The following is a 115343-nucleotide window of genomic DNA, read 5'->3' on the forward strand; positions in this document are numbered from 1 at the left end:
CCGGATCGATATAGCCGATAGCGGCAATAAAGGCGGGGCCCAGCAGTGCGAGTTTGACTTTTCTGACTCCGCGAGCGGCGCGCCCGGCGGTACGACTCTCAAACATATCCGGTACCCTGTCTGAACATTTGCCTGCCCCACAAGCTTAGGGGTTAGCATGTGCAAGTGAAATTCGTTTATTGTTATCGATGTAATAGATGCTGCTATAAAGTATAGCCATTGCTATACATTACAGTAAAGGAAGTGATTGCTAAAAATGTGAGCAAGAGTGTCACTCTACGCTTTGTGTGAAATATAGACAATAAGTATAGGGTTATCTGGCGTGAATGATTTGTAAACAGGACGTGATCTCTGGAACTTTTCTGGAAAATATAGCGATAGCGAATACTTATATTGTGGTTCAGATCTCGTTTTTAAGTAACGCGTTACATAGAATACGCAACAAAATACAATCCTCCTCAAATTTGGAGCAACTATGTCCCATATTTTGCAATTTCTTTTAGCACTGGTGGTGGTCGGGATACTTTCCTTGCTGGTCAGTCACGATCGTAAAAGCATTCGCATTCGCTACATTGTACAGCTACTGGTGATTGAAATTGTGCTCGCCTGGTTCTTCCTGAACTCAGAAGCGGGACTGGGTTTCGTCAAAGGCTTCGCGGGCTTCTTCGACCATCTGCTGAAGTATGCTGCCCAGGGAACCAACTTTGTGTTCGGCAACATGAGCGATAAAGGCCTGGCCTTCTTCTTCCTTAATGTGCTGTGCCCAATCGTCTTTATCTCTGCTCTGATCGGTATTCTGCAGCATTTCCGTATCCTGCCGTGGGTTATCCGCGGTATCGGTACTGTGCTGTCGAAGATCAATGGCATGGGAAAACTGGAATCTTTCAACGCCGTAAGTTCTCTGATACTGGGACAGTCAGAAAACTTCATCGCCTATAAAGATATCCTGGGCAAGATGTCACAACGCCGCATGTACACCATGGCCGCGACGGCGATGTCCACCGTTTCGATGTCTATCGTCGGTGCCTACATGACCATGCTGCAGCCGAAATATGTTGTCGCGGCGCTGGTGCTCAATATGTTCAGCACCTTTATTGTGCTGTCGCTGATCAACCCTTACCGCGTTGAGAATGAAGAAGACCTTCAGTTGCAGGATCTGCATAAAGGTCAGAGCTTCTTTGAGATGCTGGGCGAATATATCCTGGCCGGTTTCCGCGTCGCGATTATCGTTGCCGCCATGCTGATTGGTTTTATCGCGCTGATTTCAGGTCTGAATGCGCTGTTTGATCTGATTTTCGGCATCACCTTCCAGGGCGTTCTCGGTTTTGTCTTCTATCCGTTTGCCTGGATGATGGGTGTACCGTCTGGCGAAGCGTTGCAGGTCGGCAGCATTATGGCGACCAAGCTGGTATCGAATGAGTTTGTTGCCATGATGGATCTGCAGAAAATCGCGGGTCAGTTGTCGCCAAACTCAGAAGGTATTCTCTCCGTCTTCCTCGTGTCGTTCGCCAACTTCTCTTCTATCGGCATCGTAGCCGGTGCGATTAAAGGTCTGAACGAAGAACAGGGTAACGTGGTTTCCCGCTTTGGCCTGAAGCTGCTGTACGGCTCTACGCTGGTCAGCGTGCTCTCCGCCGCTATCGCCGGTCTGGTTCTGGCGTTCTAAGCACAGGTTTACGTACGAAAGGGCGAGCTGGTCTCGCCCTTTTCTTTCCGGTTTGTTCCTGCCCTGCTTCCCTTCTCCCGCTTTGCCTCTTCCCTCACACACCTGCATGACGTCTGCCTTGCGGCAGTGCGCGACACGCCCTGTAAACAGCGTCATATACGCCACAGGAGCCGGGTTACAAACGCATGTGCGTGTAGCCGCGTGAAGGGCAAAACGTAATTATGCAGGGACAAAGGAACAGGTAAAACAGAAAGGATTTTGACAACGATGCTGTCAGAAAATGGTGGAGATAAGCGGGATCGAACCGCTGACCTCTTGCATGCCATGCAAGCGCTCTCCCAGCTGAGCTATACCCCCACATCTGGAATCGTTTTTCAGTACCAAACTTTTGGGAAGAAGTTTGGTGGAGCTAAGCGGGATCGAACCGCTGACCTCCTGCATGCCATGCAGGCGCTCTCCCAGCTGAGCTATAGCCCCGAACCGAAAAACTGTCGCGTTAAGCGACGGACGGCATAATATGAAACCGCCTCCGGGGTGTCAACGGCAAAATGACATTCTCTGTTTGATCGCTGAAAAAGGCGGCAACCTGCGAAGTTTCAGCAGCATGCTGCAGCTGAAAATCGTGTCTGTTGCGGCAGGACCGTTTTTTAACTGTTATTCAGTCTGCCGTCAGGTTAATTCCCGGTTAAATATGTTATAGGAATTTTCTTGTCTTCGTCTTTTTCGCGTGCAAAACTTAGCCCGCTAATTTAGTGGTGACCGGGACCCTCTCCCGTACACCACGCGTCCACCAGGCGTTATCGTCACATTAATCCTAAAAAAACTATTGAGATACTATGTCGCTGCATACACCTAAAGAAATCGCACAACTGGCGATCCAGTCAGGCGTGGCAAAAAGCCGTGCGCCTGTCAGCATCCTTCTGATTCTTGGCTTTATGGCGGGCGCATTTATTGCGACCGGCTTCCTGCTGGATCTTCACGTAATCAACACCCTGCCCGCTGAATGGGGCTCATTTGGTGGCCTGCTAGGTGCCGCTGTCTTCCCGGTGGGTATTATCATGACCGTGCTGGCAGGGGGTGAGCTGCTGACCGGGAATATGATGACCCTCCCTGTCGCCTGGTTCGCTCGCCGCATCAGCTTTATGAGCGTGGCGCGGAACTGGTTCTGGGTGACGCTGGCGAACTTCCTCGGCAGCGTAGCCGTGGCCTGGTTCTTTGGCCATATGCTGGGCATGACCGAAGGCGATTACCTGAAAAAGACCGTTGCTATCGCCTCTGCAAAAGTCCATGCCGATTTTCTGCACGCCTTTATTTCAGGCATTGGCTGTAACTGGCTGGTTTGTCTGGCGGTGTGGCTGGCCTTTGCCAGTAAAGATGTTGTCGGCAAGATCTTTGGCATGTGGTTCCCGGTTATGGCGTTTGTTGCCATTGGCTTCCAGCACGTCGTCGCCAACATGTTCATTATTCCGGCCGCCATTTTTGCCGGTCAGATGAGCTGGGCAGAGTATCTCCCTAACTTTGTTGCCGTGTTTATGGGCAATGCCGTGGGTGGTGCCGTCTTCGTCGGTCTGGCCTACTTCCTTGCCTTCCGCCCTGCCGCAGAACCTGCCAGCAACCCGCAGTAATCCTGTTTTGCCTTTTGTCAAAAGACAAAAGGCAATTTCAGCCTCAGTTACTTTCCCCCGTAACGTTTTGCTGTAATATGTACCGCTAATGTATTTAACAGGGATAGCATCGTGAAAAAGGAATGGCTTACTCCCGAAGAGCTGGCTGCAGAAACGGGTTACAGTCGGCAAACGGTGAATAAATGGATCAAGCGAGAGAACTGGACAACAACGCCAAAGCCCGGTGTACAAGGCGGTAAGGCGCGTCTGATCCATATTGATGAACGCGTAAAAAGTTTTATTCAGTCAACACGCAATCTCAATGAGCCCGCAGCAACCTATGGAGCAGTGGCTAATTCGTTACCTGCGTTATTGATAAGTTCTGTCCAGCAAATGAGTCAGAATGAACAGGATCAGTTCACCGCGTTAATCTTACGGGAAGGGATTAAGGGCGTAATGCAGCGGCTTGGAATTGGCGAAGAGTAAAGTAACCGGAAGCGTGACGCTTCCGGCTGTGTTGATTAAGCCTGCGCTTCACGCTCACTGATAAAGGCCAGTGCCTGCTCAATACGTGCCACACTGCGGCTGCGGCCAATTGCTTCAACGGTAACATCCAGACCCGGTGACTGACCGGCACCGGTCACAGCCACACGCAGCGGCATACCTACTTTACCCATCCCGACGTCCAGTTCATCTGCGGTGCTCTGAATCGCCTGATGGACATTTTCAGCAGTCCACTCACTGATGGCAGCCAGCTTGTCGCGCACCACTTCCAGCGGCTGACGCGCCACCGGACGAAGATGTTTCTTCGCGGCATCAGCATCAAACTCAGCAAAATCTTCATAGAAGTAGCGGCAGGATGCAGCCATCTCTTTCAGCGTTTTACAGCGCTCGCCCAGCAGACCAACCAGCTTCGCCAGTTCCGGCCCGGTGCGGGTATCAATTTTCTGCTCTTCAATATGCCATTGCAGATGAGTCGCCACATATTCTGGCGGCAGCGTATTGATGTAATGATGGTTCAGCCACTGCAGTTTCTCGGTGTTAAAGGCACTGGCAGACTTGCTGACGGCATCCAGGGTAAACAGCTCAGCCATTTCGGGCACGCTGAAAATTTCCTGATCGCCATGTGACCAGCCCAGACGAACCAGATAGTTGAGCAGCGCTTCTGGCAGGTAGCCATCATCACGATACTGCATCACCCCTACCGCGCCATGACGCTTGGACAGCTTTTTGCCATCATCGCCCAGAATCATTGAAACGTGGGCATAGACCGGAACCTGTGCGCCAATCGCTTTAAGGATGTTGATCTGACGTGGTGTGTTGTTGATGTGGTCTTCACCGCGAATAACGTGGGTGATGCCCATATCCCAGTCATCCACAACGACACAGAAGTTGTAGGTTGGGGAACCATCGGTGCGGCGGATGATCAGATCATCCAGCTCCTGATTACTGAACTCAATCGGGCCACGGATCTGGTCGTCAAAGATAACCGAACCGTCCTGTGGATTGCGGAAACGTACCACGCACGGCTCATCATCAGCATGATGTTCATGGCTGTCGCGGCAGCGGCCGTCATAACGCGGCTTTTCGTTGTTCGCCATCTGCTCTTCACGCAGGGCTTCCAGACGCTCTTTAGAGCAGTAGCATTTGTAGGCGGTGCCCGCTTCCAGCATTTCATCAATGACCGCGTTGTAGCGATCAAAACGTTTAGTCTGGTAGTAAGGGCCTTCATTCCAGTCGAGGCTCAGCCAGTTCATGCCATCCATAATGGCCTCGATAGCCTCCGGCGTGGAGCGCTCCAGATCGGTATCTTCAATGCGCAGTACGAACTCGCCCTGGTTGTGACGGGCAAAGAGCCAGGAATAAAGTGCGGTACGAGCGCCACCGACATGCAGATAGCCGGTCGGGCTGGGCGCGAAGCGTGTTTTGATTTTCATTGAGTAGTGCCTTAGATGCGCGGGTTTTGTGTCTGGATGACAAAAAACAGGTTAGACGCGAAAAAACAGTGGGCACATTCTAGCATCTGACGGTGAATCCTCAATGCATGCCCGCCAGTTGCCTTCCGGGAAAAGGCGCTTTTCTGCCAGTAAAACCAGCATATTGGCTAAAAGCGCGACAGGATGTTTAAAAATAAACCGAACGCACATTTATGTTTTAAAAAGCGTTGACTCAAAATCAACTATCCCTATAATGCGACTCCACACAGCGGGGGTGATTAGCTCAGTTGGTAGAGCATCTCCCTTACAAGGAGGGGGTCGGCGGTTCGAACCCGTCATCACCCACCACTCTTAACCGGGTGCCCGCAGTGAACAGGTATGAAGATATGGGTGATTAGCTCAGTTGGTAGAGCATCTCCCTTACAAGGAGGGGGTCGGCGGTTCGAACCCGTCATCACCCACCATATCTTGCCTGTTAGCAGTATCGAAGTACGAAGTGGGTGATTAGCTCAGTTGGTAGAGCATCTCCCTTACAAGGAGGGGGTCGGCGGTTCGAACCCGTCATCACCCACCACTTCGGGTCGTTAGCTCAGTTGGTAGAGCAGTTGACTTTTAATCAATTGGTCGCAGGTTCGAATCCTGCACGACCCACCAATTCAGAATAAAGCGCCTTTAAGGCGCTTTTTTCGTTTCTGCTGTATGAGATTAAGCGTGAGCAAGGCCGCAGCCGCCCTTTGCTGATGTACTGGATCCTTCCCGCCTTTTCGCCACCTTAGCGTTTTGCCCTCTCAAGTCGTTTAATCCCGTGCCGATAACGTATCTGACAACTTACAGGGAGAAAAATGATGTCTTCAATTTCCAGCATTTTAAGCAGTGCGGTGAGTAGCGGTGACAGCGGCGGCGGCAGCGTGGCCTCGCAGGTCGCGGCGCTGAATAAACAGATTCAGAATGTCTTAACACAGGTCAAAGAGCTGGCCGACAACAAAGAACTGACTGACGAACAGAAGGCTGAAATGCAGCAGATGTATCAGTCACAAATCACTATGCTGCAGGCGCAGATTGCGCAGCTGGAACAGAAGCAGGCTGAGCAGGATCAGCCCAAAAGTGACAGCACGCCAGTCAGTGAGATCAAAGCAGACGGCATTAACCGCCCTACCGATACCAACAAAGTTGACGTTTACATCTAAAACGCGGGTTTTACCTCGCGTTGTTTCGCCAGCAGCGTCGCCTGCTGGCGAACCTCCTGCCAGATGGCTTCGGCAGCCGGAGTCAGAGAGCGGTTTTTACGTTTAATCAGCGTCAGGCTGCGATTGATTTCCGGGTAAAGACGCCGCACCGTGAGTGCGCGATCCGCCGGTAACGGTAACGCCAGCGCGGGCAGAATACTGATACCAATCCCCACCTGTACCATCGGAAACAGCGTGGCGGGATGACCAATTTCCTGCACCACGTCAGCCCTGATGTTCTGCTGCTGCATTGCCGCATCAATAAGCACCCGACTGCCGGATGCGTAATCCTGTAACACCAGGGTACGGCCATCCAGCATCGACCATTCAGCCCTTTCCACCTGTGCCAGCGGATCGTCATCACGGCATAACAGCAGGAAAGGTTCATCCAGAATGGCGATGCTGTCGAAATCGCTATCGGTAAGCGGCCCAATCACAATGCCAAAGTCCACTTCGGCATTACGCACACTTTGCAGCACCCACTGCTGGGCACGATCGTGCAGGATCACTTTGATATCGGGGAAATGATGCTGACTTGCGGCCAGACATTGCGGCATCAGATGCGCGGAAATGGTCTGGCTGGCAGCAACTCTGACGGTGCCACTGCGCTGCTCGCCAAAACTGCGGATATCCAGCAGTGTGGTATGAATCTCCTCCAGCAGACGCTCCATGCGTGATGCCAGCTGTTTTCCCGCCTCGGTCAGCATCACCTCACGGGTCGTTCTGTCCAGCAACCGCACGCCGGTTTCTGCTTCCAGTTCTTTAATGCTGTGACTGACCGCCGACTGACTCAGACCAATCGCCTGCCCCGCCTGACTGAAACTCCCGTAGTGAGCCACGGCAATAAAGGTACGAAGCTGACGCAGGGTATAATTCATCGATTATGCTCATAGATTCATTCAATAAATCAATTTTATTTCTAAACCTGTTTCACGCACAATCGCGCTATTGAAAAATTTACCGGATTTTAACAATGGGCTTTTTAAAACTCGATCCGATGATGGTCAAACTGATCATCACCGTGCTGCTGGCCTCTTTTCTGCCTGCGAAAGGGATCTACGTTGATATCTTCAGTTACCTTGCCACGGCTGCGATAGCACTGCTGTTCTTTATGCACGGTGCCAAGCTTTCGCGTGAAAAGATCATCGCAGGCAGCAGTCACTGGCAGCTGCATCTGTGGATTATGTTCAGCACCTTTGTTCTGTTTCCGGCGCTGGGACTGCTGCTGGTCTGGTGGCACCCGGTCGATGTCAGCCCGGAAATTTATACCGGCTTTATTTACCTCTGCATCCTGCCAGCTACCGTCCAGTCGGCCATCGCGTTTACCTCAATGGCGGGCGGTAACGTGGCCGCAGCGGTGTGCAGCGCCTCAGCATCCAGCCTGCTGGGTGTTTTCATTTCGCCGTTGCTGGTTAACCTGGTGATGGATATTCATAGCAGCGCGCCGAGCGATGGTCTGGAGCAGATCGGTAAGATTATGCTGCAACTGATGGTGCCCTTCATTCTGGGTCACCTTTCACGTCGCTGGATCGGGGGATGGGTTGAGAAACACCGCAGCCTGATTGGCAAAACTGACCAGACATCGATTCTGCTGGTGGTCTATTCTGCCTTCAGTGAAGCGGTAGTTAACGGCATCTGGCACCGCGTTGGATTGAAGACGCTGCTGTGGATTGTGGCAGGCTCCATCATCCTGCTGGCCGCCGTGCTGATCATCAATCTGCTGGCCTCACGTCTGTTCCGCTTTAAACGCGCCGATGAAATTGTGGTGCTGTTTTGTGGCTCGAAGAAGAGTCTGGCGAATGGCGTGCCGATGGCAAATATTCTTTTCCCGGCCAGTACGGTGGGAATTATTGTGCTGCCACTGATGATTTTCCATCAGGTGCAGCTGATGATCTGCTCGTTTATTGCCGGACGCTACAAGAGGACCAATGAGAAGCAGCAGGCTCTGGAAGTTAAAGCTTCAGTGATGGAGTCACAGAAGTAAACGCGTTGCCCGCCTGCGCGGGCAGCGTTATTTACGGGTCTGGAGCGGCTTAATTAAACTCTCCAGACCCTCTGTTTTTATTGTCAGGGTCAGTTGCATCAGGTCACCCAGCTGGCCGGACGGGAAGTCACCACTGCGGGCAAACCAGAGCAGATACGGCTCGGGCAGATCGATCAGCATCCGCCCCTTATATTTGCCAAACGGCATAGCCGTATTGGCTATCGCCACCAGCTGATGCTCATCCATCTCAGGCACCCAGCAGACGGATCATTTCCGCTTCATCAATCACGTCTATGCCAAGCTCCTGCGCTTTTGCCAGCTTTGAACCCGCCGCTTCGCCCGCAATCAGCAGATCGGTTTTCTTCGATACGCTGCCGCTGACTTTTGCGCCCAGAGCGATCAGCTGCGCTTTGGCATCGTCACGGTTCATCTGAGACAGCGAGCCGGTCAGCACCACCGTTTTACCGGCGAACGGACTGTCGATCTCTTCGGCTTTCACCACCACCACCTGCGGCCAGTGAATGCCGATGTCGTCAGTCAGCTGACGGATGACCTCACGATTGCTCTCCTCTTCCATAAAGTTGCGGACGTGTTCGGCTACCACTTTGCCCACGTCCGGCACGGCAATCAGGGCTTCATGATCGGCATCCATCACCTTTTGCAGCTCACCAAAATGGTTGGCCAGATTGGCTGCGGTCGCCTCACCCACTTCGCGAATACCCAGCGCATAGATGAAACGTGCCAGCGTGGTCGACTTTGCTTTCTCCAGCGCGTCGACAACATTCTGCGCCGATTTCGGCCCCATGCGATCCAGTCCGGTCAGCTTGCCCGCCGTAAGACGGAAGAGATCGGCGGGTGTGCTCACATACTCTTTTTCCACCAGCTGGTCGATAATTTTATCGCCCATCCCGTCAACATCCAGTGCCCGACGCGAGACAAAATGCTTAAGGGCTTCTTTGCGCTGCGCACCGCAGATCAGCCCGCCGGTGCAGCGCGTGACCGACTCCCCTTCGACCCGTTCAACCTCAGACCCACAGACCGGACAATGGGCAGGAAAGACCACTTCACGCGTCTCTTCAGGGCGCTCAGCGATCACCACGTTGACAACCTGCGGGATCACATCTCCGGCGCGACGAATCACGACCCGATCCCCGATGCGTAATCCCAGCCGCGCGACCTCATCCGCATTATGCAGCGTGGCATTGCTGACGATAACACCCGCCACCTGCACTGGCTCAAGGCGAGCCACCGGCGTGATGGCCCCTGTACGACCAACCTGAAATTCGACGTCCCGCACCCAGGTCAGTTGCTCCTGTGCCGGGAATTTAAAGGCAATCGCCCAGCGCGGTGCGCGCGCCACAAAGCCCAGCTGTTCCTGCAGTGCCTGTGAATCGACTTTGATTACGACGCCATCAATATCAAAACCAAGATGCGGACGCAGCTGCTCAACATCACGATAGAAGGCCAGCGCTTCTTCGGCGTTATGCACCAGCTTGATGCGGTCGCTGACCGGCAGGCCCCAGGCTTTGAACTGTTGCAGACGCCCCATATGACTGTGCGGCATCTCACCGCCTTCCAGCAGGCCAAAACCGTAGCAGAAGAAGGTCAGCGGACGTCTGGCGGTAATGCGCGGATCCAGCTGGCGCAGAGAGCCTGCTGCTGCGTTGCGCGGATTAGCGAAAACTTTGCCGTCCGTGCGTCGCGCTTCCTCATTCAGCTTTTCGAAACCACGCTGCGTCATAAATATTTCGCCGCGCACTTCCAGACGGGCCGGAATGTTGTCGCCTTTAAGCCGCAGCGGAATAGCGCGGATGGTGCGGACGTTGGCGGTAATGTTCTCGCCGGTAGTACCATCGCCCCGCGTCGCGGCCCGGACCAGCAGGCCGTTTTCATACATCAGGCTGACTGCCGCGCCATCAAGCTTGAGCTCACAGCAATAGGTAATGTCATCGCTGCTTTTCAGCCGATCCTGCACCCGCTTGTTGAAGGCCATAAACGTGGCTTCATCGAAGGCGTTATCCAGCGACAGCATCGGGACTTCGTGACGAACCTGCTCGAATACTGTCAGCGGCGCAGCCCCTACGCGTTGCGTTGGCGAGTCCGGCGTAATGAGATCGGGGTGTTCTTCTTCCAGCTGACGCAGTTCCCGCATCAGACGATCGTATTCGGCATCCGGCACTTCCGGCGCATCCATGACGTGATAGAGATATTCATGATGGCGCAACGTGGTGCGCAGTTCGGTGATGTGATCCTGGACGGATTTCATATAGCCCCATCAGATAAAAAACCCCCGACAGGCGGGGGTTTGTTTTAACAATTCAGATAGCGGTTAGCGCAGGTTTCAGACGCCAGCCACATCGCGGATACGCGCTTTGTAAGTTTCCAGCTTCTGAGGCGTCATCATACGGCGCTCGTCATCCAGCACTACGCCACCCACGTCATCAGCAATGCGCTGTGCCGACTGCAGCATCAGTTTGAAGTTCTGATTCGCATCACCATAAGACGGCACCATCATAAAGATAGAGATGCCTGGCGTGCTGAAATCGGTCATCAGATCAGGGTTGAACGAGCCCGGCTTAACCATGTTAGCCAGACTGAACAGAACAGGACCACTGCCGGCCGGACTGAGATGACGATGGAAAATGTTCATTTCACCAAACTGGAAGCCCGCCTGCAGAATACCCTGCAGTAATGCCTCGCCGTTCAGTTCGCCGCCTGAATGTGCCGCAACATGCAGCACCAGGACCGCTTCTTTCGGTTTTTCCGCAGGTGCTTTCGCGGCAGGCTGTGCTGGCGCAGGTGCCACTTCAGGCTGCGGCTGCGGCTCAGGTTCTGCCTGGTACTGCGGTACAGGCTGTACCGATTCCAGCGGATCGAGATCCAGCAGCGGGTCAGCCTGGACTGGCGGCGCGACAAAAGTCGGCGCAGGCTGCTGACGAGCCGGTTCAGGGCGCGACTGCGGAGCAGGCTTCGGTGCCGTATTGAAAAGCGGATCGCTTTCGGGTTCAGGTTGCGGTGCGGGTCGTGGCGCAGGCTGACGCACAGGCTCAGCAGGCGCTTGCTTACGCGGCGCTTCTGGCTGTGGCGCGCGAATCTCATCGAAACGCGGTTCCTGATGTGTGCTGCGCTCAGAACGAACACGAACCTCGCCGACGCCGTCATCTTCGTCGTCAATCAGGTCCTGCTCATCATGTTCATCACGTTGTTTCAGACGTTTGTGCGGGCGATCGCGGAACACTGACGAACGCTCTTTACGGCTGGTCCACAGCCCGTGAAGAAGGAGCGCTATAATGGCGATCGCGCCAACAACGATTAATATCAGACGCAAATCCTGCATCATTGTATTCTCTGTTGTTCCAATACCTTGCCACCGCGGCAAACTTTATCCTCTAACTGTATTTGCCCTGCTACACAAGTGCAAGTCTGTGCACTATTTTCTGACAAATAAGATAGACAACCCACGCTTTTTCGCTGTTTTTTTACCCAAACGGCACCTGGCCTGGAGAAAAAGCCAGGTTATAGTGGGCGCGCCCTAATACTTTCAGGAGAAATGGCTTTATGGCCCTTGAGAATTCCGTCTCAGATTTTAACGGCATGCACTACTTTAGCCAGGGCTGGAAACTGGTCCGTCTGCCTGGCATTCGCCGCTTTGTCGTCATGCCGTTGCTGATTAACATTCTGATGCTCGGTGGCGCATTTATCTGGCTGTTCTATCGTCTGGGCGACTGGATCCCCCGCCTGATGGCGCATATTCCCGACTGGCTGCAGTGGCTGAGCTATCTGTTATGGCCGCTGTCGGTGATTGCGATTGTGCTGGTATTCAGCTACTTCTTCTCGACGCTGGCAAACCTGATTGCCGCCCCATTCTGTGGCCTGCTGGCCGAACAGCTCGAAGGCCGCCTGACAGGCAAGCCCCTGCCCGACAGCGGCTGGGCTGGAATGATTAAAGATGTGCCGCGCATCATGAAGCGTGAGCTGCAAAAACTGGGCTATTACCTGCCCCGCGCTCTTGGCCTGCTGCTGCTCTACTTCATCCCAGGCTTTGGTCAGACGGTTGCGCCAGTACTGTGGTTCCTCTTCAGCGCCTGGATGTTATCTATCCAGTATTGCGACTACCCGTTCGACAACCATAAGGTGCCGTTTCAGCAGATGCGTAACGCCCTGCGTCGGCACAAAACGGCCAATATGCAGTTTGGCGCACTCACCAGCCTTTTCACCATGATTCCGATTCTGAACCTGGTGATTATGCCGGTTGCCGTCTGCGGTGCTACCGCCATGTGGGTCGATCGCTACCGTCAGCAACTGGCACGCAGTGAGGTGCGCTAAACTCATCAGCGCGCCTTATGCTCTTTTTCGCAGGGCTTATTGCCGGGTGACATATAGATATACGATTTCTTTCCTTCCGCACCCAGGCAGAACAGGTATGCTCATAGGGTTCCCAATAATTCATACAGTTAAGGGCAGGCTATGAGTAAGATCTATGAAGACAACTCTTTGACAATTGGTCATACGCCGCTGGTTCGACTGAACCGCATCGGTAACGGCCGCATTCTTGCGAAAGTTGAATCCCGTAACCCGAGCTTCAGCATTAAATGCCGTATCGGTGCCAATATGATTTGGGACGCAGAGAAACGCGGTATTCTGAAACCCGGCATTGAGCTGGTTGAACCCACCAGCGGCAACACCGGTATTGCTCTGGCATACGTGGCCGCTGCACGCGGTTATAAACTCACGCTGACCATGCCGGAAACCATGTCGGTGGAACGCCGTAAGTTGCTGAAAGCCCTGGGCGCAAACCTGGTTCTGACTGAAGGTGCCAAAGGCATGAAAGGTGCCATCGGCAAAGCGGAAGAGATTGTTGCCAGCGATCCGGACAAATACGTGCTGCTGCAGCAGTTCAGCAACCCGGCTAACCCGGAAATCCATGAAAAGACCACCGGCCCGGAAATCTGGGAAGACACCGATGGCGAAGTGGATGTGTTTATTGCGGGTGTCGGCACCGGCGGTACGCTGACCGGCGTGAGCCGCTACATCAAAAACACCAAAGGTAAAAAAGATCTGATTACCGTCGCGGTTGAGCCGACGGATTCCCCGGTCATTGCGCAGGCGCTGGCGGGTGAAGAGATCAAACCCGGCCCACATAAGATTCAGGGTATTGGCGCAGGCTTTATTCCGGGCAACCTGGAGCTGAACCTGGTTGACCGCGTGGTGGCAATCACCAATGAAGAAGCGATCAGTACAGCGCGTAAACTGATGGAAGAGGAAGGTATCCTGGCGGGTATCTCATCCGGTGCCGCCGTTGCCGCGGCGCTGAAGTTGCAGGAAGACGAAGCATTCGCAAATAAGAACATTGTGGTGATTCTTCCCTCTTCCGGCGAACGCTATCTTAGCACCGCCCTGTTTGCCGATCTCTTCACCGAAAAAGAGCTTCAGTAGTCCGGGTCGACAGTCTGAAAATGTTGAAAAAAGCACCCGTTTGGGTGCTTTTTTGTGGCGCAGATCTCACTTTTGTCACCCGGCAGATTGATTTCAGTGATGCCGCTCTGGTATTTAGACTGCCAATTATTTCGATGCCTGAAATTAATCCGCATTTGAAGTGGATCAAGCTGAATCGATTTACGGATTCAGTGAAACGGCGAATCACGGCATAATTAACCGGTGACGTGTAGAATCGGTTTTGAGACGCAACGGATTGTAGATTTGACGCATGCGCGTCTTTGGTCAGCATGAAGCTATACCCGCGCACCTACACAGGCTAAAGTGAAGGCTCCAGGCTAGACTTTAGATCCATAACACTCATCCTGATAACGTTGGGGAAATAGAATGTTCCAGCAAGAAGTTACCATTACTGCACCAAACGGTCTGCATACTCGCCCAGCTGCGCAATTCGTTAAAGAAGCCAAAGCTTTCCAGTCAGAAATCACTGTGACGTCTAACGGCAAATCAGCAAGCGCGAAAAGCCTGTTCAAGCTGCAGACACTGGGTTTAACCCAGGGAACGGTTGTGACCCTTTCCGCGGAAGGTGAAGACGAGCAGAAAGCAGTTGAGCATCTGGTCAAACTGATGGCTGAACTGGAGTAATCTCCGCTCAGCTCTCCAGCCAATCGACTCCTCTGCGCCATTGAGTGCAAACATCTTGATCGCGGACAACCTGTCCGCGTTATTGCTTTCGTAGAGTACGTGTCCCGCGACAATGGCACCGCAAAGAGTCCCATCAGCCATCGTGATTAAAAGGTAGCGTTATGATTTCAGGCATTTTAGCATCACCAGGTATCGCTTTCGGCAAAGCACTGCTGCTGAAAGAAGACGAGATCGTCATCAACCGCAAGAAAATTTCTGATGACCAGGTTGAGCAGGAAGTTCAGCGCTTCCTCGATGGCCGTAGCAAAGCGGCTTCACAACTGGAAGCGATTCGCGTCAAAGCGGGTGAAACCCTCGGTGAAGAGAAAGCAGCCATCTTCGAAGGCCACATTATGTTGCTGGAAGATGAAGAGCTGGAGCAGGAAATCATCGACCTGATCAAAAAAGATCACGCTTCTGCCGATGCTGCTGCTTACTCAGTCATTGATGGCCAGGCGAAAGCACTGGAAGAGTTAGATGACGAATACCTGAAAGAGCGTGCGGCTGACGTGCGCGACATCGGTAAGCGCCTGCTGCAAAACATCCTCGGTCTGCACATCGTTGACCTGAGCGCGATTCCTGACGAATCCATTCTGGTGGCAAAAGATTTAACGCCGTCAGAAACCGCGCAGCTGAACCTGAAAAAGGTGCTGGGCTTTATCACCGATCTGGGTGGCCGTACCTCTCATACCTCAATCATGGCGCGCTCGCTGGAAATCCCAGCCATTGTCGGAACCGGCAAAGTGACCGTAACGGTTAAAAACGGCGATTTCCTGATCCTGGATGGCGTTAACAATGCGATTCACGTCAACCCTTCAGAAGCGATTCAGGAAGAACTTAAAGCCGTACAGAACCAGTATCTGTCCGAAAAACATGAATTAGCCAAGCTGAAAGATCTGCCAGCCGTCACGCTGGATGGGCATCAGGTTGAAGTCTGTGCCAACATCGGTACTGTGCGCGATATCGCCGGTGCTGAGCGTAACGGCGCGGAAGGTGTGGGTCTCTACCGCACCGAATTCCTGTTCATGGATCGTGACTCACTGCCCAGTGAAGAAGAGCAGTTCCAGGCCTATAAAGCTGTCGCTGAAGCGATGGGTTCACAGGCAGTTATCGTGCGTACCATGGACATCGGCGGTGACAAAGACCTGCCTTACATGAATCTGCCGAAAGAAGAGAACCCGTTCCTGGGCTGGCGTGCAATCCGTATCGCGATGGACCGGAAAGAGATTCTGCATGCGCAGCTGCGTGCCATTCTGCGCGCCTCCTCCTTCGGTAAACTTCGCATCATGTTCCCGATGATCATTTCGGTTGAAGAAGTACGCAGCCTGAAAGCGGAGCTTGAACTGCTGAAAGCGCAGTTGCGTGAAGAAGGTAAAGCCTTTGATGAAGGCATTGAAGTTGGCATCATGGTTGAGACCCCGGCTTCCGCAGTCATTGCTCATCATCTGGCGAAAGAAGTCGACTTCTTCAGTATTGGGACAAACGATCTGACGCAGTATACTCTGGCGGTCGATCGTGGTAATGATTTGATCTCACACCTGTACAACCCAATGACGCCGTCTGTGCTTAACTTAATCAAGCAAGTCATTGATGCATCTCACGCTGAAGGTAAATGGACCGGCATGTGTGGTGAGCTGGCAGGTGATGAACGTGCTACACTACTGTTACTGGGAATGGGGCTGGACGAGTTCAGCATGAGTGCCATTTCTATCCCTGGCATCAAGAAAATCATTCGTAATACTAATTTTGATGATGCGAAGGCATTGGCAGAGCAGGCACTGGCTCAACCGACAGCGGAAGACTTAATGAACCTGGTTAACAAGTTCATTAAGGAAAAAACGCTCTGCTAATCTGCATGATGCTGGCCCCAAATTACTGCTTAGGAGAAGATCATGGGTTTGTTTTCTAAACTTTTTGGCGAAAAAACGGATAGCGCTGGGACAATCGACATCGTAGCGCCTCTGTCAGGCGAAATCGTGAACATTGAAGACGTACCAGATGTGGTGTTTGCAGAAAAAATCGTGGGCGACGGTATTGCGATCAAACCCAGCGGCAACAAAATGGTTGCGCCTGTTGATGGCACTATCGGCAAGATTTTTGAAACCAATCACGCTTTTTCGATCGAATCAGACAACGGCATCGAGCTGTTCGTCCACTTCGGTATCGATACGGTTGAACTGAAAGGTGAAGGCTTCAAACGCATCGCTGAAGAAGGCCAGAAGGTCAAAAAAGGCGACGTGGTTATCGAGTTCGATCTGCCGTTGCTGGAAGAGAAAGCGAAATCAACCCTGACGCCGGTTGTCATCTCCAACATGGATGAAATCAAGGAATTGATTAAGCTGTCTGGCCAGGTCACCGTCGGTGAAACCCCGGTGATTCGCATCAGAAAGTAAGCATACGTTTATAACATAACGGCACCCACGGGTGCCGTTATCGTTTCTGCGGTATACGCCTTCAGATCTGCCAGTGTGGCAGACGCAGCGTCAGCTCAAGTCCACCTTCTGGCCGGTTCCGCGCCTCCACTTCACCATGATGCGCCAGTATCACTTTACGCACGATAGCCAGCCCCAGGCCATACCCTTTGCCCATCAGCGGCGAATTTACCCGCACAAAGGGGTCAAAAATGCTGGAGAGTTTCTCCTCATCGACACCTGGCCCCTGATCGCGCACCTGAATCGCCAGCCACTGCTGTTCTGCGCGTAAATCGACCTCAATCTGCTGGCCGGGCAGAGAAAAGCGCAGCGCGTTGCGTAATACGTTCTCGATGCCGCGCCGTATCAGCTCTGCGTTGCCCCGCACGGTGTAATCGGCCCGCTCATCAACCTGCAACGCCACCTGCACGCCGGGGATCTGGGCTTCATACCGCACATCGGTGATAACCGCCTCCAGCAACCCGGTCAGGTCAAAATATTGCTCATCCGGGATGCTTTCGTGTTCAGCACGGGACAGCGTCAGCAGCTCACCTATCATTTTGTCCAGCCGATGCGCCTCTTCATCAATGCGGTCAAGCGAACTGCTCACACTTTCTGGCGTCTGTCTGGCCAGTCCGGTCGCCAGCTGCAGTCGTGCCAGCGGTGAACGAAGCTCATGTGAGATATCGTGCAGCAGCTCCTCGCGGGCGCGCACCAGGGTATCTAGCCGCTCGACCATGGCATCAAACGCTTCTGCGACATTCGAGATCTCGTCGTGGCGCTTACGCATGCTCGGGAACAGCCGCACGCTGAGATCCCCTTCTGCCACCCGTGCAAATCCTTCCCGCAGCTGACGCAGGGGCCGCGTCAGATTCCAGGCGAGCAGCAGACTGAACAGCAATCCCACCGACCCGGCGAAGACAAACATCGGTTCAGGAATATTCAGAAATTTTCGCGGCATCATGTTATGTGTGCTTGCCTTGCGCATGCCTTCCAGGTCGTAGCGCAGCTGATATTCCCTGCCATCCGCGCCGCGAACCCAGCGCACGACCTTTTCAGGCAGACGGCCGCTGAGATCCAGATTGCCGCTGTCCTGCAAGTGTGGCGGTTTAGCCTGCTGTGTGACGTGAAAAAACTGACGGTCACGCGTGTCCCAGTCCGACAGCATCGCATTCAGCGCATCTGGCCCGCCCCGCTCCAGTACCGATGCGGCAAAGGTCATCTGCAGGTCCACCACGCGACGGATAGCCATAATTTCAGGCGGATCATGCCGCTTACCGGAGAGCGAAAAACCGAGCCAGATAAGCTGGCTCATGATCACAACAACAATCCAGAAGCCGATAAAGATCTTCCAGAACATGCGCCCACGGTAACTCTGCTTCATCGAATGCGGTAACCGATGCTGCGAACGGTTTCGATATTGATGCTGTCAGCGGTCAGCGCACTGAGCTTCTGACGGATGTTGCTGATATGCACATCGACGCTGCGGTCATAAGCTTCACGGGGACGACCCAGCCCCTTTTCAGACAGCTCATCTTTTGACACAACCCGGTCCGGTGCGCGCAGCAGCAGATCCAGCAGGTTAAATTCCGATGCCGTGAGATCGAAGCTTTTACCCTGCCATTCACTCATGCGCGTAGCAGGATTCAGCGTCAGATCTCTCCAGCGCAGCGGCTCTCTGGCATCCGGCTGCGGCACCTGCTCTTCGAAACGACGTAATACCGCACGCAGGCGGGCCACAAGCTCGCGGGGATAGCAGGGTTTCGGCATATAATCATCCGCCCCCATCTCCAGGCCGATCACACGATCAATATTATCTCCTTTAGCGGTCAGCATAATCACCGGTATCCGGCTGTTCTGGCGCACCTGACGCAGTACATCAATGCCACTCATATCGGGCAGCATGATGTCCAGAATCATAGCCGTGAACTCGCCTGACAGCGCCCCCTGAATCCCGGCGCTGCCGGTCAGAACCAGCTGGGCATCAAACCCTTCGGCAATCAGGTACTGGCTCAGCATCGTGCCTAATTCAACATCATCATCAACAAGCAAAATTTTCATGGTTATCTCTCGACAGAATTGGCGCTATTTTGTCCTGTGCCGGGCATTCGCGCAGCCTGATTTACGCGATCCTTACAGATTCAGTCTATCCGGCAGAAGAATGCTGGCTAAAAAAAAGACCTGTGGGCAGTCAGCGTGCGCACAGGTCTGGATTCGAATCAGCAAAGATTACTGATGATAGAGTCCGGTCGAGAGATAACGATCGCCGCGATCGCAGGCGATCGCCACCACCACGCTGCCCGGATTAGCCTGCGCAATGCGCAGCGCACCCGCCACCGCCCCGCCCGAACTGACGCCACAGAAAATCCCTTCGCTGCGAGCCAGCGCCCGCATGGTCTCTTCTGCTTCTTTTTGCGTCATGTCCATTACATCATCCACCAGATCGGGGCGGTAGATCCCCGGCAGATAGGCCAGCGGCCAGCGACGAATGCCCGGAATACTGCTGCCTTCACTGGGCTGCAGGCCGATCACCTGCACACCCGTGTTGTGCTCTTTCAGGTAACGCCCCACGCCAGTAATGGTGCCGGTAGTGCCCATGCTGGAGACAAAATGCGTCATGCGCTGGTTCGACTGCTGCCACAGCTCCGGCCCGGTGGTCTGATAGTGGCCCAGCGGATTATCGGGATTATTGAACTGATCCAGTACCCGGCCTTCACCACGCGCCGCCATCGCCTGCGCCAGATCGCGTGCGCCTTCCATGCCCTGTTCACGCGGCACCAGAATCAGCTCCGCGCCGTAGGCACGCATCGCGTCCTGCCGCTCCTGACTCATGTTGTCAGGCATCAGCAGGCGAAGGCGATAGCCTTTCATCGCCGCGATCATCGCCAGCGCAATTCCGGTGTTACCGCTGGTGGCTTCAATCAGCTGATCGCCCGGTGAAATATCGCCGCGCAGCTCTGCCTGATTGATCATCGACCAGGCCGCGCGATCTTTTACCGAACCGGCCGGATTGTTGCCTTCCAGCTTGAGCCAGACCTCACTGCCGTTAGCGGGCGTCAGGCGCTGCAACTTAATCAGCGGGGTATTGCCGATGGTATGTTCAAGAGTCGTCACGGTGCGGTTCCTGGCCTCTTACAAACTGAAGGCGAAAAAAAGGCGGGAGTGACACTCCCGCCCGGTGTTGATGAGAAAATATCAGGCGCTCTGTGCAAAGGCAACTGCGCGTAATGGCGTATCACCCTTATAGAGGCGCGCCTGCTGCAGGCCAACAAACAGACGCTCGCCGCGAACCGGGGCAGTCTGCTCACCTTCAAACACCAGCGAGAACGGCTCGCTCTGCCAGCCCGCAGGCTGAACCACCAGCTGCCAGAAGTGACCGCGTGGGCTGACTTCCAGCACCTGTACCGGCAGCGGTGTTTCTAAACTGCTGCGGCGCGACACGTCGACTTCCCACGGACGCAGGAACAGCTCAACCGCTCCCTGATGTGCAGAGGTATACCCCAGCGGCCAGTGATGCGCGCCGACATGGAACTGCGATCCCTGAATTTCACCGTCAAAGCGATTCACTTCACCCAGGAATTCCAGCACAAAGCGGGTCGCCGGGTCGCGCCACACATCATCTGGCGTGCCGACCTGTTCAATGTTGCCCTGACTCATTACCACCACGCGATCCGCAACTTCCATCGCCTCTTCCTGATCGTGGGTCACGAACACGCTGGTGAATTTAATCTCTTCATGCAGCTGACGCAGCCAGCGGCGCAGCTCTTTACGCACCTGCGCATCCAGTGCCCCAAAGGGCTCATCCAGCAGCAGAATCTGCGGTTCAACCGCTAACGCACGCGCCAGCGCCACACGCTGTTTCTGACCGCCCGACAGCTGTGCAGGAAAGCGATTCGCCAGATGGGCCAGTTGCACCATCTCCAGCAGACGGGTAACGCGCTGTTTGATTTCCGCCGCTGAAGGACGTTCACGACGCGGCAGCACGGTCAGGCCAAAGGCGATGTTGTCGAATACCGTCATATGACGGAACAGCGCATAGTGCTGAAAGACAAAGCCCACCTGCCGATCGCGTGCATGGAGGCGGCTGACATCGTTGCCATGAAAACGGATCTGCCCGCTGTTCTGATGCTCCAGCCCGGCGATAATGCGCAGCAGCGTGGTTTTGCCCGAGCCTGACGGACCAAGCAGCGCCACCATTTCACCCGAAGCAATATCCAGAGAGATATCGTTCAGCACCGAGGTGCGACCAAAGGACTTGTTGATCTTGTTAATCTCAATGCTCATGATTTCCCTCCTGTTGCAGGCGTTTGTGCTGTTGCTCTAAACGCCACTGCACAATGCTTTTCAGAAACAGCGTTACAATTGCCATCAGGGTTAACAGGGCGGCGGCGGTAAACGCGCCAACCGTGTTGTAGTCCTGATGCAGTAATTCAACCTGAAGCGGCAAAGTATAGGTTTCGCCGCGAATCGATCCCGAGACCACCGAGACCGCACCAAATTCACCAATCGCACGGGCGTTGGTCAGGACGATGCCATACAGCAGCGCCCAGCGAATGTTCGGCAGCGTCACACGACGGAACATCTGCCAGCCGGATGCGCCTAACAGCACCGCCGCTTCATCTTCATGACTGCCCTGACTGAGCATCACCGGGACCAGTTCGCGTACCACAAACGGACAGGTCACAAATACTGTCGCCAGCACCATGCCAGGCCAGGAAAACATGATCTGAATGTTATGCGCATCCAGCCAGCCGCCTGCGGGACCATTCACGCCCCAGAACAGCAGATACATCAGACCGGCTACCACCGGTGACACGGCAAAAGGAATATCAAACAGGGTCAGCAGCAGCTGACGGCCCGGAAAGGTAAAGCGCGTGACCAGCCAGGCGAGCAGCGTACCAAACACCAGGTTAACCGGAACGGTGATCAGCGCCACCATGACCGTCAGCCAGATGGCGTGCAGCATGTCCGGGTCCGCCAGATTGCTGAGGGCAACGATCAGCCCCTGATTCAGCGCTTCCCAGAAGATGGACGCCATCGGCACTACCAGCAGCAGAATCGAGATCAGCGTACCGATACCAATCAGCAGCCATTTGCCCCAGTTCACAGGCTGACGCGCCGCGTGATTAAGCTGTGAAACTTCAGCCATTAGTGACCTCCCAGACGACGGCCAAAGCGGCTCTGTAATGTGTTAATGGCGAACAACAAAATCAGCGAGGCCGCCAGAATCACCGAGGCGATAGCGCTGGCTGCGGGATAGTCGAACTCCTGCAGCCGGACAAAAATCATCAGCGAGGTGACTTCAGTTTTCCAGGCGATGTTACCGGCAATAAAGATCACCGCACCAAATTCACCCAGGCTGCGGGTAAAGGAGAGCGCCGTTCCTGCCAGCAGCGCAGGGGCCACTTCCGGCAGCACAACACGGCGGAAGCTCTGCCACGGGGTCGCACCCAGTGTTTCGGCCGCCTCTTCATACTCCGGGCCTAACTCTTCCAGCACCGGCTGCACAGTACGCACCACAAACGGAATGCTGGTGAAGGCCATGGCAATGGCGATACCAATCCAGGTGTAAGAAATCCTGATATCAAAATGGGCGAACCACTGTCCGTACCAGCCGTTAACCGAAAAGAGCCCGGCCAGAGTCAGACCGGCTACGGCGGTAGGCAGTGCAAACGGCAGATCCATCAGGCCATCCAGCAGTGCCCGGCCCGGAAAACGATAACGGGTCAGGATCCATGCCATCAGCATGCCAAACACCGCATTGAACAGTGACGCGACACCGGCAGAGAGCAGTGTCACTTTATAGGCGGCAACCAGCTGAGGGTTGGTCACCACATCCCAGTACTGTTGCAGCGTCATCTGAGACAGCTGCATGATTACCGCGCTGATCGGCAGCAGCAGAATCAGACAGGTAAAGAGCAGGCTGGTGCCAAGGCTGAGACCAAAGCCGGGCAGGACACGTTTATGGCTGGCTGCAAACATTATCCGCGCCCCGCCGCTAACAATTTATCGAGCTCACCGCCGCTGGTGAAATGCGTCTGCATCACCTTATCCCAGCCGCCAAAGGCGTCTTCGACCCGGAACAGGCTGGTCTGCGGGAAGCGATCTTTCTGCTCTGCCATCAGCTGTGGGTTGTTCACACGATAATAGTAGTGAGTGATAATATTCTGTGCTTCCGGGGTGTAGAGATAGTTCAGGTAAGCACTGGCCGCATCAGCGGTTTTGTTGGCGGCGACATTCTTATCCACCCACGCCACCGGAAACTCCGCCAGAATGTTGGTTTTTGGCACCACCACCTCATATTCATCTTTGCCGTACTGGTTGCGGATGTTATTCACTTCCGACTCAAAACTAATCAGTACGTCGCCCAGTCCGCGCTCAGCAAAGGTGGTGGTCGCGCCGCGACCGCCGGTGTCGAACACTTCAACGTTTTTCAGAAACTGTGTCATAAAGGCACGGGTTTTCGCCTGATCGCCCCCGTCGGCTTTATCCGCTGCGCCCCAGGCGGCCAGGTAGGTATAACGGCCGTTACCCGAGGTTTTCGGGTTCGGGAAAATCAGCTTCACATCATTGCGGGTCAAATCTGCCCAGTCGTGGATCTGCTTAGGATTTCCTTTGCGCACCAGAAACGCCATGGTGGAGTAAAAAGGCGAGCTGTTATTCGGCAGGCGGCTTTTCCAGTCTGCGGCAATCAGGTTGCCTTTATCGTGCAACACCTGCACATCCGTCACCTGGTTGTACGTCACCACATCCGCACGCAGTCCCTGCAGGATAGCCAGCGCCTGCTTCGATGAACCAGCGTGCGACATCTTAATCGTCAGGGGATCAGCAGGGTGACTGGCATCCCACTGTTTAACAAACGGAGCATTCAGGGCAACAAACAGCTCCCGCGACACATCGTAAGAACTATTAAGAAGTTCAGTGGCATGGGCTGCGCCGGCCAGGCTCAGCGACAAGGCGATACCGCTCACGATTTTTTTCATCGCTTGTAATGTCATTTGGCACCCTGAAAAAGTTTGATGCGGATCTTCCCCGCTGAGGCATCAGTTTATTTATAACTCAGTGAAAACCAGTAACGGTTTTATATATCGTTTGATGATTTCAAAGTCGAAAAAAGCATAAGACAGCGGCAGAGTTTATGCAGAAATCAGCAAATGCCGATGGGGAGGAGGAACACCGTGCAGCGTGCGCTGACAGGGGTTTTCAGGGGTATCAGCGGCCGCCAGACGGGCGGCACACTGCCATAACGATTAACGCTGCCAGACGATCTTCCTGATTTTCCAGGTTTTCAGGGTATCGTCAGAGGGCATCAGTCCCTCCGGCCCATGCCAGTCGCCGTGATAGATATAGGTCAGATGCTGACTGCCTGGCGCACGGCACACGACGTCACGCGCATCGGTGCCACTGGCAGGTGTGCAGTTATCAAAGGCTTTGCTGAACGTGTTACTGAAGGCGTCACCCACTTTCGTGCCGTCGGTACTGGCAATCGCGCTGTCCATCACCTCAATGCGTTCAACCTGCGACTGCCCGTAAACCACCAGCTTAACCTTGCCATCCTCCAGCGCCTGCCAGAAAGAGACAATCTGACCATTCTGGCTGCGCATGCCCTGCCGCAGGGTATAGTTACCGTTCAGTCCGGCATCGATGGCATCCTTTTTCATGGCTGTCGAGGCGGTTAATCCCCCCACACCCTGCTCAGTCGCGGTCAGCGAGGAACCAAACCAGTTCCACGGCAGCGCCGAAGACCAGTGATACGTCAGTGGATTCCACCAGCTTGCCTGCTGGCTGCTGTCAGCGCCGGAACCCGAACTGGCACAGCCGCTCAGAGCAACGGCGGCGATCAGTAGCGTGGAACGAACAGCTTTCATGAGAACTCCTGTAAATGCGATGCCGGAAAGGCGGAACTGATTGGAGTCGCAAAGCGACAAAAAGTTTAGTTGAGATGATGTTCAGGCAGAAAGCAGTCGCGACAGCGACGGCTTGATTGCAGCCAGATCAGCGCCAGCAGGTCGAACAGCGTCAGCAGCAACGGCAGCGGCGAACTGAGCAAATCGCCCTGCACAAACTGCCCTCCCTGCCAGAGCAGGTTTACCAGCAGCGACAGCGACAGCACGCTGCGCCAGTGCTGCCAGAGTCGCGGCAGGCGCGTGCGGTAGCCGGTCAGCAGCAGGCCCGCCAGCGCCGGTAATCCCAGCGCCAGACCGATCCAGAACGCCTGACGATCCGGGTAGAATAGCGCCAGCAGGTCATTACCCTGCTGCCGGGACGCCCCGGCCATCACCAGCAGCAGCCACGTCCGCGCCTGTAATAACAGGATCAGCCAAAAAAGAAACGGCAGCCGCAGCTGCCCCCTGGCGTCATACTCGTCCGGCAGATAGCCCGGTGACGGCTTAGTATTCACGATCTTCGATCAGACGTTTACCAAACAGCAGCGCGTCAACCGGCTCATAATCGAGCTTCTCATAGAAGGCCACCACCTGATCATTCTCTTCGCGGATCATCAGATGCAGTTTCGGACAGCCCCGTGCAATCAGTTTCTTCTCCAGGCGGTTCATCAGCGCATTCGCAAAACCGCGCCCCTGGTAGTCAGGATGCACCGCCAGATAGTAAGCCGCGCCGCGATGCCCGTCATACCCCCCCATCAGCGTGCCAACGACCACACCGCCCACTTCAGCGACCAGAAAGAGATCGGGGTCGTGATTCATTTTGCGTTCGATATCCAGCTCCGGATCGTTCCATGGCCGTAACAAATCGCAACGTTCCCATAAGGTGATCACTTCTTCAAAATCTTCCTGGCGGAAGGCGCGGATTTCCATCTTAATTACCTGCAGATAAGCACAATTTGCTGATTATCACGCATTCTCTGCTGCACGCAACCCTCCATAGCGGGCGGAAAATAAAAAAGCGCGAATTTTCTGTTCGCGACCTGCAATACAAAGTAATGCCCTGAAATGGTTCTGTGATCGCAGGCAGCAAAGCCTTAGGCTATAACACCGGCAAGTTTCCTGTTACCGGACCCGTACATGCACCTGCTTAAACGTTTGATTCATCGTCGCCAGTTACTGCTTTCCGGGCTGGCTCTGGCCATTTTATCGCCACGCGCCATTCAGGCTAAAGAACCCGCGCTTACCGGGGCAAATCGTCATGCACACCCTGCCCCGCCCGCAAAAAATGGCAAACGTATTGTGATGATCGATCCCGGTCACGGTGGCATCGACTCCGGTGCCGTGGGCGAAGAGGGTTCAGAAGAGAAGCATATCGTGCTGGAGATTGCCGGTAACGTGCAGCGCCAGCTTCAGAGCCATCCGCGTATTGAAGTGCGCCTGACCCGCGATAGCGACCACTTTATTCCGCTGTATCAGCGAGTAGAAATTGCTCACCAGCACGGTGCCGATCTCTTTATGTCGATTCATGCCGACGGCTTTACCAGCCCCGATGCCAGCGGCGCTTCGGTATTCGCGCTCTCTAACCGCGGTGCCAGCAGCTCAATGGCGCGCTATCTCTCCCAGCGGGAGAACGATGCGGACAAACTGGGCGGCGTAAAGGCGCAGCAGCAGGATCACTATCTGCAGCAGATTCTGTTCGACCTGGTGCAGACCGACACCATTAAAAACAGCCTGACGCTGGGTAAGCATGTGCTGGACCAGATCCGCCCGGTGCATCACCTTCACAGCCAGCACACCGAGCAGGCTGCGTTCGCGGTCCTCAAGTCACCGTCGATCCCGTCGGTGCTGGTCGAAACCTCCTTTATTACTAATCCGCACGAAGAGCAGCTGCTTGGCACCACCGCGTTTCGCCAGAAAATCGCCACCGCCATTGCAGGCGGCATCGTCAATTATTTTGATGAGTTCGACCGCCGCAACGCCTGATAGGGATAGCCGGTTTGCGCCCTGTGACGCGCCGCACTCATGCAAGCGGCGCGCTTTTGCGTATAATCGCGTCAGACTTTGACAAACGATAAGCGAAAAAATGGCTGATATTTCCCGCGTAAAAGCGTTCCTGCTCAGCTTGCAGGATGAGATTTGTAACCAGCTGGCGGCTGAAGATGGCGGCGCACAGTTTGCTGAAGATAGCTGGCAGCGCCCTGGCGGCGGCGGCGGTCAGAGCCGCGTTCTGCGTAACGGCGCGGTATTTGAGCAGGCGGGCGTCAATTTTTCGCATGTGCATGGCGATCAGATGCCCGCATCGGCTACCGCTCACCGGCCAGAACTGGCGGGCCGCAGTTTTGAAGCGATGGGCGTGTCGCTGGTGATCCACCCGAACAACCCCTATGTCCCTACCAGCCACGCCAACGTGCGCTTCTTTATTGCAGAGAAACCGGGAGCCGATCCGGTCTGGTGGTTTGGCGGCGGCTTTGACCTGACGCCGTTCTACGGCTTCGAAGAAGATGCACTGCACTGGCATCAGACCGCCGCCGATCTCTGTCAGCCTTTTGGCGACGATGTCTATCCGCGCTATAAAAAATGGTGTGATGACTATTTCTATCTGAAGCATCGTGATGAGCAGCGCGGCATTGGCGGTCTCTTTTTTGACGATCTCAACACGCCCGACTTTGAGCAGAGCTTCAGCTTTATGCAGGCAGTAGGCCGCGGCTTTATAGATGCTTATCGGCCCATAGTGGCTCGTCGTAAAGATCATCCGTGGGGCGATCGTGAACGTCAGTTCCAGCTCTACCGCCGGGGTCGCTATGTGGAGTTTAATCTGGTGTGGGATCGCGGCACGCTGTTTGGCCTGCAGACCGGGGGACGCACGGAATCGATCCTCATGTCGATGCCTCCGCTGGTGCGCTGGGAGTATGATTATCAACCCGATGCCGGTTCCCCGGAAGCTGCCCTCTATCGCGATTTCCTGCCGGTAAAGAACTGGCTGAACCTGCCAGATTGATCGCGTCTGCCGCTGCAGCGCGGGCCGCAACCCGCGCTGCGCTTACCGCTATCCTGATCTCCCCCTCCTGTTTCACAAGGCACAGATTGCTACAGTGTGACCTGCGTCATTCGTCCTGACTGCTATGCTTAAGGATGGAATATGGCGCATCCCACGGTAAAAACCGCATGACGGCTCCTTCGCACCGCCTCGCAGCGCAACAATCAGAGAAACCGCATTTTCATCAGAAAATCTCTGTTGCAATGTTATGGGTTCGCGTTACCGGTAGCAGAACATGCCACAGACCGGCTGCGAGGTCTGAGGTGCACCCTGTTCGCTTTTATTTTTCTTTTCAAGGAGTTTAGAGATGAACCAGCTAGAAGCCCTAAAACAGTTCACCACCGTGGTGGCGGACAGTGGTGATATCGAATCGATTCGTAATTACCACCCGGAAGACGCCACCACTAACCCTTCACTCATTCTGAAAGCATCCGGTCTTGAAGGGTATAAACACCTGATGGATGACGCGATTGAGTACGCCAGAAAACAGGGCGGCAGCAAAGAAACGCAGATTATCAACGCCAGCGACAAAGTGGCGATCAACCTTGGTATGGAAATCCTGAAAAGCATACCGGGCCGTGTTTCGACCGAAGTGGATGCGCGCCTCTCCTTCGATCGTGGCATGTGTGTCACCAAAGCAGAAAAACTGATTCGGATGTATGAAGAGCACGGCATCGATCGCTCACGTGTGCTGATCAAGCTGGCCTCGACCTGGGAAGGCATTCGTGCAGCGGAAGAGCTGGAGAAGAACGGCATCCACTGTAACCTGACGCTGCTTTTCTCTTTTGCTCAGGCGCGTGCCTGTGCCGAAGCGGGCGTGTTCCTCATCTCCCCGTTCGTTGGCCGCATCTACGACTGGTACAACTCACGCAAGCCACTGGAACCCTATGTGGCGGATGAAGATCCAGGCGTGAAGTCCGTGCGTCGTATTTACGATTACTACAAAAAGCACCGTTACAGCACCATCATCATGGGTGCCAGCTTCCGTAAAGTGGAGCAGATTGTGGCGCTGGCGGGCTGCGATCGCCTGACCCTGTCACCTAATCTGCTGGAAGAGCTGCAGAACAGCGATGCGCCGCTGGAGCGTAAACTGGAGCCATCAACTGAAGGTTTCCATCAGCCGTCGCCGCTCTCCGAGGCAGAATTCCGCTGGGAACATAACCAGGATCCGATGGCGGTCGAAAAACTTGCTGACGGCATCCGCCAGTTCGCGGTTGACCAGCAGAAGCTGGAAGATGTGCTCGCCGCACGCCTGTAGCGTTCATTTTAGTCGGGCGGGACTTTCCCGCCCTGATGCATAATAAAGGGAGAACTTTATGTCCTCACGCAGAGAGTTGGCAAACGCGATTCGTGCACTGAGCATGGATGCGGTTCAGAAGGCAAATTCAGGCCACCCCGGTGCGCCGATGGGTATGGCCGATATCGCCGAAGTGTTGTGGCGCGACTTCCTCCAGCACAATCCAACCAATCCCGCCTGGCTTGACCGCGACCGCTTTATCCTCTCCAACGGCCACGGCTCCATGCTGCTTTACAGCCTGCTGCACCTCAGTGGCTATGATCTGCCGATTGAAGAGCTGAAAAATTTCCGTCAGCTGCACTCCAAAACGCCGGGTCACCCGGAAATTGGTTACACGCCTGGCGTTGAAACCACGACCGGCCCGCTGGGTCAGGGTCTGGCTAACGCCGTGGGCTTAGCCATTGCTGAGCGCACGCTGGCCGCGCAGTTTAACCGTCCGGATCATGAGATTGTCGATCACCACACCTATGTGTTTATGGGTGATGGCTGTCTGATGGAGGGGATCTCGCACGAAGTCTGTTCCCTGGCGGGCACGCTGGGACTCGGTAAACTGATTGGCTTCTATGACCACAACGGCATCTCCATTGATGGCGAAACTGAAGGCTGGTTTACTGACGACACCCACAAGCGCTTTGAGTCCTACAACTGGCATGTCATCGGCGACATTGACGGCCATGACGCTGAGGCCATCAGTAAGGCGATCAAAGAAGCGCAGAGCGTTACCGATAAGCCTTCCCTGATCATCTGCCGCACCATTATCGGTTTCGGATCACCGAATAAAGCCGGTAAAGAGGAGTCGCACGGCGCGGCGCTGGGTGAGGCCGAAGTTGCCCTGACCCGTAAACAGCTCGGCTGGACCTCTCCGGCGTTTGAAATCCCGGCTGAGATCTACCAGCAGTGGGATGCCAAAGCCGCAGGGGCTGAACGCGAAAAAGCCTGGAATGCAAAGTTTGCCGCTTACAAAGAGGCCCATCCAGAGCTGGCGCAGGAGTATGAGCGCCGGATGAATGGCGAAATGCCTGCCACATGGGAAACCGAAGCGACCCGTTTCATCCAGGAATTGCAGGCTAACCCGCAGAAAATCGCCAGCCGCAAAGCCTCACAGAATTCGCTGGAAGCCTACGGCAAAATGCTGCCGGAGTTCCTTGGCGGCTCCGCTGACCTGGCACCGAGTAACCTCACCATCTGGTCAGGTTCTAAATCGATTAAAGAAGATCCGGCGGGTAACTACATTCACTACGGCGTGCGTGAATTTGGTATGACCGCAATTGGTAACGGTATCGCGCATCACGGCGGTTTCGTTCCTTACACCGCCACCTTCCTGATGTTTGTCGAATATGCGCGTAACGCCGCACGTATGGCGGCGCTGATGAAGGCACGTCAGATTCTGGTCTACACCCATGACTCCATCGGTCTGGGCGAAGATGGCCCGACGCACCAGCCGGTTGAGCAAATCGCCAGCCTGCGTCTGACGCCCAACATGAGCGTCTGGCGTCCGTGCGATCAGGTGGAAACTGCGGTGGCGTGGAAAGCCGCTGTCGAGCGCCATCATGGGCCGACTGCACTGATCCTCTCCCGTCAGAATCTGCTGCAGCCGGAGCGTACCCCGGAGCAGATTGAAAACATCAAACGCGGCGGCTATGTGCTGAAAGATTGCGACGGCACACCAGAAGTGATTCTGATCGCGACCGGTTCAGAGATTGAGATCACCCTGGGTGCCGCAGAGAAGCTCACGTCAGGCGGTCACAAGGTGCGTGTGGTGTCACTGCCTTCTACGGATCTGTTTGATGCGCAGGATGCTGCTTACCGCGAATCCGTACTGCCGAGCGGCGTGAAAGCGCGTGTGGCGGTCGAAGCGGGTATAGCTGACTACTGGTTTAAGTATGTCGGTCTGGACGGTGCGATTGTGGGTATGACCACCTTTGGTGAATCCGCGCCAGCCAGTGACCTCTTTGCAGAGTTTGGCTTCACGGTCGAGAATATCGTCAGCCACGCTGAAGCATTACTTAAGCCGGTTTAATGCCTGTGCCCTTCCCGTTGAGTCGGGAAGGGCCATTTAATCCCCTTGCCTGACACAGAAAAATATCTCTGTTCCCCTCTTCCCGCCCCGCGCAAACGCATTACTATAGAGCCGTCATACTTAATGCTGCCTGTTCACTAACCGGTTGTCTGTTCCTGCTGTTGTTCTGCCGGAATAACACGGTTCTGACCTGATGCATCCCGATGAGTGCAGGCAGATTTCCTCCGATTTCTATAGCGAAGCCATTTCCGTTGAACATGCGCACACCTTATTTACTGGCCCTGATGGTTTCACTGCTTCCTTTAAAAAGCATGGCGCAGGTTGCGCCCGATCCGTTGCTGGCCTCTCAGATTGTTGATCGCTATGCGGAACATATCTTTTATGGCAGCGGGGCAACCGGTATGGCGCTGGTGGCGATTGATGGCAATCAGCGGGTGTTCGCCAGCTTCGGTGAAACCCGCCCCGGCAATAATGTGCGCCCGCAGAAAGATTCACTGATTCGCATCGCCTCGCTGAGTAAGCTGATGACCAGTGAAGTGATGGTGAAACTGGCCGAGCGTGGACAGATTCGGCTCGACGATCCGCTGAGTAAATATGCGCCTCCGGGTACGCGTGTGCCTGCTTACAATGGTCAGCCGATTCGCCTGATTAATCTCTCAACTCACACCAGCGGACTGCCGCGTGAACAGCCCGGCGGCAAAGCGCAGCGTCCGGTGTTTGTCTGGCCAACACGCGGTGAACGCTGGGCGTGGCTGTCTCGGGCTAACCTCAAAGCGGCACCGGGCAGCAGCGCCGCCTACTCCAACCTGGGCTACGATCTGCTGGGCGACGCGCTGTCACGCGCCACCGGCACCCCCTATCCGGCGCTGTTTCAGCAGCTGATTACCCGTCCGCTCGGCATGAAAGACACCACGTTTACGCCGTCCCCTGAGCAGTGCGGACGCCTGATGGTTGCGGAAAAAGGGGCCAGTCCGTGTAACAACACCCTGGCGGCGATTGGCAGCGGCGGTGTTTATTCAACGCCGGATGACATGGGCCGCTGGATGCAGCAGTTCCTCAACTCTTCGGTTAACCATCGCACGCCGCAGATTGATCGGCTGCAGACGCTGATCTATCGCCGCGATCAGCTCAGCAAAGTAGAAGGCATGGATGTGCCGGGTAAAGCGGATGCACTGGGCATGGGCTGGGTCTTTATGGGCCCGAAAAATGGTCGCCCCGGCATTATTCAGAAAACCGGTGGCGGTGGCGGATTCATCACCTATATGGCGATGGTGCCACAGCATAACGTTGGGGTGTTTGTCGTGGTAACGCGCTCGCCGCTGACCCGCTTTACGCCAATGAGCGACGGCGTGAACAATATGCTGGCCGAACTGGTGGGGAATCAGAACGGATCGCCGATGATGGTGCAGGTCATTCGCTAACGCTGCTGTACGCCACCGTCAGACTGGCTGACCCACAGGGTTGGCCAGTCATCACTGCTGTGCCAGGCGTCACAGGTCGACTCTTCCGCATATTCCGCTAACACAAAACGTGTGCCATCAAACTGCCAGCGGGTCGCCCTGCCGCAGTCGCCTAATCCACGGCCCTTACCAAACGTGTAAAGCTGACCACTGGCGGCATCATACTCCGCATTGATCAGCTCAAGCTGTCGATCGCTGGCACCGGGTGGGGTAAACGGCAGAGTCAGGGTGATGCCACGCGCCACATAAGGCGGACTACGCGTAACTTCGAAGGCCAGATCGATCACGTTGTACGCCCCCATTTCACAACTCACCAGCAGCAGCGCACGCTGGTCAGTGAGTGGCGCAACGCTGACTTCGCGGCGCAGCGGATCAAGAGAGCAGGAGTCGGTATTGACCCGCCAGGTGCCGTAGTCAATTAAACCGCTGGTTTCATCACGCGTCAGTGCCGCAGGCGAAACTACGGCAGGCGGCAACGGCGGCAGCGCAGGCGGTGGCGGAACATCCCAGCTGGCCTTATCGCCACGTTTAATCCACGCGCTCATACTGTTGACCCGCCCCTGTACGTCATCCATCAGCAGCAGCGCAGCCTTCATGCCGCGCAGGGAGATCAGCGCATTGGGGTCGTAGGTAAGCTGCAGGTTTTTGGCTTCCATCACCAGATCGAAAAATTCATCAATGGCGATTGCATTGCTGGTAGCGAGATGATGCGGCTCTACCGTCCAGTGTTTGAGGTCGGGTTTCAGGCGGCGCTGATCGAGCAGCAGGTTATCCTGCAGCGGGCCGCCAGGCAGCGCACCACTGTAGGCACTGCCGTAGTCGATGCGCAGCAAGGGGCGATCGTTGACGCCCGCGTGACGCGAAATCGTCATCACCAGCCCTTTGTCGCCCGGAATATTGCGCGCCACGCAAAAGGCTTCATTGTTGCAGGTGATTTGCCAGTCGTTGAATGACTTTTGCAACGGTTCCGCCTGAACAGAGGCAACCCACAGAGACGGCAACAGCCAAAGCGATTTCATCCAATACGACATTAAGAAGATCGATCCCCGAATACCCAGAGTGGAGAGAATAGCGCATCAACGGGCCTGACAGGGTTCGCATTCTGTGAACCTGTGCAAAAAGCGCAGTTAACTGCTTAAAAAGCGTGCATAAGGTGGATTAAGTCTCACCACTCCACTCTCAACGCTGTCTCGCGGCAACAGGCGCTGCGGTTCGGTTTCAGGGCGTCAGCCAGCCCGCAATCTGTGCATGCTGAAGCAGCATAATGGTTTTACCGTCGCGAATGCGGCCATCGGCGACCATCGCCAGCGCATCCGGGAAGCGTAATTCCAGCACATCGATTGACTCATCTTCGACGCCACCGCCTGCATTGTCGCGCAACGATTCATCATAAACGGCAGCGAAAAAGTGGATAAGCTCGGTCACGCCACCCGGCGACATATAGCAGGCAAAGAGCTTTTCGACCTCGCCCACCGCATATCCGGTCTCTTCAATGGCCTCTTTGCGGATGCAGTCCTCCGGGGAGTCGTCGTCCAGCAAGCCAGCACAGGCTTCGATTAACATGCCGCTGTCGTTACCGTTAACGTAAGTCGCAATACGGAACTGGCGCGTCAGAACCACGCTGTTCTTCTCACGGTTATAAAGCAGGATAGTCGCCCCGTTTCCGCGATCGTAAACTTCGCGCTTATGACGGATAACCTCGCCACGGCGATCGGTGATTTCATAGGTAAAGTTACGCAGTACAAACCAGTTCTCAGACAGCAGCTTGTCTTTGATGATGTTGATCTTAAACGACATGATGACGCCACTCATGCATAAAGGGAGTTGTTCATCATAGGGGCTGGCGGGCGGGAAAACTATCCTAATTCCCGGCAGGAAAAAGAGACGTCGCAGTCAAAAAAAAAGCCAGCCCGGAGGCTGGCCTGAATGGCTGCAGCGCTTATCAGCGTGAGGTATCCTCAGCCAGCTGCGCAGGTTTCGCATCGTCTTCGTGATGATCGTGTTCAGTCTCGGCGATGGCGTTAACACGCTTACGCACACCAAACCATCCCAGCACCAGCACCACGGCAATCAGCGGAATAGAGGCGATGGTGTAAGTGCCGTTCGGGTAGTCAAACGCCATCAGCACCAGCACGCTGAACAGGAACAGCAGCGTGAGCCAGGACGTAAATGGCGCACCTGGCAGCTTGAAGCTGACATCATCCGCCTTGCCCTCTTTAATCGCTTTACGCAGACGCAGCTGACAAATCACGATAAAGGCCCACGAGGAGATAATGCCCAGTGAGGCGACGTTCAGCACGATCTCGAACACCTGAGAAGGCACGTAGTAGTTGAGCACCACACCAATAACATAAACGCCGATGGTGACCAGAATACCGGCATAAGGCACCTGCTGACCGTTCATCTTTGACATGAATTTTGGTGCCGAGCCCCCCATCGACATGGAGCGCAGGATACGCCCGGTCGAGTAAAGTCCGGAGTTCAGGCTGGAGAGTGCCGCACTCAGCACCACAATGTTCATGATGCTGCCAATATAAGGCACGCCCAGCTTCGAGAAGAAGGTTACAAACGGACTCTGCCCTGCCTGATAGGCGTTCCACGGCAGCAGCAGCACCAGCAGAACCACCGAACCGACGTAGAACAGACCGATACGCCAGATTACGCTGTTGATTGCCTTCGGCAGCATGGTTTTCGGGTCTTTACATTCCCCCGCCGCCGTACCGACTAATTCAATGGAGGCGAAGGCGAACACGACACCCTGAATCAGCACCAGCGCGGGCAGTAAGCCGTGCGGGAACAGGCCACCGTTATCGGTGATCAGATGGAAGCCGGTACTGTTGCCATCCAGCGGTTTACCGGTGCCAAGGAACACCACGCCCACCACCAGGAACACCACAATCGCCAGCACTTTGACCAGGGCAAACCAGAACTCCATTTCGGCAAACCACTTCACGCCAATCATGTTCATGGTGCCGACAATGGCCAGCGCGCCCAGGGCGAAGACCCACTGTGGCACATCACCAAACGCGCCCCAGTAGTGCATATAGAGCGCGACGGCGGTGATGTCGACGATGCCGGTCATTGCCCAGTTGACGAAGTACATCCAGCCCGCCACATAAGAGGCTTTCTCACCCAGGAATTCACGGGCGTAGGAGACGAAGCTGCCGCTGCTGGGACGGTGTAATACCAGTTCGCCCAGCGCACGAAGAATAAAGAAGGAGAAGATGCCACACACCAGATAGATGATGGCTAACGCGGGGCCAGCAGCCTGGAGGCGGCCACCTGCACCCAGGAACAAACCGGTACCGATGGCACCGCCGATCGCAATCATCTGTACGTGACGGTTACCCATCGCCTTTTGGTAGCCAGCGTCATGAGAGTTGAGCCAGCGACGTTTCGCAGCGCGCATCTCGCTTGGGGTTTTCTTTTTAGATTTCATAGCATTCCTGTTTGTCCTGACCATCAGTCGTCGCCTCCCCACTTCGGGTGTAATGCCCGGTGAAATGGGGTATTTTCCTCTGTGCGCTTGTCTGTGAGTGAGTGCCAGACAACGCGGGAATTTACGGCGATGAATCCTACCCGTTCTGCAAGAACGAAGCAAAATATACCGGGCAGATGCACAGGCTGATTTGTAAGAATCCATCCTGATGCACAAAAACAAAAAAACCGGCCATTTCAGGCCGGTAAAAGCTACAGGGATAGAATCAGAAGGGCTGGATTAGCGATAAATCTCTGCGGTGCCGGTCCACAGGCTGGAGTCGCCGGGGTTGTCGACGCCGATAACACGGTAGTGGCTGGCGCCCATCTCTTCAGCTTTCTGCGACAGCTGGCGATTCGCATCGTCCAGTGAACCGCGTACGCCGGAGACCGAAACGCTACCGATGCTCTGCATGCTCTGCGCCTGAGACTGGTCAACGGGCGCAGCAGCGAAAGTAGCAAATGAGGCGGTAGCCAGTAATGCGCCCGCCAGTACAGCATTCAGTTTTTTCATTGGATGCTCCTTAATCTGAGAGGGGTTGAGCTGATGACTGAATGAATTATTAGCGCTGCAATGAAAAGCAACATCGGAACGCTGTAAAGCTGTTCCTTTTTTAACCACAAAACGGTAGCCCCTTCCTGGGAACTGTCAGTTGTGGTCATTTAATGTGCGATATGTAAGCGCCTGTGCGATAAACAGGGGATGGATCATTTGCGTTACGTTTTTGCGCTCTTATAATTCCCGCACTCTCAACAGGGCCATTCATGTGATTGTTAAACGTTCCGTTACTCAAAGCATCGCTAAGGCGCTCAGCGCGATTGTCCTGCTGTCGCTGCTCACCACCGGTCTGGCGTTAGTGACGCTGCTCAGCAGCCAGCGCGATGCGGAAGCGATCAATCTGGCGGGATCGCTGCGCATGCAGAGCTATCGCATGGCGCTGGATGCCAGCCGTCAGCCGCAAAACCTGCCGCATCACCTGGCGCTCTATCAGCAAACGCTGGATGCCCCGGTGCTGCAAAAGCTGGATCGCCCGTGGGTACCACGCGAAGTCAGCGCTCGCTATCAGCGACTGCGTGCCGCATGGCCTTTGTTGCAGCAGCAGTTGCAACAGGGTGATACTGCGGCTTACCAGCAGCAGGTGCCGATCTACGTCGGTGAAATTGATCGCTTCGTACTGGGTCTGCAGCGCTACACAGAGCTGAAAATGCGTCTGGTGGCTGCCAGCAGCCTGGCCGGTGTCATTGCGATTGTCGTGCTGGCACTGATGACCATTCGCTTTACCCGACTGAAGGTGGTGCGGCCACTCAATGCGCTGGTCACGGCCAGTCGCTATGTCGAAAGCGGCAACTTTGCTTTTCCGCCACTTCATGTTGAGCAGCAGAATGAACTGTGGGTACTGTCGCACGCCTTCAGCGGCATGGCGGCACGACTGCATTCGCACTATCAGCTGCTGGAAAGTACGGTGCGCGCCAAAACGGAAGATTTAACCCAGGCGAATCGCACGCTGTCACTGCTCTACGACAGCTCACAGATGCTGACCGCCAGCCCGTTACATCCGGCACTGTTTGAGGCGGTCTTAACCACTGTCCTGACCCGGGAGAAACTGACCGCGATCCGGCTCGACAGCGACCAGTTTCAGTTCTGCGCGGGTGATGCTCAGGCTGCCGGTGAGTGGCAACGCCTGCCGTTACAGCAGGACGACCAGCAGATTGGCGAACTGCGCTGGCAGTCGCCTGGCCACTCTCACCCCAATGAGCTGATGCGCAGCCTGGCGGCGATGCTGGGACGGGCCATCTGGATCTGGCAGGCACAGCAGCAATACCAGCAGATGCTGCTGATTGAAGAGCGCACCACCATTGCGCGGGAATTACATGACTCGCTGGCGCAGTCGCTTTCATTTTTACGTATTCAGCTGACCCTGCTGCGCCGCACTGTGAATAAAGATGACAGCGCCGCCCACGCCATTATCGCTGACTTCGATCAGGCGCTGGCGGACGCCTACCGTCAGTTGCGCGAACTGCTGACCACGTTCCGCCTGACCATTGAGCAGGCAGATCTGGTGGCGGCGATGCAGGCCATGATCGCCTCATTGCAGGAGAAGAGCGACGCAGAGATACATTTTAATTATCAGACCGGCCTGCAGAGTCTGGAGGCACAACAGCAGGTGCATGTGCTGCAAATCGCCCGTGAGGCGCTGCTGAATGCCATTCGTCACGCCAGTGCGCAGGTCATTCGGGTGGATTATCAGCACAGCGAACAAGGTGAGCACGTGCTGACGATTACGGATGACGGGGTCGGGATGAACAGCACTGACGAACCCGCAGGCCATTACGGCCTGACAATTATGACGGAGCGCGCCCAGCGCCTGAGTGGCAATCTGACTATTCACACTCAGCAGCGGGGGACCCGGGTCGAACTGCGCTTTCCACCGCAACCGGCGCGCCCGTTTACCTGAACGGCCCGGCGGTGATGTTAACTCATTTAACGATATCGGTCTCAGCGTGCAGGCCAGCGGGTTCAGACCCGCGTGGCGTCAGTCTTACGCCTCTGCCGCAGTCTGAAGCCGATAAAAGGGAGAAAATATGCAACAGCCCGCATTAACTTTGATGATTGTGGATGACCATCCGCTGATGCGCCGCGGTGTACGTCAGCTGCTGGCACTGGATCCCCGGCTTGAGGTCATCGCAGAGGCCAACAACGGCACGGAAGCGCTGGCAGAAGCCCGCCGTCAGGAACCTGATATCATTCTGCTCGACCTGAACATGAAAGGTATGTCCGGGCTGGATACGCTGAAGGCGTTGCGCCACGAAGGGATCAGTTCGCGCATTCTGGTGCTGACCGTCTCTGACGCCCGCAGTGATATCTTCGCCATGGTGGATGCAGGAGCCGATGGTTATCTGCTCAAGGACAGCGAGCCGGAGATCCTGCTGGAGCATATTCTGCAGGCAGCGCGGGGTGAAAAGGTTTTCAGTGACGGCGTTGCCCGTTACCTGGCTAACCGGCAGCACAGTGCCGATCCCCTGCGCCAGCTCACCGGACGCGAGTGCGACGTGATGCAGGAGGTGGCGCGTGGTCTGTCCAACAAAGAGATCGCGGCTATTCTGCACATCTCTGAAGAGACTGTGAAAGTGCATATCCGCAATCTGCTGCGAAAGCTGGATGTCCGCTCACGCGTCGCCGCCACGGTGATGTGGCTTGAAAGCCGCAAATAGCCAACGAATTTACATTTTATCCTCAATTTCTCCACGATTCCCCCCGTTGCCACACGTAGAGTAAAAGGCGGCGGAGAATCGTGGCAAAGACCAACCGACTTACCTGCCAGTGCGCCCGTTGCTGGCGGGCCTGACCGCTTATAAAAGTCCTGAGGAGTGTCGATTTAATGTCGAATTTCTTTATCGACCGTCCCATCTTTGCCTGGGTTCTGGCGATTCTGCTGTGCCTGTGTGGCACGCTTTCGATTATTTCACTGCCTGTTGAACAATATCCCGATCTGGCACCACCGAATGTGCGCATCACCGCCAGCTACCCGGGTGCCTCCGCACAGACGCTTGAAAACACCGTGACCCAGATCATCGAGCAGAACATGACCGGCATCGATAACCTGATGTACATGTCCTCAAACAGCAGCAACACCGGCCAGGCGCAGATCACTCTTACCTTCACCGCCGGAACCAATCCCGATGAAGCCCGTCAACAGGTTCAGAACCAGTTGCAGTCAGCGCTGCGCAAATTGCCACAGGCAGTGCAGTCGCAGGGCGTGACGGTCAATAAAACCGGTGACAGCAATATTCTGATGGTGGCCTTCGTCTCCACCGACGGCAGCATGGATAAGCAGGATATTTCAGACTATGTCGCCAGTAATATTCAGGACCCGCTAAGCCGTATTGATGGCGTCGGCCAGGTGGATGCTTACGGCTCACAATATGCGATGCGCATCTGGCTCGATCCCAACAAACTGATCGCCTACTCGCTGACCACCTCGGATGTGGTCAGTGCTATCCAGTCGCAGAACACCCAGGTTGCCGTGGGTCAGGTCGGTGGCCTGCCTTCCGTGGAGAAACAGGCACTGAACGCCACGGTGAATGCCCAGTCGATGCTGCAGACCCCCGAGCAGTTCCGCGCCATTACCCTGAAGAACAATCCCGACGGTTCCGTGGTGACGCTGGGCGATGTCGCCAGCGTGGCGCTGGGCGCAGAGAAGTATGATTACCTGAGCCGCTACAATGGTCAGCCCGCGTCAGGCCTGGGGGTAAAGCTTGCCTCCGGTGCCAACGAGATGAACACCGATAAGCTGGTGCGGGCGCGCATTGAGGAGCTGTCTCACTATTTCCCGCACGGCCTGGAAGCAAAAATTGCGTATGAAACCTCCCCTTTCGTTAAAGCGTCGATCACCGATGTGGTGAAGACGCTGCTGGAAGCGATTGTGCTGGTATTTGGCGTGATGTACCTGTTTATGCAGAACTTCCGCGCCACCTTAATTCCGACCATTGCGGTGCCGGTGGTGCTGCTCGGTACGTTCTGCGTGCTTTATGCCTGCGGATTCAGCATCAATACCCTGACCATGTTTGCCATGGTACTGGCGATCGGGCTGCTGGTGGACGATGCCATCGTGGTGGTGGAAAACGTTGAGCGCATCATGCATGAAGAGGGACTCTCGCCGCGTGCCGCCACGCGAAAATCGATGGGCCAGATTCAGGGCGCACTGGTCGGAATTGCGCTGGTGCTCTCTGCGGTGTTTGTGCCGATGGCGTTTTTTGGCGGCACCGTCGGCGCTATTTACCGTCAGTTCTCCATCACCATTGTGTCGGCGATGGTGCTGTCGGTGCTGGTCGCGATGATCCTGACACCCGCGCTGTGTGCCACATTGCTGAAACCCGTCACAAAGGGTGAACAGCCTGAACGTCGCGGCTTCTTCGGCTGGTTTAATCGTCACTTTAATCGCAATGCTGACCGCTATGCGCAGGGTGTTGCAGGCATCCTGCAACGGGGGGGCCGCTGGCTGCTGCTCTATCTTGGCATTATCGGCCTGATGGCCTTTCTGTTTCTGCGACTGCCGACCTCGTTTCTGCCCCTGGAAGATCGCGGCGTCTTCCTGACTCAGGTTCAGCTTCCGGCAGGCGCGACGCTGGAGCAGACGGCCAGCGTGGTTGCGCAAGTCGAACAGTATTATCTCACCGAGGAGAAGGCCAACGTGCTGTCGGTCTTCTCCACCATCGGTGCAGGCCCCGGCGGCAACGGGCAGAACGTAGCGCGTCTGTTTGTGCGGCTGAAAGACTGGGAAGCACGGCCGGGTGCCGATCGCACCTCGTTCGCCATCATCGAACGTGCGACGAAGGCGTTTCAGAAGATTAAAGAGGGTCGCGTTATTGCCAGCAGTCCGCCCGCCATTACCGGCATGGGCAGCAGCTCTGGCTTTGACATGCAGCTGCAGGATCACGCGGGTATCGGTCATACGCAACTGATGGCAATGCGCGACAAACTGCTGGAGATGGCGGGCAACGACAAGGCGCTGTCACGGGTACGGCACAATGGACTGGATGACAGCCCGCAGCTGCAGATCGATGTGGATGCCCGCAAAGCGCAGGCGCTGGGCGTGTCGCTGGATACCATCAACGACACCCTGACCACCGCATGGGGCTCCAGCTATGTGAATGACTTCCTGGATCGGGGCCGGGTGAAAAAGGTCTATGTGCAGGCCGCCGCCCCCTTCCGCATGCTGCCGGACGACATCAACAAATGGTATGTGCGCAACAGCAGCGGCAAAATGGTGCCCTTCTCCGCGTTTGCCACCAGCCGCTGGGAGACCGGTTCGCCACGTCTTGAACGCTATAACGGCTATTCGTCGCTGGAGATTGTCGGCGAAGCGTCTGCTGGCGTGAGCAGCGGCACAGCGATGGATGAGATGGAAAAGCTGGTAAATGCTTTGCCGCTGGGTGTCGGGTTCCAGTGGACCGGCGCTTCTTATCAGGAACGGCTCTCCGGCTCGCAGGCACCGGCGCTCTACGCGATTTCGCTGCTGGTGGTGTTTCTCTGCCTGGCCGCACTGTATGAGAGCTGGTCAATTCCGTTCTCGGTGATGCTGGTGGTGCCGCTGGGCGTGGTGGGCGCGCTTATCGCCACCTGGATGCGTGGGCTGGAGAATGATGTCTACTTCCAGGTTGGCCTGCTGACGGTGGTGGGCTTATCCGCTAAAAACGCCATCCTGATTGTGGAGTTTGCTAATGAGATTAACAGCAGAGGACGCGAACTGGTGGAGTCCACGCTGGAGGCGTCGCGTCAGCGTCTGCGGCCGATTTTGATGACCTCGCTGGCCTTTATCTTTGGGGTGCTGCCGATGGCAATCAGCAGCGGTGCAGGCTCCGGCAGTCAACACGCGGTGGGAACCGGGGTGATGGGCGGGATGATCTCCGCCACGCTGCTGGCGATCTTTTTTGTGCCGCTGTTCTTTGTGCTGGTTCGTCGTCGCTTCCCGCTCAAAGAGAAGCCGCACGACTGAAGCCCGATAAAAAGCGGCCACTGAAATCAGTGGCCGCCTTATTTGTTTCTGTGTGTGGTAAGAATTCCAGCAAGTGGGACTGACCTGCTTTTCTCAGGGCCTGTTACTTGTTGCGTAACATGGCTTCGATGAATTCTTTCCAGGTTCCCATTTCAGTGTCAATCATAATGCCCTCTCTTATTGTGCTGGCAATATTACGCGTTTTTTTTAATCAGGTGAATACGTTTACACCTGTTAACTCTATCGGCAGGCGCTATGAAAACGTGAATATTGCTGATTCTGTAAGCTGACGCACATTTCAGCAACCCCTTCACCTGATTGAAAATAAATTTTTTTAAGCCCAGCGGTAGACTATTTTATCAACATGGCGAAATTCTTAATCACACAATGATGAGCAGGGTAATGATTACCCGCGAAATTGATAGCGCTTACCCGCAGTGAAACAGCGACATCATGGCCATGATAGCCGGACCGATTCCCGCGCCTGTGCAGATGCCGCAACGGATCACACTATGCTAAACTCGCGCTTTGGCTGCTTTTTTCAGCTTTCTCTTCTCACAGGACAAAAAGGATCGGGTAATGAGCACGCAGTGGGTGATGTTCGGGATTAAAAATTGCGACACCATAAAAAAAGCCCGGCGCTTTTTAACAGACGCAGGCGTTGAGTATCACTTTCACGACTACCGTGCCGAGGGTCTGAGCGATGCCCTGCTGCAGGAATTTATTGATGCGCTGGGCTATCAGGCACTCCTGAACACCCGTGGCACCACCTGGCGTAAACTGCCCGAGGCCGATCGTGAAGCCGTGACCGATGCCCGCAGTGCCAAAACGTTGATGCTCGCGCATCCCGCCATGATTAAGCGTCCGCTGTTGCGCGCCCCGGATGGCGCCCTGCTCGCCGGTTTCAGCGAAGCCACCTATCAGACTGTTATCCAGGAGAAGTCATAATATGTTTTGCCCGGTCATTGAGCTGACGCAGCAGCTTATTCGTCGCCCCTCTCTCAGCCCCGATGATGCCGGATGTCAGGCTCTGCTGATCGCCCGTCTTGAAGCTATTGGCTTTAAGATTGAAACGATGAACATCGACGACACCCTGAACTTCTGGGCTACCCGTGGCGAAGGTGAAACGCTGGCATTTGCCGGTCACACCGATGTGGTGCCGCCTGGCGATGCCAGCCGCTGGATCAATCCCCCGTTTGAACCCACTATCCGTGATGGCATGCTGTTTGGCCGCGGTGCGGCTGACATGAAAGGGTCGCTGGCAGCTATGGTGGTCGCCGCTGAACGTTTTGTGGCGGTGCGTCCTAATCACCGGGGGCGTCTCGCCTTTATGATTACCTCTGATGAAGAGGCCAGCGGTGCCAACGGCACGGTTAAAGTGGTTGAGCGGCTGATGGCACGCCGGGAGCGGCTCGACTACTGCCTGGTCGGCGAGCCCTCCAGTACCGAAGTGGTGGGTGACGTGGTGAAGAACGGCCGACGCGGCTCGATCACCGCCAACCTGACGGTGCACGGTGTGCAGGGCCACGTCGCCTATCCGCATCTGGCGGATAACCCGGTTCACCGGGCGATGCCTGCGCTGACTGAGCTGGTCGCAACCGAGTGGGATCAGGGGAATGCGTTCTTCCCGGCGACCAATATGCAGATTGCCAACGTTCAGGCAGGCACCGGCAGCAACAATGTGATCCCTGGCGAACTGTTTGTGCAGTTTAACTTCCGCTTCAGCACCGAACTCACCGATGAGATGATTCGCCAGCGGGTCGAAGAGCTGCTGGATCGTCACCAGCTGCGTTACACCATTGAGTGGAAACTCTCGGGTCAGCCTTTCCTGACCTCACGCGGCAAGCTGGTTGATGCCGTCGTGAAAGCGGTAGCGCACTATAATGAAATTAAGCCGCAGTTGCTGACCACGGGCGGCACCTCCGATGGCCGGTTTATAGCCCGGATGGGGGCGCAGGTGGTCGAGCTGGGGCCGGTGAATGCCACCATTCATAAAATCAATGAGTGTGTGAAAGCCTCCGACCTGCAGATGCTGAGCCGGATGTACCAACGCATCATGGAACAACTGATCGCCTGACGGCGATGTTAAGGAGCAGCAAATGGAATTTATCAAAGATTACTGGTGGATCCTGGTGATCCTGCTGATGGTGGGTGTACTGATGAACGTTTATAAAGATCTGAAACGCATCGACCACAAAAAATTTATGGATAACAAACCTGACCTGCCGCCGCATCGTGATTTCAACGATAAATGGGATGACGACGACAACTGGCCGAAAAAGAAGTAAAAGAAAATGCCCCTGCTGTGCAGGGGCATTTTTACATCATCGCGATAACGTCATCGTCACCGGGTTTAGCGCCGCTCAGCGCCTCATCAAAGTAGCGTTTCGGCACCGTATAACGCAGATGGTTCAGCGCCAGCTCCATGCTGCGGTGATCGATGGCGTGCGCCAGATCGTCAACGATGTCGAGAGTGACATCGCCACCGCAGGCCATCAGCCGCTGTTCCGCCTGCTGCGCATGGTGCAGCGGGATCTGCTCATCATAATCACCGTGGATCAGATGAATCGTGGTGCGTGTGCTCGCTTTCTCCGGCAGGGTAATAAACCGGCCGTTAAACACGACGGCGCGACCCGCCAGATCCGGATGGGCTTTTACCCCCTCCAGCACCATACTGCCACCCTGTGAAAAGCCGATTAACGCTGTGGCTTCCGGCCGCACACCGCTCTTTTTTTGCCAGTGACGCACCGACGCCTCAAACTGCGGCATTGCCGCATCAACCCGCTGCTGGACAGTCTGATCGTGCAGATCCGTTTCACCAAACCACTGACGACCCGCGCCGGGCGAGCCGACGGAGACCACCAGCGCGTCGGGAAAGGTTCTGGCGAACCAGCTGCCAATCTCCCCCATTGAATCCGGGTTATCACCTACGCCATGGTAGAGAAGAAACAGCTGTGCTGTAGTGGCAGGCTGTTGAACGATTACATATTTCAGTGTCATGTTGACCTCCTGTGTTCACTTTACGCCGCCCGGCACAAAATGCTATGAGGATAATTTGAACCAGCTGGTCGAATTATTTCAACGGCCGGTTCAGCAGGTTCGCAGCAACGCCCAGGCTGTCGAGTGCGGTTGCTGCCTGCTGACGCAGCTTAGCGATCAGCGCTTTACGTCCACTCAGCCCCGCCTGCCGGGCCAGTTCGCTGAGTGCGTCGGGTGCAGAGACCGCTGCGGCCAGCAGCGGCACGGGGACGGCACTCGCCCCGACCAGACGCTGTAACACCGGCAGACTCGCCTCCAGTGGCCGCTGCGCCCAGGCAAAACCGGCAGCCAGCTGACAATCCTCGGCGTTAAGGTCATCATCAGCCGTCTCAGCAAACGGCAGTTCCAGCGCGATATGCTGGCGCAACCGCGGCCAGTCACGCGCCAGCTGGACGGCTGCCCGGCGCGTCAGTGCCTCACCCGCAGCAGAACAGGGCAAAATCGCCATCGCCGCGTAGCAGCCGCTGCTGGCTTCGCGCTGACTGCCAATTCGCACCAGCGTGAAGCCACAGGCACGCCAGAACGCCCAGAGTGATTCAGTGTAGCCGAAGCTGACGGAGAGGTAGTCATGTCCGGCGGCGGCACTGGCTGCTGCTGCCACAAGCTGCTGCCCTGTTCCCCGGCGACGGCTCTCTGCCACCACCGCAAGTCGGCTGATGCGCAACGAACGCAGGGTTGCGGCTTCAGCCAGACCGGCGTGGGCGGCCAGCGACTGCGCCACCAGATTACCGCGCGGTCGTCGGGTGCCCGCCCAGACCGCCTGCGCCAGCTCAGGTTCAAGCCCGCCCTCTTCCACCAGCCAGAGCGCGCCCTGTAACGCGGGTGCCTCGCCCGCCCGCCACAGTTGCATACCGGGTGCATCCAGCAGACGGCGCAGATCAAGCGGCGAGGTGCGGTAGTGCGCACTGGTGAGCAGACGATAGGCCGCCTCCAGCGTGCTGAAATCGTGGCGTTCAACACGATGAATCGTTGCCGGGGAATCGGGTGGGGCCACAGCAGCATCCTCAAACAGTAGCGCCTGATTCAGCCACTGCTCCAGTGGATCGCAACGCGACCAGCGCAGCGGCTCGTCCAGCGTGAAATAGTGAACCCCGGTAAGCCCGGCGCAGAATTTAAGAATAAAACCGCGTCCGCTGCCTTCGTAGCCCTGCACCGTGGTGGTGAGCAATACCCGCGGGTAGCGGCTGACCAGCGCCTGCAGCAGCGGTGCCGGAATGGCCGCCGCTTCATCCACAATCAGCCACTCCGCCTGGGGCGGCGTTTCCAGCGCCAGCAGCGCATCGGGGGCCATAAAGTTAAAATGCTCAGCGGCAAAGGTGGCCAGCACCGCCGTTGAGGCTTTGGCCGGTGCCGTCACCAGACAATGTCTGTTCTGCCGGGCCAGCATGCCTGCCAGAGCTGACTTGCCCCGTCCGCGGGCGGCGGTCAGCACGGCAACACCCGATGGCAGCGCCACCAGCTGATCGAGGATCGCCTGCTGCTGCTGTGGGGCCTGGCAGTGCCAGTGCGGCCAGTCCGGCTGCGCCGGAAAACGGCAGGGCTGATGCTGCCGCTCCAGCAGAACCTGATCATCCGCCAGAATCAGCTGTTGCAGGTGGTGAACAAAATGGGGCGTTGCGACAGGTTCAGCGACATCGGCCCAGCGCAGGCTGTCGCTGTCAGGCTGCTGCGACCACGCCTGCCAGGGCGGCACCAGTAGCACCAGCCAGCTACCGGCGGTGAGCGTACCGGCCAGCGCAGCGAAAGCCTCGGCGTGAAAGCCCTGACGGGCATCGAACAGGGCATGATGAAACTCACGGCCAAGCAGCGTGCGCACCGCGCCAGGCTGTATGTGCGGAGCAAAAATCTGATCGTGATCGGGTGCTTCAGGTGAAGCAGAGAATAACGGCTCCGGACTCAGCGTCAGCCAGTCGCCAGGGAGCGCTTCGCGCCACGCCGCAGCCCGCACTAAGCACCAGGCCGGGTCGCCGCTGATCACTGCCAGACGACGCACACCGGCCTGCTGCATAAGCAGCGAAGGGATCATCAGTTGCTGGCGAAGGTGTTGCACTGTCCTGGATCGCCACCATCAAATCCGCGTTTGAACCAGGTGTAACGCTGCTCAGATGTGCCGTGGGTGAAGCTGTCCGGCACGACGCGGCCCTGACCTTTCTGCTGCAGGCGGTCATCGCCAATCGCCTCAGCGGCATTCAGCGCTTCCTGCAGGTCGCCCGCTTCAAGGATATTTTCCTTCTGCATATAGTGTCCCCAGACACCGGCAAAACAGTCCGCCTGCAGTTCCATTTTGACAGAGAGCTGATTGACCTGCTTCTGGCTGGCACCCTGCTGCATTTCACGTACTTTCGGTTCAATACCCAGCAGTTTCTGGACATGGTGACCAACTTCATGCGCAACGACGTAGCCCTGAGCGAAGTCACCGTCCGCACCCAGTTTGGTTTTCATCTCGTCATAGAAAGAGAGATCGATGTAGACAGTCTGGTCAGCAGGACAGTAAAACGGCCCCATCACCGACTGCCCGGTTCCGCAGCCGGTGCGGGTGGCACCGCGATACATCACCAGCTTTGGTGCCACATACTGTTTATTCATCTGCTGGAACAGTTTGCCCCAGGTGTCTTCTGTGGTGGCCAGAATCACTTTTGTGAATTTTGCGGCCTCATCATCGTTAGCGCTGACGCTGCGCTGTTGCTGCTGGCTGGTCGGTGCCACTTCCCCCCCTGTCAGCAGTCCGGTCAGATCGTATCCGTAATAACCGGCCACAGCCACGACAATCAGCAGCACGATGCCGCCTTTGCCACGCGGCAGACGAATCTGGCGACCTCCGCCTCCAAAACCGGACGATTGATCGCGACGGTCCTCTACATTGTCGCTTTCGCGACGCCCTTGCCAGCGCATGCTGTATTCCCTCAGACATTATTCAGATGGCATGATTTTAGTTGCGTGACGGAGCAATCACCAGCTTTACCCCTGAAATGAGAAAAGGAGAGCCGTCGCTCTCCTTTTCCGGGTGCTTTTTTGCGCTGCTGGCAAACTCAGTCGAGTTTTACGCCCAGCCGCTGTGCCACCGCTTCATAGGCTTCGACCACACCGCCCAGGCTCTGGCGGAAACGATCTTTGTCCATTTTATCCAGCGTCTCTTTGTCCCACAGGCGCGCACCGTCTGGCGAAAACTCATCGCCCAGCGTCACTTCGCCGTTAAACAGGCCAAATTCCAGTTTGAAATCAACCAGGATCAGACCCGCATCGTCGAACAGTTTGCTCAGCACGTCGTTGGCTTTAAAGGTCAGCTCCTGCATCCGCGCCAGATTCTGTTTGCTGACCCAGCCAAAGGTTTCGCAGTAGGATTCGTTGACCATCGGGTCGTGCTTTGCATCATCTTTCAGGAAAAGATCAAACAGCGGCGGATTGAGCACAATGCCCTCTTCCACGCCCAGACGTTTTACCAGCGAGCCTGCGGCGCGGTTACGCACCACGCACTCGACCGGCACCATCTCCAGCTTCTTCACCAGCGCTTCAGTATCTGACAGCAGCGCTTCCATCTGGGTCGGGATACCCGCTTCCTGCAATTTGGTCATGATGAAGTGGTTAAACTTGTTGTTAACCATTCCCTTGCGATCAAACTGCTCAATTCGGGCGCCATCACCTGCTGACGTATCGTTGCGGAATTCGAGTATCAGCAGATCCGGGTTATCGGTGCTGTATACGGTTTTCGCTTTACCGCGATACAACTCAGCTCGCTTTTGCATCTTGTTCACTCCAGACTTGAAATAACGGGTGTTCAGCGACCAGTGCCGCTGCGGCGATTGCCTTGACGCAATCGTTTACTTCGCCGCGCGCTATTATGCCAAAAACAAAATAAAAAGGCCGGAGAATCTCCGGCCTGAGGCAACTTTATTTGTTCAGCGCCGCCTGGAACACGGCAACCAGTGCATCGTTTTGCGACTGGGTCAGCACATGCCCTTTCGGGTCGATGAATTGCAGACTGGTGCGGTTATCGAGATCGCCCACCTGCACTTTGTAATCGCCGTTTGGCAATTCCGGATCTTTCGCACCGATTGAATCCCAGTCGCTGCTGCTCAGTGACTTATAGGTCACCTTCATGCTGCCGGTTGAGCGGGTGGTATCGGTCACTTCCATCCCGACGCGTTTCATCGCATCAGGCAGACGCTGCCATGCCACGTTATACGGCGTACGCAGGATCAGCATTGGCAGGCCGGTATCATCTGCGCCGCTCTGCACATCAATGGCACCATTTACCCGGCCTGACGCCGCGTTTTCACTGGCGGTATCAATCTTGTCCAGACCTGTGCTGATGTCGTTGAGCATCTGCGCGGTGTAACGCTGAATCTGCACAGGGGAAGTAATGGTTTTACCATCCTGCTGCAGTTCCAGCAGACGCACGGTCAGCTGCTGCTGATAGCTCTGCGACTGCACGCTGATCTGGTAGCGGCCACGATACTGCTGATCTTCATCAGCACGGTTCCATTGCACCCAGTCGGTCGTCAGCTGCTGGCCTGCATCGTTACGTGACGCAATCGGGAATTTGTATGACTGCACAACGTTGACGACCTGCGACCAGACTGAACCACGGCTGTTATCAATCATCAGCGCACCGGTGTTGTTGCTGAACTGCGCACGGGTCCCGTTCATCAGCGCCAGCGGCTGGGCTGGCGGACGGATGTCGAGCTGCTTGCCGGTCGGTGCCTGGCTGCTGGTGCGCGGCACATCGTAGTCACCACGCTGCACCGGCAGGATCATACCGGCAGGCGCTTTCAGTTCGTTTAACTGGCTGGCTTCAAGATAAGATTCGTCACCGCTGACCTGGCGCTTATAACGCTGATCGCTTGAACAGGCTGACAACAGCATCAGAGTAGAAAGCCCCACTACTGTGGCTACTGTTGACCGCTTTACTGAGTAATTCATTCAAACTCCCTAAATTATCGCAAACCCGCTTTCACCAGCGCCTGCTCCACTTTCGGCTGGCCGGCTGCAGTCAGTGGCGTCATTGGCAGACGCAGCGTGTCGTTAGCGATTAATCCTAGCTGTTTCGCAGCCCATTTCACCGGGATAGGATTGGGTTCACAGAAAAGCGTCTGGTGCAGGTGCATCAGACGCTGATTCAGGCGGCGTGCCTCGACGAAATTGCCCTGCTGTGCCAGTTGACACAGCTCGACCATTTCACGCGCAGCCACATTTGCGGTCACCGAAATGACGCCTTTGCCGCCCAGTTGCATAAAGTCCAGCGCAGTCGCGTCATCGCCACTCACCAGAATGAAATCTTCATTAACCAGCTCTTGGATCTGACTAACCCGCGATAAGTTCCCGGTTGCCTCTTTGATTCCGATAATATTTTTGATTTCGGCCAGGCGGGCAACGGTTTCCGGCAGCATGTCACAGCCGGTACGGGAGGGAACGTTATACAGCATCTGCGGCAGGCTGGTGCTGTTGGCAATGGCTTTAAAGTGCTGGAACAGCCCTTCCTGCGTCGGACGGTTGTAGTAAGGCGTCACCGTCAGACACCCCACCACGCCGGAATTTTCAAAACGCTTCGTCAGAGAGATGCCTTCTGCCGTGGCATTTGCACCGGTTCCGGCAATAACCGGAATACGGCCATCAGCCAGTTCCAGGGTCAGCATCACCACATCACCATGTTCTTCATGGCTCAGGGTTGCAGATTCGCCTGTGGTGCCGACGGAAACGATCGCCGCGGTGCCGCTGGCGACGTGATAATCAATCAGTTTTTTCAGACTCGACCGGCAGACATTACCGCTGTCATCCATTGGCGTAACGAGTGCAACAATACTTCCCGTAAACATTGGCGATCCCCTCGACAAACAAGTGCTTCATGGTACGTTTTACACTTAGGGAAAAGCAAGCAAGCCACGCCATTCCCGCGCTTGTCAGCAGTTTTTTTTATGTTTACCTTATAGTTATTAGCGAAAGCAGAGGAAAAGCCATTTTGCCGCAATCTCAGCCCCATCATCTGGTGATCACCGCACTCGGTGTTGACCGTCCGGGTATCGTCAACACGATCACCCGACACGTCAGCAGCTGCGGGTGCAATATTGAAGATAGCCGCCTTGCCATGCTCGGGGATGAGTTCACTTTTATTATGCTGCTGTCGGGCAGCTGGAACGCGATCACACTGATTGAATCGACCCTGCCGCTGAAAGGGGCAGAGCTGGAGCTGCTGATCGTCATGAAGCGCACCAATGCCGGGGTTCGTCCGCCGATGCCCGATACCGCGTTCATTCAGGTTGAAGTGGCCGATTCACCGCATATTATTGAACGCTTCACCGATCTTATTGATAAGCATCAGATGAATGTGGCTGAACTGGTGTCGCGCATCACACCCGCACAACACGCTTTGCCACCAACGCTCTATATTCAAATGACCGCCCACAGTCCGACACGCACCAGCGGCACCACCTTTGAGCAGGCTTTTAACACCCTGTGTCAGGAGCTGAATGCTCAGGGAACGCTGCGTCTCTACAGTGTGTCTGACGCCGACAGCGGCGAATCTGTCAGCGCGGTACGCTAAACTTTGGTCAATAAACCGGAATTATTTCTCTACATGACTGACGCGTGATCGGCTATGTGATGAAATACCCCCTGATGGTAATTTTCCCTCTGGTCGTTTCAGTCCGGATGGTGTATTACCCAGAGCCTGAATAAGAAAATGGAGAGATGTGATGAATCCACTGAAAGCCGGCGATACTGCACCTGCATTTAGCCTGCCCGACCAGGACGGCGAACACGTGAATCTGACCGACTTCCAGGGACAGCGCGTTCTGGTCTACTTCTACCCGAAAGCGATGACACCAGGCTGCACCGTGCAGGCGTGCGGTCTGCGTGACAACATGGATGAGTTGAAAAAAGCGGGCGTGGAAGTCCTGGGCATCAGCACCGACAAGCCGGAGAAACTGTCAAAGTTTGTCGAAAAAGAGCTGCTGAACTTCACGCTGCTCTCAGATGAAAATCATGAAGTCTGCCAGGCGTTTGGCGTCTGGGGTGAAAAAACGTTTATGGGGAAAACCTATGACGGTATTCACCGCATCAGCTTCCTGATCGATGCTGAGGGCAGGATTGAAAAAGTGTTTGATAACTTTAAAACCTCGAATCATCACGACATGGTGCTGGATTACGTTAAGTCAGCCTGATGTTGAGGGGCGCGGTAGCCCGACCGCTGCGCCCTGCTTATCTGCTTTCCTCTCTCCCCTGCCGTTGCAACCCAACCGGTATTCGCGCGATTACGCTGCAGCCACGATAACGCAGTTACGTCCGGCATTTTTCGCTCTGTAGAGCGCCGCATCCGCCTGTTTCAGACTTGCTTCCAGCCCGGCATCCTGTGTGCCATTCCAGGCCGCGACGCCGATAGAGAGGGTAATCCGTCCAACATCAGTGAGCCAGGCTTCGGCAATACCCAGCCGTACGCGCTCCGCGATGATGTGTGCCTCATCCAGTGCCGTGCCCGGCAGCAGCATCAGAAACTCTTCTCCGCCGTTACGACACACCACATCAGACTGACGGGCGCTGGCACGCAGCGTGCTCGCCACCTGCTGAATCACCCGATCACCGACATCATGGCCCCAGCTGTCATTGACGTTTTTGAAGTGATCGATATCCAGGGCCAGCACTGAGAAAGGCTGTCGCAGCGTGCGGTAGTACTCCAGCACCGCGTTCAGCCCGCGGCGATTCAGCAACTGGGTCAGGGGATCGGTCTGCGCCTCCGAGCTAAGACGACCAATTTTATCCTGTACCAGACCAATACCGGTGAGCAGCGCACGCTTCACCTGAGCCGCCTCAAAATACCAGGCGGTAATGCCGCCAATCTCTTTTGAAACCCCCTGCGCATCCATCCGGCTGGCTTTGCGCGCCAGTTGAAAGAGCGGCCGGGCAATCAGTCGCGCCAGTATCACGGCAACCAGCAGGGTAAGCAGCGCGAACGGCACAGAATTTTTCAGGACTTTCATCAACAGGCCCGACAGTGGATCCAGCGTGACGTTAATCGGCTTCAGGGCCACCACAGTCCAGCCGGTGGTCGGCACCACGGCAAAGCCCGCCAGCTGAGTGGACTCACCCGGACCGGCAAGCATCAGCGAGCCGTTGGTCTCCTCGCCACGCGGACTGACGATAGCGGGCAGCGTTTTACCCACCAGCTGCCGATTCTGGTGATAAAGCACCTCATTATTGCTGTCGAGCACATAGACCGTGGTGCCATCCCGGTAAAATTGCTCACCCAGCAGCGCATTCAGAATACTTTTTTTCTTCAGGTAGATGGTGCCGCCGATATAGCCCAGGTAGTCGCCATCGGCACTCCAGACGGGCCAGGAGATAAACACCAGCAGATTGTTGGCGGCAGAAAGAGTGGGTTTGCTGATGACTGGCTGCCGCAGGGTCAGCGCTTCCCTTGAGGCGTCGCTGGTGAGGTGCATGCCTTTCAGGGTCAGTGACTCAGGCGAAATCGCTTTGATCACGCCCTGCGCATCCACTATCGCAACGGAGTTGAAGCTGCTGGTCTGCTCGCGCAGACGGTTAACTTCGCTTTGCAGCAGCGCGTCATTATTAAAGTCACGGCTGAGCTGGTTGGCGCTGTAGTGCAGCTGTGACTGCGCCAGCTGAAAGAAAATTTCACTGGTTGAGGCCAGCTTAGCCGCATAGGCCCGGTTGGCCTCAAGCGTGGTGTCTATCAGCACCTGGCGCTGTACCCGCCAGGTGGCGTAAAGCGTATTCGCGAGTGTGATGACAATGCTGACAATCACCAGCAGGGCTATCAGATTGCGCAAATCGGCCTTTGGCCGAAGGAGCTTTAACATGGCGTCGCCGCCCTGGAGATAAATGTCATGTCGTCAATGCCTGATTATTTTTTTAATGTGTGTCAGCAGCCCTGCTATCCGGGCTTAAGTCTACACGTTGTCGGCATTTTTGAGCAGCATTAAGACAAATTTCACCCCTGAGAATACAGATTCAACTGGCACTAATCGATTAATCCGTGGCTATCGTAAAAGGGCCAGGGTCCTGAAAAGTGACCAATTGCACACTGATGCGTGACCATTCCCTGACCAGGCTGCCAGCAATGTAACAAAAAGCCGGGCGGCTCCAGAATAAAGTGAGCCGGGCCATCGGGATGCAGATCCAGCGCCACCTGATGCGACACGCCTGGCGCAACACAGGCCAGCGTACCGGCAAAGCGGGTCTGCAGGCTACGATGCAGATGACCGCAGAGCACCCGTTCAACCTGCGGATGCCGGGCAATAATCGCCTCAAGCGCCTCGGGATGGCGCAACCGTTGCCGATCCATATGCGCGATGCCACAGGCAAAAGGCGGATGATGCAGCATCACTAGCGTAGGTTGATCGGCGGCCGCGCTCAGCGCCTGATCGAGCCATTGCAGCTGGTGCGCATCCACCTCCCCCCACGGCTGTTGCGGCACGCTGGAGTCCAGGGCCAGCAGCCTGACGCCGCCGACGCTGCACTGCCAGTTCAGCGTCGGTCCCGCCTGCAGGTAGGCGTGATCCGGGAAAGCCGCACGCAGCGCCTCGCGGTCGTCATGATTGCCCGCCATCAGATAAAAGGGCAGCCGCAGCCGCCGCAGGGCTTCGCGCAGCGTCTGGTACTCTTCCGGCCTGCCAAAGTCGACCAGATCGCCGGTAATCACCACCACATCGGGTTGCGGCTGCAGCGCATTAAGCGTATCGATAACCTGCAGTAATGCCGCATGCGTATCGACCTGTTTGTAAGAGAGGCGGCCATTGGCCTTAATGTGCAGATCGCTGATTTGGGCGATCACCGTGGGTTGAACAGACACGACGGGCTCCTTAGCAACTGAATTCCAGCGCGGCCTGGCGGGTCAGCGACCAGCTGATGCGCTGTCCCGCCTGCCAGATCTCGCGCGCATGACGCTCTACCTGGATAGGATTATCCAGCCCGATATCGATCAGTAAGCGCTGCGAAGCGCCAAGGAACGTGCTGCCCACCACCACGCCGCCCTGGGGATAGCGTGTATCGTCGGCCAGCAGCACATCTTCCGGGCGGCAAAAACGCAGAGGCTGACCATGCGGATCGTGCGCAATGCAGTTAATGGCCCCCACAAAATCGGCCACAAAGCGGGAGGCCGGACGCTGATAGATTCCCTGCGGCGTATCGAGTTGCACCAGACGGCCCTGCTCCATCACCGCGATGCGATCGCCCAGCGCCATCGCCTCCTGCTGATCGTGCGTCACGTAAACAGCGGTAATTGCCAGCCGCTTGAGCAGCGCGCCAATCTCCAGCCGCAGTCGATCGCGCAGCCGGGCGTCAAGGGCCGCCAGCGGCTCATCAAACAGCAGCACTTTAGGCCGGGCGGCCAGCGCACGTGCCAGCGCCACCCGCTGCTTCTGCCCGCCGGATAATTTATCAATGCTGCGATGAGCCAGATGCGTCAGGTCCACCAGCGCCAGCATCTCCCCGACCCGCGCCTCACGCTCAGCGCGCGGCACGCCCTGCACCTTAAGGCCATACGCAACGTTCCGGGCCACGTTGAGCGTCGGGAACAGCGCGTAGTTCTGAAACACCATGCCGACATTGCGTTTCTCAATCGGCAGAGCGGTAACGTTGCGCTGATCAAACCAGATTTCACCCGGCGGATCGCTGCTTTCCAGACCGCTGATAATCCGCAGCAGCGTGGTTTTGCCGCAGCCTGATGGCCCCAGCAGCACCAGCGTTTCTCCGGCGTGTACCCGCAGATCGAGCGGATGCAGCGCGACCTGCTGATTGAAGCGACGTGAACAGTGGCGCAGCGTTACGTTAACAGCCTCTTTCATACCATTTCCTCTCTTTCCTGCCGCGACGTTTGCCGTTCCAGCCAGTGATTACAGGCGTTGAGCAACAGCAGCAGCGGTAAAATCATCATCATAAAGATCAGGGTGTAGGCGGATCCGACCTCCAGCCGCATCGAGGTGTAGCTGTCGGCCAGCCCGACCGGCAGAGTTTTGGTCAGTGGCGTGTGCAGCATCCAGGTGATGTTGAACTCCCCTACCGACAGCGTGATCACCATAAAAGCACCCGCCAGAATGCCGTTGCGGCAATTCGGGATGACCACAGTAAAGAAGCGATGCCAGAAGCCCGCCCCCAGGCTGGCAGCGGCCTCTTCCAGGCGCGGCAGATCGGTCGCCTGCATCACCGACAGCACCGGCCGGATCATAAAGGGCAGCGTAAACAGCACATGGCCTGGCAGGATGAAGAGCCAGCTGTCGCGTAACGCGCTGAACTGACCATAAAGCAGAATGATGCCCAGCGCGGTGGCAAGCCCAGGCAACGCAACCGGCAGCATCAGGCACTCCTCAATGCGGGCGGCCCAGCGTGACGGTGACTTCAGTAACCCCCAGGCAGCCGGGACGCCCGTGAGCACCGTCACCACCAGACAACTCAGCGCAATCAGCAGCGACAGCCAGAAGGTATCACCATACATCTGCCACACCTGTGCCACCCACTTCAGCGTCAGGCCACTGCGCAGCCCGGCGAAATAGTTCTGCGTGACGCCCGCCAGCATTGAGAGCACAACCGGGACGATCATAAACAGCGCGGTAAGGCTGGTGATCGCCACCTGCAGCCAGAAAAGCCCCCGGCGCTTCATCGTGACCGTTCCTTCCGGCGGGCAGCCAGTCCGTTTGCCAGTATCAGCGCCAGCCAGGCCACCGCCCCCATAACGACCGACAGTGCCGCCGCAGTGGCGAAGTTGGCGTAATTGGTGAACTCGCCGTAAATGGTCAGCGGCAGAACCGCCAGTTCTGTGCCAAGGGTAAATGCGGTGCCAAAAGCCCCCATGCTGGTGGCGAAACAGAGTGCGCCACAGGAGAGCAGCGCCGGTTTCAGCCCCGGTATAATGACGTCAATGATGATGCGCGACTGGCTGGCACCCAGCGAACGGGCCGCCTCTTCCAGCGATCGGTCCAGCTTCTCACTCGCCGCCACCAGCGTCACGATGGCGCGCGGCAGCGAAAAATAGAGGTAGCCCATAAATAACCCGCCAAGGGAGTAGGCAAAGACCCAGCGCTCATGAAACAGGCTGAGGCTGAGTTGCGCCAGCACCCCCTGACGCCCCGCCAGCATCACCATCAGAAACCCCACCACCACGCCCGGAAAGGCCAGCGGAAAGGTCAGCAGCGCCAGCAGCGTGCCGCGCCCGGTAAAGCGCTGCCGCGCCAGGAAGCAGCCGACCACCGCAGCAATCAGCAGCGTCACCAGTGTGACCGCCGCCGAGAGCAGCACGGTGTTCAGCAGACTTTGCAGATAGTGCGGCTGGCCGATCACCGTCCAGTAGCCGCTGAGGTGCGTCGTGCGATCCTCCGTCATGCCCATCTGCAACAGACGGGCAAACGGCAGCAGCCAGAAGGCCGCAAAGATGAGCAGCGCAGGCAGCAGCATCCACGGCCCGTTCGCCCCCAGCGGACGAAGGCGCTGGCGAACCGGCCCGCCCGCGGCAGGCAGGTTGATTTCTGACAGTGACATCAGTGAATCTCACTCAGATAGCGGGCGGAGAAGCCCTTCTGTGCATCGGCCATCTGCTGATAATCCACGGTGTGAGCGCGTGCATAATCGCTGTCAGGCAGGAAATATTTTTTCGCCTCGGGCGACATCGCACCAGCCCGAACCGGACGCAGCCAGGCATTGGCCCAGATCGCCTGACCGGCATCTGACAGCACGAAATCGATCACTTTTTTGCCGTTAGCCGGATGCGGCGCGTTCTTCACCAGGCTGATGACATAAGGCACCGTGACCGTGCCTTCGGCGGGAATGACAAATTCAACATTCGCGTGATCTTTGTAGCGGGCGCGATAGGCGTTAAAGTCATAGTCGATCAGAATCGGAATTTCGCCTGAAATCAGCCGCGCATAGGCCGTCTGCTTCGGCACAATCGGCTGGTTGCGCTGCAGCGCTTTGAACCAGTTTATCGCCGGGGTAAAGTCATGCAGGCTGCCGCCTTTAGCCTGATTCACCGCGACCGCCGCGACGTAGCCCACAAAGGCGCTGGCCGGATCAAGATAGCCCACCATGCCTTTATATTCCGGCTTCAGCAGATCATCCCAGGAGCGCGGCACCGGCGCGCCTCCCAGCGCATCAACGTTGACCATAAAGCCCATCGTCCCGGAGTGCAGCGCCACCCACTTGCCCGCCGGATCTTTCATTCCTGCCGGGATTTGATCCCAGTTAGCGGGTTTGTAAGCGCTGACCACGTCGGCACTGACAGCCTGAATGCCGAAGCTGACGCCGTAATAGACCACGTCGGCGACAGGATTGTTTTTCTCCGCGACCAGCTGCGCCAGCGCCTGACCGGAATTTTTATTGTCCTGCGGCACGTGAATGCCGGTTGCTTTTTCGATTGCCTGAAGCTGCGTGGCCCAGTCGGCCCATTCTGGCGGGCAGTTATAGCAGATAGCATTTTCCGCTGCCTGCGCCCACGAACCGGTGAGCGAGCATCCGGCCAGCAGTGCAGCGCGGGCGATCAGTTTGATATTAACGGTGAGCGACATGATGTTTCCCTGAAGAAGAGCCATGAAATGCCGGGGCGATACTCTCCCCGAGCCGTAAATGATGGGCCAGCAAATGGGTCTTACCGCCCGGATTCAGAAGCAGATCGATAGCACGCGTCCCCATCAGCGCAATCGGCTGAACGACGCTGGCCAGTGACGGAGAAAGCTGTTCGCCCAGTTCAATGCCGTCGAAGCCGATCACGGAGAGCTGATGCGGAACGCTGATTCCGGCACGCGCAGCGGCACCCAGCAGGCTGACAGCCAGCAGATCGTTACTGCAAATCACCGCCGTCAGCGGCGAAGGGGCATTGATCAGCGGCAGCAGCGGCCGGAAGTCAGAGTGGATATGGCTGGGCATCTCAATCATCGCCTGCGGTGTGAGACCCGCCTGCTGCATGGCCTCGCAGTAGCCCAGATAGCGCAGACGCGCACGGTCAGATTGCTGCATCGGGCCCGCCGCCATCACGATATGGCGGTGGCCCAGTGAGATAAGATGGGTAGTCGCGTCGGCAATGGCTTTGCGGTTGTCGACGCACAGCGCGGGCCACTCATGCCGTTGCGGCACGTTGTGGGTCAGGACGAAAGGCATCTTCGCCGCCGCCAGTGTCGGCAGCAGCGCACTTTGGTCAGCGTCAGCTACCGTCAGCACCAGACCGGCGACACGCTGATGCAGCATATGCTCGACAATGGCCGCTTCCCGCTCGGCCTGATAATCACTGGTTGCCACCAGCAGCGCATACCCAGCCTGCCGTGCCTGCTGCTCCATCGCCTGCAGTTGCACAGCAAAAACCGGATTCAGCAGTGACGGCAGCAGAACGCCAAGCGTGGTGGAGTGCCGGGTGCGAAGCTGACGGGCAATATGATTAGGGCGAAAGCCGATCTGTTCCGAGGCGGCCAGCACCTTTTGCAGCGTGCCGGGTTTAAGCAGATGAGGGTCGGAAAAGGCGCGCGCAGCGGTTGCGCGGGAGACCCCGGCCAGTCTGGCTACGCTGATTAAGTCGGTCATCACTGCCTCGTTTATTGTCGATGAGATCGATCTCATTGCGACGTAAACTAGCGGCAGACTATGACAGGCGCATCACGGTAACATGACCGGCAGGTGACAGCGGCAGTAACGCCGCTGTCGGGGAATTACAGCATCAGGAAGGCGTAACCGCTGTTTTCCAGGGTGGCAACGGTGGTGCCGCTGGAGATGGTGTGTGTGACCATCGGGTCAATCCAGTTGCGATCGAGCTGATGAAACGCCACGGACTGGTCGCAGATGGTGACCTGAACGCCCGCTTTTTTCAGCTCGCTGATCAGCTTCAGGTTCGGGTTATCAACGCCGTAAGCTTTGCTGAACTGGTCATTATTCAGCGCTGATGAAACTGCGTCGCCGTTAATCGACACCACAAATTTCAGCTGGTCGAGTGGCACACCCGCCGCATAGTAGAGATTGGTAACACGCGCTACGCGCTCCAGACCGAGATTCGGCTTACGAATATCGCCTTCATTGCGGTTAATCTGGAAAACAATTTTATTACTCAGACCCGCTGTGGTGCCGGGTTTAAATGCAGGCGTATCGACATAATGTATTTTGCCGTAGCCTTCAATCGCTGGCGTACTCCAGAAATCAGCAGGCTCAGCTTTATTATCTGCCATTTTGCCGCTGACCTTATCGACTAATTCCGGCAACTGTAAAACATTGCCCCCAATAAATCCCGCTACCGCTGCCATCACCACTAATGCTGCTGGACGCATTCACTCTTCTCCCGATCGTTTAAAACATCAATTACATTGCCAGCCACGCGTATCCCTGGTTTTGCAGGGTCGATACCGTGGTCGGACTGGAAAGCGCATGTACCACTGATTTATCAATCCAGTTATTCGGATAGTGATGGAAGGCCACAGACTGATCGCAGACCGAGACTGTCACTCCCGCCTGATTCAGCGCATTAATCAGCTTCAGGTTTGGATTTTCGATGCCATAAAACTGTCTGAAATGGGCGTTATCCAGCATGGCGGGCGTCGCGTCGCCGGTGACCGAGACCACAAACTTCAGCTGGTCGGCCGGAATGCCTGAGGCGATATAGAGATTCACCACGCGCGCCACGCGTTCCAGTCCCAGATTCGGTGCGGTCATTGCGCCGTCGCTTCGGGTAATCTGGAAAACAATTTTGTTGCTCAGGCCCGCCACCGGTTTAAACGCGGCATCAGGCTCGTAATGTATTTTGCCGTAGCCTTCAATCGCCGGGGTACTCCAGAATCCAGGGGCTTCCTGTGGCTCAGTGGCAAAATGGCGTGTCACTTTGTCGTAAATATCGCCACTCTGTGTGACAGCCGCACCCACGACACCGCCAATAACGGCGATTAACGCGTATGAAACAACTGAACGCATAACACTTCTCTCCGGCAAATAATGTCTGTCAGATTCAGGGCTGAATCAGGTCGGCTATCTATATCACAGCGCGGACGTAATTCTCGCCTCTGTAAATTCAGGTCAACGCGCCGTTAATAACTGATGAAATTATTCATTGTGATAATTAATCGAAAACTTTCATCATACCGGAATAAGATTCTTAGCAGAGGTGGATCTGACAAACTGCGGTTTACGCTTTTTCTGTAAAGTTCACGAAATAAAATAACAGCCAGGCATAACTGGAATGAGAAAAATCAGTACAGGGATGACGATTGGATTTATCAATCACGGCGGGACGTTTTTTGGCTCTGGGTAGCGGATTTTTTCAGAGTAGACCTGGAAAAACACGTGCCATATTCAGTTTTTTTGAGCGAATTTACATAACTTTAAAAAAATAACGCTTCCTGCTTCAGACCTCCGGTAGCAGATTCTGCTTTATTCCATCGAAGCGCGACGGGAATGATAAGATAAAGGGCAACTTAGTTGCTCGCTGTTCCGGTAAAACCGCGCGCATTTTTATTCGTTTAACTGCGGTTTAAGGAAAAATGATATTCAGTTTTTTTCGCCAAAAACTGCGATCTTGCACAAATTACCGCAGGCACTGACCCGAAAACGACATTTCTTTCTTTTGATGCTCTGGTTAAGATAGTCACGAACCGTCGTTATCTGCGAAAAATGGAACATCTCCGCTGCGCACCTGTCCATTTTCAGGGCCTCTCTACAGGATTAAGGCATGTTGAACCGGTTAAAGAAAACGCTGATCGCCGCGCTCCTTCCGACGCTCATTTTCACGACACTGACACCGGCGAACGCCGATATCAGTGATGCACTTCCCGATATTGGCACCACGGCCGGTTCGACGCTGTCGATTAATCAGGAACTGCAGATGGGCGACTTCTATGTGCGCCAGCTGCGCGCCAGTGCGCCGCTAATCAACGATCCGCTGCTCAATCAGTACATTAATCAGCTGGGACAGCGACTGGTCTCGCACGCTGACGCCGTAAAAACGCCGTTTCACTTCTTTCTGATTCAGAACGATGAGCTCAACGCCTTTGCCTTCTTTGGTGGCAATGTGGTGCTGCACTCGGCGCTGTTCCGCTTTACCGAAAATGAAAGTCAGCTGGCGTCAGTGATGGCGCATGAAATTTCGCACGTTACCCAGCGCCATCTGGCGCGCGCAATGGAAGATCAGAAGCGTAATGCACCGCTGACCTGGGTCGGTGCGCTGGGCTCAATACTGCTGGCGATGGCCAGTCCGCAGGCGGGCATGGCCGCACTGACCGGCACCCTGGCAGGAACGCAACAGGGAATGATCAGCTTCACACAGGGCAATGAGCAGGAGGCTGACCGCATCGGGATTCAGGTACTGCAGCGCGCCGGGTTCGATCCCCAGGCAATGCCCAATTTCCTGCAAAAACTGGCCGACCAGAGCCGCTTCTCGTCGAAACCCCCGGAAATTCTGCTGACGCACCCCCTGCCCGACAGCCGTCTGGCGGATGCCCGCAACCGCGCCAACCAGATGCGTCCGGTGGTCGTTCAGTCCACTGAAGAATTTTACCTGGCGAAGGTGCGTGCGCTGGGAATGTACGCCACCGGGCGTAATCAGCTCACCGACGAACTGCTGAGTCAGTACGCCAGCGGCAATGCCCGTGAGCAGCTGGCGTCACAATATGGCAAAGCGGTGCAGTTTTTACAGGCGAAAAGTTATGCCGATGCGAAGCGGATTGTCACGCCACTTCTGGCCAGGCAACCCAACAATGTCTGGTTCCTGGATATCATGTCGGACATCGATATCGGCCTGAACCAGCCACAACAGGCGATTACCCTGCTCACTGCCGCCACCGGTGCAAAAAACAGCCCGGTGGTGCAGCTCAACCTGGCGAATGCCTACGTGGAAGCGAAGCAGTATGCCAATGCCCGTCGTATTCTGAACCGCTACACCTGGGCCAACAAAGAGGATCCTAACGGCTGGGATTTGCTGGCACAGGCGTCTGCGCAGCAGGGACTGACTGACGAAGAGTTATCGGCGCGGGCAGAGAGTCTGGCGCTGAATGGACAGCTTGATCAGGCGATTACCACCCTGAGCAGCGCCAGCGCACAGGTGCCACTCGGCAGTCTGAAACAGGCACGCTACGATGCCCGTATCGACCAGCTGCGCCAGTTACAGCAGCGCTTTAAGCAATATCAGAAAGGCTGAGCACCTGCGCCACCCGTAAAACAGGAGTCTGAAATGGTGACGATTTACCACAACCCGCGCTGCAGCAAGAGCCGCGAGACGCTGGCGCTGCTGACCGCCCGCGGAATTGAGCCGGACGTAGTGCTCTATCTGCAAACGCCGCCCGATCGCGAGACGCTGCAAATTCTGCTGCAGAAGCTGGGCATGCAGAGCGCACGTCAGCTGATGCGCACCAAAGAGGCGATGTACAGTGAGCTGGCACTCGGCGACAAAAACGAAAGTGCGCTGCTGGATGCGATGGTGAAACATCCGGCACTGATTGAAAGGCCGATTGTGATCAATGCCGACAAGGCGCGGATCGGACGTCCGCCAGAAGCCGTGCTCGACATTCTTTAAAGGCCGAGCGTCTCTTTAACAAAGGGAATGGTAAGTTTACGCTGCGCGCTGATTGAGGCGCGATCAAGCCGATCCAGCGTATCAAACAGCGTGCGCATTTCCCGGTCCAGTCGTTTCAGCAGGAAGCGCCCCACATCTTCCGGCAGCTCAAAGCCGCGTAATCCGGCGCGCAGTTGCAGCGCCTGTAATTTGTCTTCGTCGGAGAGAGGCTGCAGGCGATAAATCTGCCCCCAGTCCAGGCGCGAGGCGAGATCGGGCAGTTGCAGATTGAGCTGGCGTGGCGGACGATCGCCGGTAATAAACAGGCGCGTGTTGCCGGTTTCCAGAATACGGTTATAGAGATCGAAGATCGCCATTTCCCACTCCGGTTCACCCGCAATGCACTCGATGTTATCGATGCAAACCAGTGACAGCTGCTCCATCCCTTCCAGCACCTCCGGGACAAACCAGGTGCGTTTATCCAGCGGAACGTAACCGACCGCTTCGCTGCGTGCGGACATTTCGGCACACGCGGCGTGCAGCAAATGGCTCCGGCCGCCGCCTTCGCGTGACCAGAAGTAAAGATAGCTGCCATGTTGTTGGTTGAGAGCACCTTTCAGCGCGGCAATCAGCGACGGGTTTTCCCCCGGCCAGAAGCTCGAGAAGGTTTCATCGTCAGGTAAATAGAGTGGCAATGACAATTGTGCCGGCGTGTTCAGAAGCACCTCAGCAAGAGAACAAGCAAAAAATCGGGGGAAGTCTACCACAGTTTTCGGAAAGAGATGAATGGGGCGTCCCTGCCCCGATCCGGCAACGCTCGCTGCGATCACCGCTCGTGCGGTTCTTCAGCCTCCAGCACCACTTCTTCCGGACGCAACAGCGAGATCACACGGAAGATCAGCGCCAGTCCGACACCCACGATCGTCGCCAGCGCCATGCCTTTCAGCTCCGCCGCGCCGATATGCACCTTCGCACCGCTGACGCCGATGATCAGGATCACCGAGGTGAGGATCAGGTTCTGCGCTTTGTTGTAATCCACTTTGGATTCGATCAACACGCGAATACCGGATGCGCCAATGACCCCGTACAGCAGCAGCGACACGCCGCCCATAACCGGCACCGGAATCGCCTGAATCACCGCCGCCAGTTTACCGACGCAGGAGAGCAGAATGGCCAGAATCGCTGCGCCGCCAATCACCCAGGTGCTGTAGACGCGGGTTATCGCCATCACACCGATGTTTTCACCGTAGGTGGTGTTTGGCGTTGACCCAAAGAAGCCGGAGATGACCGTGGATAAGCCGTTAGCAAACATTGAGCGATGCAGGCCAGGGTCGCGAATCAGATCTTTCTTCACGATGTTGGCCGTGACCACCAGATGCCCGATATGCTCGGCAATCACCACCAGCGCGGCAGGGAGAATCGTCAGCATCGCTACCCATTCAAAGCGCGGCGTATAGAAGGTTGGCAGCGCAAACCAGGGGGCTTTTACTACGCCACTCCAGTCGACGATGCCCATAAACGCAGAAAGCAGATACCCCGCCACCACGCCGACCAGAATCGGGATGATCGCAAGGAAACCACGGAACAGCACGGAACCGAAGACGGTTACCGCCAGCGTGACCAGCGAAATCAGCACGGTTTTGCTGTCGGGCGCACTGCCTTCAGCAGGCAGCAGGCCAGCCATATTGGCGGCCACACCCGCCAGCTCCAGACCGATGACGGCGACAATTGCCCCCATCGCCGCTGGCGGAAACATCACGTCGAGCCAGCCGGTGCCCGCACGTTTTACAATCAGCGCCACAATACAGAACAGCACGCCGCACAGGATAAATCCGCCCAGCGCGACCTCATAACCCAGCGGCAGCAACAGCAGCACCGGCGAGATAAAGGCAAAACTGGAACCGAGGTAGGCGGGAATTTTACCTTTACAGATAAAAAGATAAATCAGTGTGCCGATGCCATTAAACAACAGCACCGTCGCCGGATTGATGTGGAACAGAATCGGGACCAGCACCGTGGCACCGAACATGGCGAACAGGTGTTGCAGGCTGAGTGGAATGGTTTGCAGTAACGGTGGCCGTTCACTGACACCAATGGCGCGGCGAGTCATCATTTATCCCCTTATATTTTATCTCCCCGTGGATGCGCGCTTCCGGGCACAGCAGCGGGCACGCTGATGCGCCTTGTGGCAGAGCCAATCCGTTCGGGGCGTTATTTTTGTTAAAAAAAAGCCGACTCTCTGGTCGGCTGTGCGATTTATTTGGTTCCGAAAATCTTGTCCCCGGCATCGCCGAGGCCGGGAATAATGTATCCCTTTTCGTTCAGTCCCTGATCCACGGACGCGGTGTAAAGCTCAACGTCAGGGTGCGCTTTCTCCAGCGCGGCAATCCCTTCTGGCGCGGCAACCAGAACCAGAACTTTGATGCTGGTGCAGCCCGCTTTCTTCAGCAGGTCGATGGTGGCAATCATGGAACCGCCGGTTGCCAGCATCGGATCGACCACCAGCGCCAGGCGCTCTTCAATGTTAGAGACCAGCTTCTGGAAATAGGGCACCGGCTCCAGTGTCTCTTCATCACGGTAAACACCCACCACGCTGATACGGGCGCTGGGAACGTGCTCCAGTACCCCTTCCATCATGCCAAGACCGGCACGCAGAATCGGGACCACCGTGATTTTTTTGCCTTTGATCTGATCGATCTCTACCGGGCCGTTCCAGCCCTCAATGGTGACGCGCTCTGTTTCCAGATCGGCGGTCGCTTCGTAGGTCAGCAGGCTGCCCACTTCAGAAGCCAGCTCGCGAAAACGCTTTGTACTGATATCATGCTCACGCATCAGGCCCAGTTTATGTTTGACCAGCGGGTGTCTGACTTCCACGATCTTCATTGGTGTTCTCCCGGAATGAGTTGAGCTAAAAAAAATCGCGGGATTATACCGCCTTTTCCGCGCTGCGCCACCTGCTCTTGCGCAAAGCCGCGGGTTTTACCGGGAAAAAGAGAGGATTAATGAAATTAGCCCGATGCGTAATCCCGGACTCGCAAACGTTTGCCTGCACTGATAGAATTGCCGCGCTTTATTTTAAACCACCAACCGCAACTCGCGTGGGGACCTCGCAGTGACCGACAAAACCTCTCTCAGTTACAAAGACGCCGGTGTTGATATTGATGCTGGTAACGCTCTGGTTGACCGTATTAAAGGCGTAGTGAAAAAGACGCGTCGCCCGGAAGTGATGGGTGGACTGGGCGGTTTTGGTGCGCTTTGCGCGCTGCCGCAAAAATACCGTGAACCTGTGCTGGTCTCCGGCACCGATGGCGTGGGCACCAAGCTGCGTCTGGCGATGGATCTCAAACGCCACGATGCCATCGGAGTTGACCTGGTCGCGATGTGCGTGAACGACCTGGTGGTTCAGGGTGCCGAGCCGCTGTTCTTCCTGGACTACTACGCCACCGGCAAACTGGATGTGGAAACTGCCTCTGCGGTGATCACCGGCATCGCCGAAGGCTGTCTGCAGTCAGGCTGTGCACTGGTGGGCGGTGAAACCGCTGAGATGCCAGGTATGTATCACGGCGAAGATTACGACGTGGCGGGTTTCTGTGTCGGCGTGGTGGAAAAGTCAGAAATTATTGATGGCAGCAAAGTGCAGGACGGCGACGTACTGATTGCCCTCGGCTCCAGCGGCCCGCACTCCAACGGCTATTCGCTGGTGCGCAAAATTCTGGAAGTCAGCAACACCGATCCGCTGGCTGAACAGCTCGAAGGCAAACCGCTGGCCGATCACCTGCTGGAACCGACCCGCATCTACGTGAAAAATATCCTGAGCCTGATTGAGCAGGTCGATGTGCACGCTATCGCACACCTGACCGGCGGCGGTTTCTGGGAGAATATCCCGCGTGTACTGCCCGACAACACCCAGGCGGTGATTGACGAGAAGAGCTGGCAGTGGCCGGCCGTCTTCAGCTGGTTACAGCAGGCGGGCAACGTCAGCCGTTTCGAGATGTACCGCACCTTTAACTGTGGCGTCGGCATGGTCATCGCCCTCAGCCCGGCCGACGCGGATAAGGCGATTGCGCTGATGGAAGCCGCCGGTGAGAAGGCCTGGAAGCTCGGCGTGATCAAAGCGTCGGATGCAGAAGAGCGTGTGGTCATCAACGGATGAAAAAGCTGGTTGTACTGATTTCCGGTAACGGAAGTAACCTTCAGTCCATCCTTGACGCCTGCGCAAGCGGGCGGATTCACGGCAGCGTCGCTGCCGTGTTCAGCAACCGCGCTGCCGCGTACGGCCTGACACGGGCGCAGGAGGCGGGGATTCCTGCCCACGCCCTTGCCGCCAGCGACTTCGCTGATCGTGACGCCTTTGATCGCCAGCTCATCACTGAAATCGAAGCATACAGCCCGGACCTGATTGTGCTGGCAGGGTACATGCGCATTCTCAGCAGCGCGTTCGTGACCCATTTTCACGACCGCCTGCTGAATATTCACCCTTCCCTGCTGCCGAAATATCCGGGTCTGCATACGCACCGTCAGGCGCTGGAGAATGGCGACAGCGAGCATGGCACCTCGGTGCATTTCGTGACGGACGAACTGGATGGCGGGCCGGTGATCCTGCAGGCCAAAGTCCCGATTTTTGCCGACGACAGCGAGGCGGAGATCACGGAGCGGGTGCAGCATCAGGAGCACGCCATCTATCCGCTGGTCATCGACTGGTTTGTTGAAGGCAGGCTAGTGATGCGCGACGGTAAAGCCTGGCTAGATGGCGAACCGCTGCCGCCGCAGGGCTATGCTAACGACTGACGCACGGTAAGCTGTCAGGAATTTCCCTCAGACGGCTGACAAACGTAAAGCGATGGGGGCCGGTGTGATATCCCTGCAGACCGGCCCTTTCCCGACGCTGATTCAGCCGTAACGCCCCGTAATATAATCTTCGGTCCGGCGCTGTTTTGGCGCGGTAAAGATACGATCGGTCTCATCAAACTCCACTAACGCGCCCTGATGCATAAACGCAGTGTAATCGGACACGCGGGAGGCCTGCTGCATGTTGTGCGTCACCAGCACCAGCGTGAAATGCTGCTTCAGCGTGGTCATCAGCTCTTCAATGACCAGCGTGGAGATGGGGTCGAGCGCAGAAGTCGGCTCATCCAGCAGCAGGACCTCCGGCTCAATCGCAATGGCGCGGGCAATCACCAGCCGCTGCTGCTGGCCGGTGGAGAGCGTCAGCGCATTCTGCGACAGCTGATCTTTCACCTCACCCCACAGCGCGGCGGCGCGCAGCGCCCGTTCACAGGCTTCGTTCAGCACCCGTCTGTCCCGCACACCCTGCAAACGTAATCCGTAGACCACATTTTCATAGATCGATTTTGGAAAGGGATTAGGCCGCTGAAATACCATACCAACGCGACGGCGCAGCGCCGAGAGATCCTGTTCGGGCCGCAGGATCGGCAGCGATCCCAGCAACACGTCCCCCTCTACCCGGCAGTGATCAATCACGTCATTCATGCGATTAAAGCAGCGCAGCAGCGTCGATTTGCCACAGCCCGAGGGGCCAATCAGGGCGGTAATCCTGTTTTTCGGCACCTGCAGCGAAATCTCCTGCAGCGCCTGGCGCTCGCCATACCATAGCGACAGATGGTTAACGGTCAGCGCGATATCCGTGTCGGACGTCATAGTCATAGCCTGTTATTGAGTCATAAGGCGATAGCGTTCACGCAGACGGTGACGCAGGCCCATCGCCAGCAGATTAAGCGACAGAATAATCAGCACCAGCAGCAGCGCGGTAGCGAACACCAGCGGCCGGTCAGCTTCAATATTCGGACTCTGAAACGCCAGATCGTAAATCTGGAAACCCAGATGCATAAACTTGCGATCCAGATGCAGATAAGGAAACACCGCGTCGACCGGCAGTTCCGGCACCATTTTTACTACGCCGACCAGCATCAGCGGCGCGGTTTCACCAGCGGCACGTGCCACCGCCAGGATCAGGCCGGTGAGCATGGCTGGCACCGCCATCGGCAGCACCACGTGCCACAGCGTTTCCGCCTGGGTCGCGCCCAGCGCCAGCGATCCCTGCCGCAGGCTGTTGGGAATACGCGATAAGCCCTCTTCGGTCGCCACAATCACCACCGGCAGCGTCAGTAAGGCCAGGGTCAGGGATGCCCACAGCAAACCGGGCGTTCCAAAGGTGGGATTGGGCAGCGCACTGGCGAAAAAGAGCTGGTCAAGAGAACCACCCACCAGCCAGACAAAGAAGCCCAGACCAAATACGCCATACACGATGGAGGGAACGCCTGCCAGATTGACCACCGCAATGCGCACCAGCCTGGTCAGCGCATTACGTCCGGCATATTCATGCAGCCAGATCGCGGCGACAACGCCCAGCGGCATCACCACCACCGACATAATCAGCACCATCAGCACGGTGCCAAAAATCGCGGGGAACGCACCGGATTCACTTTCGCCTCCGGCGGGCGAATCACTGACAAAACGCCACAGCTGATGCCCAAAATGCAGCATCCTGCTGGTCAGCGTCATCGCGTTCGGCTTCCAGCTGTCCACAATTTCGGTCAGCGGGATCGCATGCTTCGTGCCCTGCACATCCCGCAGAATTAACAGGTCGCGCTGACTCTGCAGTTGCAACGCGGCCAGTGTCTCACTCAGCTGATCAAAGCGGCGCTGTAAGGCTGCCTGATTCGCCTGATATTCTGATTCTGCCTGCAGATCAAAACGCCCGGCGGCACGGTTGGTGGCCGCCTGCTCATCGAGTTCTTCACGCTGGCGGGTGAGGCGCGCCATATCCACCCGGCGAATCTGGTTTGCCTGCCGCACCAGCATCTGAACCTGACCAAGCCGCTGATGCAGCAGCGCATCGGGATTCTTCGCCGTCAGCTCTTCGTTATCTTCACGCAGGCCGACAAACCAGCCATAGGCCTGACCGTGGCTGCGCCGCTGCAGCACCATGACGTCCCTGGGCTGACTGACCTGCGCCGCCGCACGGCTGTAGACCACACGGAAATCGGGTGCGTCCCAGTCACGATTACCGGTTTTAATCAGATAGCGGTTCACCGAACCGCCGCTGTTCCCCTGTTCATCGGCCGGTGCCGGAAAATGCCGCTGATGCACCAGGGTTTCACCCAGCAGGCGCGTTTCACCGCCTTCAGGCTGGCTGAAGGTGTAGAGATCAACGCGCTGCGGCCAGAAAGCGCGCACGCCCTGCCACGCCAGTAAGCCAATCAGCAGCGTAAAAGCCAGCAGGCACACCGCAACCGCACCGGCAGTTAACCAGCGCCAGCGATCGTTTTGTCGCATCGCCTTCATGCCTGCTCCTCGTGCTGGCTGTAACGCTGACGCAGCCGCTGGCGGATCAGCTCGGCAACCGTGTTAATCACCAGCGTAAACAGCAGCAGCATCAGGGCGCTGAGAAACAGCGCGCGATAGTGCGCACTGCCCGCTGCCGCTTCCGGCATCTCAATGGCGATGTTGGCGGACAACGCGCGAAGACCACTAAACAGGCCTCCTTCACTTTGCGGTGTATTGCCGGTCGCCATCAGCAAAATCATGGTTTCTCCTACGGCACGTCCCAGACCGATCATCAGGGCGGCAAAAATACCGGCAGAGGCACCCGGCAGCACAACGCGGGTCAGGGTTTGCCACGGGGTCGCACCCAGTGCCAGTGAACCCTGCCCCAGCGCTGCGGGCACGCTGAACAGCGCATCTTCAGAGAGGGTGAAGATCAGCGGCACCAGCGCAAAACCCATTGCCAGCGCCGCCACCAGCAGATTGCGCTGCTCATAATGGGGCAGCCAGTCGCCCGCATCCGGTATAAACAGCACAGGCAGCCACAGCGTCAGCAGCGTGACCAGCAGTAACAGCGGCAGCAGAATCAGCACCTCTCGGCCCGGCTGACGCCAGCGCGGCGGTAAACGCGTGCTGAAGACGCCACACAGCAGCAGCGCGCCCGCCAGCGTCAGCGGCAGCAGCAGTACCCCCACCAGCGCCTGACCAATATGTGGTGCGAGCCAGATTCCGGCAATCAGCCCCACCACCACGCTCGGCAGCGCGCCCATCATCTCAATTGCCGGTTTAACCCAGCGTCGCAGACCCGGTGCCATGAACCACGCGGTGTACATCGCCGCAGCCAGCGCCAGCGGTGTGGCAAACAGCAGCGCTAAACTGGCCGCTTTCAGCGTGCCCGTCACCATCGGCATCAGGCTGAATTTGGCCTGATAGCTGTCACCGGCGGCGGTCGATTGCCAGACCCAGTCTGGCCCCGGATAGTTCTCATACCAGATTTTCTGCCAGAAATTGCGCCAGGTGACGTCCGGCCACGGATTATCGAGCCGCAGGGTCTGCCAGCTTCCCGCCCGCTCAATCAGCAGGCTGTCGCCATGGGGTGAAAACTGCGCCTGCACAATGCCGGGTTCCAGCTGACGCTGCAGTATCGGGCCCGTCTGCTTGCTGGCGAACAGCCGCAGCATCCCCTGCTTACTGAGGGTGGCAAACACCCGGCGTTGTGATTCTGTCACCAGCAGTGCCTCATCGTCGCTGTGCGCAAAGGTGCGGATTCGCTGCAGGCGCGGCCCCTGCTCGCTGGCGATAGCAAACCACTGCGTGACGCCACGGCGATCCTGAATCAGCAGGCTTTTGCCGCCCACCAGCAGATGCAGACTTTGTGGGGGCTGCGACAGGGTGTGAGTTTCGCGCAGCAGCGCACGGTCTTCGTCGAGTTGCCAGACCCGCAGCAGATTACCTTCGGTGGTGTAGAGCAGATCGCCGGACGGTGAGAGCGCCAGCAAATCAAGCTGGCGTTGCGGAAGCGAAATAACAGAGGCCTGACGATCGGTGCCGAGCGTCAGCACCTGGAGTCCGGCCTCTGTGAGTGCGGCAATGCGCCACTGTCCCGCCTGACGCGTCGCCAGTGCCATCTTTGTCACTGCGCCAGCGGGCAGATGGAACGGTTTATCGCCCAGCGGGAAACGCCACTGCCGATCGGTCGTGGGCTGCATCAGTGTCAGCGCCCCCTGCATATTCAGAAGCAGCGTCTGCCCATCAGCACTCTGCACGACCTCCTCGGGAGCGGGCGTCAGCGCCAGCGCCGGTTCCGCAGGCTGACCATCAAGCGGAATAAATCGTGCTGCACCGTGTACGCTGATACGCCAGCCGGTATTGCCCTGATTGCCTATCGCTAAGGCAGGCGTACGATCCCAGAGCTGCTGGCTGGCCGTGATTTGCAGGCCAGGGGCATTAAACAGCGGTAATACCACGCCAATCAGCCAGCAGAACAGCAGCAGCATCAGCAGCAGGATCGCGACGCCACAGCAGGTGATCAGCCGCCGCGTCAGACGATCAACGGCACGACGCTTACGATCGCTGAATTGAACAGGAATGTGGTTTGCGCTCATGCGGTTCCGGTAGCAGGCGAAAATAAGCCGCTATGTTGCCCGTAGCCGATTGATATGACAACTCCTGGCGTTGGACAACGCTGCCATACTCTCGCCATAATGTTGGTGGATACTGGATCTTCAGTCCTGCAACCGCTAAATGGAGTGAGAATGGGTCAGGTAAAGCTTTATATTGAAAAAGAATTAAGCTGGTTATCCTTTAATGAACGGGTTTTGCAGGAAGCAGCGGACAAAAGCAATCCACTGATTGAGCGGATGCGCTTTCTGGGCATCTACTCCAACAATCTCGACGAATTCTATAAAGTGCGTTTCGCCGACCTCAAACGCCGCATTCTGATTGGTGAAGAGCAGGGTTCCGCCAGTACGCCACGCCATCTGTTTAAGAAAATTCAGCAGCGGGTGATGAAGTCCGATCAGGAGTTTGATGCTCTTTATAACGACCTGCTGCTGGAGATGGCACGCAACCAGATCTTCCTGATCAACGAACGCCAGCTGTCACCCAATCAGCAGGCGTGGCTGCGCCACTACTTTAAACATGAACTGCGTCAGCACATCTCCCCGATTCTGATCACCCATGAAACTGACCTGACCGAATTCCTGAAAGATGATTACACCTACCTGGCGGTAGAGATTATCCGGGGTGACGATATCCGTTATGCGCTTCTGGAGATCCCGTCCGATAAGGTGCCGCGCTTCATCAATTTACCGGCAGAGCCCCCGCGCCGCCGTAAGCCGATGATTCTGCTGGATAACATATTGCGTTATTGCCTGGATGATATTTTCAAAGGCTTCTATGACTACGACGCGCTTAACGCCTATTCAATGAAAATGACGCGTGACGCCGAGTACGATCTGGTGACGGAGATGGAGTCGAGCCTGCTGGAGCTGATGTCCTCCAGTCTGAAGCAGCGACTGACGGCTGAACCGGTGCGTTTTGTCTATCAGCGCGACATGCCGGAGGCGATGGTTGAGCTGTTGTGCCACAAGCTCTCGATTTCCAACTTTGACTCGATCCTGCCGGGCGGGCGCTATCACAACTTCAAAGACTTTATCGGCTTCCCGAACGTCGGTAAAAACAACCTTGTTAACCGCCCGCTGCCGCAGATTCGCCACATCGGTTTTGATGGCTTCCGCAACGGGTTTGATGCGATTCGCGACCGCGACGTGCTGCTCTACTATCCGTACCACACCTTTGAGCACGTGCTGGAACTGCTGCGTCAGGCGTCGTTTGACCCCAGCGTGCTGGCGATCAAAATCAACATCTACCGCGTGGCTAAACACTCCCGCATCATGGATGCGATGATTCATGCCGCCTATAACGGTAAAAAAGTCACGGTGGTGGTAGAACTGCAGGCGCGCTTTGATGAAGAAGCCAATATTTACTGGGCAAAACGCCTGACCGAAGCGGGCGTGCACGTCATTTTCTCCGCGCCGGGCCTGAAAATTCACGCCAAGCTGTTCCTGATCTCACGCCGCGAAGGTGAAGAGATCGTGCGCTACGCGCATATCGGCACCGGTAACTTCAACGAGAAAACCGCACGGCTCTATACCGACTACTCGTTGCTGACCGCAGATGCGCGCATCACCAATGAAGTGCGCCGGGTCTTCAACTTTATTGAGAATCCGTATCGGCCTGTGACGTTCGATCACCTGATGGTGTCGCCACAGAACTCACGCCGGATGCTCTATGAACTGATCGACACGGAAATTGCCAATGCCCAGCAGAACCGGCCCAGCGGTATTACTCTGAAAATCAACAATCTGGTGGACAAAGGTCTGGTAGATCGGCTTTATACAGCCTCCAGCGTAGGGGTGAAGGTCAATCTTCTGGTGCGCGGAATGTGCTCATTAATCCCCGATCTGCCGGGGATCAGTGAAAATATTCGTGTCATCAGTATTGTTGACCGGTATCTGGAACACGATCGCGTCTATATTTTTGAGAATGGCGGCGATAAGAAGGTGTTCCTCTCCTCCGCTGACTGGATGACCCGTAACATTGATTACCGCATCGAAGTGGCCGTGGCGATTCTCGATCCCCACATCCGGCAGCGCATACTCGACATTATTGCTATTCAGTTGAGTGATACGGTAAAAGCCCGCATCGTCGATAAAGAGTTGAGTAACCATTACGTCCAGCGCGGCAACCGTCGTAAAGTGCGCTCGCAGCTGGCCATTTATGATTACATCAAGAAACTGGAACAACCTGAATAAATCCTATGCCAATTTCTCATAAAAGTACGCCAAAACCCCAGGAGTTTGCGGCGATTGACCTGGGCTCGAACAGTTTCCATATGGTGATTGCGCGGGTCGTCGATGGTGCGATGCAGGTACTGGGCCGCCTTAAACAGCGCGTCCATCTGGCTGACGGGCTGGATGCTCAACACAACCTTAGCGAAGAGGCGATGGAACGCGGCTTAGCCTGCCTGGCTCTGTTTGCCGAACGCCTGCAGGGGTTCAGTCCCAGCAATGTGACCATTGTCGGTACGCATACGCTGCGCGAGGCGGTTAACGCCGAAACCTTCCTGCAGCGTGCTGCTGAGGTGATCCCCTATCCGATTGAGGTGATTTCCGGCCATGAAGAGGCGCGTCTGATCTTTATGGGCGTTGAACATACGCAGCCGGAAAAAGGACGCAAGCTGGTGATCGACATCGGCGGCGGCTCCACCGAACTGGTGATTGGCGAGGATTTTGAACCGCAACTGGTTGAAAGCCGGCGCATGGGTTGCGTCAGTTTCGCCCAGCTCTATTTCCCGAAAGGAGAAATCAGCCGGGAAAACTTCCGTCGCGCCCGTCTGGCAGCGGCGCAGAAACTGGAAACGCTGGCATGGCAATATCGGCTGCACGGCTGGCAATATGCGCTGGGCGCGTCCGGCACCATCAAAGCTGCCTGCGAAGTGCTGCAGGCAATGGATGAGAAAGAGAAGCTGATTACGCCAGAGCGCCTCGAAAAGCTTTATGACGAGGTGATGAAACACAAATCGTTTGCGGCCCTCAGCCTGCCGGGCCTGTCAGAAGAGCGTAAAGGCGTGTTTGTACCCGGACTGGCAATTCTGTGTGGCGTTTTCGATGCGCTGGCGATTCGCGAGCTGCGCCTCTCCGATGGTGCGCTGCGTGAAGGCGTGCTCTATGAGATGGAGGGCCGTTTCCGCCATCAGGACATTCGTAGCCGGACAGCACAAAGTCTGGCGAATCATTACGCCATTGACAGCGATCAGGCACGTCGCGTGCTGGAAACGACCGAGCAGCTCTATCTGCAATGGCGCGAGCAGAACCCGAAACTGGCGAATCCTCAGCTGGCGGCACTGCTGAAATGGGCGGCGATGCTGCACGAAGTGGGCCTGACGATCAATCACAGCGGTCTGCAACGTCACTCAGCCTATATCCTGCAAAACACCAACCTGCCGGGCTTCAATCAGGATCAGCAGATGCTGCTGGCGGCGCTGGTCAGATTCCATCGCAAAGCGGTGAAGCTTGATGAGTTGCCGCGCGTCACGCTGTTCAAGAAAAAGCAGTTTGTGCCGCTGATTTTCCTGCTGCGCCTGGGTACCCTGCTGAACAATCAGCGTCAGGCCACCACGCGTCCGGATACGTTAACCCTGAAATGCGATGACGGCCACTGGACGCTGATTTTCCCGGCAGGCTACTTCACGCAGAACAATCTGGTTCAGCTCGATCTGGAACGTGAGCAGATTTACTGGAACGACGTTACGGGATGGAAGCTGATCCTCGAAGAAGAAGTCTGACAATCCGGGCGCCTGGCGCCCGTTTAACTGAATTGAAGAATATGACACAACCAACCGCACCGCTTTCAGGCGAAAACTATTTCGCCGAAACCTATGGCCTGACGCCGCCCCACTCTGAAGTGGTTGCCGCTCTGCCCAAGCTCAGCGTCGGCAAGGCGCTGGATCTCGGCTGTGGCGCAGGGCGCAATACGCTGTTTCTGAACCAGCACGGCTTTGACGTCACGGCATGGGATCATAATCCGCAAAGTCTGGCGCGCCTGCAGGATATTATTGCGCAGGAAAACCTCAGTGGCATTCACACTGAGCAGCGCGACCTGAACAACACGCGCTTCAATGGCGGCTTTAATTTTGTGCTGTCGACCGTAGTGATGATGTTTTTGCAACCGCAGACCATTCCACAGCTGATTGCGGACATGCAGGCCTGTACGGTCAGGGATGGTTTCAACCTGATTGTGGCGGCGATGAACACGGACGATATGCCCTGCCCGGCTGATTTTGCCTTTGCGTTTAAGTCGGGCGAGCTGAGCCACTATTACCGCAACTGGCACATCGTGAAATACAACGAGCATCCCGGCCAGCTGCATCGCACCGATGAAAATGGCAACCGTATTACCTGCCGCTTCGCTACGCTGCTGGCGCAAAAAGCGAGTTACTGATCTTTATCTGCTGTTTTTTTCTACAGCGATTGATTTCATCAGGAGACTGTGACTAAATATTGCAGTCGCCCCTGATGGGGTCATTACAGGAACCACCCCGCGTGAACAGCGCTATTTCTCCCCGAAGACGTCAAAAAACCAGCACCATGACCCGCATTGTGCTGCTGATCAGTTTTATCATTCTGTTTAGTCGCCTGATTTTTATCCTGCCCGCAGCCTTCGAGCATCATCAGCAACAGAAAGCCATTCCTGAGCCGGTTGCCATTTCAACAGGTGATACGCGCTAACGAACACTGACTTTTCGCCTGAAAATTAAGCGTTATCCAGACAGCTGGACTCTTTTTTGCATCCCTTTTTCAGGCGAAACGCTACACTTCGTGCTGGTGCTTTCAGACTAAAGGGATCCAATATGTCTGCCTCTCACACTCAACGTTTAAGTGAAATACGTCATCGCATTCTGACGCTGCTGCTCAACGAGCACGATCTGGTTGATGCTCTGCTGGAAAAATCCGGCGATCTCAATCCTGAACAGCAACGTGAAAATGCGATCCAGCGTGATGCGCTGGAACAGGACATTCTGCAACTGCACGCCGCTGACCTTGCGGATATTCTCGAAGCCCTGCCCGAAGAGGAGCGTCAGGCGCTGTGGCGGCTGGTGCCAAACGAGCGGCGCGGTCATGTCCTGGTTGAAGCCTCTGAAACGGTCTGGGCCAGCCTTACCGAAGAGATGAGCGACCGCGATATCCTGAGCGCTATTCAGCCGCTGGATATCGACGATCAGGTCTGGCTGGCGCGTTATCTGCCACGTGACCTGACCGGACGCCTGCTGGCGACGGTGGAGCCAGGCTTACGCGCCCGTATGCTGAGCATGGTGCAGATCGACCGCGATCGCGTGGGCCGGGTAATGGATTTTAATATCCTGACGGTGCGCGACGATGTCACGCTGGCGACGGTTCAGCGTTTTCTGCGCAAGCGCAAAAGTATGCCGGGCGGAACCGATAAAATTTTTATCACCAACAATGATAATCAGCTGCTGGGCGAGCTGATGCTGACGGATATCCTGCTTAATAAACCCAAAACCCTGGTAAGCGACGTCATGAACGCCCGCCCTACCACCTTCCAGCTCAACGATAAAGCCGAAGACGCCGCCAGTGCCTTTGAGCGTTATAACCTGATTTCGGCCGCCGTCACCGACGCAAAGGGTAAACTGATTGGTCGTATAACCATTGAGGACATCATCGACCTGGTGAATGCCGAAAACGAAAGCAACATTCGTAAAATGGGCGGTATCAGTCAGGAAGAGGATGTTTTCGCGCCGGTACGCAAGTCGGTGCGTAAGCGCTGGGCCTGGCTGGCCATTAATCTCTGCACCGCCTTTGTCGCCTCACGGGTTATCGGACTGTTCGAAGGGACGATTTCGCAGATCGTTGCCCTGGCCACACTGATGCCGATTGTCGCGGGCATCGGCGGCAATACCGGGAATCAGACCATCACCATGATTGTGCGCGCGCTGGCCTTGCATCAGGTTGAACCGGGTAACTTCTCATTTCTGATTGTCCGTGAACTGGGCGTGGCGCTGATCAACGGCCTGTTCTGGGGGGGCATCATGGGCGGCATTACCTGGCTAATGTATGACAATATGGCGCTGGGTGGCGTCATGATGCTGGCGATGGCGCTAAACCTGCTGCTGGCGGCGCTGATGGGCGTGCTGGTGCCGCTGGTGATGACCAAAATGAAGCGCGATCCGGCTGTTGGCTCCAGCGTATTGATCACCGCGTTGACCGATACCGGCGGCTTCTTTATCTTCCTGGGACTGGCAACGATCTTCCTGCTGCCACACTGATCAGGCGTGAAGACCGTAACGTTGCAGCGATCCGTGAAGATTGTGCTGGCGCGTCACCCGCGCCAGCTCACGGGTGGCCACAGGCATGATGGCCTCCGGTCCCCGCCGCCAGCCGTAGGATTCGGCGTAACGTAACGCCATCTCGATCTCTTTACCAGGATGCCGCTTCCTTGCCATATATGCCCCTGAGCTGACGCCGAACATGTACGTTGTCAACTGACAACTCAATGACTATTCCTCAATGTGGTTCAGCATGCGAAGACGTTTTCTCGCAGTAAAACAATCAGGGTATAAACTGTAAAACGTCACGCAAAAAACGATCGGCAGCAGTAACGATAATTAATGGAGGCAATATGTTTAAAGCAGAGGATTTTGTTCAGTCGAAAACCGGCGGCCCTAAAATGCAGGTGTTGCGTGTGGAAGGCGACACCCTGTGGTGCGCACGCGTTGATGATGCGGCGAAGAAAGAGATCGAAGCGAAGGCAGAGAGCGTCAATCTCTATCATGAAGAGGGTGACTTCGGCGTGTGCTGAGGCAAAACGGCCCCGTTAACGGGGCCAGACCGTCAGGGCTTGTCCTTCTGAAGATTGTCGTTGCCCAGGCCACCGATAAACGGCAGACGCAGCCGGAACGGCGTAAAATCGAGTCCCATGTTCAGACCCAGCAGGTTCACTTCAAATCCCTCTTCTGCCCCCAGTGTCACGCCCGCTACACCCAGAATCGACACCTGCATTCCCCGCCCGGATGGCGGCAGCCCGACCGGACGCCACAGAGGCCGGTAATCTTTGCCCAGCGCATTCGCGGGCAGGTCCAGCTTTAACGCCGGGACTTCGCGGCCAATGTGCGCCAGGAAGGTGTTGCTGTTCGGTCCTGGCCAGGCGCGGTAGGTGGTCGGCCACGGATAGGATTTTATGGCAGCTTCTATCTGCGGAATCATCGCTTCGGCTTCCGGTCCACGGTGGTCCACCAGCAGTCTGGGTTTTGCACCATACCAGTAGCCATCCGGCAGATTGGTGTTGCGCCGGACCTTATCACCACTGCCCCAGCTAATCACTTCGTAGCGCGTGTAGCGTGTTTCACCGGCACGCTTGAAGATAATCCACGGATGCACCGCTACCGCCCCTTTCCAGCCATAGGTCGGCGCGGCATAGACCTGCACAATTGCCAGATTGTACAACGCACGCGGATCGGGCGCGATGCCCGCCGAATCACGCCGGGCAGTCGCCCAGCCCCCTGGCTGTGCGGTTTCGCTGTGACGCGTTGCCTGCGCGATGCTGGCACCCAGCGACAACAGCAGCACGGCAACAAAAAACAGGCTGAACACTTTAAGTGAGAGCATGACAACATTCCTGGTGACGTAAGAATTACACAAGGCCGGGTTAGCAGGCAGTTTCAGTAAGCGGCGGCGTTGAGATACATCGGTGAAAGCGGGACACAGCTGAAGTGACGTGCAGGCTTTTACTGCAGGGAGAATAACGCAATTTTCGGCAAAGTGAACAGAAAACCGCCAGATGGCAACCCGGATGTGCTGAAAGGTTAAAACGGCACATCTGCGTATGGTTCAGGCAATAAAAAAACCCGCTGGAAGCGGGCTTTTTGAGCATCAGGGTTTAATCGGCGCGAACCGGTTTACTCCCACTCAATCGTTGCCGGTGGCTTACCGCTGATGTCATACACCACGCGGGAAATGCCGTCGACTTCATTGATGATGCGGTTAGAGACGCGGCCCAGGAAATCATAAGGCAGGTGCGCCCAGTGAGCGGTCATAAAGTCGATGGTTTCGACCGCACGCAGCGAAACAACCCAGTCATATTTACGGCCATCGCCCATCACACCCACCGAACGCACCGGCAGGAAGACGGTAAACGCCTGGCTGACTTTGTTGTAGAGATCCGCTTTATGCAGCTCTTCGATGAAGATAGCATCGGCACGACGCAGCAGGTCGCAATACTCTTTCTTCACTTCGCCCAGCACGCGCACGCCCAGACCCGGTCCCGGGAACGGATGGCGATACAGCATGTCGTACGGCAGGCCCAGCTCCAGACCAATCTTACGCACTTCGTCTTTGAACAGCTCTTTCAGCGGTTCAACCAGGCCCATCTTCATCTCTTTCGGCAGGCCACCCACGTTGTGGTGTGATTTAATCACGTGCGCTTTACCGGTGGCAGAAGCCGCCGACTCAATCACGTCCGGATAGATGGTGCCCTGCGCCAGCCATTTCACGTCCTGCAGTTTCAGCGCTTCTTCATCGAAGACTTCCACAAACACGCGACCGATGGTTTTACGCTTGGCTTCAGGTTCATCAATCCCCGCCAGCGCGTCCAGGAAACGCATCTCAGCCGGTACGTGGATGATGTTGAGACCAAAGTGGTCACCGAACATGTCCATAACCTGCTGGGCTTCGTTCAGACGCAGCAGGCCGTTATCCACGAACACGCAGGTCAGACGGTCGCCAATGGCGCGATGCAGCAGCATGGCGGTCACGGAGGAGTCCACGCCGCCTGACAAACCCAGGATCACCTTGTCGTTACCCACCTGCTCACGCAGGCGTTCAACGGCGTCTTCGATGATTTTGGCAGGCGTCCACAGGGCTTCACATTCACAGATGTCGATGATGAAGCGCTCAAGCATCCGCAGGCCCTGACGGGTATGGGTAACTTCCGGGTGGAACTGCACGCCGTAAAAACGCTTCTCTTCGTTAGCCATGATGGCGAACGGACAGGTTTCGGTGCTGGCAACGGTCACGAAGTCAGCCGGAATTGATGTGACCTTGTCGCCGTGGCTCATCCAGACATCCAGCAGCGGTTTACCGGCGGCACTGATCGCATCTTCGATGTCGCGAACCAGGGCGCTTGGCGTCGTCACTTCAACCTGCGCATAACCGAACTCACGTTCGTTTGAGCCCGCAACGGTGCCGCCCAGCTGCATTGCCATGGTCTGCATACCGTAGCAGACACCCAGCACCGGTACGCCAGCGTTAAAGACATATTCAGGTGCACGCGGGCTGTTCAGTTCGGTGGTGCTTTCCGGGCCACCGGAAAGGATGATGCCGCTTGGATTAAACTGGCGGATCTGCTCTTCGGTGACATCCCATGCCCAGAGTTCACAGTAAACGCCAAGTTCGCGCACGCGGCGGGCGACCAGCTGCGTGTACTGTGAGCCGAAATCGAGAATCAGAATGCGATGCTTATGGATATTTTCCGTCGTCATTGAGGGGTTTCCAGAACGGTGACTTGATCAATAAAAGCGCCCGGCTAAAGCCGGGCGTGAAATCGGGATTACGAACCCATGCGGTAATTCGGTGACTCTTTGGTGATGGTCACATCATGCACGTGGCTCTCATTGATGCCCGCGCCGCTGATGCGGACAAATTCCGCTTTGGTGCGCAGGTCGTCAATGGTCGGGCAACCGGTCAGGCCCATGCACGAGCGCAGGCCACCCATCTGCTGATGCACGATCTCTTTCAGACGGCCTTTATAGGCCACGCGACCTTCGATCCCTTCAGGAACCAGTTTGTCAGCGGCGTTGTCAGTCTGGAAGTAACGGTCAGAAGAGCCTTTGGACATCGCGCCCAGCGAACCCATACCACGGTAAGATTTAAACGAACGGCCCTGATAGAGTTCGATCTCGCCCGGTGACTCTTCGGTCCCCGCCAGCATTGAACCCACCATCACACAGGAGGCACCTGCGGCGATTGCTTTGGCGATGTCACCGGAGAAACGGATACCGCCATCGGCGATCACCGGAATACCGGTGCCTTCCAGCGCGGTTACGGCGTCAGAAACAGCAGTGATCTGCGGAACGCCTACGCCAGTGACAATACGGGTCGTACAGATAGAGCCAGGGCCAATACCGACTTTAACGGCGCTGACGCCTGCCGCGACCAGCGCCAGTGCGCCTGCACCGGTGGCGACGTTGCCGCCAACGATTTCCAGGTCCGGATATTTCGCACGGGTTTCACGGATACGTGACAGCACGCCTTCAGAGTGGCCGTGCGAAGAGTCAATCAGCAGCACATCAACGCCCGCTGCGACCAGCGCATCAATGCGCTCTTCATTACCGGCACCGGCACCCACCGCCGCACCAACACGCAGACGGCCCTGCGCATCTTTACAGGCGTTAGGTTTACGTTCGGCTTTCTGGAAGTCTTTAACGGTGATCATGCCCAGCAGATGGAAGCTGTCATCCACCACCAGCGCTTTCTCAACGCGTTTTTCATGCATTTTCTGCAGGACAACGTCGCGCGCCTCGCCCTCTTTCACCGTCACCAGACGATCTTTCGGGGTCATAACCGCAGAGACAGGCTGTGAAAGGTCGGTAACAAAGCGCACGTCACGACCGGTGATGATCCCCACCAGTTCGTTGTCGCGGTTTACCACCGGGTAGCCCGCAAAGCCGTTGCGCTCGGTCAGGGCTTTAACGTCAGCCAGTGGGGTGGTAGGCAGCACGGTCTGCGGGTCAGTAACCACGCCGCTCTCATGTTTCTTCACCTTGCGCACTTCATCTGCCTGGCGGTCAATTGACATGTTTTTGTGAATAAAGCCAAGACCGCCTTCCTGTGCCAGCGCAATCGCCAGACCCGCTTCAGTCACGGTATCCATCGCAGCGGAGAGCATAGGAATGTTTAAACGGATATTTTTGGTCAGCTGAGTGCTGAGATCGGCCGTATTAGGCAGGACGGTGGAGTGAGCAGGAACGAGCAGAACGTCGTCAAAAGTGAGTGCTTCTTTAGCGATTCTTAACATGGCAATACTCCACCTCGGGTGATTGAGATTAGATAAAATATTGCCGCGGCATTATACAGGCCGTAATCGATTGCCTCCAGCATTATTTAAGAAAAACTCTTGATCCCCACCGGCAGCCCTGTAGTATCGATGAATTAACCTGCTGATTTGGAATTTGATCTTCATCACATGTCGCTGCCACCCATCGCCAATATTTTTACCGTCAGCCGTCTTAATACGACAGTGCGTCAGCTGCTGGAGAAAGAGATGGGCCTGGTCTGGATCAGCGCCGAGATCTCCAACTTCACCCAACCGGCCTCCGGTCACTGGTACTTCACGCTAAAAGATGATGGCGCTCAGGTTCGCTGCGCCATGTTCCGCAACAGCAATCGCCGCGTCACTTTCCGTCCGCAGCATGGTCAGCAGGTGCTGGTGCGCGCCAACATTACGCTCTATGAACCTCGCGGTGACTATCAGCTGATTGCCGAAAGTATGCATCCGGCGGGTGAAGGGTTGCTGCAACAGCAGTTTGAGTTGCTGAAAGCAAAGCTGGCAACCGAAGGCCTGTTTGATCCGCAGCACAAGCAACCGCTGCCGGAACCGGCGCGTCAGGTCGGGGTAATCACTTCCTCCACCGGTGCGGCGCTGCACGATGTGTTACGCGTGCTGCATCGCCGTGATCCCTCTCTGCCCGTCGTCATCTACCCCACCGTGGTTCAGGGCGTTGATGCCCCAGCCGCTATCGTACGGGCGATTGAAATCGCCAACCTGCGCAACGAGTGCGACGTGTTAATTGTCGGACGCGGTGGCGGTTCGCTGGAAGATTTGTGGAGTTTTAACGACGAACGCGTGGCGCGCGCCATTTTTGCCAGCCGCATTCCCATCGTCAGCGCTGTCGGGCATGAAACCGACGTCACCATTGCTGACTTCGTTGCCGATTTGCGCGCCCCTACCCCTTCCGCTGCGGCTGAAATTGTCAGCCGAAATCAGCTGGAGCTGCTGCGCCAGTTGCAGTCGCAGCAACAGCGGCTGGAGATGGCGATGGATTACTATCTGGCGCGCCAGCAGCGGCTTTACACGCGTCTTGAGCATCGCCTGCAACAGCAGCATCCGCAACTGCGTCTGGCCCGTCAGCAGACCGCCCTGTTCCGCCTGCAGCAGCGTCTGGGTGAAGCGATGGAAACCCACCTGCGTCACGCTGCCCGTCGGCAGGATCGCCTGTCGCATCGGCTCAATGCCCGGCAGCCGCAGCAGCGTCTGTTCGAAGCGCAAAAGCAGCTGCAAAACTGGCATTATCGTCTGCAGCAGAGCATGACGAAGCAGCTAAGCAGCAATAAGCAGGCGTTTGGTCAGTTGGTGGCACAGCTGGAAGGCGTCAGTCCGCTGGCGACGCTGGCACGTGGGTTCAGCGTGACCACCGACACCGCCGGTCAGGTGGTGAAGAAAACCGTACAGCTTCAGAACGGCGACCTGCTGCGCACCCGTCTTGATGATGGCTGGGTTGAAAGCCAGGTGACGCAGTTGCTGCCCGAGAAAAAGCGCCGACGCAAAGCCGCCTCCTGACGCTCACTCTTTCCGTCAATTCGCACGTTTCCACTAATCGCTGGCCTCACTCATGAGGCCCATTTAGGCAGGTGGGTCTGTACTTCTGGCGCATTCCTGTCGCCAGGGAGTCTCACATGGCTTGCTGCGCTATTGCCCGGAAAATAATCACCGCCGCAAAACGCCTCCTGACGCTGACTCTTTCCGTCAATTCGCACGTTTCCACTAACCGCTGGCCTTACTCACGAGGCCCACTAAGCCAGGCGGGTCTGTACTTCTGGCGCATTCCTGTTGCCAGGGAGTCTCACATGGCTTACTGCGTTATTGCCTGGAAAATAATCACCGCCGCAAAACCGCGTCCTGACGCTTACTCTTTCCGTCGATTCGCACGTTTCCATTAATCGCTGGTCTCACTCATGAGGTCTAACCAGCCAGACGGGTCTATACTTTTGGCGCATTCCTGTTGCCAGGGAGTCTCACATGGCTTACTGCGTTATTGCCTGGAAAATAATCACCGCCGCAAAACCGTGTCCTGACGCTGGCTCTTTTCGTCAATTCGCACGTTTCCATTAATCGCTGGCCTCACTCATGAGGTCTAACCAGCCAGACGGGTCTATACTTTTGGCTCATTCCTGTTGCCAAGGAGTCTCACATGGCTTACTGCGTTATTCCTCCCTATATCCTTCGCAAGATCATCGACCACAGTTCCGGCCACCAGCAGGAGCAGGCGCGTCGCACCCTGACACACGTTCAGCACCTGATGGCGGAACACTGGCAAAAGCCGACCGGCGTGAAAACGGCGGCGGGTGGTCGTGTGGATCGTGAAATTTATGATGCTCAAAATCAGGAAACCCTGCCGGGTAAGCTGATTCGTCAGGAGGGCCAGCCCGGCAATGATGATGTCGCGGCTGAAGAAGCCTGGGACTATCTTGGCATCACCTATGACTTCTTCTGGCAGGCTTATCAGCGTAACTCGCTGGATGGTCAGGGCCTGAAACTGCTGGGCACGGTCCACTACGGTGAGAAATACCAGAACGCCTTCTGGAACGGCCAGCAGATGGTATTTGGCGATGGTGACGGCGAAATCTTTAATCGCTTCACGATTGCGATTGACGTTGTGGCGCACGAGCTGGCGCATGGCGTCACTGAAAACGAAGCGGGATTAATCTACTTTGAGCAGGCTGGCGCGCTGAATGAGTCGCTGTCAGATGTCTTTGGCTCTCTGGTCAAACAGTACAGTAAAAAACAGCGCGCAGAGGAAGCAGACTGGATCATCGGCGAAGGCCTGCTCGCTAAAGGCATTAACGGGCGTGGTCTGCGATCGATGTCTGAACCCGGTACCGCCTACGATGACCCGATGCTGGGCAAAGATCCGCAACCCGCTCACATGGTTCACTACGTGAAAACCCGTGAGGATAATGGCGGTGTTCACATTAACTCCGGCATTCCTAACCGGGCTTTTTATCTGGCGGCCACCGCGCTGGGCGGGTATGCGTGGGAACAGGCGGGATATGCCTGGTACGACACGCTGTGTGATGACGAGCTGCCTCAGGATGCGGACTTTAAGACCTTTGCCCGCTTCACCGTTCAGCATGGTAAAAAGCGGTTCAGTCAGTCGGTCAGCAGTGCCATTGAACAGGCGTGGAAGGAGGTTGGCGTGCTATGAGTGAACTGCCCGAACTCACCGATGATGCCACCATCGTCGTTGCGCGCGAAGGCGGCATGGCCTTTATTCCGGGGCTGCGTGCCGAACGGCGTTTTATGCTGGGCGAGCTGCCACCTCCTGAAAAACAGCGTGTCTGTCATGCGCTGGAGCAGGCGATGCCGCTGGGTGAACCCGAGGAGAAAGCCGCACAGGTGGGCAGCGGCGACCAGCGCTACTTCCGCATTCAGATTCAGTATGCCACCCGCCGGGAAGCAGGCACCATTGTGCTGCTGATCCCGGAACAGGTGGCACCGCCTGAGTTAAAGGCGCTGTGGCACGACGGCAAATAAGCAAATAAAAAGGGCCGACAATGTCGGCCCTTTTCCTTAAGCGTTGTTACTTGCTGTCTGGCAGCGCGTAAGCAATCACGTAATCACCACGATCCGGTGACTGACGTGCGCCGCCAGCCGAAATCAGGATGTACTGCTTACCATCTTTCGGTGAAACATAGCTCATCGGGCCGCCCTGGCTTCCCACCGGCAGGCGTGCTTTCCACACCTCTTTGCCGGTTGAAGAATCAAAGGCGCGCAGATAGTAATCCTGCGTACCGGCGATGAACACCAGGCCACCCTGCGTTGCCAGCGTACCGCCCAGTGTTGGCATGCCCACCGGCATCTTCACGCGCATTTTGATGCCAAACGGACCGGTGTCCTGTACGGTGCCGACCGGCACCTGCCAGACGATTTTCTGGGTTTTCAGGTCAATCGCCGACAGCGTACCGAATGGCGGCTTCTGACAAGGGATGCCCAGCGGCGACATAAAGCGGTTTTTGTTCACTGCGTATGGCGTGCCTTTCAGCGGAACAGCGCCCATACCGGTGTTAATCGCTTCGCCGCCGTTGCTGCCACGCGCAATGCTGCCGGTATCAGCCGGGATCATCTGAACCCACAGGCCCAGACGCATGTCGTTGACGAACAGCAGATGGTTGTTCGGATCGATCGACATGCTGCCCCAGTTCATCCCTCCCAGCGAACCCGGGAAGCTCAGAGACTTGTCGGTGTCCGGCACGGTGAACAGGCCGTCATAGCGCATTGATTTGAAGGCGACACGGCAGGCCAGCTGATCAAACGGCGTTGCACCCCACATGTCAGACTCTTTCAGCGTCTGGTTGCCAATCTGCGGCATACCGGTCGAGTGAGGCTGCGTTTTGGTGTACTGCTCGTTCGGGATATGGCCCTGCGGCATCGGCAGCTCTTCGACTTTGGTCAGCGGCTTACCGGTCATACGGTCAAGCACGAAGATCATGCCGGTTTTACCGCCAATCACCACCGCTGGCGTGGTGCTGCCATCTTTTTGCGGGAAGTCGATCAGGCTTGGCTGCATCGGCAGGTCAAAGTCCCACAGATCGTTATGTACGGTCTGATAGACCCATTTTTCTTTACCGGTGGTCGCATCCAGCGCCAGCACCGAGGCACCATATTTGTGATCCAGTTCGGTACGGTTCGCACCCCACAGGTCAACGGATGAGCTGCCCATCGGAATGAACACGGTGTTCATTGCCGGATCGTAAGACATCGGTGCCCAGGAGTTTGGCGTACTGCGGGTGTAATCTTTACCCGGCATCAGAATCGCATTCGGGTCAACATTGCCCGGGTCAAACGCCCAGCGCATTTTACCGGTGATAACGTCAAAACCACGCAACACGCCGCCTGGCATATCGGTCTGTACGTTATCCGCTACGCGACCACCCACGACGACGGTGCTGCCTGCCAGCGTTGGCGCTGAGGTCAGCTGATACTGTGGATCCGGTGCCTGACCCAGGCCCGCTTTAAGATCAACAATGCCGTGATTGCCAAAGTTTTCACAGAACTCACCGTTGTCGGCGTTGATCGCAATCAGACGCGCGTCGATGGTGTTCATCAAAATACGGCGCTGGCAGCTGTCACCGGCAGGCAGCACAGCGGCTGGGACAGGTGATGAACCCGGCTTATCCGGCTGTTGCAGGGGTTTGGTTGCGTCAAAGTAAGCCAGACCACGGCAGCGCGGCCAGACCTCTGCTTTCGCATTGATTTCACGTTTCCAGATCTGCTTACCGCTGTCAGCTTCAACCGCGATGACGTTGTTGTGCGGCGTACAGAGATAAAGGGTGTTGTCAATCTGCAACGGCGTCTGCTGATCCTCTGCACCGTTACCGGTCGGGCTGACAGGCGTATCACCGGTGCGGAAGGTCCAGGCGACCTGCAGATCTTTCACGTTATCGCGGGTGATTTGATCCAGCGCCACAAAGCGGCTGCCCTGCGGGGTATTACCGTAGTTATCCCAGTCTTTCTGCTGTTTCGCTTTATCCACCGGAATCAGCGGCAGCTCTTCACCGGTGCCTGCAACGGTAGGATGAGGCTGGAACATCTGCACCAGCGTGACAACCATGCCTGCCGCCAGCAGCGCGGAGAAAACGTAAGAGGGTTTTGCCAGTGCGTGCTTACCTTCGTGCTTACGCAGTGAAGGCCAGATCAGGAAGGCCAGTAACATCAGCCCGGCAGGCACCATCAGGCGCGAGACCAGCGGCCAGAACTCCAGACCTGCGTCGAACAGCGACCAGATCAGGGTGCCGACAAAGACCAGCAGGAACAGCACCACTGCCGATGATTTGCGACGGAAAAACTGAATAGCGGAGAGTACAGTAACGATACCCGCAATTAAAAAGTACCAACTTCCGCCAAGCGCGACCAGTTTGCCGCCGCCAATGGCAAAAAACAGACCGGTGGCAAGCAGCACCAGTCCGAGCAGCACGGATGCGATTCCCAGCCCCTTTCCGGAGTGGGAGGATGTTTCAGCCATAACACTTACTCTCCTGAATAAACAGAGCGGCCGGACAGGTGCCGTCCGGACTCTGACACGTTAAATACGTCCGCGCAGAGCATCACCCGGTTTCAAATCGAATAGAAACAGACCCGCGTCCGTGAGAATCAGGAGGCCGGAAGAGCACGGATGTGCCTGCCCCCTCCCACGACGCGGCAGGATTGTACCACCTGGTACATTACAGAGTGAACATTTACAACGCGTTTGTTACGGCGCAATAGCATTTTTGCTACAAAAAAGGGCCGGACGTTACGCTGTATTAGCTGATATTAATCGTAGCTGAAAGCGGGGTCAGTGATCTGCTGGCAGGAAAAGGACGCGTTTGCGGGAGATCAAACCATGTCCGTTGCGGCAAAAATAGTCCACTGCGCCACAGGCTTTCAGCACGTCAAGCCGCTGGTAACACTCAGGACAGCAGGGACAAGCGGGGAAATGCGCTCCGCAGGCCGTACAGATAAACGCACCGTCGCTGAGCGACAGCGGTTGCTGACATTTTTCACACACGACACGCATTACGCTCTCCCTGCCCTGCGTTATTCAGAGCAAAAAAAAGAGGGCCAGATGGCCCTCATGTTGTTAACGCTTATTCTTTTTCATGTGCGCCATCAGACGCTTGCGCTTACGCTGCTGAGTTGGCGTCAGCAGGTTACGTTTGCCTTCATAAGGGTTATCACCCTCTTTGAACTGAATACGAATTGGCGTACCCATCACGTTAAGTGATTTACGGAAGTAGTTCATCAGGTAGCGTTTATAAGAATCGGGCAGATCCTTAACCTGGTTACCGTGGATGACCACAATTGGCGGGTTATAACCACCGGCATGGGCATATTTAAGCTTAACGCGACGACCGCGAACCAGCGGCGGCTGGTGATCGTCTGCCGCCATGTTCATGATGCGGGTCAGCAGCGAGGTGTTTACGCGCCGGGTCGAGCAATCATAGGCTTCCGTGATCGACTCAAACAGATTACCAACACCGCTGCCGTGCAGTGCTGAGATAAAGTGGAGGCGGGCGAAATCGATAAAGCCCAGACGGAAGTCCAGCGTCTCTTTCACTTCATCACGCACTTCCTGTGACAGGCCATCCCATTTGTTGACCACAATCACCAGCGAGCGACCACTGTTAAGAATGAAGCCCAGCAGTGACAGATCCTGATCGGAAATACCGGCGTGAGCATCAATGACCAGCATCACGACGTTGGCATCTTCAATCGCCTGCAGCGTCTTGATGACCGAGAATTTCTCAACGGTATCAGAGATTTTGGCACGCTTGCGCACGCCTGCGGTGTCGATCAGAACGTATTCACGTCCATCGCGCTCCATCGGGATGTAGATACTGTCGCGGGTGGTGCCCGGCATATCGTAGACCACCACGCGGTCTTCACCGAGGATGCGGTTAGTAAGCGTTGACTTACCTACGTTAGGACGACCAACGATCGCCAGTTTGATCGGCAAGCCAGTCGGATCGAAGTTTTCTTCTTCCTCTGCGGCTTCCAGCTCAGCGGTCTCTTCGGCGTCCAGTGCTGCCCAGTAAGCCTGGTTCTCTTCTTCTTCAGTGAGTTCGACCTTCTCAACCTCTTCCATCCACGGCAGCAGTGCCGTTTCGATGAGGCTGGTCACACCACGACCGTGCGACGCCGCAATGGCGTGGATCTCGCCCAGGCCCAGGGAATAGAAGTCGACCACCGCCTGATCCGGGTCGAGTCCGTCCGTTTTGTTCGCGACCAGGAAGGTGGCTTTCTGACGGGAACGAAGATGTTTAGCGATTTGCTGATCGGCGGCCATCATGCCCGCACGCGCATCAACCATAAACAGCACGACATCCGCTTCTTCAATCGCGAGCAGTGACTGCTCGGCCATCCGCGTTTCAACACCCTCTTCGGTGCCGTCGATACCACCGGTATCAATAACAATAAATTCGCGCCCTTCCACTTCGGCGCGACCATATTTGCGATCGCGAGTCAGTCCAGGAAAATCCGCTACCAGCGCATCACGTGTGCGGGTTAAGCGGTTAAATAGCGTAGATTTTCCCACATTGGGACGCCCAACCAGCGCGACCACAGGTACCATAACAAAATGCCTCAATAAATAATTAATCGCCCGAATGGCGTGATTATAACGGCTCTGGCCGTTAAGTTCAGGCTTAAGGCGCAAAGAATACCATGCCTGACTAAAAACGAAACGGCCCCTGATTAAATCAGGAGCCGTCGGAACGGAGGATTTCACCTGCCAGACGTTTACCCGTTAACGGGTAATCGCATAAACCTCGCCGTCTTTCGACTGAATCAGCAGCTTATCGCTGGCGACCACCGGTTCGGTCTGGAAACCGGCGCTATCCAGTTTTTGCTGTGCAACAAAACGACCATCAGTGGTGTTCAGCCAGTGCAGATAACCTTCGCTATCGCCGACCACCAGGTAGCCGTTGTAGAGCACCGGTGACGTCAGGTTGCGATGCAGCAGATCGCTTTGACGCCAGATGGCAACGCCGCCGTCAGCGTTCAGCGCGATCACGCGGTCATCCTGATCGACCAGATAAATGCGACCGGCGTCGACAATCAGATCTTTCACACCGCCAATTTCGCGTTTCCACAAAATCTGGCCGGAACGGAGATCCAGCGCGGACAGATTACCGTTGAAGGCCAGTGCATACACTACGCCGTTAACAATAACCGGGGTGGTATCGACGTCATTAAGACGATCGATCTCAGTGGCACCGCTGACCTGAGAGATGCGCTGTTGCCAGATCAGTTGCCCCTGGTTCATCACCACGGCACTGACACGACCGTTGTCGCCACCGACAATGGCGCCGCCAAAAGCAACAGCAGGTGCAGATTCACCGCGCAGTGACAACGCTGGCATATCCAGGTTGACGCTCCACTTCACAGCACCGCTGCTCTGGTCCAGCCCCTGCAGCATACCGTTGCTGGTATGCACCAGGACCAGACCATCGCTGACGACCGGACGGGAAAGCGCTTCACCCGCGACGCTGGTCTGCCAGGCCAGGCTGCCATCACTGCCGTTCAGGGCATAAACCTTGCCGCGTTCGCTGCCAACATAAACCCGATCGCCATCAGCGGTCAGGCCGCCTGATAACAGGGCTGAGCGGTTTTTCGAGAAGAAGCCGGTTTTCTCAGAGAGATCGACTTTCCATTTTTCTTTACCGTCTGCGGCATCCAGCGCTTTAACGATACCAAAGCGATCGGCAGCGTAAACCGTGTTGTCCTGCCAGGCAGGATGCAGATTGGAGTAGAAGTCACCCACGCCATCGCCTACCGAGGTGTTCCACACTTTCTGTGGCGTGAACTGATTTTCCACCTTCGGCAACGGGGCCATTTTTACTACATCTTCTTCGCCGCTAAACAGCGAACAACCGCTGAGCAAAGTGACTGAAATCAGTCCCGGCAGCAGGTATTTACGTAATTCCATGCGCTCTCTCTTGACTGGCTTAGCTTAAGTTATTCATCTTCATCTGCATCATTTGCTTCAATGCCGGAGAGGCGTCAGATTCCACCCCTTTACTCCAGGCATCGCGCGCGCCCTGCTTGTCGCCTTTGGTTAGCAGCGCTTCGCCGCGAATGTCGGCCACAATGGCTGTCCAGCCATCACCCTTCACACCGTCAAGGGTTTTAAGCGCCGCATCGGCTTGATTCTGTTGCAGTTGAATGCGTGCCAGGCGCAGGTTGATTACCGCCTGCAAATTGGCATCTTTGGTATCTTTCAGTCCGTTTTGCAGCAGCGTTGCGGCTTTATCAAGCTGACCGGCATCAACATACTGCTTCGCCAGATCCATCGCAGCCAGCGCACCGTAAGTATTGCTGTTTTCACTGGCAAAGCGGTTTACCGCTTCCAGCGTTTCCGGTTTGCCCGCCTGCATGGCGCTGGTGAGCTGCTGATACTGCGCGGATACGGATTTCGCCGCATCGTCCTGATGACTGCTCCAGTAACGCCAGCCACCCAGCGCAGCAATGCCGATGACTACGCCAATGGCTAACGCTTTGCCATTGCTGGCAAAAAAGTTGCGCAGCGCGTCGGTCTGCTCGTTTTCATTGCTATACACTTCCACGCAATCCTTCTCCTTTCTATGGTTGGTGCTGTGTCACGCTTACTGTAACAGCGTGCGCAATACAGCAGCAGCCTCTGCCTGATCCAGCGTTTGCTGCTCGCCACGGCGCAGATCTTTAACCACGACCTGACCGGCTTTGACTTCATCCTCGCCTAACACCAGCGCAACGCGAGCGCCCCATTTGTCAGCACGGGCAAATTGCTTCTTGAAGTTGCCGCCGCCAAAGTTGGTCATCAGCCTCAGTTCCGGCGCTTCATCACGCAATTTCTCAGCCAGCTGCATCGCAGCAGACTGCACGCCCTGACCTGAAGCGATAACATAGACATCCACATTGCTCTTCGGTTCAAATTCAGGATTAACCGCCTGAACCAGCAGCACCAGACGCTCCATGCCCATGGCGAAACCAACGGCGGGCGTTGGGCGACCACCGAGCTGCTCGACCAGACCATCGTAGCGACCACCGCCGCATACCGTGCCCTGGGAGCCCAGGCTGTCGGTGACCCACTCAATCACGGTGCGATTGTAGTAATCCAGACCGCGCACCAGACGCTGATTGACGGTGTAGCTGATCCCGGCGTCATCCAGCAGGCCACACAGGCCGCTGAAATGTTCGCGGGATTCGTCATCCAGGTAGTCGCCAAGCTGTGGCGCATCATTCAGCAGCTGCTGAACATCGGGATTTTTGCTGTCCAGAACGCGCATCGGGTTGCTGTACATGCGGCGTTTGCAATCCTCATCCAGCACCTCTGTGTGCTGTTCGAGGAAGGCGACCAGCGCGTCACGGTAACGTGCGCGTGCTTCCTGTGAACCAATAGAGTTGAGTTCCAGACGAACGTGCTCAGAGATACCCAGAGCCTTCCACCAGCGAGCGTTCAGCATGATCAGCTCCGCATCGATGTCCGGTCCCTGCAGACCAAAGACTTCCACGCCGATCTGGTAGAACTGACGATAGCGGCCTTTCTGCGGACGCTCATAGCGGAACATTGGCCCCATATACCACAGGCGCTGTTCCTGGTTGTAGAGTAAACCGTGTTCGATACCGGCGCGCACGCAGCCTGCGGTGCCTTCCGGACGCAGCGTCAGGCTTTCACCGTTGCGGTCTTCGAAGGTATACATCTCTTTTTCAACCACGTCGGTGACTTCACCGATGGCGCGCTTAAACAGTGGGGTTTGCTCCACCAGCGGTAAGCGAATTTCGCTATAACCGTAGCTCGCCAGCGTCTGCCTGAGCACGCCTTCAATCCGTTGCCAGAGGGCGGTATCCGCAGGCAGGTAGTCATTCATCCCGCGAATCGCCTGAATATTCTTCGCCACGTTAAAATCTCTTAATGCAAAAAAACCTGTCCGGCATCATACCTTATGAGGATGAAACCGCACAGGTTCAGTCAAAAAAGTCACGTACGCAGGCTGCGCACGCCATTATTTTTCCAGATGCTGCACATCAATGCGGCGGCTGGCATCCAGCATCGACGCTTTAGCCCGAATGCGGGCTTCCAGCTGATCGATCATGTCATTGTTGTCGAGACGATCGCGCTGACGCACACCATCCTCGTAGAAACCGCTCTTTTTGCTGCCGCCGGTGACACCCAGCGTAGAGAGGGTCGCTTCGCCCGGTCCGTTGACCACACAGCCGATAATCGAGACGTCCATCGGCGTAATCAGATCTTCCAGACGCTGCTCCAGCGCATTGACCGTGCCGATAACGTCAAACTCCTGACGTGAGCAGGTTGGACAGGCGATGAAGTTGATCCCGCGAGAGCGAATCCGCAGTGACTTCAGAATATCGAAACCGACTTTGACCTCTTCAACCGGATCGGCCGCCAGCGAGATACGCAGCGTATCGCCAATCCCTTCTGACAGCAGCAGACCCAGCCCAATCGCCGATTTCACTGCGCCCGCACGCGCACCACCGGCTTCGGTGATGCCGAGATGCAAAGGCTGTTCAATCTGTTTCGCCAGCAGACGATAAGATTCGACCGCGAGGAAAACATCAGAGGCTTTAACGCTGACCTTGAATTGATCGAAGTTAAGGCGGTCGAGATGATCGACATGGCGCATGGCAGATTCCAGCAGCGCCTGCGGCGTCGGCTCGCCATACTTTTCCTGCAGATCTTTTTCCAGTGAACCGGCGTTCACGCCAATTCGAATCGGAATATTGTTGTCGCGCGCACAGTCAACCACCATGCGGATGCGCTCATTGTTACCGATATTACCGGGATTGATGCGCAGGCAGTCGACGCCATATTCGGCGACTTTCAGGGCGATGCGGTAGTCAAAATGAATATCTGCAACCAGCGGGACGTTCACCTGCTGTTTGATCAACCTGAATGCTTCTGCGGCATCCATGGTAGGCACCGAGACACGAACGATGTCCACACCGACTCGCTCAAGGGCTTTGATCTGATTTACCGTCGCTTCCACGTCAGTGGTGCGGGTGTTGGTCATCGACTGAACGGCGATTGGCGCGCCGTCACCGACGGGCACCTTGCCGACGTAAATGCGTTTAGATTTACGACGGATAATGGGTGCTTCGTTATGCATATTTCTTCTCCACAATTGCCCGGTACGCGATACGCTGTTATTGCGCACCCAACGTCAGGCGAGCAACCTGGTTATTACGGATAAAACGGCTTAAATCAACGGGCTGATTCTGATATTGCACCTGAACCGCGGAAGGCGCGCCAATTTTCAGACGATACGGAGGCGTTCCTGCCAGGCTGAGTTTACCACCACTGCGCTGAATGCCGCTGAACAGTTTTTTGCCGGTTGCATCACTGACTTCAAGCCAGCAGTCGGCGCTAAAGGTCATGACCACCGCGTTAGGGTCAGCAGCCGGTTCGCTGACCGCGGCTGCGCCCACTGGCATCTGAGGTGATGTGCTGGTACTGGACTGGGTGGCTGCAGGCGCAGCCGCCGTGTTTTCCACAGGGGCCTGGCCTGGCGACACGACCGCATTGCTGGTGTTATCGGGCTGTGCGGTCGTCGCGCTGTTGCTGGCGCTGGCGGCCGGAGCCGCACTCGCTGGCGTGCTGGCCGCGCTGTTATCGCTGGCAGGGGGATTACTTTCGTCAGGTGCGGCTGGCGTTGCGCTGTCGCCGCTGGTTTCACCCAGCGGAATCGACTGACCGTTATCACCGCTGCTGTTGTTCTGATCGGTCATCGGCACCAGATCATCCTGCGACGCTTTATGATTCTGCCACCACCAGGCACCGGTCAGACCCACCACCACAAAGACCACCAGCCAGGTAAAAATCATCAACCAGCCGTCGCGTTTCTTGCGGCGTTTGCCCAGGGAGAAACTTTGCATCGGTTCGATCTTTGCAGCCCGAACCGGTGTCTGTTTCGCCATCATCGGCAGCAGTTCCTCTTCAGGAATGTGCACCAGACGTGCGTAAGAGCGAATATATCCGCGCAGGAACGTAGAAGCTAAATCGGCAGGCGATTTGTCTTCCTCGATGTCACGCACGGTAGAGAGTTTCAGGCACAGGCGCTCAGCGACGTTCTGCTGCGTCAGCCCCATCTGCTCACGGGCCAGACGCAGGCGTTCACCTGTTGAGTGTAATGCAGAGTTTTCTTGAGTGGCTTCAGTATTCATTAGCTAAATAACGCTGGTACTGTATCGATTGCGGAAAACGTCGCGCTAACCGGTCGCCATAACGTGAAACGTCAGCGGCATTTCCCTGTAGCGCGGCGAAACGTAAGTGTAACGCCAGACTTCGTGCCGTTTCGGGCAGCTGTTGCTGGTAAACGTCGAGCAAAACCTGCACCTTTGCCAGCTGGTTATCTGCCATCCGCTTTTCAGCTTCCGACAGCAGCGAATCCGCTTTGCGCCTGTCAGCGTCAATGGCCTGGCGAAGCATCCTGCGGGCAGCGGCAGTATCGCCAGCCTGCAGAGAGCAAAACCCGGCCAGTTCATGCGCGTCATTGCGTGCATCAAACTGCGGTGATGCGCCTGCCCGACTAAACTGTTGATGCGCTTCGTCATACTGCCTTAAAGCGCAGAGAAACGCACCGTAATTGTTAGCAACAAAACCATTATCCGGGGCCTGCTGCTGCGCCCGTTTAAACCGCGCCTGTGCCGCTGTCTGGTTACCCTGCTGTTGCGCCAGCCGTGCCAGCGCAAGCGAGACCCGGTAATCCTCAGGCGCGGCGGCCTGTGCCCGCAGAAAGTTTCGCTCCGCTGCGGCATAGTCTCCCCCCGCCAGATAGTGCATCCCTAACTGCAGACGCACTGCTTCTGCGCCGGGTTCAGGCGGCTGGCTGACACACCCGCTTACAACAAACAGCGCCACTAAAACGGCAGGTAATCCGTTACGCATAATCATTTCCATCCGGTTGACGTTGACAGGCTGCAGCCTGCCACGCGTCATCTCGTCAGGAAACGCACGGTGTCACTCTTCTAGAGCGCCTTCACAGATATGGCTTCACCCGCCATTTTTTTGCGCAGCGTTCGCTTGGTACGGTCGATCACCTCTCCGGCTAACTGACCGCAGGCGGCATCAATATCGTCACCACGGGTTTTTCGCACGATGGTGGTGAAACCATAGTCCATCAGCACTTTGGAGAAACGATCGATGCGGCTGTTTGAGCTACGGCCATACGGCGCGCCCGGGAAGGGGTTCCACGGAATCAGGTTGATTTTACACGGAGTTTCTTTCAGTAATGCGGCAAGTTCATGCGCATCATCGGTGCTGTCGTTGACGTGATCCAGCAACACGTACTCAATCGTTACACGTCCCTGATTGGCGTTGGATTTGCCAATGTAGCGTTTTACCGCCGCCAGGAAGGTTTCGATATTGTACTTTTTGTTGATTGGTACGATGTCATCACGCAGCTTATCGTTTGGCGCATGCAGGGAGATCGCCAGCGCGACGTCAATCATATCGCCCAGTTTATCCAGTGCAGGAACGACACCGGAGGTAGAAAGGGTCACACGACGCTTCGACAGACCAAAACCGAAGTCATCCAGCATGATCTCCATCGCCGGGACCACATTATTGAGGTTGAGCAGCGGCTCGCCCATGCCCATCATTACCACGTTGGTAATGGGACGCTGGCCGGTGATTTTTGCTGCGCCGACAATTTTCGCCGCACGCCACACCTGACCAATAATTTCTGACACCCGCAGGTTACGGTTAAAGCCCTGCTGTGCGGTCGAACAGAATTTACACTCCAGCGCACAACCCACCTGTGACGAAACACAGAGCGTGGCACGGTCGCCTTCCGGGATATAGACCGTTTCCACCAGCTGGTCGCCCACGCGAATGGCCCACTTGATGGTGCCGTCGGTAGAGCGCATCTCTTCGGCCACTTCCGGCGCGCGGATTTCCGTCAGCTCCATCAGCCGGTTGCGCAGCTTCTTGTTGATGTCGGTCATCTGCTCGAAGTCATCGCAGCAGTAGTGATAGATCCACTTCATGACCTGATCGGCGCGGAACGGCTTTTCGCCCAGCGACAGGAAGAATTCGCGCATCTGCTGACGGTTGAGATCCAGCAGGTTTATTTTCTGGCTTTTAGGGGAGACGACAATGGGGGATGCGGACGCGGACGTCACAATCTGTTCGGACATAATATTCTCTGGCCTCGTTGTTACACGTTATGGCGCTGTTCAGGGATAGGTGAAAAAATTGCGCCCTCATTAAGCGATGTCAATGAAGGCGCAATATTGTACAACATCTGCCGCCTGATAACAGACGGGAGTGACCTCCCTCAGGCAGATTTTTGTAAAGCTGCTGTAACGTTTATCGCCGGGCGATTAACGGGTACGTGGGCAGATTTCGTTTTCGCCAAAGAAATAGGCGATTTCGCGGGCAGCAGATTCAGCAGAATCTGAACCGTGCGTGGCGTTTTCGGTGAAGCTGTCCGCGTAGTCAGCACGCAGTGTGCCAGCCAGTGCGTTTGCCGGGTTAGTTGCACCCATCAGGTCACGGTGACGCTGAACCGCATTTTCACCTTCCAGCACGGAAACAACAACCGGGCCAGAGGTCATGAATTCAACCAGACCATCGAAGAATGGCTTGCCCTGGTGCTCAGCGTAAAAGCCTTCAGCCTGCTCTTTGCTCAGCTGCAGCATTTTTGCGCCAACGATTTTGAAGCCTGCGCTTTCAAAACGGTTGTAGATAGCACCAATCACATTTTTAGCGACGGCGTTTGGCTTGATGATAGAAAAAGTACGTTCGATTGCCATGATGACCTCTGTCTTGACGTTCTGAAGAAACCGGTGGCGTCCGCCCCGGTTAAGAAACGGCGCCGATTATAGGGGCTGAGTCCGGCATTGCCTATCAGAGATCCCCAATTTGTTGAAAATTCTTGATCTGAGTCGAAGCAGACACGCCACAGTTATGATTTAGCACAGAAAACAGTCAGCTGCGGCTGAAGGTGACCGAGACGAGCTGCCCCTCTTCATCCATTACCACCAGCTGATACTCGCCCGGATGATCGAGTTGCAGTGACAGGCTCTCTGCGGCGCTTTGCGTCATCAGTGGCTCGCCATTCAGGAACCACCAGCGCTGCGTGCCCTGCCCGCCCTGCACCGCGACCGGGAGCGTCAGCGTGTTGTTGCCCGGCAACGGCCTGACAATTTGTCCGTCAGTCACGCCGGTAACGATCAGCGGCGCACTGCTGCCCTGCTGTAACGGCGGACACTGCGTATCAACAGGCGGCAGGCGTTGCGCCCGCCGCTCCTGAGGCGGCAGCCAGGCTTCCAGCGGCAGCGGCCAGACCAGCCGTTCGTGACGGGTGGCACCGGGGCAGTCGGCTGCGACGCGACGTCCTTGCGCATTCTGCCAGTCACTCAGGCGTAATCCGCTGAGGCCCTCCTGACCCGGTGCCAGCAGCGTTGGCGGCAGGGTATCGGAGGCAACCCAGCTTTGTCGCTGCTGACGGCAGTTTTCGTCTCCGGCAGGCAGCGGCTGACCGCCAGGCCAGCAGATGGTCGCGACCGTGACCGAGGCCGGACGTGGATCGCGTGGCACATCCCGCCTGCCGAGGCGGCTCATCAGTGCGCTATTAATCTGATTCATTACTGGCACGGCAGAGGCAAAACCAAACTGCCCGGCAACCGGCGTGGCATCCGGTCGCCCGACCCAGACACCAATCAGATAGCGGGGATTGATGCCTACCGACCAGGCGTCGCGGTAGCCATAACTGGTGCCGGTTTTCCAGGCCAGCGGCACCACATCAGGTACGCTGCCATTACCTGCGGGCTGCGCTTCCCCGGCCAGGATACGCCGGATGATCCACGCCGATTCTGGTGAAAGCAGCGGCCGCTGTTGCAGAGGCTGATTGGGCATCCAGCGCAGCTGACCGGCATTGCCGTGACGGGCAAAGGCGCTGTAAGCCGCGACAATCTCATCCATGCGCGCCCCGGTGCCGCCAAGAATCAGTGAAAGATTAGGTTCAGCGCCTGGCGGGAAACGTAAGTTCAGACCCGCGTTGCGCAGACGCGCCGTGACATTTTTCGGTCCCAGCGCCTCCAGCAGCTGTACGGCGGGCAGATTCAGGGATCGCACCAGCGCGTCACTGGCGCTGACCGGTCCGTGAAACCCGGTGTCGAAGTTGCCCGGACGATAATCCCCAAAGCGACGCGGCACATCCTGCAGCAGCGATTCGGCATGAATAAGCCCCTCGTCCATCGCCATGCCATAGATAAAGGGTTTTAACACCGAGCCTGGCGAACGCACGCTGGCAATCATATCCACATGCCCGAAACGGCTGTCATCAGTAAAGTCAGCCGACCCGACGTAGCCGCGCACCGCCATGTTGGTGTGATCCACGACCAGCATCGCCAGTGAGGTGCGCGGCGGAAGCTGGTTCTTAACGTTCAGCGCCAGACTTTCCAGTTCGCGCTGCAGGGAAGGATCGAGCGTAGAGACAATCTTATCGCTGCGGCTGATCGACAGCAGCCGCCGGGCCAGCAGCGGTGCCATCTGCGGCATCTGACGCGGCGGCAGCCACACCGGCTCCTGACGGATTTCCGCCACCTGTTCAGCAGACCAGATGCGGTATTCCGCCAGCCGATCCAGCACTTTATTGCGTGCCGCTTCCGCCCGTTCCGGCCAGCGATCGGGCCGCAGACGGCTGGGTGCCTGCGGCAACACGGCCAGCAGCGCCGCCTCGCCGGGTGTCAGCTGTGACGGGGCTTTTCCCAGCCAGCTCCAGCTTGCCGCCCCCACCCCTTCCAGCGTGCCGCCAAAGGGCGCCCGGTTAAGGTAGAGCGTCAGGATGTCACGTTTGGAAAGATGCCATTCCAGCTGCAGCGCCCGCCACGCCTGAATCAGCTTTCCACGCAGGGTACGGGGTTGCGGGTCGATCAGGCGCGCCACCTGCATGGTCAGGGTGCTGCCCCCGGAAATGACGCTCTGATGGCGCACATCCTGCCAGGCAGCGCGCACCAGCGCCAGCGGGTTGATGCCGGGGTGATACCAGAACCAGCGATCCTCATAGGTCAGCAGCGCCTGCAGATACGCCGGTGCCACGTCATCGGGTGTGACCGGATAGCGCCAGATGCCCTTGCTGTCAGCAAAGCGCCACAATGGCGTACCGTCGCTGGCCACAATCACCCGTGCAGGCTGCACCTGTTTAAGCGGCAGCGGGAACAGGCGATCCAGCCCCCACGTTGCCAGCCACAGTGCCAGAAAAAAAAGCGGCAGCGCGAGCCACCACTTTTTAAGGGTACGGCGTTTTAACATGTGTCGCGTCACTTACTGGATATGCAGCTGCGACGGCGTGCTGCCGGTGGCGCGCCACTCTGGCACATACATCGACTCAATCTGTGGAGGCGGCATCAGGAAGCGACCCGGCGTGACCGCCCGCGCCAGGTAGACCAGCGTCGCGGGACGGTAACTATTCACCACCAGTGCGGCCACAAAGCGATCGTCGCGGAACTCTATGTGCTTAATGTCAGCCTGCTGCATGTCGCCCATGCTCTCCTTCAGCGTATCCGCACTGTCGCCGAGACTGGCGCTGCTGTCAGCCAGGTTCTGGTTTTCCAGTTCCAGACCGGCAGGCAGCAGATCCACCACCAGTGCATCGTTGATAGTGCGCTCTGACGAAACGGTCAGACGCACCACCAGCAACTCTCCGCTGCGCAGATTACTGAGGTCGGCGGCTTTGCCATCCAGGGTAAAGTATTCGCGTTTAATCCCGAGCACATTGCTCTCAGGCTGAGGGGCGGTCAGCGGATAGCCGGTAACATCCAGACGACCGTACAGCGGCGCACTGCCCGGATTGCGGATGGCTAAGCCCTGTAACAGCTGTTCAGCCGCCAGCCCTTTATTCAGCGGTGCGTCGCCCTGCAACGGTTCCGCATCGCCCGACAGCAGCGCCTGCCAGCTGCCGCCCTGCGCACGTTGCAGGGTATGAGCCGCCAGATAAATTGCGTTGTTCTCCTGGGTCGAGAACCAGCGTTTGCCATTCACCTCTTTGGACAGCGACAGCAGCAGGCTGTTCTGCAAATCAGGCTGCAGCTTATTCTCTGCTAACAGGGCAATCATCATCCCCTGATCGCGCACCGTGCTGCCATAGTCGCCGCTCCACTTGTTGTCTGAGCGCGTCAGCGTGGCACCCTGCATAATCGCCTGCCGGGCGCGCGCTTCGTCACCCATCAGCTTCAGCGCCACCCCCAGCTGCATCAGCGCCAGTCCGGAGCGGGCCTTTCCACGTTGCTGATGCAAGGCGCGCAGCGCACCCAGCGGCGCACGCTGCTGACGCGCCAGTACCAGCCCCGCGTAAGCCTGTACGCTGAACTGCAGCGCGGCGCTGTTATCACTCTCGCCGCCGCTGATCTGCGAGGGATCCTGCAGATAGCGCAGCAATCGTGCATTTGCGCGATTCACCACATTATCCGGCAGCGCATAGCCTGCTTCACTGGCGCGCAGCAGGAAGTCCGTCACATAAGGCGTCAGCCAGAACTCCTCTTCACTTTGTTTATCCCACAGCCCAAAGCTGCCGTTGGCTCGCTGCATGCCCGCCAGACGCGCAATGCCGACATCGACGGCAGCCCGCCGCGCCTCATCGCTGCTGGTTTTTATGCCCATAGCGGTCAGCTCAGCATGGCTGGTATAAAGCGAAGGCCAGAGGCCGCTGCTGATCTGTTCCAGGCAGCCGTAGGGATAGGCGTAAAGCGCACTGATATAGCTGGCAATGTTCAGCGGCGGACGATTGCTCAGCGTCAGCTGTCCACTCAGGGTGTGCGCATCCAGCCCCGTCAGCGATGCGGCCGCGACCTGCCACGGCTGATCGGGATTGATCACCGCTTCAAAGTTCAGCGTCTGCGCCGGATAAGGGGGCCTGACGCCAATTTTCCACTGCTGTTTGCCGGGCTTCACCTGTTCACCCGGCAGATTCAGGCCGGAAATCTGTACGGCGATCTCGCCATCACCAAAACCGCTTTTTGCCCTGACCGGAATCTGTAATGTGGTGCGCGCACCTTTGGCCAGCGTCACGCTCTGGCTGGCCGCACCGGCCAGTTCCACCAGGCCACCGCCGGACAGATCTACTTTCAGCGTTTGCGGTAAATCGGTCAGGTTTGTGAGATCCAGCGCCAGTAATGCGCTGTCGCCGCTGGCAAGGAAACGCGGGGTAGCCAGTTCGCTGATCAGCGGTGCCGCGACCACCAGCTTACGCTCTGCCGCGCCGAAACTGTCATCGCTCCAGGCCTGCGTCATGAGCCGGAGCTCGCCGTTAAAGGCCGGAATCGGCAGTGTAATCGACCCGTTGCCCTCTTTATCGAGCGTCACCGCCTGTAACTGCTGCGCCACGATATTGACGTGCGTCACCGGCTTTTTACCGCCGTGCGTCATCGATTCATCGTCGCCATCACCCCCAAAACGCAGCGCCGCCAGTCGGCCACCGCCTTCAATAAGCTGACCAAAGACGTCGTACTGATCGACGTTGTAGCGTTTGCGGCCAAAGAAAGCCTGCCACGGATCGGGCGTTTTAAAATCCGTCACGCTCAGTACGCCGCTGTCCACCGCTGACAGCAGCACATGCACTTTTTCTGGCAGCGGACCGCCGTCACGACTGGCATGAACCTTCACCGTCAGGCGCTGCTCAGGACGAATTTTATCGGGTGCCGTAAGCGTCAGGTTTAAGCGACGCGCCTCCGTCGCCATCGGCAGATGCAACAGCCCCACCGCACGTTTAGGCGTTGCGCCGCTGGCCTTATCGCCGTCACGTACCACGATAGCGCTGAAGTAAAGATCGTGACGCCGCCAGCTCTCCGCAACAGAGACATCCACCGTTGTGCCGCCCTGTGGGACGGTCAGAGGCTGCCACCATAGCGTGCCGCTGCTCGACTCCACCATCAGGTAGCCTTTACCGGCAGCCGGTGACTCAACCTGCAGATGCACGGTATCGCCCGGCTGGTAAGCCGCTTTGTCCAGCTTCAGTCTGACCTGATCGGGACGCAATGCCCCTGTGCCATTGGTGTTATCCTGCCAGTCATAGCCCGCATTGAATCGCATACTGCTGACGATCTTTTCACCCGCCTGCACTTCCAGCCGGTAGTGGCCCCACTCGACCGGGAAGCTGACTCTGGTGCTGCCGTCAGCCGGGACAGAGATTGCGCGCTCATCTTCCTGCAGATCTTTGCCATTATATTGCGACTGCCAGCCTTCGCTGTCGGAGAAGCTCCAGTAGTAATCCCGGCGCTCACGAATCAGACGCACATCCAGCTTATCGGCTGCCAGTTTTCTTCCCTGACTATTGGCATAAACAATGTCGAATTCGGCCAGGCTCTCTTCCGGCACGGTAGGCTCATCGTGATAGCTGTCACTGCGGTAGTCATATACCGCCTTGTTACCGAAAAGCGGCCGGATGCCTGGCAGAGCGTCAGCAGGCCAGATGGCCTGGGTTGCACGACGGGTGACCGGGCGTCCGCCGGTCTCCAGCAGGCTGGCCTGCAGAATCAGATTGAGCGGCGAGTGCAGCTGATTCCACTGATTCTCTACCATAAGCTGTGCTTTACCGCTGGCGTCGAGTTTAAGCTCTACCTCATCCAGCGTGCGTTTTACTCCCTCTTCGGTAATGTCACCAAACTGGTAGCCCGGCAGCGCGGCCACGGCTTCACGTGCAGGCCGCAGATAAAGTTGTCCCTGTAACGTGTTACCGGCCGCAGGTGCGCCATAGAGGTAGCGTCCTTCAATACCGAACGTAACACTGGCATCTGCAGGTTGGGGCTGAGGGGCATTGTTCAGGGTTAACGCCATGCGCTCCGGCAGAAAATCTTCGACGTGGAACGTCCACTGACGCCTGAGGTTATCACCGGTATTCAGCCGCAGCATCCAGTCACCGGTCATGGCTGACGCTGGCAGTGCCAGGCGCTGCTGGTAGAATCCCGCGTCGGGCTGCCAGACAAAGGTCCGCATCACCTGACCGTCGGGCTGCACCAGCTCGGCTTTGATTGGCTGGGCGGGCAAAGGATGTCCATCGGCATCGCGAAGCAGCGCATTTACGATGACGGTTTCGCCAGGACGGTAGATATCACGCGGGCCAAAAACAAACAGCTGTTTGTCATAGCCCTGCGGACCGGCAACCGGAAACTCAGCCAGGTCCAGCGCCGGACGCGCCAGGTCGATCAGCGAGGTCTGCTCACCCTGCACGGCCAGCAGGAGTTTGCCCTTTTCATCGGCTTTCAGGCTCAGATGGCCGGTGCTGTCACTGGTGCCGCTCTGCAGCACCTGCCCTTTCTCATCCAGTAACCTGACGCTGATGCCGGAAAGCGGCTCGCCGTTTGCCAGACTCTGAGCGAAGAGTTCGAATCGGGTCGGGAAGCGATGCAGCGAGAGGCCAATATCGCTCAGGGTGAAGAGCGTGGCGGGCTGGCTGTAGCGATACGTTCCGGCCTGTTTCATCACCGCCAGATAGACGCCCGGCTGCTGAAGCGCGGCAATGTCTCTCATCGGCAGCTGCAATTTTTCACGGGTGTTACGCGCCGGATTAAGCTCAAAGCGTCCGGTATAGACCAGCTGGCTGCTTTTGAGCAGATCCGCCGACGCCCAGGTGGAAAGGTTGTTGCCGTAACGCCATTCCGAAAGAAACTGTGCCAGGCCCGCATTCTTAATCCGGAAGAAATCGACATCAACCTGATCCACATTCAGTGCCAGCACAGGCAGACCCTGCGTGATGCGCAGCGGCAGCAGGGAACCGCGACTGGCAAAACCCACCATCGGCTGGATATCGCTGGTCGCAATTTTCTGACTGTAATCGGCGGCAAGTGTCTCACCGCTGGCGGCGCGCAGTCCCGCATCCACCGTGACGGTGAAGTGGCGCGACGGTTCAGGATGACGAAAACGTAACGTTTTGCGGTTAGCCGACAGCTCCCAGCCGCCATCCACGCGGCCCTGCTTATCATCGGTTAACCTGACTTTCTGCGCGATCGCCTGTTTGTCATCCAGCGGCTGGCTGAAGGTCAGGACCAGCGCAGCGGCACCGTCAATCTGGAGTTCCGAAAGATCGATAATCGACAGCGGTTTGCTGACCGGGTTCGTTGCGGGTATCTCTGCCGCCTGAACAGGCAGGACAGGTAACAGGGTCGCTGACAGCAGCGAGCCACCGATCAGCATGCTGAGCAGCAGCCGGGTAGTGCGTTTCTTCATGGTAGTTCCTTCACCGGGACGCAGAATGTGTCGTTTCATTACGCTGCGCAATTTCATATCAATGCTCGCATTTAATCAACGCTTCTCTTGAGATGGTGCGCACATTCCCTGACACTGGCAGGACAGATTGCTGAGATGAGGTTGTTATGACGACGCCACTGTTTGTGTCCGCCGACTGGTTACAAGAGCACTACAACGATGCGCGGCTTCAGGTACTGGATGCCCGTATGCTGCCACCCGGCCTGGAAGCCGTTCGCGATATCCAGGCTGAATATCTGGCGGGTCATTTGCCCGATGCGCCTTTCTTTAATATTGAAGCGCTTTCCGATCACACCAGCCCTTATCCGCATATGCTGCCGCGCGCCGAGAGCTTTGCCGTAGCAATGCGTGAGCTGGGTGTCAGCAGTGATAAACACCTTGTGGTCTATGACGAGGGCAATCTCTTTTCCGCGCCGCGTGCCTGGTGGATGCTGCACACTTTTGGTGTGGCGCAGGTGTCGATTCTGGCGGGAGGGTTACAGGGCTGGAAAGCGGCAGGCTTTACGCTGGCAACCGGCGACGTGAATCTGCCGGAGGGCGAATTTGACGCGCACGTGGATGAGAGCCGGGTAAAACGCCTGACGGACGTGCTGCTCATCAGCCATGAAGGCGGCGCACAGATAGTTGATGCGCGTGCCGCCAATCGCTTTAACGCTGAAGTTGATGAGCCGCGTCCGGGTTTGCATCGCGGACACATTCCCAACAGCCTGAACGTGCCGTGGAATACGCTGGTTGAGCAGGGAAACCTTAAGCCGGACGCGGAACTGCGCAGGCTGTTTGCAGAGGCAGGCGTCGATATCACCAGACCGGTAGTCGCCAGCTGTGGCTCCGGGGTAACGGCAGTGGTAGTGATTCTGGCACTGACGGCGCTGGGGGCACGGGAGGTCACGCTGTATGACGGATCCTGGGGCGAATGGGGCAGTCGCGACGACTTACCGATTGCCAAATAAAAAACAGGCGGCCCATGAGCCGCCTGTTTTTAGCGTGTATCAGATAATCCGCTCACTGCCTTTGAAATCACGCAGGAAACTGCCCCAGCGACGTTCATAGAAGGGGGTGATGTGGGCGGTAAAAAAGTGGCTGATGCCGCGATCGTTCAGCGTCACTTCACAGATATCCACCGGCGCATCGTCCGGCAGCGTGTCCGTTGCCACACTGCCCGCCGCCTGAATAATCGCCTCAATGTTACTGTCCGCTTCAATACCAATCAGCAGATTGGGCGCTTCATCAGCCCGCTCACGAATACTGGCGATAAATGCGCGGCGCACCTGCTTATGCTTAGCGAACAGTTGAGTCAGCGAATCGATCATCTGCGCAGGTGGTTCGGCCACTTCAGACAACAGCAGGGATTGCCCGCCTTCCAGTACGGTTTGCTGGCTTAACGCACTCCCCTCTTCGGCCAGCAGATGGGTGATCTCGGCCGCAGTAAACTCTTTGCCGGAAGGCAGTTTAGGATTGAGAAACAGCGTCTCGCCACGCGTAATCTCAAACAGCGTCCGTACCGGCAGACGCAGCCAGGACTGCTCACCGCTGACGGCTTCACTCATCGCCTCTTCTGACGTGAAAAAAGGAATGATGCTGCTGCCATCCTCTTTTTCCCAGTGCTGCAAATCAACGGGTGTGCTGGCATCAAACTGTTGCGTGGTGCTTTCACCTGGCACCCAGACATCAGATTCCAGCAGCAGCTGAAAAAACTCGGGCCGATGGGCAGGCTCAGTGGCCGCCAGCTTCAGCACCTCTTCAAGACGGTTCATAGTTTCCCTCTGAACAGCGGCGGCATCCGCCACCGCTGAAACCTGCTTATTTCAGTAACAGATTGGCGATGGTACGCACGCCAAGGCCTGTTGCACCCGCCGCCCACTGATCGACTGCGCCTTTGCGATAGGTCGCGGAGCAGTCAATGTGCAGCCAGCCCTGCTGATAATGGCTGACGAAATGGGACAGGAACGCTGCCGCGCTGCTGGCACCCGCCGCATGAGACGGGCTGGCGATGTTATTGAGGTCGGCAAAGTTAGACGGCAGATGGCTGCGATGGAACTCAGCCAGCGGCAGACGCCAGAACGGCTCATTCTCACTCACTGCGCTGCCCATCAGCGACTGCGCCATCACATCATCAAAGGTAAACAGCGCATGGTAATCGTTGCCCAGCGCCGTCTTGGCCGCGCCGGTCAGCGTTGCGGCGTCGATGATCATTGTCGGATTCTGCTCGCTGGCATCAATCAAACCGTCAGCCAGCACCAGCCGACCTTCCGCATCGGTGTTCATCACTTCCACCGATTTGCCGTTGCGATAGCGAATGATGTCGCCGAGTTTAAAGGCGTTGCTGCTGACCATGTTGTCCGCACAGCAGAGGTAGAGTTTGACGCGCTTGTTGAGACCACGCGAAATCGCCATAGCCAGTGCGCCGGTCACGGTCGCTGCGCCGCCCATGTCAGACTTCATGGAGTCCATGAAGCTGCTCTGCTTCAGGCTGTAGCCGCCGGTGTCAAAGGTGATGCCCTTACCGACCAGACAGGCATAGACCGGTGCATTTTCATCGCCGGTCGGGTTGAAATCGAGCGCCAGATAAACCGGCGGGCGATTCGAGCCCCGTCCTACCGTATGCAGGCCCATATAGCCCTGTTCGCGCAAATCGTCGCCTTTGGTAATGCGATAGCTGACGGCGCTGCCGCCCACTTCGCTAATCAGATCGACTGCGGTATGCGCCAGCTGTTCCGGCCCCAGATCGTCGGCAGGCAGGTTAATGACGTTGCGGACCCAGTCGATGATTTTCAGACGGCGATCAAACTCTGCCTGCTCATGTTCGCCCAGCGCTGGCCACTCAACCTGACGCTGGCCTTTCGGGCCACGGAAGCCCTGCCAGAATGCCCAGCACTGCTCCAGGTGCCAGCCTTCGCCGGTCAGCGCCACGTGGCGGATCCCCTGGCTGTCGATTTTGTGCGCCGCACGCTGGATGGTGTTCAGCGCATCCGCGCCGGTCAGATGCAGTGTCATGCCGCTGTCGTTGCTGCTGAGAATCGCTTTTTCGCCCCAGCGCACATCGGCGGGCTGGCTGCTAAGCGTAATAGTCATCGGTTGTGTGGTCATCGAAAAGCTCCGTAATCGTTATCTGTTTCATCCAGCCTGATTGTTATGACGGATTTAATGAGATGTTAAATATAGTTCGCAGAGACCTGATAACAGATTCCGTCAGATGTTGCCAGTAAAGTGCACATATTGCTGACGCCGTTTGCGGACGGTTACCGGGTATCAGGATTTCATTAAGGCCCGCAGGCGGGTCACTGATTTCTGCACCAGCGCGATGGCGTAGTCGATCTCTTCTTCGGTGGTGAAGCGTCCCAGTGAGAAGCGCAGCGAACTGTGTGCCAGCTCTTCACTTACGCCCAGCGCACGCAGAACATAGGACGGTTCCAGACTGGCGGAGGTACAGGCTGAGCCGGAAGAGAGCGCGAGATCTTTCAGCGCCATGATCAGGGATTCACCCTCAACATCCGCGAAGCTGAGGTTAAGAATGTTCGGGGCACTCTGATGCGGATCGCCATTAAGGGTTACGTCCGGCAGTGTGCTGATGCCCTGCCACAGTCGATTGCGCAGCGCCTGCAGACGTGCCATTTCGGTTTCACGCTCTTCTGCTGCGATACGATAGGCTTCACCCATGCCGACAATCTGATGCACCGGCAAGGTTCCTGAGCGCATCCCGCGTTCATGTCCGCCGCCGTGGATTTGCGCGGCGATCTGCACGCGCGGTTTACGCCGAACATAAAGTGCGCCGATGCCTTTCGGGCCATAGAGTTTGTGGGCTGAAAAAGACATCAAATCAACCGGTAACTGGCTGAGATCGACAGGCAACTTGCCGACGCTCTGGGTCGCATCCACATGAAACAGAATCTCACGTTCGCGGCAGAGTTCGCCAAAGGCGGCGATATCCTGAATCACGCCGGTTTCGTTATTAACGTGCATCAGGGTGACCAGGATGGTGTCGTCACGCAGCGCCGCACGCAGCTGTTCAGGCGAAATAATGCCGTTAGCCGCTGGCGTCAGGTAAGTGACAGCAAAGCCTTCGTGCTCCAGCTGCTGGCAGCTATCGAGCACCGCTTTGTGTTCAGTCTGGCTGGTGATGATATGTTTGCCGCGCGCCTGATGGGCGTGGGCTGCGCCTTTGATCGCGAGGTTATCGGATTCGGTGGCACCAGAGGTAAAGACGATTTCGCGCGGATCGGCGTTAACCAGTTCGGCGATCTGATTGCGGGCAACATCAACCGCTTCTTCAGACTGCCAGCCAAAACGGTGCGATCGCGAGGCCGGATTACCGAACGTGCCATCCAGCGTCAGAAACTGCATCATTTTGCTGGCCACACGCGGATCGGCCGGCGTAGTGGCGGCGTAATCCAGGTAAATCGGTAATTTCATTGCGCTACAGCTCCGTATAGAAAATCATACGTCTTTATAGCAGATTCGGCCCTGACCGCGTTAGCAGTTAGGGCCGGAACAGCGGGGATTACGAGGCGCGTTGATTAACGTTGATTTCCTGCGAACGCGGGCTCTGGAAGCGACGGTTATCAATCGCATTCTGACGATCGGCCACATCCAGAATCTCCTGGTTATTGACCAGTTCAGCCAGCGTAATATTGTTCAGGAAGTCGCTGATACGCACGCTCAAATCGCGCCACAGTACGTGAGTCAGGCAGCGCTCGCCGCCCTGGCAGCCTTCTTTGCCCTGGCATTTGGTGGCATCAACCGACTCATCAACGGCAGTGATCACTTCACCCACAGAGATGGTGTTTGACGCTTTACCTAACAGATAACCGCCGCCGGGACCCCGCACGCTGGAGACCAGCTCGTTTTTGCGCAGTCGGGAGAAAAGCTGCTCCAGATAGGAGAGCGAAATGCCCTGACGCTCTGAAATATCAGCCAGCGGGACCGGGCCTTCATGGGAGTGAAGGGCAACGTCCAGCATTGCAGTAACGGCATAACGTCCTTTGGATGTCAGTCTCATAGCGTACGACCTCAATAGCGTCCGGTTATCGGAGGATTAGCAACAGATGCCATGAAGTCTGACATTCCCGAGTAAATTGGTCAACTATTTAACCTGGTAAATCAGTCAGGTATTTAACCAGGTAATTTACTCAACTATTATCTGCTTCTTTTTTCTCGTTTTTCCGCTTTTCAAACGACGAGAGCATGCCACGCAGGATGTTGAGTTCATCACGTTCCGGGCGGGCGCGGGTGTAAAGACGGCGCAGTTTGCTCATCACCTGACCTGGATTGGCTTCACGGATAAAGCCGCTGTTCAGCATCATCTGTTCCATATGCTGATAGAAGCGCTCAAGGTCATCCACCAGCGGATACGGTGATTCTTCATACTGCGGCGGCGGGCTGGCCTGCTCCTGCGCCTGTAACCATGCCATGCGCACTTCATAGGCGATGATCTGAACCGCCATCGCCAGGTTCAGCGAGCTGTACTCCGGGTTGGCCTGAATCGCGACGTGATAGTGACACTTCTGCAATTCTTCGTTGGTCAGGCCGACGCGTTCACGACCAAAGACCAGCGCGACCGGTGCCTGCTGGCCCTCTTCCACACTTTTTACGCCGCATTCACGCGCATCCAGCATCGGCCAGGGCAGCGAGCGTGAACGTGCGCTGGTACCGACCACCAGACTGCACCCGGCGATGGCCTCATCCAGGGAATCGACGATTTTTGCATCACCGATAACGTCACTGGCCCCGGCTGCCAGGGAGATAGCCTGTGAATCCGGCTTGACCAGCGGATTAACCAGATAGAGGTTAGTTAAGCCCATGGTTTTCATGGCGCGCGCAACGGAGCCCATGTTACCGGTGTGAGAGGTTTCGACCAGCACGATACGAATATTTTGCAACATGATTAGGGATACTCAGAAACGGGTCAGTAAAATTAGTGGATAGAATCCTAACATAAAGCAGGACATTTACCGAACACGCTGCTATACTCCGCGCCGTTTTCCCCGTTCTTTAACATCCAGCGAGAGATACCGATGCATCCAATGCTCAACATTGCCGTGCGCGCAGCGCGCAAGGCCGGAAATTTAATTGCCAAATATTATGAAACCCCGGACGCCGTCGAAGCCAGCCAGAAAGGCAGCAACGACTTCGTAACCAATGTTGACCGCGAAGCAGAACGCCTGATTATCGAAATTATTCGTAAATCTTACCCGAAACACACCATCATCACTGAAGAAAGCGGTGAACTGGCGGGCGAAGATCAGGACGTTCAATGGGTTATCGATCCGCTGGATGGCACCTCCAACTTCATCAAACGTCTGCCCCACTTTTCTGTTTCTATCGCTGTGCGCATTAAAGGCCGCACTGAAGTCGCTGTCGTTTACGATCCTATGCGCAATGAACTGTTCACCTCTTCACGTGGCCAGGGCGCGCAGCTGAATGGCTATCGTCTGCGTGGCAGCATTGCCCGCGATCTGGATGGCACCGTTCTGGCAACGGGCTTCCCGTTCAAAATGAAGCAGCACGCGCCTGCTTACATGAACATCCTGACTAAGCTCTTCACCCAGTGCGCTGACTTCCGTCGCACCGGTTCTGCTGCGCTGGATCTGGCCTATGTGGCGGCCGGTCGCGTAGATGGCTACTTCGAAATTGGCCTGAAGCCGTGGGATTTTGCGGCGGGTGAACTGCTGGTCCGCGAAGCGGGTGGTCTGGTCACTGACTTCACCGGTAACCATGGCTATCTGCTGTCCGGTAACCTGGTTGCAGGTAATCCGCGTGTGGTGAAAGCGATGCTGTCGAACATGCGTGATGAACTGAGCGAAGCGTTAAAACGCTAAGTCTCAGGACGTAAAAAGGCGGCTTTTCAGCCGCCTTTTTTATTGCCTGTTAATCAGTGAGGATTAACGACGTTCGTGTGCCAGCACCTGACGGGGCTGAGTACGACGACCTACCATACCCATCACACCGGCCAGTACCGCTTCGATGATCAGCAGAATCAGGGCATACCAGCTCGCTTTCGCCGTCGCAGCCGCCGCTTTTTCGCCTGCTTCACGCGCTTTCTGTTCAGCCTGCTGTTTCAGTTCCTGATACTTCTGAACGGCCTGCTGATAGCTCTGCTCGGTTTTCGCTACGATTTGATCCACTTCCTC

102 protein-coding genes and 6 tRNA genes (2 of these 108 cut by a window edge) are annotated in these 115343 nt (G+C 56.5%); 42 read left to right on the plus strand and 66 right to left on the minus strand.

Features of this window, described 5'->3' with window-relative positions; all coding sequences use genetic code 11:
- A protein-coding gene (locus tag N5J69_RS04880) for an Nramp family divalent metal transporter (protein WP_279768445.1) crosses the window boundary here: on the minus strand, positions 1-106 show its 5' portion. It extends 1136 nt beyond the left edge of the window; only the first 106 of its 1242 coding nucleotides appear in the window; the start codon lies at positions 104-106; its stop codon lies off the left edge, out of view.
- Between the two features lie 369 nt (positions 107-475).
- Between N5J69_RS04880 and N5J69_RS04885 the strand changes: the two genes are divergently transcribed.
- On the plus strand, positions 476-1666 hold the full coding sequence (locus N5J69_RS04885) for a NupC/NupG family nucleoside CNT transporter (RefSeq protein WP_279768446.1): 1191 nt from the start codon (positions 476-478) through the stop codon (positions 1664-1666).
- A gap of 281 nt (positions 1667-1947) precedes the next feature.
- Here the strand turns inward: N5J69_RS04885 and N5J69_RS04890 are convergent.
- A tRNA-Ala gene (locus N5J69_RS04890) sits at positions 1948-2023 on the minus strand.
- A 44-nt stretch (positions 2024-2067) separates the two neighbouring features.
- A tRNA-Ala gene (locus tag N5J69_RS04895) sits at positions 2068-2143 on the minus strand.
- Between the two features lie 359 nt (positions 2144-2502).
- Between N5J69_RS04895 and N5J69_RS04900 the strand changes: the two genes are divergently transcribed.
- Together N5J69_RS04900 and N5J69_RS04905 are read left to right on the plus strand one after the other, a co-directional pair.
- Positions 2503-3291, plus strand: a complete 789-nt coding sequence (locus tag N5J69_RS04900) for a formate/nitrite transporter family protein (RefSeq protein WP_279768447.1) — start codon at positions 2503-2505, stop codon at positions 3289-3291.
- A 111-nt stretch (positions 3292-3402) separates the two neighbouring features.
- Positions 3403-3756: a YfeC-like transcriptional regulator gene (locus N5J69_RS04905; protein WP_279768448.1), complete on the plus strand. Its 354-nt coding sequence runs from the start codon at positions 3403-3405 to the stop codon at positions 3754-3756.
- A 35-nt stretch (positions 3757-3791) separates the two neighbouring features.
- Here N5J69_RS04905 and gltX read toward each other — a convergent pair whose 3' ends face one another.
- Positions 3792-5207, minus strand: coding sequence for a glutamate--tRNA ligase (gene gltX, locus N5J69_RS04910; RefSeq protein ID WP_279768449.1), 1416 nt, complete (start codon positions 5205-5207; stop codon positions 3792-3794).
- Positions 5208-5479: 272 nt separating this feature from the next.
- On the opposite strand from gltX, the gene N5J69_RS04915 reads away from it, so the two are divergent.
- From N5J69_RS04915 to N5J69_RS04935, 5 genes are all read left to right on the plus strand, one after another.
- Positions 5480-5555 (plus strand) — tRNA-Val (locus tag N5J69_RS04915).
- Between the two features lie 40 nt (positions 5556-5595).
- A tRNA-Val gene (locus N5J69_RS04920) sits at positions 5596-5671 on the plus strand.
- Between the two features lie 34 nt (positions 5672-5705).
- Positions 5706-5781: transfer RNA gene (locus tag N5J69_RS04925), tRNA-Val, on the plus strand.
- Between the two features lie 4 nt (positions 5782-5785).
- Positions 5786-5861: transfer RNA gene (locus tag N5J69_RS04930), tRNA-Lys, on the plus strand.
- Between the two features lie 191 nt (positions 5862-6052).
- Positions 6053-6394, plus strand: a complete 342-nt coding sequence (locus N5J69_RS04935; protein ID WP_279768716.1) for a FlxA-like family protein — start codon at positions 6053-6055, stop codon at positions 6392-6394.
- Here N5J69_RS04935 and N5J69_RS04940 read toward each other — a convergent pair.
- Positions 6391-7311 (minus strand): LysR family transcriptional regulator, encoded by a 921-nt coding sequence (locus N5J69_RS04940; RefSeq protein WP_279768451.1) that lies wholly within the window; start codon positions 7309-7311, stop codon positions 6391-6393. The two genes, N5J69_RS04935 and N5J69_RS04940, sit on opposite strands and share 4 nt — an antisense overlap.
- 95 nt (positions 7312-7406) lie before the next feature.
- Here N5J69_RS04940 and N5J69_RS04945 point away from each other — a divergent pair, with 95 nt between their 5' ends.
- Complete coding sequence (locus tag N5J69_RS04945) at positions 7407-8417, plus strand: bile acid:sodium symporter family protein (RefSeq protein ID WP_279768453.1); 1011 nt, start codon at positions 7407-7409, stop codon at positions 8415-8417.
- 27 nt (positions 8418-8444) lie between these two features.
- On the opposite strand, the gene N5J69_RS04950 is transcribed toward N5J69_RS04945, so the two are convergent.
- The 3 genes from N5J69_RS04950 to zipA all read right to left on the minus strand — a co-directional run bounded on the left by N5J69_RS04950 (position 8445) and on the right by zipA (position 11757).
- Positions 8445-8663, minus strand: a complete 219-nt coding sequence (locus N5J69_RS04950; protein ID WP_279768455.1) for a DUF3820 family protein — start codon at positions 8661-8663, stop codon at positions 8445-8447.
- Between the two features lies 1 nt (position 8664).
- The gene (gene ligA, locus N5J69_RS04955; RefSeq protein ID WP_279768456.1) at positions 8665-10683 is read right to left on the minus strand and encodes an NAD-dependent DNA ligase LigA; all 2019 of its coding nucleotides are present in this window, start codon (positions 10681-10683) and stop codon (positions 8665-8667) included.
- A gap of 75 nt (positions 10684-10758) precedes the next feature.
- On the minus strand, positions 10759-11757 hold the full coding sequence (gene zipA / locus N5J69_RS04960; protein WP_279768457.1) for a cell division protein ZipA: 999 nt from the start codon (positions 11755-11757) through the stop codon (positions 10759-10761).
- Between the two features lie 218 nt (positions 11758-11975).
- On the opposite strand from zipA, the gene cysZ reads away from it, so the two are divergent.
- From cysZ to crr, 5 genes are all read left to right on the plus strand, one after another.
- The gene (gene cysZ, locus N5J69_RS04965; protein WP_279768458.1) at positions 11976-12743 is read left to right on the plus strand and encodes a sulfate transporter CysZ; all 768 of its coding nucleotides are present in this window, start codon (positions 11976-11978) and stop codon (positions 12741-12743) included.
- A 141-nt stretch (positions 12744-12884) separates the two neighbouring features.
- Positions 12885-13853, plus strand: a complete 969-nt coding sequence (gene cysK / locus N5J69_RS04970; protein WP_279768459.1) for a cysteine synthase A — start codon at positions 12885-12887, stop codon at positions 13851-13853.
- A gap of 387 nt (positions 13854-14240) precedes the next feature.
- Positions 14241-14498 carry a phosphocarrier protein Hpr gene (ptsH, locus tag N5J69_RS04975; protein ID WP_003848868.1) on the plus strand — a complete coding sequence of 86 codons (258 nt, stop codon included), beginning with the start codon at positions 14241-14243 and terminating at the stop codon, positions 14496-14498.
- Between the two features lie 161 nt (positions 14499-14659).
- The gene (gene ptsI / locus N5J69_RS04980) at positions 14660-16387 is read left to right on the plus strand and encodes a phosphoenolpyruvate-protein phosphotransferase PtsI (protein WP_279768461.1); all 1728 of its coding nucleotides are present in this window, start codon (positions 14660-14662) and stop codon (positions 16385-16387) included.
- A 42-nt stretch (positions 16388-16429) separates the two neighbouring features.
- Positions 16430-16930 carry a PTS glucose transporter subunit IIA gene (crr, locus tag N5J69_RS04985; protein ID WP_008926530.1) on the plus strand — a complete coding sequence of 167 codons (501 nt, stop codon included), beginning with the start codon at positions 16430-16432 and terminating at the stop codon, positions 16928-16930.
- Between the two features lie 61 nt (positions 16931-16991).
- Here crr and N5J69_RS04990 read toward each other — a convergent pair whose 3' ends face one another.
- The 10 genes from N5J69_RS04990 to N5J69_RS05035 form a co-directional block, all read right to left on the minus strand.
- Positions 16992-18332, minus strand: coding sequence for an ATP-binding protein (locus N5J69_RS04990; protein WP_279768463.1), 1341 nt, complete (start codon positions 18330-18332; stop codon positions 16992-16994).
- Positions 18329-19009 (minus strand): response regulator transcription factor, encoded by a 681-nt coding sequence (locus N5J69_RS04995; protein ID WP_279768464.1) that lies wholly within the window; start codon positions 19007-19009, stop codon positions 18329-18331. Before N5J69_RS04995 ends, N5J69_RS04990 begins: the two co-directional genes overlap by 4 nt.
- Before the next feature lie 168 nt (positions 19010-19177).
- On the minus strand, positions 19178-20062 hold the full coding sequence (gene cysM / locus N5J69_RS05000; RefSeq protein WP_279768466.1) for a cysteine synthase CysM: 885 nt from the start codon (positions 20060-20062) through the stop codon (positions 19178-19180).
- A gap of 81 nt (positions 20063-20143) precedes the next feature.
- Positions 20144-21232, minus strand: a complete 1089-nt coding sequence (gene cysA / locus N5J69_RS05005) for a sulfate/thiosulfate ABC transporter ATP-binding protein CysA (RefSeq protein WP_279768467.1) — start codon at positions 21230-21232, stop codon at positions 20144-20146.
- A complete protein-coding gene (cysW, locus tag N5J69_RS05010) occupies positions 21222-22097 on the minus strand; it encodes a sulfate/thiosulfate ABC transporter permease CysW (protein ID WP_279768468.1) in 876 nt (291 codons plus the stop codon). Before cysW ends, cysA begins: the two co-directional genes overlap by 11 nt.
- The gene (cysT, locus tag N5J69_RS05015) at positions 22097-22930 is read right to left on the minus strand and encodes a sulfate/thiosulfate ABC transporter permease CysT (RefSeq protein ID WP_279768469.1); all 834 of its coding nucleotides are present in this window, start codon (positions 22928-22930) and stop codon (positions 22097-22099) included. The genes cysW and cysT overlap by 1 nt, the downstream gene beginning before the upstream one ends.
- Positions 22930-23946, minus strand: a complete 1017-nt coding sequence (locus N5J69_RS05020) for a sulfate ABC transporter substrate-binding protein (protein WP_279768470.1) — start codon at positions 23944-23946, stop codon at positions 22930-22932. Before N5J69_RS05020 ends, cysT begins: the two co-directional genes overlap by 1 nt.
- Positions 23947-24198: 252 nt before the next feature.
- Positions 24199-24816 (minus strand): RpoE-regulated lipoprotein, encoded by a 618-nt coding sequence (locus N5J69_RS05025; RefSeq protein ID WP_279768471.1) that lies wholly within the window; start codon positions 24814-24816, stop codon positions 24199-24201.
- Positions 24817-24881: 65 nt separating this feature from the next.
- Positions 24882-25349, minus strand: coding sequence for a DUF2919 family protein (locus tag N5J69_RS05030; protein WP_279768473.1), 468 nt, complete (start codon positions 25347-25349; stop codon positions 24882-24884).
- Complete coding sequence (locus tag N5J69_RS05035) at positions 25339-25764, minus strand: GNAT family acetyltransferase (protein WP_003848834.1); 426 nt, start codon at positions 25762-25764, stop codon at positions 25339-25341. The genes N5J69_RS05030 and N5J69_RS05035 overlap by 11 nt, the downstream gene beginning before the upstream one ends.
- 207 nt (positions 25765-25971) lie before the next feature.
- On the opposite strand from N5J69_RS05035, the gene amiA reads away from it, so the two are divergent.
- The 5 genes from amiA to ampH all read left to right on the plus strand — a co-directional run bounded on the left by amiA (position 25972) and on the right by ampH (position 32609).
- On the plus strand, positions 25972-26817 hold the full coding sequence (amiA, locus tag N5J69_RS05040) for an N-acetylmuramoyl-L-alanine amidase AmiA (RefSeq protein WP_279768474.1): 846 nt from the start codon (positions 25972-25974) through the stop codon (positions 26815-26817).
- A gap of 100 nt (positions 26818-26917) precedes the next feature.
- The gene (gene hemF / locus N5J69_RS05045) at positions 26918-27832 is read left to right on the plus strand and encodes an oxygen-dependent coproporphyrinogen oxidase (RefSeq protein WP_279768475.1); all 915 of its coding nucleotides are present in this window, start codon (positions 26918-26920) and stop codon (positions 27830-27832) included.
- Positions 27833-28178: 346 nt separating this feature from the next.
- A complete protein-coding gene (tal, locus tag N5J69_RS05050; RefSeq protein ID WP_279768476.1) occupies positions 28179-29129 on the plus strand; it encodes a transaldolase in 951 nt (316 codons plus the stop codon).
- A 58-nt stretch (positions 29130-29187) separates the two neighbouring features.
- Positions 29188-31188 (plus strand): transketolase, encoded by a 2001-nt coding sequence (gene tkt / locus N5J69_RS05055; protein WP_279768477.1) that lies wholly within the window; start codon positions 29188-29190, stop codon positions 31186-31188.
- 257 nt (positions 31189-31445) lie between these two features.
- A complete protein-coding gene (ampH, locus tag N5J69_RS05060) occupies positions 31446-32609 on the plus strand; it encodes a D-alanyl-D-alanine-carboxypeptidase/endopeptidase AmpH (RefSeq protein WP_279768478.1) in 1164 nt (387 codons plus the stop codon).
- On the opposite strand, the gene N5J69_RS05065 is transcribed toward ampH, so the two are convergent.
- The 4 genes from N5J69_RS05065 to N5J69_RS05080 form a co-directional block, all read right to left on the minus strand.
- Positions 32606-33679, minus strand: a complete 1074-nt coding sequence (locus N5J69_RS05065) for a DUF1176 domain-containing protein (RefSeq protein ID WP_279768480.1) — start codon at positions 33677-33679, stop codon at positions 32606-32608. The genes ampH and N5J69_RS05065 overlap by 4 nt on opposite strands.
- A 187-nt stretch (positions 33680-33866) precedes the next feature.
- Complete coding sequence (nudK, locus tag N5J69_RS05070; RefSeq protein WP_279768481.1) at positions 33867-34445, minus strand: GDP-mannose pyrophosphatase NudK; 579 nt, start codon at positions 34443-34445, stop codon at positions 33867-33869.
- A 145-nt stretch (positions 34446-34590) separates the two neighbouring features.
- Positions 34591-36087 (minus strand): L-asparagine permease, encoded by a 1497-nt coding sequence (ansP, locus tag N5J69_RS05075; RefSeq protein ID WP_279768483.1) that lies wholly within the window; start codon positions 36085-36087, stop codon positions 34591-34593.
- A gap of 279 nt (positions 36088-36366) precedes the next feature.
- A complete protein-coding gene (locus N5J69_RS05080) occupies positions 36367-36639 on the minus strand; it encodes a DUF1471 domain-containing protein (RefSeq protein WP_279768484.1) in 273 nt (90 codons plus the stop codon).
- A 253-nt stretch (positions 36640-36892) separates the two neighbouring features.
- Here N5J69_RS05080 and narQ point away from each other — a divergent pair, with 253 nt between their 5' ends.
- From narQ to N5J69_RS05110, 6 genes are all read left to right on the plus strand, one after another.
- A complete protein-coding gene (narQ, locus tag N5J69_RS05085; protein WP_279768486.1) occupies positions 36893-38581 on the plus strand; it encodes a nitrate/nitrite two-component system sensor histidine kinase NarQ in 1689 nt (562 codons plus the stop codon).
- A 127-nt stretch (positions 38582-38708) separates the two neighbouring features.
- A complete protein-coding gene (locus N5J69_RS05090) occupies positions 38709-39338 on the plus strand; it encodes a response regulator (protein ID WP_279768488.1) in 630 nt (209 codons plus the stop codon).
- Positions 39339-39505: 167 nt separating this feature from the next.
- Positions 39506-42622, plus strand: a complete 3117-nt coding sequence (gene acrD, locus N5J69_RS05095) for a multidrug efflux RND transporter permease AcrD (protein ID WP_279768491.1) — start codon at positions 39506-39508, stop codon at positions 42620-42622.
- A gap of 579 nt (positions 42623-43201) precedes the next feature.
- Positions 43202-43570, plus strand: a complete 369-nt coding sequence (locus tag N5J69_RS05100) for an ArsC family reductase (RefSeq protein WP_279768493.1) — start codon at positions 43202-43204, stop codon at positions 43568-43570.
- Position 43571: 1 nt separating this feature from the next.
- Positions 43572-44699 carry a succinyl-diaminopimelate desuccinylase gene (gene dapE, locus N5J69_RS05105; RefSeq protein ID WP_279768494.1) on the plus strand — a complete coding sequence of 376 codons (1128 nt, stop codon included), beginning with the start codon at positions 43572-43574 and terminating at the stop codon, positions 44697-44699.
- Between the two features lie 22 nt (positions 44700-44721).
- Positions 44722-44910 (plus strand): YpfN family protein, encoded by a 189-nt coding sequence (locus N5J69_RS05110; RefSeq protein WP_003848800.1) that lies wholly within the window; start codon positions 44722-44724, stop codon positions 44908-44910.
- A gap of 31 nt (positions 44911-44941) precedes the next feature.
- On the opposite strand, the gene ypfH is transcribed toward N5J69_RS05110, so the two are convergent.
- The 6 genes from ypfH to dapA form a co-directional block, all read right to left on the minus strand.
- Entirely contained in the window at positions 44942-45622 is a 681-nt protein-coding gene (gene ypfH / locus N5J69_RS05115) for an esterase (protein ID WP_279768495.1), read from the minus strand.
- A gap of 73 nt (positions 45623-45695) precedes the next feature.
- Positions 45696-47687 carry a GNAT family N-acetyltransferase gene (locus tag N5J69_RS05120; protein ID WP_279768718.1) on the minus strand — a complete coding sequence of 664 codons (1992 nt, stop codon included), beginning with the start codon at positions 47685-47687 and terminating at the stop codon, positions 45696-45698.
- On the minus strand, positions 47687-48553 hold the full coding sequence (locus N5J69_RS05125) for a neutral zinc metallopeptidase (RefSeq protein ID WP_279768498.1): 867 nt from the start codon (positions 48551-48553) through the stop codon (positions 47687-47689). The genes N5J69_RS05120 and N5J69_RS05125 overlap by 1 nt, the downstream gene beginning before the upstream one ends.
- 137 nt (positions 48554-48690) lie before the next feature.
- Entirely contained in the window at positions 48691-49404 is a 714-nt protein-coding gene (gene purC, locus N5J69_RS05130) for a phosphoribosylaminoimidazolesuccinocarboxamide synthase (RefSeq protein WP_013358686.1), read from the minus strand.
- A 145-nt stretch (positions 49405-49549) separates the two neighbouring features.
- Positions 49550-50581: an outer membrane protein assembly factor BamC gene (gene bamC / locus N5J69_RS05135; RefSeq protein WP_279768501.1), complete on the minus strand. Its 1032-nt coding sequence runs from the start codon at positions 50579-50581 to the stop codon at positions 49550-49552.
- A gap of 14 nt (positions 50582-50595) precedes the next feature.
- Entirely contained in the window at positions 50596-51474 is an 879-nt protein-coding gene (gene dapA, locus N5J69_RS05140) for a 4-hydroxy-tetrahydrodipicolinate synthase (protein WP_010260008.1), read from the minus strand.
- Between the two features lie 143 nt (positions 51475-51617).
- On the opposite strand from dapA, the gene N5J69_RS05145 reads away from it, so the two are divergent.
- Both N5J69_RS05145 and bcp read left to right on the plus strand, forming a co-directional pair.
- Positions 51618-52199 (plus strand): glycine cleavage system transcriptional repressor, encoded by a 582-nt coding sequence (locus tag N5J69_RS05145; RefSeq protein ID WP_279768502.1) that lies wholly within the window; start codon positions 51618-51620, stop codon positions 52197-52199.
- A 151-nt stretch (positions 52200-52350) separates the two neighbouring features.
- The gene (gene bcp, locus N5J69_RS05150) at positions 52351-52818 is read left to right on the plus strand and encodes a thioredoxin-dependent thiol peroxidase (protein ID WP_010260016.1); all 468 of its coding nucleotides are present in this window, start codon (positions 52351-52353) and stop codon (positions 52816-52818) included.
- Positions 52819-52908: 90 nt separating this feature from the next.
- Here bcp and N5J69_RS05155 read toward each other — a convergent pair whose 3' ends face one another.
- The 9 genes from N5J69_RS05155 to N5J69_RS05195 all read right to left on the minus strand — a co-directional run bounded on the left by N5J69_RS05155 (position 52909) and on the right by N5J69_RS05195 (position 61546).
- Positions 52909-54474, minus strand: a complete 1566-nt coding sequence (locus tag N5J69_RS05155; RefSeq protein ID WP_279768503.1) for a sensor domain-containing diguanylate cyclase — start codon at positions 54472-54474, stop codon at positions 52909-52911.
- A 161-nt stretch (positions 54475-54635) separates the two neighbouring features.
- A complete protein-coding gene (locus N5J69_RS05160; RefSeq protein WP_279768505.1) occupies positions 54636-55466 on the minus strand; it encodes a phosphodiesterase in 831 nt (276 codons plus the stop codon).
- 10 nt (positions 55467-55476) lie between these two features.
- Positions 55477-56460, minus strand: a complete 984-nt coding sequence (locus tag N5J69_RS05165) for an ABC transporter ATP-binding protein (RefSeq protein ID WP_279768506.1) — start codon at positions 56458-56460, stop codon at positions 55477-55479.
- Positions 56457-57272: an ABC transporter permease subunit gene (locus tag N5J69_RS05170; RefSeq protein ID WP_279768507.1), complete on the minus strand. Its 816-nt coding sequence runs from the start codon at positions 57270-57272 to the stop codon at positions 56457-56459. The genes N5J69_RS05165 and N5J69_RS05170 overlap by 4 nt, the downstream gene beginning before the upstream one ends.
- Entirely contained in the window at positions 57269-58147 is an 879-nt protein-coding gene (locus N5J69_RS05175) for an ABC transporter permease (RefSeq protein ID WP_279768508.1), read from the minus strand. Before N5J69_RS05175 ends, N5J69_RS05170 begins: the two co-directional genes overlap by 4 nt.
- Entirely contained in the window at positions 58147-59169 is a 1023-nt protein-coding gene (locus tag N5J69_RS05180) for an ABC transporter substrate-binding protein (RefSeq protein WP_279768509.1), read from the minus strand. The genes N5J69_RS05175 and N5J69_RS05180 overlap by 1 nt, the downstream gene beginning before the upstream one ends.
- Positions 59153-60175: a substrate-binding domain-containing protein gene (locus N5J69_RS05185; protein ID WP_279768510.1), complete on the minus strand. Its 1023-nt coding sequence runs from the start codon at positions 60173-60175 to the stop codon at positions 59153-59155. Before N5J69_RS05185 ends, N5J69_RS05180 begins: the two co-directional genes overlap by 17 nt.
- Before the next feature lie 125 nt (positions 60176-60300).
- Positions 60301-60909 (minus strand): DsrE family protein, encoded by a 609-nt coding sequence (locus N5J69_RS05190; protein ID WP_279768511.1) that lies wholly within the window; start codon positions 60907-60909, stop codon positions 60301-60303.
- 31 nt (positions 60910-60940) lie between these two features.
- Complete coding sequence (locus N5J69_RS05195; protein ID WP_279768512.1) at positions 60941-61546, minus strand: DsrE family protein; 606 nt, start codon at positions 61544-61546, stop codon at positions 60941-60943.
- A gap of 754 nt (positions 61547-62300) precedes the next feature.
- Here N5J69_RS05195 and N5J69_RS05200 point away from each other — a divergent pair.
- Positions 62301-63764 (plus strand): M48 family metallopeptidase, encoded by a 1464-nt coding sequence (locus tag N5J69_RS05200; RefSeq protein ID WP_279768513.1) that lies wholly within the window; start codon positions 62301-62303, stop codon positions 63762-63764.
- A gap of 33 nt (positions 63765-63797) precedes the next feature.
- On the plus strand, positions 63798-64139 hold the full coding sequence (gene arsC, locus N5J69_RS05205) for an arsenate reductase (glutaredoxin) (protein WP_279768515.1): 342 nt from the start codon (positions 63798-63800) through the stop codon (positions 64137-64139).
- Here the strand turns inward: arsC and hda are convergent.
- The 3 genes from hda to upp all read right to left on the minus strand — a co-directional run bounded on the left by hda (position 64136) and on the right by upp (position 67001).
- On the minus strand, positions 64136-64837 hold the full coding sequence (gene hda / locus N5J69_RS05210; RefSeq protein WP_195719715.1) for a DnaA inactivator Hda: 702 nt from the start codon (positions 64835-64837) through the stop codon (positions 64136-64138). The two genes, arsC and hda, sit on opposite strands and share 4 nt — an antisense overlap.
- Positions 64838-64944: 107 nt before the next feature.
- Positions 64945-66228, minus strand: a complete 1284-nt coding sequence (gene uraA / locus N5J69_RS05215) for a uracil permease (RefSeq protein ID WP_279768720.1) — start codon at positions 66226-66228, stop codon at positions 64945-64947.
- A gap of 146 nt (positions 66229-66374) precedes the next feature.
- Positions 66375-67001 (minus strand): uracil phosphoribosyltransferase, encoded by a 627-nt coding sequence (gene upp / locus N5J69_RS05220; RefSeq protein WP_009088774.1) that lies wholly within the window; start codon positions 66999-67001, stop codon positions 66375-66377.
- A gap of 229 nt (positions 67002-67230) precedes the next feature.
- Between upp and purM the strand changes: the two genes are divergently transcribed.
- Together purM and purN are read left to right on the plus strand one after the other, a co-directional pair.
- Positions 67231-68271: a phosphoribosylformylglycinamidine cyclo-ligase gene (purM, locus tag N5J69_RS05225; RefSeq protein WP_279768518.1), complete on the plus strand. Its 1041-nt coding sequence runs from the start codon at positions 67231-67233 to the stop codon at positions 68269-68271.
- Positions 68268-68906 carry a phosphoribosylglycinamide formyltransferase gene (gene purN, locus N5J69_RS05230; protein ID WP_279768520.1) on the plus strand — a complete coding sequence of 213 codons (639 nt, stop codon included), beginning with the start codon at positions 68268-68270 and terminating at the stop codon, positions 68904-68906. The genes purM and purN overlap by 4 nt, the downstream gene beginning before the upstream one ends.
- A 102-nt stretch (positions 68907-69008) precedes the next feature.
- On the opposite strand, the gene pstB is transcribed toward purN, so the two are convergent.
- From pstB to N5J69_RS05245, 3 genes are read right to left on the minus strand one after another with little or no spacing between them, the layout of a single operon-like run.
- On the minus strand, positions 69009-69782 hold the full coding sequence (pstB, locus tag N5J69_RS05235) for a phosphate ABC transporter ATP-binding protein PstB (RefSeq protein ID WP_279768522.1): 774 nt from the start codon (positions 69780-69782) through the stop codon (positions 69009-69011).
- Positions 69783-69788: 6 nt separating this feature from the next.
- Positions 69789-71423 carry a phosphate ABC transporter permease PstA gene (gene pstA, locus N5J69_RS05240; protein ID WP_279768524.1) on the minus strand — a complete coding sequence of 545 codons (1635 nt, stop codon included), beginning with the start codon at positions 71421-71423 and terminating at the stop codon, positions 69789-69791.
- On the minus strand, positions 71420-73507 hold the full coding sequence (locus N5J69_RS05245; protein WP_279768526.1) for an ABC transporter permease subunit: 2088 nt from the start codon (positions 73505-73507) through the stop codon (positions 71420-71422). The genes pstA and N5J69_RS05245 overlap by 4 nt, the downstream gene beginning before the upstream one ends.
- A gap of 150 nt (positions 73508-73657) precedes the next feature.
- Between N5J69_RS05245 and ppk1 the strand changes: the two genes are divergently transcribed.
- The 5 genes from ppk1 to mgtE all read left to right on the plus strand — a co-directional run bounded on the left by ppk1 (position 73658) and on the right by mgtE (position 79749).
- A complete protein-coding gene (gene ppk1 / locus N5J69_RS05250; protein ID WP_279768529.1) occupies positions 73658-75718 on the plus strand; it encodes a polyphosphate kinase 1 in 2061 nt (686 codons plus the stop codon).
- A 5-nt stretch (positions 75719-75723) separates the two neighbouring features.
- Positions 75724-77250 (plus strand): exopolyphosphatase, encoded by a 1527-nt coding sequence (gene ppx / locus N5J69_RS05255; RefSeq protein ID WP_279768531.1) that lies wholly within the window; start codon positions 75724-75726, stop codon positions 77248-77250.
- A gap of 41 nt (positions 77251-77291) precedes the next feature.
- Positions 77292-77906 carry a tellurite resistance methyltransferase TehB gene (gene tehB / locus N5J69_RS05260; RefSeq protein ID WP_279768533.1) on the plus strand — a complete coding sequence of 205 codons (615 nt, stop codon included), beginning with the start codon at positions 77292-77294 and terminating at the stop codon, positions 77904-77906.
- Positions 77907-78007: 101 nt separating this feature from the next.
- Complete coding sequence (locus N5J69_RS05265) at positions 78008-78193, plus strand: YfgG family protein (protein ID WP_279768534.1); 186 nt, start codon at positions 78008-78010, stop codon at positions 78191-78193.
- A gap of 122 nt (positions 78194-78315) precedes the next feature.
- Positions 78316-79749 carry a magnesium transporter gene (mgtE, locus tag N5J69_RS05270; protein ID WP_279768535.1) on the plus strand — a complete coding sequence of 478 codons (1434 nt, stop codon included), beginning with the start codon at positions 78316-78318 and terminating at the stop codon, positions 79747-79749.
- Here the strand turns inward: mgtE and N5J69_RS05275 are convergent, their stop codons facing one another.
- A complete protein-coding gene (locus N5J69_RS05275) occupies positions 79750-79926 on the minus strand; it encodes a hypothetical protein (protein WP_279768537.1) in 177 nt (58 codons plus the stop codon).
- Positions 79927-80102: 176 nt separating this feature from the next.
- Here N5J69_RS05275 and N5J69_RS05280 point away from each other — a divergent pair, with 176 nt between their 5' ends.
- The gene (locus tag N5J69_RS05280) at positions 80103-80282 is read left to right on the plus strand and encodes a DUF2158 domain-containing protein (protein WP_279768538.1); all 180 of its coding nucleotides are present in this window, start codon (positions 80103-80105) and stop codon (positions 80280-80282) included.
- Between the two features lie 32 nt (positions 80283-80314).
- Here the strand turns inward: N5J69_RS05280 and N5J69_RS05285 are convergent, their stop codons facing one another.
- The 3 genes from N5J69_RS05285 to guaB form a co-directional block, all read right to left on the minus strand.
- The gene (locus N5J69_RS05285) at positions 80315-81088 is read right to left on the minus strand and encodes a DUF3750 domain-containing protein (protein WP_279768540.1); all 774 of its coding nucleotides are present in this window, start codon (positions 81086-81088) and stop codon (positions 80315-80317) included.
- A gap of 290 nt (positions 81089-81378) precedes the next feature.
- Complete coding sequence (gene guaA, locus N5J69_RS05290; protein WP_279768541.1) at positions 81379-82959, minus strand: glutamine-hydrolyzing GMP synthase; 1581 nt, start codon at positions 82957-82959, stop codon at positions 81379-81381.
- A 68-nt stretch (positions 82960-83027) separates the two neighbouring features.
- The gene (gene guaB / locus N5J69_RS05295; protein ID WP_279768542.1) at positions 83028-84494 is read right to left on the minus strand and encodes an IMP dehydrogenase; all 1467 of its coding nucleotides are present in this window, start codon (positions 84492-84494) and stop codon (positions 83028-83030) included.
- Positions 84495-84662: 168 nt separating this feature from the next.
- Here guaB and xseA point away from each other — a divergent pair, with 168 nt between their 5' ends.
- The 3 genes from xseA (at position 84663) to N5J69_RS05310 (ending at position 88010) form a co-directional block, all read left to right on the plus strand.
- A complete protein-coding gene (xseA, locus tag N5J69_RS05300) occupies positions 84663-86036 on the plus strand; it encodes an exodeoxyribonuclease VII large subunit (RefSeq protein WP_279768723.1) in 1374 nt (457 codons plus the stop codon).
- A 631-nt stretch (positions 86037-86667) separates the two neighbouring features.
- Positions 86668-87681, plus strand: coding sequence for a M4 family metallopeptidase (locus tag N5J69_RS05305; protein WP_279768543.1), 1014 nt, complete (start codon positions 86668-86670; stop codon positions 87679-87681).
- Positions 87678-88010: a protealysin inhibitor emfourin gene (locus tag N5J69_RS05310; RefSeq protein WP_279768544.1), complete on the plus strand. Its 333-nt coding sequence runs from the start codon at positions 87678-87680 to the stop codon at positions 88008-88010. Before N5J69_RS05305 ends, N5J69_RS05310 begins: the two co-directional genes overlap by 4 nt.
- 46 nt (positions 88011-88056) lie before the next feature.
- On the opposite strand, the gene N5J69_RS05315 is transcribed toward N5J69_RS05310, so the two are convergent.
- The 13 genes from N5J69_RS05315 to N5J69_RS05375 all read right to left on the minus strand — a co-directional run bounded on the left by N5J69_RS05315 (position 88057) and on the right by N5J69_RS05375 (position 108177).
- Positions 88057-90498 (minus strand): glucose/quinate/shikimate family membrane-bound PQQ-dependent dehydrogenase, encoded by a 2442-nt coding sequence (locus N5J69_RS05315; protein WP_279768545.1) that lies wholly within the window; start codon positions 90496-90498, stop codon positions 88057-88059.
- A gap of 312 nt (positions 90499-90810) precedes the next feature.
- Positions 90811-91032 carry a zinc ribbon domain-containing protein gene (locus N5J69_RS05320; RefSeq protein ID WP_279768548.1) on the minus strand — a complete coding sequence of 74 codons (222 nt, stop codon included), beginning with the start codon at positions 91030-91032 and terminating at the stop codon, positions 90811-90813.
- Positions 91033-91095: 63 nt separating this feature from the next.
- Complete coding sequence (der, locus tag N5J69_RS05325) at positions 91096-92586, minus strand: ribosome biogenesis GTPase Der (RefSeq protein WP_279768550.1); 1491 nt, start codon at positions 92584-92586, stop codon at positions 91096-91098.
- 174 nt (positions 92587-92760) lie between these two features.
- The gene (bamB, locus tag N5J69_RS05330; RefSeq protein ID WP_279768552.1) at positions 92761-93942 is read right to left on the minus strand and encodes an outer membrane protein assembly factor BamB; all 1182 of its coding nucleotides are present in this window, start codon (positions 93940-93942) and stop codon (positions 92761-92763) included.
- A 19-nt stretch (positions 93943-93961) separates the two neighbouring features.
- Positions 93962-94579 (minus strand): YfgM family protein, encoded by a 618-nt coding sequence (locus tag N5J69_RS05335; RefSeq protein WP_279768553.1) that lies wholly within the window; start codon positions 94577-94579, stop codon positions 93962-93964.
- Positions 94580-94618: 39 nt separating this feature from the next.
- A complete protein-coding gene (gene hisS, locus N5J69_RS05340; RefSeq protein ID WP_279768555.1) occupies positions 94619-95893 on the minus strand; it encodes a histidine--tRNA ligase in 1275 nt (424 codons plus the stop codon).
- Positions 95894-95998: 105 nt separating this feature from the next.
- On the minus strand, positions 95999-97120 hold the full coding sequence (gene ispG, locus N5J69_RS05345; RefSeq protein ID WP_150012595.1) for a flavodoxin-dependent (E)-4-hydroxy-3-methylbut-2-enyl-diphosphate synthase: 1122 nt from the start codon (positions 97118-97120) through the stop codon (positions 95999-96001).
- 37 nt (positions 97121-97157) lie between these two features.
- On the minus strand, positions 97158-98174 hold the full coding sequence (gene rodZ / locus N5J69_RS05350) for a cytoskeleton protein RodZ (protein ID WP_279768558.1): 1017 nt from the start codon (positions 98172-98174) through the stop codon (positions 97158-97160).
- Positions 98164-98898 (minus strand): type IV pilus biogenesis/stability protein PilW, encoded by a 735-nt coding sequence (gene pilW, locus N5J69_RS05355; protein ID WP_279768561.1) that lies wholly within the window; start codon positions 98896-98898, stop codon positions 98164-98166. Before pilW ends, rodZ begins: the two co-directional genes overlap by 11 nt.
- Positions 98899-98978: 80 nt before the next feature.
- The gene (locus tag N5J69_RS05360) at positions 98979-100148 is read right to left on the minus strand and encodes a bifunctional tRNA (adenosine(37)-C2)-methyltransferase TrmG/ribosomal RNA large subunit methyltransferase RlmN (RefSeq protein WP_013358729.1); all 1170 of its coding nucleotides are present in this window, start codon (positions 100146-100148) and stop codon (positions 98979-98981) included.
- Positions 100149-100334: 186 nt separating this feature from the next.
- The gene (ndk, locus tag N5J69_RS05365) at positions 100335-100766 is read right to left on the minus strand and encodes a nucleoside-diphosphate kinase (protein ID WP_003848684.1); all 432 of its coding nucleotides are present in this window, start codon (positions 100764-100766) and stop codon (positions 100335-100337) included.
- Between the two features lie 175 nt (positions 100767-100941).
- Complete coding sequence (gene pbpC / locus N5J69_RS05370) at positions 100942-103269, minus strand: peptidoglycan glycosyltransferase PbpC (RefSeq protein WP_279768569.1); 2328 nt, start codon at positions 103267-103269, stop codon at positions 100942-100944.
- Between the two features lie 12 nt (positions 103270-103281).
- Entirely contained in the window at positions 103282-108177 is a 4896-nt protein-coding gene (locus N5J69_RS05375; RefSeq protein ID WP_279768571.1) for an alpha-2-macroglobulin, read from the minus strand.
- Between the two features lie 146 nt (positions 108178-108323).
- Between N5J69_RS05375 and sseA the strand changes: the two genes are divergently transcribed.
- A complete protein-coding gene (gene sseA, locus N5J69_RS05380; protein ID WP_279768572.1) occupies positions 108324-109166 on the plus strand; it encodes a 3-mercaptopyruvate sulfurtransferase in 843 nt (280 codons plus the stop codon).
- A gap of 39 nt (positions 109167-109205) precedes the next feature.
- On the opposite strand, the gene sseB is transcribed toward sseA, so the two are convergent.
- From sseB to trmJ, 5 genes are all read right to left on the minus strand, one after another.
- Positions 109206-109970: an enhanced serine sensitivity protein SseB gene (gene sseB, locus N5J69_RS05385; protein WP_279768574.1), complete on the minus strand. Its 765-nt coding sequence runs from the start codon at positions 109968-109970 to the stop codon at positions 109206-109208.
- A 46-nt stretch (positions 109971-110016) separates the two neighbouring features.
- The gene (gene pepB, locus N5J69_RS05390; protein ID WP_279768576.1) at positions 110017-111303 is read right to left on the minus strand and encodes an aminopeptidase PepB; all 1287 of its coding nucleotides are present in this window, start codon (positions 111301-111303) and stop codon (positions 110017-110019) included.
- Between the two features lie 162 nt (positions 111304-111465).
- The gene (locus tag N5J69_RS05395) at positions 111466-112626 is read right to left on the minus strand and encodes an IscS subfamily cysteine desulfurase (protein ID WP_279768578.1); all 1161 of its coding nucleotides are present in this window, start codon (positions 112624-112626) and stop codon (positions 111466-111468) included.
- A gap of 88 nt (positions 112627-112714) precedes the next feature.
- Positions 112715-113212, minus strand: a complete 498-nt coding sequence (iscR, locus tag N5J69_RS05400) for a Fe-S cluster assembly transcriptional regulator IscR (protein WP_279768581.1) — start codon at positions 113210-113212, stop codon at positions 112715-112717.
- 130 nt (positions 113213-113342) lie between these two features.
- Positions 113343-114095, minus strand: coding sequence for a tRNA (cytosine(32)/uridine(32)-2'-O)-methyltransferase TrmJ (gene trmJ, locus N5J69_RS05405; RefSeq protein ID WP_279768583.1), 753 nt, complete (start codon positions 114093-114095; stop codon positions 113343-113345).
- A gap of 132 nt (positions 114096-114227) precedes the next feature.
- Between trmJ and suhB the strand changes: the two genes are divergently transcribed.
- Positions 114228-115031, plus strand: a complete 804-nt coding sequence (gene suhB, locus N5J69_RS05410) for an inositol-1-monophosphatase (RefSeq protein WP_279768585.1) — start codon at positions 114228-114230, stop codon at positions 115029-115031.
- Positions 115032-115094: 63 nt separating this feature from the next.
- Here suhB and N5J69_RS05415 read toward each other — a convergent pair whose 3' ends face one another.
- Positions 115095-115343, minus strand: partial view of a TIGR04086 family membrane protein gene (locus N5J69_RS05415; protein ID WP_279768586.1) — the final stretch only. Its footprint extends 765 nt past the window's final position; 249 of the gene's 1014 nt are visible here — the last part of the coding sequence; its start codon lies off the right edge, out of view; it ends in the stop codon at positions 115095-115097.

The organism is Pantoea sp. GD03673 (assembly GCF_029844725.1).
Classification (GTDB): domain Bacteria; phylum Pseudomonadota; class Gammaproteobacteria; order Enterobacterales; family Enterobacteriaceae; genus Pantoea.

What these genes read in the sequence shown, in the direction of transcription:
- cysW (WP_279768468.1), bottom strand. Translation starts at nt 22,097, where the DNA reads ATGGCTGAAGTTTCACAGCTTAATCACGCGGCGCGTCAGCCTGTGAAC.
- N5J69_RS04885 (WP_279768446.1), top strand. Translation starts at nt 476, where the DNA reads ATGTCCCATATTTTGCAATTTCTTTTAGCACTGGTGGTGGTCGGGATA.
- N5J69_RS05190 (WP_279768511.1), bottom strand. Translation starts at nt 60,909, where the DNA reads ATGCGTCCAGCAGCATTAGTGGTGATGGCAGCGGTAGCGGGATTTATT.
- N5J69_RS05090 (WP_279768488.1), top strand. Translation starts at nt 38,709, where the DNA reads ATGCAACAGCCCGCATTAACTTTGATGATTGTGGATGACCATCCGCTG.
- N5J69_RS04990 (WP_279768463.1), bottom strand. Translation starts at nt 18,332, where the DNA reads ATGAAGCAGAGTTACCGTGGGCGCATGTTCTGGAAGATCTTTATCGGC.
- N5J69_RS04950 (WP_279768455.1), bottom strand. Translation starts at nt 8,663, where the DNA reads ATGGATGAGCATCAGCTGGTGGCGATAGCCAATACGGCTATGCCGTTT.
- tehB (WP_279768533.1), top strand. Translation starts at nt 77,292, where the DNA reads ATGACACAACCAACCGCACCGCTTTCAGGCGAAAACTATTTCGCCGAA.
- iscR (WP_279768581.1), bottom strand. Translation starts at nt 113,212, where the DNA reads ATGAGACTGACATCCAAAGGACGTTATGCCGTTACTGCAATGCTGGAC.
- ampH (WP_279768478.1), top strand. Translation starts at nt 31,446, where the DNA reads ATGCGCACACCTTATTTACTGGCCCTGATGGTTTCACTGCTTCCTTTA.
- N5J69_RS05320 (WP_279768548.1), bottom strand. Translation starts at nt 91,032, where the DNA reads ATGCGTGTCGTGTGTGAAAAATGTCAGCAACCGCTGTCGCTCAGCGAC.
- zipA (WP_279768457.1), bottom strand. Translation starts at nt 11,757, where the DNA reads ATGATGCAGGATTTGCGTCTGATATTAATCGTTGTTGGCGCGATCGCC.
- N5J69_RS04900 (WP_279768447.1), top strand. Translation starts at nt 2,503, where the DNA reads ATGTCGCTGCATACACCTAAAGAAATCGCACAACTGGCGATCCAGTCA.
- N5J69_RS05200 (WP_279768513.1), top strand. Translation starts at nt 62,301, where the DNA reads ATGTTGAACCGGTTAAAGAAAACGCTGATCGCCGCGCTCCTTCCGACG.
- N5J69_RS05165 (WP_279768506.1), bottom strand. Translation starts at nt 56,460, where the DNA reads ATGAAAGAGGCTGTTAACGTAACGCTGCGCCACTGTTCACGTCGCTTC.
- rodZ (WP_279768558.1), bottom strand. Translation starts at nt 98,174, where the DNA reads ATGAATACTGAAGCCACTCAAGAAAACTCTGCATTACACTCAACAGGT.
- N5J69_RS05275 (WP_279768537.1), bottom strand. Translation starts at nt 79,926, where the DNA reads ATGGCAAGGAAGCGGCATCCTGGTAAAGAGATCGAGATGGCGTTACGT.
- N5J69_RS05180 (WP_279768509.1), bottom strand. Translation starts at nt 59,169, where the DNA reads ATGTCGCTCACCGTTAATATCAAACTGATCGCCCGCGCTGCACTGCTG.
- N5J69_RS05360 (WP_013358729.1), bottom strand. Translation starts at nt 100,148, where the DNA reads ATGTCCGAACAGATTGTGACGTCCGCGTCCGCATCCCCCATTGTCGTC.
- upp (WP_009088774.1), bottom strand. Translation starts at nt 67,001, where the DNA reads ATGAAGATCGTGGAAGTCAGACACCCGCTGGTCAAACATAAACTGGGC.
- sseA (WP_279768572.1), top strand. Translation starts at nt 108,324, where the DNA reads ATGACGACGCCACTGTTTGTGTCCGCCGACTGGTTACAAGAGCACTAC.
- bamB (WP_279768552.1), bottom strand. Translation starts at nt 93,942, where the DNA reads ATGGAATTACGTAAATACCTGCTGCCGGGACTGATTTCAGTCACTTTG.
- N5J69_RS05195 (WP_279768512.1), bottom strand. Translation starts at nt 61,546, where the DNA reads ATGCGTTCAGTTGTTTCATACGCGTTAATCGCCGTTATTGGCGGTGTC.
- dapA (WP_010260008.1), bottom strand. Translation starts at nt 51,474, where the DNA reads ATGTTTACGGGAAGTATTGTTGCACTCGTTACGCCAATGGATGACAGC.
- amiA (WP_279768474.1), top strand. Translation starts at nt 25,972, where the DNA reads ATGCACCTGCTTAAACGTTTGATTCATCGTCGCCAGTTACTGCTTTCC.
- N5J69_RS05285 (WP_279768540.1), bottom strand. Translation starts at nt 81,088, where the DNA reads ATGCTCTCACTTAAAGTGTTCAGCCTGTTTTTTGTTGCCGTGCTGCTG.
- N5J69_RS05245 (WP_279768526.1), bottom strand. Translation starts at nt 73,507, where the DNA reads ATGAGCGCAAACCACATTCCTGTTCAATTCAGCGATCGTAAGCGTCGT.
- N5J69_RS05020 (WP_279768470.1), bottom strand. Translation starts at nt 23,946, where the DNA reads ATGACATTACAAGCGATGAAAAAAATCGTGAGCGGTATCGCCTTGTCG.
- N5J69_RS05185 (WP_279768510.1), bottom strand. Translation starts at nt 60,175, where the DNA reads ATGACCGACTTAATCAGCGTAGCCAGACTGGCCGGGGTCTCCCGCGCA.
- ppk1 (WP_279768529.1), top strand. Translation starts at nt 73,658, where the DNA reads ATGGGTCAGGTAAAGCTTTATATTGAAAAAGAATTAAGCTGGTTATCC.
- N5J69_RS05125 (WP_279768498.1), bottom strand. Translation starts at nt 48,553, where the DNA reads ATGCGCTGGCAAGGGCGTCGCGAAAGCGACAATGTAGAGGACCGTCGC.
- N5J69_RS05280 (WP_279768538.1), top strand. Translation starts at nt 80,103, where the DNA reads ATGTTTAAAGCAGAGGATTTTGTTCAGTCGAAAACCGGCGGCCCTAAA.
- pepB (WP_279768576.1), bottom strand. Translation starts at nt 111,303, where the DNA reads ATGACCACACAACCGATGACTATTACGCTTAGCAGCCAGCCCGCCGAT.
- bcp (WP_010260016.1), top strand. Translation starts at nt 52,351, where the DNA reads ATGAATCCACTGAAAGCCGGCGATACTGCACCTGCATTTAGCCTGCCC.
- gltX (WP_279768449.1), bottom strand. Translation starts at nt 5,207, where the DNA reads ATGAAAATCAAAACACGCTTCGCGCCCAGCCCGACCGGCTATCTGCAT.
- arsC (WP_279768515.1), top strand. Translation starts at nt 63,798, where the DNA reads ATGGTGACGATTTACCACAACCCGCGCTGCAGCAAGAGCCGCGAGACG.
- cysT (WP_279768469.1), bottom strand. Translation starts at nt 22,930, where the DNA reads ATGTTTGCAGCCAGCCATAAACGTGTCCTGCCCGGCTTTGGTCTCAGC.
- pstA (WP_279768524.1), bottom strand. Translation starts at nt 71,423, where the DNA reads ATGAAGGCGATGCGACAAAACGATCGCTGGCGCTGGTTAACTGCCGGT.
- N5J69_RS04940 (WP_279768451.1), bottom strand. Translation starts at nt 7,311, where the DNA reads ATGAATTATACCCTGCGTCAGCTTCGTACCTTTATTGCCGTGGCTCAC.
- cysK (WP_279768459.1), top strand. Translation starts at nt 12,885, where the DNA reads ATGAGTAAGATCTATGAAGACAACTCTTTGACAATTGGTCATACGCCG.
- tkt (WP_279768477.1), top strand. Translation starts at nt 29,188, where the DNA reads ATGTCCTCACGCAGAGAGTTGGCAAACGCGATTCGTGCACTGAGCATG.
- ppx (WP_279768531.1), top strand. Translation starts at nt 75,724, where the DNA reads ATGCCAATTTCTCATAAAAGTACGCCAAAACCCCAGGAGTTTGCGGCG.
- pbpC (WP_279768569.1), bottom strand. Translation starts at nt 103,269, where the DNA reads ATGTTAAAACGCCGTACCCTTAAAAAGTGGTGGCTCGCGCTGCCGCTT.
- N5J69_RS05155 (WP_279768503.1), bottom strand. Translation starts at nt 54,474, where the DNA reads ATGTTAAAGCTCCTTCGGCCAAAGGCCGATTTGCGCAATCTGATAGCC.
- trmJ (WP_279768583.1), bottom strand. Translation starts at nt 114,095, where the DNA reads ATGTTGCAAAATATTCGTATCGTGCTGGTCGAAACCTCTCACACCGGT.
- N5J69_RS05305 (WP_279768543.1), top strand. Translation starts at nt 86,668, where the DNA reads ATGGCTTACTGCGTTATTCCTCCCTATATCCTTCGCAAGATCATCGAC.
- bamC (WP_279768501.1), bottom strand. Translation starts at nt 50,581, where the DNA reads ATGAATTACTCAGTAAAGCGGTCAACAGTAGCCACAGTAGTGGGGCTT.
- N5J69_RS05065 (WP_279768480.1), bottom strand. Translation starts at nt 33,679, where the DNA reads ATGTCGTATTGGATGAAATCGCTTTGGCTGTTGCCGTCTCTGTGGGTT.
- N5J69_RS05170 (WP_279768507.1), bottom strand. Translation starts at nt 57,272, where the DNA reads ATGAAGCGCCGGGGGCTTTTCTGGCTGCAGGTGGCGATCACCAGCCTT.
- N5J69_RS05395 (WP_279768578.1), bottom strand. Translation starts at nt 112,626, where the DNA reads ATGAAATTACCGATTTACCTGGATTACGCCGCCACTACGCCGGCCGAT.
- guaB (WP_279768542.1), bottom strand. Translation starts at nt 84,494, where the DNA reads ATGTTAAGAATCGCTAAAGAAGCACTCACTTTTGACGACGTTCTGCTC.
- ptsI (WP_279768461.1), top strand. Translation starts at nt 14,660, where the DNA reads ATGATTTCAGGCATTTTAGCATCACCAGGTATCGCTTTCGGCAAAGCA.
- acrD (WP_279768491.1), top strand. Translation starts at nt 39,506, where the DNA reads ATGTCGAATTTCTTTATCGACCGTCCCATCTTTGCCTGGGTTCTGGCG.
- uraA (WP_279768720.1), bottom strand. Translation starts at nt 66,228, where the DNA reads ATGACTCGCCGCGCCATTGGTGTCAGTGAACGGCCACCGTTACTGCAA.
- pstB (WP_279768522.1), bottom strand. Translation starts at nt 69,782, where the DNA reads ATGACTATGACGTCCGACACGGATATCGCGCTGACCGTTAACCATCTG.
- mgtE (WP_279768535.1), top strand. Translation starts at nt 78,316, where the DNA reads ATGTCTGCCTCTCACACTCAACGTTTAAGTGAAATACGTCATCGCATT.
- N5J69_RS04995 (WP_279768464.1), bottom strand. Translation starts at nt 19,009, where the DNA reads ATGAAAATTTTGCTTGTTGATGATGATGTTGAATTAGGCACGATGCTG.
- crr (WP_008926530.1), top strand. Translation starts at nt 16,430, where the DNA reads ATGGGTTTGTTTTCTAAACTTTTTGGCGAAAAAACGGATAGCGCTGGG.
- ispG (WP_150012595.1), bottom strand. Translation starts at nt 97,120, where the DNA reads ATGCATAACGAAGCACCCATTATCCGTCGTAAATCTAAACGCATTTAC.
- hemF (WP_279768475.1), top strand. Translation starts at nt 26,918, where the DNA reads ATGGCTGATATTTCCCGCGTAAAAGCGTTCCTGCTCAGCTTGCAGGAT.
- sseB (WP_279768574.1), bottom strand. Translation starts at nt 109,970, where the DNA reads ATGAACCGTCTTGAAGAGGTGCTGAAGCTGGCGGCCACTGAGCCTGCC.
- ligA (WP_279768456.1), bottom strand. Translation starts at nt 10,683, where the DNA reads ATGAAATCCGTCCAGGATCACATCACCGAACTGCGCACCACGTTGCGC.
- ptsH (WP_003848868.1), top strand. Translation starts at nt 14,241, where the DNA reads ATGTTCCAGCAAGAAGTTACCATTACTGCACCAAACGGTCTGCATACT.
- nudK (WP_279768481.1), bottom strand. Translation starts at nt 34,445, where the DNA reads ATGTCGTTTAAGATCAACATCATCAAAGACAAGCTGCTGTCTGAGAAC.
- N5J69_RS05120 (WP_279768718.1), bottom strand. Translation starts at nt 47,687, where the DNA reads ATGATCCCTTCGCTGCTTATGCAGCAGGCCGGTGTGCGTCGTCTGGCA.
- N5J69_RS05175 (WP_279768508.1), bottom strand. Translation starts at nt 58,147, where the DNA reads ATGTCACTGTCAGAAATCAACCTGCCTGCCGCGGGCGGGCCGGTTCGC.
- N5J69_RS05375 (WP_279768571.1), bottom strand. Translation starts at nt 108,177, where the DNA reads ATGAAGAAACGCACTACCCGGCTGCTGCTCAGCATGCTGATCGGTGGC.
- dapE (WP_279768494.1), top strand. Translation starts at nt 43,572, where the DNA reads ATGTTTTGCCCGGTCATTGAGCTGACGCAGCAGCTTATTCGTCGCCCC.
- N5J69_RS05100 (WP_279768493.1), top strand. Translation starts at nt 43,202, where the DNA reads ATGAGCACGCAGTGGGTGATGTTCGGGATTAAAAATTGCGACACCATA.
- cysA (WP_279768467.1), bottom strand. Translation starts at nt 21,232, where the DNA reads ATGAGCATTGAGATTAACAAGATCAACAAGTCCTTTGGTCGCACCTCG.
- N5J69_RS04935 (WP_279768716.1), top strand. Translation starts at nt 6,053, where the DNA reads ATGTCTTCAATTTCCAGCATTTTAAGCAGTGCGGTGAGTAGCGGTGAC.
- pilW (WP_279768561.1), bottom strand. Translation starts at nt 98,898, where the DNA reads ATGCGTAACGGATTACCTGCCGTTTTAGTGGCGCTGTTTGTTGTAAGC.
- N5J69_RS05315 (WP_279768545.1), bottom strand. Translation starts at nt 90,498, where the DNA reads ATGGCTGAAACATCCTCCCACTCCGGAAAGGGGCTGGGAATCGCATCC.
- tal (WP_279768476.1), top strand. Translation starts at nt 28,179, where the DNA reads ATGAACCAGCTAGAAGCCCTAAAACAGTTCACCACCGTGGTGGCGGAC.
- ypfH (WP_279768495.1), bottom strand. Translation starts at nt 45,622, where the DNA reads ATGACACTGAAATATGTAATCGTTCAACAGCCTGCCACTACAGCACAG.
- ansP (WP_279768483.1), bottom strand. Translation starts at nt 36,087, where the DNA reads ATGAAATCTAAAAAGAAAACCCCAAGCGAGATGCGCGCTGCGAAACGT.
- der (WP_279768550.1), bottom strand. Translation starts at nt 92,586, where the DNA reads ATGGTACCTGTGGTCGCGCTGGTTGGGCGTCCCAATGTGGGAAAATCT.
- purC (WP_013358686.1), bottom strand. Translation starts at nt 49,404, where the DNA reads ATGCAAAAGCGAGCTGAGTTGTATCGCGGTAAAGCGAAAACCGTATAC.
- ndk (WP_003848684.1), bottom strand. Translation starts at nt 100,766, where the DNA reads ATGGCAATCGAACGTACTTTTTCTATCATCAAGCCAAACGCCGTCGCT.
- N5J69_RS05035 (WP_003848834.1), bottom strand. Translation starts at nt 25,764, where the DNA reads ATGGAAATCCGCGCCTTCCGCCAGGAAGATTTTGAAGAAGTGATCACC.
- xseA (WP_279768723.1), top strand. Translation starts at nt 84,663, where the DNA reads ATGTCGCTGCCACCCATCGCCAATATTTTTACCGTCAGCCGTCTTAAT.
- cysZ (WP_279768458.1), top strand. Translation starts at nt 11,976, where the DNA reads ATGGCCCTTGAGAATTCCGTCTCAGATTTTAACGGCATGCACTACTTT.
- purN (WP_279768520.1), top strand. Translation starts at nt 68,268, where the DNA reads ATGAAAAAGCTGGTTGTACTGATTTCCGGTAACGGAAGTAACCTTCAG.
- N5J69_RS04945 (WP_279768453.1), top strand. Translation starts at nt 7,407, where the DNA reads ATGGGCTTTTTAAAACTCGATCCGATGATGGTCAAACTGATCATCACC.
- suhB (WP_279768585.1), top strand. Translation starts at nt 114,228, where the DNA reads ATGCATCCAATGCTCAACATTGCCGTGCGCGCAGCGCGCAAGGCCGGA.
- N5J69_RS05310 (WP_279768544.1), top strand. Translation starts at nt 87,678, where the DNA reads ATGAGTGAACTGCCCGAACTCACCGATGATGCCACCATCGTCGTTGCG.
- guaA (WP_279768541.1), bottom strand. Translation starts at nt 82,959, where the DNA reads ATGACGACGGAAAATATCCATAAGCATCGCATTCTGATTCTCGATTTC.
- N5J69_RS05025 (WP_279768471.1), bottom strand. Translation starts at nt 24,816, where the DNA reads ATGAAAGCTGTTCGTTCCACGCTACTGATCGCCGCCGTTGCTCTGAGC.
- N5J69_RS05080 (WP_279768484.1), bottom strand. Translation starts at nt 36,639, where the DNA reads ATGAAAAAACTGAATGCTGTACTGGCGGGCGCATTACTGGCTACCGCC.
- N5J69_RS05110 (WP_003848800.1), top strand. Translation starts at nt 44,722, where the DNA reads ATGGAATTTATCAAAGATTACTGGTGGATCCTGGTGATCCTGCTGATG.